The following is a 92970-nucleotide window of genomic DNA, read 5'->3' as shown; positions in this document are numbered from 1 at the left end:
GGGTCAAGGATACGGGCGTCTGGAAGGGGGAGGACCAAATCGGGTCGAGAAAGTTCAGGGCGTTGAAATCACTGGGGTTTGTTGGCTGAACGCAGAGCGTAAGCGCCAAAACCCTCTCCCGGAGGGGAGAGGGCGGGGCCCGCCGCGCAGCGGTGGGAGGGTGAGGGGTTAGGAACGTCGGCCGGCGTGCCGGCAGGGCGCCCGCGTGAAACCGGACAGGGCGTCACCCCTCTCCCTCCCACGCCTGCAGCGCGGGTCCCTCCCTCTCCCCTCCGGGAGAGGGTTCAAAGAAGCGTCCTTATCTTCATCAAAAAGCTCGGCGGGAGCCTCGTGGCGTTTCCCATGGGGGCTGGGGACATGCGACGCCGTGAGCGCTTTGAGGGAAAAGCGGCCAGGCGGTGGCGTGCCCGGCGCTCCCGCCACCTCCCGGGGGGGAGGATCTCGTGGGTCAGCCGCCGACCCCGCGCAAGGCCCTGGCCTGGCGTTGCGACAGCTTGGATTCAACCTCGTCGCGGATGTCGATGCGGCAGGCCTTGGCCGACCAGCGATCGAGCCCCTCGGTCCGGGCGCGGGCGTCGCAGACCGCCTCGCGGGCGGCTTCGATGCGGGCCTTGAGCACACGCGCGTCATCGGGGCGGGAAAGGTCCAGGTCGCCGACCGGGATGGTGGCCAGCACCACGGGCTGGGCGGGCGCCGCCTGGGCGGCCTGGGTCAGGCCCAGCGCCGACAGGGCGACCAGAACCGCCAGGCCTGGCGCCGCGACCGTCGAACGCTTGACGATGAACCGGCTCATGTTGATCTCCCCTGTCCTCGCGACGCCGTCCGCGTCGCCTTCGAGGGGTAGAATGGCCAGGTTATTTCACGAATACTCGTTACGTCTGCTTCATGACGTCGTATTCATAGAATGAACGAGATGTAATCTTCTAACGCGAAGAAGAAGTCAGACGAGCTTCCTTGACCGGCGGCTTCTCCAGCGCCTGGTAGACCACCGTGCGGGTGGTGGCGTCCAGGCCCGAGCCCACGCCGCCCAGGCGCTGGATCATGCCGATGAAGAACAGGTCGTTGGCGGGGTCGATCCAGAACCAGGTGCCGGCGCTGCCGCCCCAGCTGATCGTGCCCGGACCGACGGGCGCGCCGGACAGGTGCGGGTCCACCGCCACGGCCACGTCCAGGCCGTAGCCCATGCCCGCGCCGAACGGGAACGGCTTCGGCTCGGGCCGCAGCACGCCGGCCGTGCCGTTGGTGGTGACCAGGAAGCTGGGCGGCAGGTGGTTGAGCCGCATCAGGGCCACCGTCTCGGGCCGCAGGACGCGCACGCCGTCCAGCTCTCCGCCGTTCAGGATCATCTGGGCGAAGCGGGCGAAATCGCCGGCGGTGGACAACAGCCCTCCCCCGCCCGACGGCGCGCCCGGCGGCCGGGAAACGTCGCGCCACGGCCCCTCGACGGCCGGCGCCAGCTTTCCGGTGACCGGGTCGCCGTCATACAGCGCGGCCACGCGGGGCAGCTTCTCGGGCGGCGCCCAGAAGGCGGTGTCGCTCATGCCCAGGGGCTGGAAGATCCGCTCCTCCATGAACACCGGCAGGGGCTGGCCCGACAGGCGCTCGACGATCAGGCCCTGCAGGTCGGCGGCGACGCTGTAGCGCCACATCACGCCGGGCTGGGCGTACATCGGCAGCATGGCCACCTTCTCGACCAGGTGCTGCAGGCTGTCGGACTGCAGCACGCCGGCCCGATAGTAGGCCTGGTCGGCCAGGCTGGCCGGATCGTCGGCCAGGCCGTAGGCGAAGCCGGCCGTGTGGGTCATCAGCTCGCGCATGGTCGGCGAGCGGCTGACCGGGTTAAGGATCGGCCGTCCCTCGGCGTCGACGCCCGAGGCGACGCGCAGATTGGCCAGCTCGGGCAGGTATTTGGTGACCGGGTCGTCCAGCTTCCACTTGCCCTCGTCGTAGAGGACCAGCATCGCCACCCCGGTGACCGCCTTGGTCTCGGAGCGGATGCGGAAGATGGCGTCGGCGGGCATGGCCTCGCCGGTTTCCAGGCTGCGCTTGCCGAAGGTCTTCATCGACACGACGCTGCCGTGGCGGCCCAGCACGGTGACGCCGCCAGCGATCTGGCCCTGGTCGACCAGGGTCTGCATCGTCTCGTCCAGCTTCCTGAGCCGCTCGACCGAGAAGCCCGCCGCCTCCGGCTTGGCCGCCGGCAGCGGGGGCGCGGCGCTCACGGACCCGGCCGCCGCCAAACCCAGCAGCCCGGCCAGAGCGCCGGCGGTGCGCTTCAACACCGCATTCATGTCGTCAAATCCTGTCATCCCGGACGAAGCTTAGCGGAGATCCGGGATGACAGACATGGGGGACGTCACTTGGGCCGGAACCGCTTGGACGTCGGGAAGCCCTTGGGCGACAGCTTGCCGGCCCCGGCCCGACGACCGATCCACTCGCGCCACTCGACCCAGTCGCGACGACGGCCGGCGGTGTCGATCCAGAAGGCCCCGGTCTCGCTGTTGAACGAGATCGCGTCGCGCAGCCCGCCCTCGCGATAGGCCTGCAGCTTGACGCCCTTGCCGCGCGGCATCTCCGGCAGCTCCTCCAGCGGGAAGATCAGGATCTTGCCGTTGTCGCCGATCACCGCGATCTGGTCGCCGACCGCTTCCAGGCAGAAAGCCGCGCCGGCGGCGTCGACCGTCAGCACCTGCTTGCCCGCCTTGCGGTTGGCCACGGCCTCTTCTTCCGGCATCAGGAAGCCGTAGCCCTGCTTGGAGGCCAGGAAGCGTTTGCGCCCGGCCTTGAGCGGGAACATGTCGATGATCTTCACCTTGTCGTCGAGCTCGATCATCATCCGCACCGGCTCGCCGTGACCGCGCGCCGACGGCAGGTTGTTGCAGCCGATCGTGAAGAACCGGCCATCGCTGGTGAACAGCAGCAGCTTGTCGGTGGTCTCGGCCGGGGCCAGGAAGGCCAGCTTGTCGCCTTCCTTGAACTTCAGCTCGGACGGGTCGTCGATCTTGCCCTTGGCGGCGCGGATCCAGCCGCGGTCCGACAGGATGACGGTGATCGGCTCGCGCACGATCATCGCCTCCAGGGCGGCGTCGGCGTCGACCACCGGGGCGTCCTCGAAGATCGAGCGGCCGATCACGCCGGTCGGGCGCGGCTTGTCGTGCGGGTGCTTGATCTTCAGCAGGATGGCGCGCACCTGGCGCAGGCCCGTGCCGACCAGGTCCCACTGCTTCTTGTCGCTGGCCAGCATGGCCATGATGCCGTCGCGCTCCTCCACCAGTTCGGCGTGCTCGCGGCGGATCTCCATCTCCTCCAGCTTGGCCAGTTGGCGCAGCCGGGTGTTGAGGATGGCGTCGGCCTGGAGCTCCGAAAGGGAGAAGGTCTCGATCAGCTTCTTCTTGGGCTCGTCCTCGTAGCGGACGATGCGGATCACCTCGTCGAGATTGAGGTAGGCGACCAGCAGGCCGTCCAGGATGTGCAGACGGGCTTCGATCTTGGCCAGGCGGTGGCGGGCCCGGCGGGTCAGCACCTGGCGGCGGTGGGCCAGGAAGGCCATCAGGGCCTGCTTGATGCCCATCACGCCCGGCGTGCCCTTGGCGTCCAGCACGTTGATGTTGACCGGGAAGCGGCTTTCCAGCGCCGAGAGCTTGAACAGGCTCTCCATCAGCACTTCGGGCTCGACGTTCTTGGACTTGGGCTCGAGGACCAGGCGGATGTCCTCGGCGCTCTCGTCGCGCACGTCGCCCAGCAGGGCGGCCTTCTTGCTGTCGATCAGGTCGGCCAGCTGCTCGACCAGGTCGGACTTCTTCACCTGATACGGGATCTCGGTGACGACGATCTGGTAGGCGCCCCGTCCGAGGTCTTCTCTCTCCCACCTGGCGCGGGTGCGCACGCCGCCGCGACCGGTCTCGTAGGTCTCCAGCAGGCTCTCGCGGGACTCGACGATCACGCCGCCGGTCGGGAAGTCCGGGCCCGGCACGCGTTCGAGGATCTCGGCCGTGGTCGCCTCGGGCTTGCCCAGCAGCAGCAGGCAGGCGTCGATCAGCTCGGCCGGATTGTGCGGCGGGATCGAGGTGGCCATGCCCACGGCGATGCCCGACGAGCCGTTGGCCAGCAGGTTCGGGAAGCCCGACGGCAGGACCACCGGCTCCTCGTCCTGGCCGTCGTAGGACGGCTTGAAGTCGACCGCGTCCTCGTCGATGCCGTCCAGCAGCAGCATGGCCGCGGCGGTCATCTTGCACTCGGTGTAGCGCATGGCGGCGGGGTTATCGCCGTCGATGTTGCCGAAGTTGCCCTGGCCGTCGACCAGCGGCACCCGCTGGGCGAAGTCCTGGGCCAGGCGGACCAGGGCGTCGTAGATCGACTGGTCGCCGTGCGGGTGGAAGTTGCCCATCACCTCGCCGACCACCTTGGCGCACTTGCGCGCGGCGCCTTCGGGGTTGAGCCGCATGTTGTTCATCGCGTGCAGCACGCGGCGGTGAACGGGCTTGAGGCCGTCGCGCACGTCGGGCAGCGCCCGCGAGCCGATCGTCGACAGCGCATAGGCCAGGTAGCGCTTGGAAAGCGCCTCGCTCAGCGGTTCGTCAAGGATGCGATCGCCGTCGCCGGGACCGCCAGGGGGAAGGACTGGTTTGTTCATCTGGGAGATTCGTTACGCGTGAACGGCCACACTAGCCAATCCCGCGCGGCAAATCCTCCCTCGACGACGACAAAAGGGGAACGCGGCGGCGATTGGCCGCTGATCGGGCGTTTAGAGCCGTCCCGCCTCGCCCAGCCGGTCCAGCAGCCACACCCGGGCCGGCGGCAGCGGCTTGTTCAGCGGGTGGAACACGAACTGCTCGAGGAAGTGGCCGGTGATGTCCAGGCCCGCCCCGACGTCGCCCTCGGCCAGGCCGCCCTGAGCCGACAGCATGAACGGCGGCAGGGGCAAGAGCTTGTCGTGATAGGGCGCGCCCGCCGCCCGGCTGACCGCCCGGCCCGTCCGCGGGCTGATATAGACAAGGTCGTCCAGCGAGCCAGTGGCGGCGCATTTCGAAAGGTCCAGGCCGAACCCCAGGTCCTGCAGCAGCCCGGCCTCGAACCGCACATAGACCGCCGGCCAGATCTCGGGGATGGCCAGGGCCGCGATCAGAGCTTCCAGGGCGTGGAAGGCGCCCGGGTGGGCTTCGCGCTCCGGCAGGGCTCCGGCGGCGACGGCGGCGGCGGCCGACAATCCAGACAGAGCCAGCGGCTCATCGAACAGCGACGAAGGCCCCTCGCCGATCGGCTCCAGGGTCGCCGCGCCCAGCTGGTCGCTCATCCGGGCCCGGTAGCGGGCGATGACCTTGGCCCCGGCCTGCAAAAACGGCTTCATCCGCCGCGAGGCCGCGCCCGAGACGTGGGCGGCGAACTTGCCCCGGTCCTGGGTCAGCAGCTCGACGATCGCCCCGGTCTCGCCATGGACGCGCGCCGACAGCACGAAGGCCTCGTCTTCCCATTCCATCAGAGGGGCCATTCCATCTAGGCGGGGGTCCCCCAGGCCACGATCTTCTCGATCACCGGCCGCCATTCGGGCTCGACCGGCAGGCCGATCACGTCGCGCAGGGTCGCTTCCAGCTCGTCGGCCGACAGGTCGCGCTGCTCGACCAGGGCGCCGTCGGCGTCGCGCCAGGTCAGGCGGTTGTTCTTCAGGGCGTAGCGGGCGGTCGGCGTGGTGCGGCCGGCCGTCAGGCTCCAGGTGAAGTGCGAGCTGGGGTGAGTGTAGGTGTAGAAATTGACCTGCTCGTAGTCCTGGTCGGCCCAGGCGCCCAGAGCCACCTGGTAGGTCGCCGCCCACTTGCCCGAGAGGTTGGCCTGCACCCGGCGCTCGCCGCCCAGCTCGGCCACGGGCAGGATGCGGAAGTCGCCGTTGGGCGTGGCCTGCGCCTCGTCGGAGAACAGGCGCAGCGGCGCGGTCAGCACGCAGCCGCCGAAGCCGACGTCGGCCAGCCAGACCGTGTCGTCGCCCGGAACCCGCACGCCCAGCACCATGTGCGAGCGCGGTCGGGGTGGCGCGTCGTCGGGGACCATCCACAGCACCCGCGCCATCAGGCCCGTGACCTCGAAGCCCAGCGCCGTCAGCACCCGCTTGAACAGCCCGTTCTGCTCGTAGCAGTAGCCCCCTCGCCCGGCCGCGATCAGCTTGGCGTCGATGTCGGCCGGATCCAGGCTGATCGCCCTGCCCAGCAGCACGTCGACATTCTCGAAGACGATGGCGTCGGGATGTTTCTGGTGGAGGGCGCGCAGCACCTCGAGCGTCGGCTCGCGGGGGCCGTCATAGCCGATGCGGACGAAATAGGCGTCCAGATCGACCGAAGGTGAAGCCGCTTCGGTCGGCGCGATGTCCAGCTTGCTCACGGCCGCGATATTCCCTGTCTGTTCTCGGCCCTACAGGTAACGCTTCGGCGCGGGATTGCCACCCCGCGCCGAACGCTCGCGCGCCTTAAACGTCGAAATCCAGGCCCATGTCGTTGAACAGGCCGCGTTCCTCGGCCCAGTTCTCCTTGACCTTCACGTGCAGGAACAGGTGGATCTTGCGGTCGAGGATGTCTTCCAGCTCCTCGCGCGAGCTCTTCCCGATCCACTTGATCACCTCGCCGCCCTTGCCCAGCACGATGGCCCGCTGGCCGTCGCGCTCGACATAGATGGTCTGCTCGATGCGGGCGCTGCCGTCCGGGCGTTCCTCGAACGCCGTGGTCTCGACCGAGGCGGCGTAGGGCAGCTCCTCGTGGACGCGCAGATAGATCTTCTCGCGGGTGATCTCGGCGGCCAGCAGGCGGGCCGGCAGGTCGGCGGTCTGGTCTTCCGGATACAGCCACGGGCCTTCCGGCATCAGCGAGGCCAGCTTGGCGGTCAGGTCGTCGACGCCCGCGCCGGTGCCGGCGCTGATCATGAAGACCTCGGAATAGACGCCGGTCTCGTACAGGTCGTGGGCGACGGCCAGCAGGGTCTCGCGCTTGACGCCGTCGATCTTGTTCAGCGCCAGGATCACCTGGCGGTTGGCGGCCTTCAGGCCCTCGATGATCGTCTGGACGTCCTGCACCGAGCGGTGCTCGCCGGCCGAGGCGCGGCGCTCGCGCGAGGCGAGCTCGGCCTGCACGTCGACCAGGTGGACGACGACTTCGCTGTCCTCGGCGCCGCTCCAGGCGGAACGGACCATGGCGCGGTCCAGGCGACGGCGCGGGGTGAAGATGCCGGGGGTGTCGACCAGCACGATCTGGGTCTGGCCGATCATGGCCACGCCGCGCACGGGGAAGCGCGTCGTCTGGACCTTCTGGGTGACGATCGAGACCTTGGCCCCGACCATGCGGTTGACCAGGGTGGACTTGCCGGCGTTCGGGGCGCCGATGATGGCGGCGAAGCCGGCGCGGGTGTTTTGGGGGGTGTTTTCAGTCATTGCGCGTGCGTGTAGCACAGCGGAAGGGAAAAGCAGACGCCGAAGGACGCCTCCTCCGTCACGATGCGTATTCGCATCGCGCCACCTCCCCCGCCTTGCGGGTGAGGAGAAGGCTGGATCGATCTTTCCTCCCCCGTGAAACGGGGGAGGTGGCGCGTCGCGAAGCGGCGTGACGGAGGGGGCGTCTCCGCCTAAATCCCCGCCCCTTCCCGCTCCAGCAGCGCCTTGGCCGCCGCCTTCTCGGCCTCCTGCCGCGAGCGGCCCTCGGCATAAACCGGATCCAGGCCCACCACCGTCACCTGCACCGTGAACACCGGCGCGTGGTCCGGCCCCTTGCGGTCCTTGACGGCGTAGGTCGGCAGCGGCTTGCCCAGGCCTTGCGCCCATTCCTGCAGCGCCGTCTTGGGATCGCGCGGCTTGCCCTGGCCGGCCTTGTCGAACTCGTCGGCCCAAAGGTCCAGGAACACTCGGCGCGCCGTCTCCAGCCCGCCGTCGCGGTAGAGGGCCGCCATCAGGGCCTCGGCGGCGCCGGCCAGGATCGAGTCCGTCTCGCGGCCGCCGATCTTGCTGGACGAGGCCGACAGGCGCAGGGCGGGGCCGACATTGGCGGCGCGGGAGACCCGCGCGCAGGTCTCGCGGCTGACCAGGGCGTTCAGGCGCGGGGCCAGCTCGCCTTCCTTGGCCTTGGGAAAACGCTCGGCCAGGGCCTCGGCGGCCAGCAGGCCCAGCACGCGGTCGCCGATGAACTCCAGCACCTCGTTGTCGCCGGCCTTCTTGGCCCCGTCCCCGACGCTGGCGTGCGTCAGGGCCAGTTCCAGCAGCTGGCGATCCTGGAACGTGTGACCGATCCGGCGCTCCAGGTCGCCGACGGCGACGGCGCGCCGGTCTGTCACTTCAGAACGCGGAAGAAGCGGCTCGGACGGGCGTCCAGGAACCAGGTCCACGGCTTGAACAGGTGGGCGTCGGCGTTCCATGACAGCAGGATCAGCTGGGCGCGGCCCACCAGGTTCTCGGCCGGCACGAAGCCGACGCCTTCCTGCATGCCGATGTACTGGTCGTTGGCGTAGTCCCACTTGCACGTGCCGGGACCGGTCTTGAAGGCCGAGACGCCTGGGTCGAAGCGGCTGTCCAGCGAGTTGTCGCGGTTGTCGCCCATGAAGAAGTAGCAGCCGGCCGGCACGGTGTAGACGCCGGTGTTGTCGGCCTCGCTGTCGGGACCGTAGTCCTGGGTGGCGTATTTGCGGCCTTCCGGATTGGTCTCCTGGAAGCGGCCGGCGCGGATGGTGCCGTAGCCGGTGTCGACCAGGGCCGAGGGCAGTTCCTTGCGGTCCAGGACCTTGCCGTTGATGTAGACCACGCCGCCGCGCACCTGGACCTTGTCGCCGGGCAGGCCGATCAGGCGCTTGATGTAGTCGACCTTGGGGTCGCGCGGCAGCTTGAAGACGATGATGTCGCCGCGCTTGGGCGCGTGGCCCAGGATGCGGCCGTGGAACAGCGGCGGGCTGAACGGGATCGAATGCTTGGACCAGCCGTAGCTGAATTTCGAAACGATGATGTAGTCGCCCTGGTAGAGGTTGGGCTCCATCGACGCCGACGGGATCGTGAACGGCTGGAACAGCAGCACCCGCAGCACCAGGGCGATGCCCAGGGCGTAGGCGACCGTCTTGACGATCTCGATGAACTCCTTGACCGCCCCGGTCTTTTCATCGGGCGTCTCGATGTCGGTGGTGTCGGTCATGCGCTCAGGGGCTCTCGACGGAATGGGCTGCGGGCGAACCCGACGCGCCTAGCTAGACGGGCTTTACGACGGGAGCAAGCCGGGCGCCCGTTAACTCGCCTTCATGGTGTGGACGCGAAGAGGCGCCCGCGCCAGCTTGACCGTGGAATGCGGGCCTAAATTGTGGCGAAGACCGCCGCCAGCACCAGCGCGAAGAAGCCCCAGCCGACCAGCAGCCAGGCGAACGGCTTTTGCTGCCAGGGCATCAGCCGCGGCGCGCGGCGCGCCTTGGGCGCGGGTCTCGCTTCGATATCGCTCCAGATGGCCATGTGTTCCCCCGTCCCAGAACGGCGCCGTTTCAGGCGCTCTGGGATCAGGGGTGCAAGGCCGGGGCCGCGCCGTTCCAGGCCCTCCCCCCGTGGGGGAGGTGTCGGCGCAGCCGACGGAGGGGGGAGTGATCGGAAGGGGCCGCAACCCGGATCGACGATCCCAAAACTCCCCCCACCGGCCTTCGGCCGCCTCCCCCACAGGGGGAGGATCTACACCGCCTCGATGATCACGAAGGCCTGGGCGTAGGGGTGGTCGTCGGTCAGGGACAGGTGGATCACCGGGGTCATGCCCTCGGGGACCATCGCGGCGAGCCGCTCGGCCGCGCCGCCGGTCAGGGCCATGGTCGGCTTGCCGGACGGAAGATTGACCACCCCCATGCCGGACAGATGAACCCCGCGCTTCAGGCCCGTGCCCAAGGCCTTGGAGCAGGCCTCCTTGGCGGCGAAGCGCTTGGCGTAGCTGGAGGCGCGGTCGGGCTTGCGCTCGGACCGCTTGCGCTCGATCTCGGTGAAGACCTTGTTGGTGAACCGGTCGCCGAAGCGTTCGAGGGATTTCTCGATCCGGCGGATGTCGCACAGGTCCGAGCCGATCCCGATGATCACGCGACGATCTCGAGGCGCGCGGCGTTCATCAGGGCCCGCATCCGCTGCATGGCCTGGGGCAGCCCCACGAAGATCGCCTCGCCGATCAGGAAGTGGCCGATGTTCAGCTCGGCGATCTGCGGGATGGCGGCGATCGGCTTGACCGTGGCGTAGTCGATGCCGTGGCCAGCATGGACCTCCAGGCCCAGGCCGGCGGCCAATTCCGCGCCCGTCCTCAGCCGCTCCAGGATGGCGGCGGCCTTGTCGGCGTGACCCTCGCGCGCGGCGTCGCAATAGGCGCCGGTGTGCAGCTCCACCACCTGGGCGCCGGCGTCGGCCGAGGCCTGGATCTGGGCCGGATCGGCCTCGATGAACAGCGAGACCCGCGCCCCGACGGTGCGCAGGCGGGCGACAGCCTCGACGATACGGACCTTGCCGCGCACCACGTCCAGGCCGCCCTCGGTGGTGACCTCCTCGCGGCGCTCGGGCACCAGGCAGGCGGCGTGCGGCCTGGCCTGCAGGGCGATGCCGACCATCTCGTCGGTGACCGCCATCTCGAAGTTCAGCGGCTTGCCGCGCTTGAGGCACAGGTCGGTCAGCAGGGCGATGTCGGCGTCGCTGATGTGGCGGCGGTCCTCGCGCAGGTGGGCGGTGATGCCGTCGGCGCCGGCCGCCAGGGCCAGCTCGGCGGCCCGCACCGGTTCCGGATAGCTGGACCCCCGCGCGTTGCGGATCGTGGCCACGTGGTCGATGTTGACGCCGAGCCGCAGCATGCCGGTCAGCCCTTCAGACGCCGGCTGCCCGGATCCTCGATCGGGATGGCGGCCAGTTCGGGCGGCAGGGCGTCGGCGGGGTAGGCCGGGACCTCAAGGCTGGCCAGGGCCACCAGCGGCACGCCGACGTCGGCCTTGCCGCCCGAGCGGTCGACGATGCAGGCCGCGGCGATCACCTCGCCGCCGGCCTCCTGGATCGCGGCAATGCACTCGCGCGACGACAGGCCGGTGGTGACGATGTCCTCGACCATCACGACCTTCTGGCCGGGCTCCAGATGGAAGCCGCGGCGGAACTTGAAGCCGCCGGCCTCGCGCTCGACATAGATCGAGGCGACGTTCAGCCAGCGGGCGGTCTCGTAGCCGGGGATGATCCCGCCCACGGCCGGCGACACGGCCACGTCGGGCTGGCCGACGGTGGCGACGATCTTCTCGGCCAGGGCCTTGCAGAGGCGCGCGCAGCGCTCGGGCCGCATGAACACCAGGTTCTTTTGCAGAAAGACGGGACTGTGCAGGCCGGAGGACAGCACAAAGTGGCCTTCGCGCAGGGCGCCGGCGGCGCGGAATTCGTCGAGGACGTCGTCGTTGGTCATGAGGGTTGGATATAGCGGGTGGCGGCGAGTCTACAAACAGCGGACGCACACTCGTCCCACGAACAGGGCCAGGCTGTCCCGGGCCTTGCCGCGAGTGTGTGTCCCCGTCCGCGCCACGATGCTATTCCGCCTTCATGAGCACTCCGGAATCAGACCCGCCCCGCCCTCGCGTCGGCTGCGGCGCGGCCATTCTCGACGGCCAGGGCAGGATCCTGCTGGTCCAGCGCAGGCGCCGGCCCGAGGCCGGCTGCTGGGGTCAGCCCGGCGGCAAGCTGGACTGGGGCGAAGGCGGCCGGACCTGCGCCGAGCGCGAGATTCTTGAGGAGTTGGGGATCAAGATCGTCGCCGGCCCGGTGCTGTGCGTCACCGACATGATCGGCGCGGACAGCCACTGGGTGGCGGTGACCTATCGCGCCGACGGTTGCGTGGGCGAGCCGGCGATCCAGGAGCCGCAGGCGCTGGCCGACTGGGGCTGGTTCCCGCTGGACGCCCTGCCCTCGCCGCTGACGGCGGCGACGCTCGACGCGGTCGCCGTGCTTAGGGCATAAGCTCGCCACCGATTTGCAAGGAAGCTCGCCATGTCCGTCGTCACCCTCAAGCGCTGGAACCTGTCGATGGGCGCCGGCCAGCCGCTGGCCGTGATCGCCGGCCTGAACGTGCTGGAGAATATCGACCTGGCCCTGGAGGTCGGGCGCGAGCTGAAGGCGGTCACCGCCGAGCTGGGCCTGCCCTATGTGTTCAAGGCCAGCTTCGACAAGGCCAACCGCTCGTCGATCACCAGCTATCGCGGTCCCGGCCTGAAGGACGGCCTGGCGATGCTGGCCGAGATCAAGGCCAAGCTGAATGTGCCGATCGCCACCGACATCCACGAGGTGGACCAGGCCGAGCCGGTCGCCGCCGTGGCCGACCTGGTGCAGATCCCCGCCTTCCTGTGCCGCCAGACCGACCTGATCGTCGCCGCCTCGCGCGCCACGGCCGCCGCCGGCGGCTGGCTGCACGTCAAGAAGGCCCAGTTCATCGCCCCCTGGGACTGCAAGAACATCGTCCACAAGGCCCGCGAGGCCGCACCCGACCTGCAGATCGTCCTGTGCGAACGGGGCGCCTCGTTCGGCTACAACAACCTGGTGGTCGACATGCTGGGCATCGCGCAGATGCAGAGCCTGGGCGTGCCGGTGACCATCGACGCCACCCACGCCGTCCAGTTGCCGGGCGCCGATCCCCGCACGGCCGGCGGTTCGACCGGCGGCCGCCGCGAGGGCGTGCCGATCATCGCCAAGGCCGCCGTCGCCGCCGGCGCCGACGGGGTGTTCCTGGAGTTCCATCCCGAGCCCGACAAGGCCCTGTGCGACGGGCCCAGCTGCCTGCCGTTGAGCGACGCCGCCGGACTGCTGAAGACCCTGAAAGCCCTGCACGCGGCCGTGCGCGCTTAACCCCGGAGCCATTTCTAGCGAACCGCGTTGTAGCTGAGCTGTTCGTCGTCCCGCTGGAAGCCTCGTGAACCACATGCCGCTCGACATGAGCCCGACGCTCGCCCAGGTGTTCCCGGGCGACAGCGACATGGCGCGCCGCATGCGTGAGACGGACTGGGCCGCGACGCCGCTGGGTCCGCCCGAGACATGGCCGACCGGCCTGAAGACGCCGCTGGCCATGATGCTGACCTCGCGCTTCGAGATGTGGCTCGGCTGGGGCGAGGACCTCCGCTTCTTCTACAACGACGCCTATGTCCCCACCCTGGGAATCAAGCATCCCAAGGCCCTGGGCCGCCCTGTCCGCGAGGTCTGGTCCGAGATCCGTGACGACATCGAGCCGCAGTTCCGTTCGGTCATGCTGGAGGGCCGTCCGACCTGGAACAAGGCCATGCCGCTGCTGCTAGAGCGCAACGGCTATCCCGAGGAGACCTACCACACCTTCTCCTACAGCCCGCTGCGCGAGGAGGGCCATATCCGCGGCCTGATGTGCGTGGTCACCGAGGAGACCGAGCGGGTGATCAGCGAACGGCGGCTGGAGACGGTGCGCCGCCTGGGCGAGTGCCTGATCGGCGCGGTCACCCAGGACGCGGTGCTGCGGGGCGTGTGCGACGCCCTGGCGGCCAACACCGAGGACTTCCCGTTCTCCCTGGCCTATGTCCGCGATCCGCTGGGCGGATTGGTCGGCTGCTCGGCGACCGAGGAAGGGCGCGAGCTGCTGCAGAGGTCCTGGCCGCTGGCGGCCGCGCGGGCCGGGCTTCGCAAGCACGCCCTGCCCCGGGGGACCTATCCGACCGGCGCATGGTCGATCCCGCCGACCGAGTGCCTGACCATTCCGATCCCGGGCCTGCACGGCGATCCGGCGGCGATCCTGGTGCTTGGCCTCAATCCGCACCGTCGCGACGACGAGGGGCTGCTGGACCTGGCGACGCTGGTGGCCGACCGGGCGGCCGGCGCCTTCGCCCAGGCCCGCAGCGTCGAGGAGGAACGCCGCCGGTCGGACCGGATCTGGACCAACGCCCGCGATCTGATGGTGGTGATCGACGCCGCCGGCGTCTTCCAGTCGGTGAGCCCCGCCTGGACCCGGATCCTGGGCCATCGCGTCGAGGACGTGATCGGCCGGCCGATGGAGGACTTCGTCGACCCCGCCGATCTGCCGCTCACCCGCCAGACGCACCGCGAGCTCTTCCACGGTCCTCAGCTCACCGGTTTCGAGAACCGCTATCGGACGCTGGGCGGCGGCGTACGTTGGATCTCGTGGAACACCGCCTTCGAGGACGGGCTGATTTACGGCTATGGCCGCGACATCACCGAGGAAAAACAGCAGGCCGAGGCGCTGAGACAGACCGAGGAAGCCCTGCGCCAGGCCCAGAAAATGGAAGCCATCGGCCAGCTGACCGGCGGCGTCGCCCACGACTTCAACAACCTGCTGACGGTCATCCGCTCGTCGGCCGACCTGCTGCGCAGCCGCGACCTGCCGGCCGACCGGCGCCGCCGGTATATCGACGCCATCTCCGACACGGCCGACCGCGCCGCCAAGCTGACAAGCCAGCTTCTGGCGTTCTCGCGTCGCCAGGCCCTGAAGCCCGAGCACTTCAACGTCGCCACCAAGGTCGAAACCCTGAGCGACATGCTGGCCTCGATCTTGGGCGCCCGCATCCAGCTGGACGTCTCGATCCTGTGCGAGGACTCCTTCGTCGAGTCCGACATCAACCAGTTCGAGACGGCGCTGATCAATCTGGCGGTCAATGCCCGCGACGCCATGGACGGCGAAGGGGCGCTGGCGATCCGCATCGACGCGGCGACCGCCATCCCGGCCCTTCGCGGCCACGCGGCCAGCCAGGGCGACTTCGTCACCGTCTCGGTGGCCGACGACGGCGGCGGCATTGCGCCAGACGACCTGGCTCGGATCTTCGAGCCCTTCTTCACCACCAAGGAGGTCGGCCGCGGTACGGGTCTGGGGCTGAGCCAGATCTACGGCTTCGCCAAGCAGTCCGGCGGCGACGTGGCGGTGGAAAGCCGTCTCGGCCACGGTTCGACCTTCACCCTCTACCTGCCCCGGACACGGCGCGTCGAGACGCAGGCCAGGCTTTCGCCCGCGCCCGCGCGCACTCGCCACGAAGGGCGCGTGCTGGTCGTCGAGGACAACGCGGCGATCGGCGAATTCGCCACGCAACTGCTGCAGGACCTGGGCTATCGCACCGAGCTGGCGACCAACGCGGTGGAAGCGCTCGCGCGGCTCGAGGCCGAGGCGACGTTCGACATCGTGTTCAGCGACGTGGTCATGCCGGGGATCGGCGGCGTCGAGCTGGCCCGGATCATCAAGGGGCGCTGGCCCGGCGTGCAGGTGGTGCTGACCAGCGGCTACAGCCATGTGCTGGCCACCGACGCCCATCACGGCTTTCCGCTGCTGCACAAGCCCTATTCGGTCGAGGAGCTGTCGCACATCCTGCGCCAGGCGCGGACGGAAGAGCGGGTGGAGGTCGGCGGCTAGCGCGCCTAACCCCGCGTCCGGTCCACGGTCTCGACCGTCGGGCAGGTGCGCAGCGCCGCCGAGATGTTGGTCAGGTGCTTGGCGTCGCGGACCTCCACGTCGATGTCGACGTCGAAGAAGTCGCTCTGCCGGTGGTGCATGCGCAGGTTGACGATGTTGCCGCCAGCCTCGCCGATGATCGTGCAGACCTGGCCTAGAACGCCGGGCGCGTTGCCGATCGTGGCGTGCAGACGGGCCAGGGAGACGGTCTCGCGCTCGGCCTCGGGCGTCCAGTTGAGATCGCGCCAGAGGTCCTCGCGGTCCTCGTATTCGGCCAGTTTCGGACAGTCGATCGTGTGGACGTCCAGGCCGCCTTCTTTGCTGTCCGACCCGTTTTCCCGCAGGATGCCGACGATCCGGTCGCCCGGCACCGGGCTGCAGCAGTGGGCGAAGTGCAGCGAGACGCCAGGGGTCAGGCCGCCGCCGCGCACATAGAGCCGCGCGGCCGTGCCGCCGTCGATTTTGCGTCGCGCCGTAGCCACGGCCATCACCGCGTCCTTCATGCCCGGGAAGGCCGTCTCCAGCACCTGGCCGGGCAGCACCCGTCCGCGGCCGACGGCGTCGAACAGTCCGTCCTCGGTCTCCAGGGCGAAGCGCTCCAGGATCGGCCGCAGCGACACGTCCTTCAGCTTCTTGCCGGCCCGTTCGAACACCTGCTCCACCGAGGCCCGGCCCAGGCGCAGGAACTCTTCCTTCTCGGTCTGGCGGATGTGACGGCGGATGGCCGAGCGGGCCCGTCCCGTCACGGTCAAGGAACGCCAGTCCGGCGGCACCACGGGCTTGGAGCCCCGGACCACCTCGACCACGTCGCCGTTGTTGAGCAGGGTGCGCAGCGGCTTGAGCTCGCCGTTGATCTTCACCCCGATGCAGGTGTCGCCGACGCTGGTGTGGACCGCATAGGCGAAGTCCAGGGGCATGGCCCCGCGCGGCAGGCTGACCAGCTTGCCCTTGGGCGTGAACACGAACACCTGGTCCAGGAACATCTCGAGCTTGGCGTGCTCGACCAGCTCCTCGGCGTCGCCGCCGTGCTCGAGCACCTGGACCAGCTGGCGCAGGTTGGCCAGCGGATCGCGGCCGCCGGCGGCCTCCATGCCTTCCAGGTCCAGGCCGTACGAGGCGTCCTTGTAGCGGAAGTGGGCGGCCACGCCGTCTTCGGCGACCCGGTCCATGGCCTCGGTGCGAATCTGCATCTCGATGCGCATGCCGCGCGGCCCCACCACCGTGGTGTGCAGCGAGCGGTAGTTGTTGCGCTTGGGGGTCGAGATGAAATCCTTGAAGCGGTCGGGCACGCTGGACCAGGCGCGATGCACGACGCCGAGGGCGCGGTAGCAGTCCTCCTCGCTGTCGACGATCACCCGGAAGGCGTAGATGTCGGACATCTGCGAGAAGCCGATCGATTTACGCTGCAGCTTGCGCCAGATCGAATAGGGCGACTTCTCGCGGCCGAAGACCCGGGCTGGCAGGCCGGACGATTCCAGGCGCGCGGCGATCTCCTGGCTGACCAGGGCCACCGCCCCGCCCTGCTCGGCGCGCAGGGTGTCGAGCCGGCGGATGATCGCGTTGCGGGCCACCGGATTGGTGTGCTCGAAGGAAAGCTCCTCCAGCTCGGTGCAGATGCGGTGGCAGCCGATGTTGCGGGCCAGGGGCGCGTAGATGTCGCGCGTCTCGCGGGCGATGCGCTCGCGCTTGGCCTGGCTCTTGATGAAGTGCAGCGTCCGCATGTTGTGCAGACGGTCGGCCAGCTTGACCAGCAGGACGCGGACATCCTTGGAGATGGCCAGGATGAACTTGCGCAGGTTCTCGGCCTGGCGCGCGTGCTCGGCCTGCAGCTCCAGCTTGGACAGCTTGGTGACGCCCTCGACCAGCTCGGCGATCTCCTCGCCGAACAGCTTGGAGATCTCCTCCTTGGTGACCGGGGTGTCCTCGATCACGTCATGCAGCAGCGCGGTGACGATGGTCGCGGTGTCGAGCCTGTATTCGGTGAGAATGCCGGCCACCTCGATCGGGTGGGCGTAATAGGGGTCGCCGCTGGCCCGGGTCTGCGAGCCGTGCATGCGCATGGCGTAGACATAGGCCCGGTTCAGCAGGGCTTCGTCCGCCGTCGGATCGTAGGCGTGGACGCGCTCGATCAATTCGTATTGGCGGAGGAACTTCTGGCGGGGCTTGGGAGCCGGAGCCGGGGCCACATCGTTGGCGGCGGGTAGAGACGAAGACGCGCCCGATTCTAAATCGGGCGCGCGTTCGGAAGGAGCGGCGGCGGGCGCCGCTTCGAGAATGAGAGGGTCTGCGCCGTCGGGGCTCAGTACCGCTCCTCCTGACCGCCGTCGCGGTCGCTCTGCAGGGCGCGAACCAGTTCGAGTTCGCTCATCTGCATGTGGGTGGGATCGGCCAGCAGGGCGAGGGTTTCGGCCTCTTCCTCGGCTTCGGTGTGCTCATCGACGCGTTGCAGCGTGGTGATCAGCTGTTCCTTGAGGCCCTCGTGGTCGACCACGTCGTCGGCGATCTCGCGCAGGGCGACGACGGGGTTCTTGTCGTTGTCGCGATCGACGAGCAGCGAGGCGCCGGCCGAGATGCCGCGCGCCCGGTGGGCGGACAGCAGGACCAGAGCGAAGCGGTTGGGAACCTTCTCGACGCAATCTTCGACGGTGACGCGGGCCATGAATTCCTCGGGCTATGAGCCTTGGTTATCGCAAAATAGGGTCTCGGGCGGCGTTACACAACGCCGCATTGGTGGAGTCCCGGCTTTCGCGAGGGGGCGCTTATGCCGTGTTCGCCCGGAGAAGTCCAGCGGGACGGACATCGAACCCGCCCAGGTCGATGTTGGGTTTACACAACATTCCTCGATATGTTAGGTAGACACAACCAAATGAAAGGACGACCCAACATGAACCCGACCTGGCCGGCGAACCCGCGGTATGTGATCGGCGCGATGGCGTCCTGGGCCTTGTTTCTGGCGTGCGTCGTCGGCGTGGTGTTCGGCAGAACCTCCGGCTGGCCTCCGGCGGCGCTGATGGCCTTGGCCGCCGTCCCCGCCGCCACGGTCGCCTGGCAGTTTTGGGCCGCCTATCGGCTGATCGCGGCGCAGGACGAGTTCTTCCGGGCCTTGACCGTCAAGCGCATGGTCGTGGCGGCCGGACTGTCTATCACCCTGGCCACCGCCTGGAGCGTGATGGAGCTGACCGGCCTGCCCCATCTGCCGGCCTGGCTGATCTATCCGCTGTTCTGGGGCCTGTTCGGTCTGGTGACTCCGGTGATCCGGGACAGCCGCGCATGAAGAGCCGCCTCAAGGTGCTGCGGGCCGAGCGCGGCTGGACCCAGGAGCAGCTCAGCCAGGCGGTCAACGTGTCGCGTTACGCGATCAACGCCCTGGAGACCGAGCGCCACGATCCGTCGCTGGATCTGGCCTTTCGGATCGCGGGCGCGTTCGGCCTCAAGGTCGAGGAGGTCTTTCCCAATCCTCACGCCAAGACCTGAGCGGCGGAGGACCGGCCCAGGGCGTATCGACGTTCAAGCTACGTGCGTTCTCCTCGTCCTTCGACTAGCTCAGGATGAGGAGAATGGCGGGCGCCTCGTGACCAAAACGACAGTCTATAAATTCGACCTCATCCTGAGCTAGTCGAAGGACGAGGTCGTCCGCGGGCGCTGGAATGTCGATGCGCCGCTAGCGCGCCTTCTGCGTCTGCGGATGGATCGTCTCGCCGCGCTCCAGCATGGCGACGAACGTCTCGATCTTCTTCTTGCGGCCAGCTTCCGTCTTCATGTTGTGGATGCGGAAGGCCAGGGAGAAGCGGTTCTGCGCCGACAGCTTGGCCAGCATCGCCTTGGCCCCCGGGTTGGCGTCGATCGCGGCCTGGAGGTCGTCGGGGATCTTCATCCCCTTGCCGCTGCCGTAGGCCTTGTCCCACCGCCCGTCGGCCTTGGCCGCCTCGACCTCGCGCAGGCCGTGCTCGGTCATCCGCCCCTCGGCGATCAGGCGCGCGACGTTGTCGACATTGATCTGGCTCCAGATGCTCTTCCGGCCGCGCGGCGTGTAGCGCTGCAGGAAGCTCCGGCCGTCGAAACCCTTGCGCACCGCATCGATCCAGCCCCAGCACAGGACCACCTCGATCGCCTGCTTGGCGGTGATCGACGGCAGGCCGGAGCCCACCTTGTGGATCTTGATCCAGACCTCGCTCTCCCGGTCATGGTGACGCGAGAGCCAGTCGTGGAAGGCGTCGGCGTCGACGAATTCTTGGACGTGGGCGGGATCGACCTCGATGGCGGCCATCAGCGGCTCTCGGCAAGGCGCGTCCCGGGCGCGAGGCCCGGGACCTGGAAAAGACCGTCTACCAGACCTTCACGCGCTTTTCTGGCGGCAGGTACAGCGCGTCGCCCGGCTTGATGTCGAACGCGGCGTACCAGGCGTCGAGATTGCGCACGGTGGAGGCGCGATAACGGTCGGGCGCGTGGCCGTCGGTGACCATCTGCTGACGCTGGGCCGCCTCGCGCGCATAGCCGCGCCAGGATTGGGCGTAGGCCAGGAAGAAGCGCTGGTCGCCGGTCAGGCCGTCGATCACCGGGGCCGGCTTGCCGCCCAGCGAGGCGTGGTAGGCGTCCAGGGCCGCGGCCAGGCCGGCGACGTCGGCGATGTTCTCGCTCAGCGTCTGCTTGCCGTTCACCGCCAGGTCGGGGAACGGCTTGTAGCCGTCGAACTGGTCGGCCAGGGCCGCGCCGGCCTTCTGGAAGTGCTCCAGGTCGGTGGGGGTCCACCAGTTGCGCAGGCGCCCCTGGCTGTCGAACTGGGCGCCCTGGTCGTCGAAGCTGTGGCTGATCTCGTGGCCGATCGTGCCGCCGGTGCCGCCGTAATTGGCCGCCGCGTCGGCGTCGACGTCGAAGTACGGGGCTTGCAGGATGGCCGCCGGGAAGTTCAGGCCGTTCAGCATCGGCAGGTTCACGGCGTTGACGGTCTGGGGCGTCATCACCCACTGGCCGCGATCGACGGGCTTGCCCAGTTGGCCGATCCAGTAGGCGGTCTCGAACATCTCCGAGCGCTGGACGTTGCCGACCGGGTCGCCGCGGACGATCTCCAGGGCCGAATAGTCGCGCCACGTGTCGGGATAGCCGACGCCGACCTTCAGCACCTCGACCTTGCGGCGGGCCTCGGCCTTGGTCTCCGGGGCCATCCAGTCCAGGCCGTCGATGCGGCGCACGAAGGCGGCCTTCATGTTGTCGACCATGCCCGAGACCTCGGCCTTGGACCGGGCCGGGAAGTACTGGTCGACATAGAGCTTGCCAACCACCTCGCCGAGCACGGCGTTGGTCGAGTTGACGCCGCGCTTCCAGCGGGCCGCCAGCTGCGGCGTGCCCGACAGGGTGTTTCCGTAGAAGGCGAAACGCTCGTCGACGAAGGCCTTGGGCAGCAGGTTCGAATAGTGGTCCAGGTAGTGGAAGGCCAGGTAGTCCTTCCAGGTCTCCACGCTCTCGTCGGCGGCGACCTTGCCCAGGCCCGTGACCATGGTCGGATGCCAGACGATGAAGCGCGGCTGGCCGGCCAGGCCGGCGGCGGTGAAGAACGTCTTCCAGTCCAGGCCCGGGGCCTTGGCCGCGAAGTCGGCCTGGGTCCAGCTGTTGTTGGCCTTCTGGACGTCGGCGCTGTCGGCGCGGCTGCCCGAGGCCTGGGCGATCCTGGTCTCCAGCGCCAGGATCCGCGCGGCCTTGGCGTCGGCGTCGGCGACGCCGCCCAGGGTCAGGATCTTGGCGATGTGGGCGAGGTATTTCTCGCGGACCGTCTTCATCGACGCCTTGTCGGACAGGTAGTATTCGCGGTCGGGCATGCCCAGGCCGCCCTGCAGCAGGAACGGCGCGTACTTGCTGGTGTCGTCGAAGGCCGGCGAGGCCCACAGGCCCAGGACGTTGTCGGTGTAGAAGTCGGTGGCGTTCAAGGCGTCGACGTCGGCGCGGACGTTGCCGCCCAGCACGGCGGCCAGGTCGGTGCGGGTCTTGATCGCCGCGATCCGCGCCAGGCCCGCCTGCATCGGCGCCAGGCCGGCCTTCTCGATGGCCGCCTCGTCCATGTAGCTGGCGTAGTAGTCGCCGACCTTCTTGGCGTCGGCCGAACCGCCGTCCTTGGCCGCGGCCTGGATCAGGTCGACCGTGCGCTTGGCCGCCTGCTCGACCAGGATGGCGCCGACGCCGTAGCTGCTGCGGTCGGCCGGGATCGGATTGGCCTTGATCGCCGTGCCGTTGGCGTAGGTCCAGAAGTCGTCGCCGGGCTTGATCGAGGTGTCGAAGGCGCCCTTGTCGACGCCGCTCTTCAGGTCGGCGGCGAAAGCCGGGGCGGAGGCCAGCAGCGCGCAGGCGGCGGCGCAGGCGAGCAGCGAACGGGTGAAGGTCATGAAGGATGGTCCCCAGGGAGCGCGAGCGCGGCGGCGCTCAGCACGATTTGGCGCGGACTATCGAACCGGCTTAGTCAGGGCGCGAATTAAAGTTTGGCAATGTGGACGCCGTTGGGGACACGCACTCACCCCACGGTCGTGCAAGCCTGGCAAGACGGCTGGATGAGTGCGTGTCCCCGTCTAGGCCGCCGGCGTCGCGTCGGTTCCCACGATAGCGGCATCCGCCAGGTCCGCCGCCGTCCGCCCGCTGACGGGGTGGCGCCAGTCGGGCGCGATCTCCGCCAGCGGCCCCATCACGAACAAGCGCTCGTGCGCCCGGGGATGGGGCACGACCACCGCCCCGTCCAGCGCGGCGCGGCCGTGGGCGATCAGGTCGAGGTCCAGGGTGCGGGGCGCGTTGGGCTCGGCGCGGATGCGGCCGAAGCGGGCTTCGATGCGGTGCAGGGCGGTCAGGACCTCGCTCGACGACAGCGCCGTCTCGACCAGAACGACGCCGTTCAGATAGGCTGGCGCGGCCGGGTCGGGCCAGGCGGCCGAGGTCCACCAGGAGGAACGCCCCGTCACCGTCAGACCCTCCGAGGCCAGGGCTTCGAGCGCCGCCTCCAGCAAGGCCTCGCGACTCGGGTATGATCCGGGCAGGCTGCAGCCGAGCGCGACCACCACCGCCTGATCCAGCTCATTTTGATCGAACTGATTTTTCAAGGATTTCCGACCACGTGACCTTCTACCCGACCGAGCGCCTGGCGCTGTTCATCGACGGGGCCAATTTCTTTTCCGCCGCCAAGGCCCTGGGCTTCGACATCGACTACCGCAAGCTGCTGGACGAGTTCCGCAAGCGCGGCGTGCTGGTGCGCGCCTATTACTACACCGCCATCGCCGAGAACGAGGAGTATTCCCCGATCCGGCCGCTGGTCGACTGGCTGGACTACAACGGCTTCACCCTGGTCACCAAGCCGGCCCGCGAGTTCACCGACAGCCAGGGCCGCAAGCGCTGGCGCGGCGACATGGACGTCGAGATCGCCGTCGACATGATGGAGATGGCCGCCACGGTCGACCACCTGGTGCTGTTCTCGGGCGACGGAGACTTCCGCGCCCTGGTCGAGGCCGTGCAGCGCAAGGGCCGCCGCGTCACCGTGGTCTCCACGATGAAGAGCCAGCCGCCGATGACCAGCGACGACCTGCGCCGCCAGGCCGACAACTTCGTGGATCTGGCCGATCTCGGCGCCATCATCGGCCGCCCGCAGGCCAGCCGAAATCCCCTGCCCCGCTTCGTCACCGATCCGGCCCGTGGTCCGGCGGCTCACGACACCCCTGAAAGCGATGGGGACGACGAGGACTAGCCATGGGTCAGCACTCCAACATCCCCGGCGAGGTCGTGCCCTCGCCCGCCGAGCCGCCGCGCGACTGCCCGCTGTGCCCGCGCCTGGTGGCCTATCGCCGCGAGAACCAGGACCTCTATCCCGACTGGTTCAACGGCCCGGCCCCGTCGTTCGGCGACCACGAGGCCCGGCTGCTGGTCGTGGGCCTGGCCCCCGGCCGCAAGGGCGCCAACCGCACCGGCCGGCCGTTCACCGGCGACTACGCCGGGACGCTGCTCTACGACACCCTGATCAAGTACGGCTTCGCCACCGGCAAGTTCGAGGCCCGGCCCGACGACTCCCTGAAGCTGATCGGCGCGGCCGTGACCAACGCCGTCCGCTGCGCCCCGCCCGGCAACAAGCCCGAGACCTCGGAAGAGAACAACTGCCGGCCGTTCCTGACCGCGCGGCTGGAGATGTTCCCCAACCTGAAAGCCATCGTCACCCTGGGCGACGTCTCGCGCCGCAACATGCTGAAGGCCCTGGGCCTGAAGGCCTCGGCGGGCCTGCCCGGCCATGGCACGGAGTTCCAGGCCGGACCCTATCGGGTGTTCAACAGCTATCACTGCTCGCGGCTGAACACGAACACCGGCCGGCTGACGACGCCGATGTTCGAAGAGTTGTTCGGGCGGGTGAAGGCGTATCTGGACGCCAATCCGTAGCGCTGTGCGTCCTTCGAGGCTCGGCTACGCCTCGCACCGCAGGATGGGGGATTCAGAGCCACGAAGGTCCTCATCCTGAGGCGCCCGCGCAGCGGGCCTCGAAGGACGCAAGGCCTCACCACACCAGCCCCGTCGTCTTCAGCCGCACCCGCGCCAGCGTGTGGTTCGAGGCCAGGAACAGGGTGCTTCCATCCTCGCCGAACGCGCAGTTGGCGATGGCCGTGCCCGTCTCGATCACCCCGATCAGCTCGGCGTCGGGCGTCAGCACCAGCACCCCGCCCGGCCCCGTCGCGTAGAGCCGCCCTTCGGTGTCCAGGCACATGCCGTCCGGCAGACCCAGGCCGCCGGCTTCGCGTAGCGGCATGGCGTCGAAGAACAACGCCTTGGCCGTGGGCATGCCGTCCGGACCCAGGTCGTAGACCATCAGCTTGGGGCCGTCCGGTTCGGAGACCGACACGTAGAGCCGGCGCTGGTCCGGCGACAGGGCGATCCCGTTCGGGAAGGTCAGCTCGGCGTCCAGCAGGTCCAGCGTCCCGTCCCGCCGCAGGCGGTAGACCCCATTGAAGTCCAGCTCGCGCAGCGGCGAGGCGTTGCGGCCCTTCAGGCCATAGGTCGGGTCGGTGAAATAGATCGCGCCGGTCTTCGCCACGGCCAGGTCGTTGGGGCTGTTGAACCGCTTGCCCTGATAGCGATCGATCAGGAAGGTCTTCCTCCGGGTCTTCAGGTCGATCCTGGCCAGGGCGCGGTTGCCGTGGTCGCAGGCCAGCAGGTCGCCGGCGGCGTCCAGCGCCATGCCGTTCTGGCCGGGCTCGGCGAAGGCGTCGGTGGGCGGGCCGTCATAGCCCGACGGGTTCAGGAATTCGCTGACCCCGTCCGCCTCGCTCCAGCGGTACATGACGTTGCCCGGCACGTCGGAAAACACCAGATAGCCGCCGTCGCGGACCCAGACCGGGCCCTCGGCCCAGACGAAGCCTTCGGCCAGTTGCTGGATTTCGGCGTCGGCCGCCACGACGGCGTCGAGCTTCGGGGAGAGGCGATGGATCTGCCCGACGGAGGGATAGGTCATCTCTGAACTCACGCTTGCGAACGAACTCTCGGCAGGGCGTCCAGCCACCGCGCATAGGCCGCCTCTCGGGTCACCGTATCGAACGTCGGCGTCAGCATCTCCGCCTCCGGTCGCGCCTTCACCGCCTCCTCGACCGAGCCGTACACGCCCGCCCCGACGCCGGCGAACAGAGCCGCGCCCAGGGCCGTGGTCTCCTGGTAGCTGGCGCGGTGCACCGGAATGCCGGTCAGGTCGGCCAGGCGCTGACTGAACCAGGCGCTCTTGGCCATGCCGCCGTCGATGCGCAGGGCCGCGTCCTCGAAGGCCGACGGGGCGTCGGCCCGCATGGCCTCGATCAGGTCGCGCCCCTGGAAGACGCAGGAGTCGAAGGTGGCCTGGGCGATCTCGGCCAGGCCGGCGTCGCGGGTCAGGCCAAAGATCGCGCCCCGCGCCTCGGCGTCCCACCAGGGCGCGCCCAGGCCGGTGAAGGCCGGCACCACCACCACGCCGTGGCCGCCGCGCGCCGAACGGGCCAGGGCCTCGGCCCCGCGCGGGCCGCCGGTGACGCCCAGCCCCTCGTTCAGCCACTGGATCGCCGCCCCGGCCACGAAGATCGAGCCCTCCAGGGCGTAGGTCGTCCGGCCGTTCACCCGCGCGGCCACGGTCGTCAACAGGCGCGAGGCCGAATGCGGCCGGTCCTCGCCGGTGTTGACCAGCATGAAGCCGCCGGTGCCGTAGGTGACCTTCATCTCGCCCGGATGGATGCAGCCCTGCCCCATCAGCGCCGCCTGCTGGTCGCCCGCCACGCCGCGGATCGGCAGGGGTCGACCCAGGATGTCCGGCGTCACCTCGCCGTAGTCGCCCGCGCAGTCGAGCACCGTCGGCAGCAGGGCGCGCGGCACGTTCAGCAGCGACAGCATCGCGTCCGACCAGTCCTGCTTCTCGATGTCGAACAGCAGGGTGCGCGAGGCGTTGGTGGCGTCGGTGACGTGGTTGGCCTTGTCGGTCAGCCGCCAGATGACCCAGGTGTCGATCGTGCCGCACAGCAGCTCGCCCGCCTCGGCCCGCCGCCGCGCGCCCGGAACCTTGTCCAGGATCCAGGCGATCTTCGTGCCCGAGAAATAGGGGTCCAGCAGCAGGCCGGTGGCGGCGGTGACGGCCGGTTCATGGCCAGCGTCGCGCAGCCGGTCGCAGACGTCGGCCGTGCGGCGGTCCTGCCAGACGATGGCCGGATGGATCGGGCGGCCGGTGGCCTTGTCCCAGACCACCACCGTCTCGCGCTGGTTGGTGACGCCCAGAGCGGCGATGTCGGCGCTGTCGCGGCCGCACGTCTCGACCGTGTCGCGCAGCACCCCCACGCAGGCGGCGTAGATCTCCTCGGCGTCGTGCTCGACCCAGCCGTCGCGCGGATAGCTCTGGCGCAGCGGCCGGCTGGCGTCGCCGACCGGTTTGCCGTCGGCCTGAAACAGAATCGCCCGGGTGCTGGTGGTGCCCTGATCGAGCGCGAGGATCAGAGGTTTGCCCATGCGTCTTGCGTCTCCCTGGCGGTCTTTCCGATTTTCTGGCCCTGCGGCATCGCGACGCTTGACCCCATGTGTCATGGCTTCACCTGTTTAAGCATGTTTTCATCTGACGCGGCCAAGGTCCGTCTTGGTTAAGCTTGGATTTCGAGGAGGCCCGTGAACCAGGCCGCCCAGACCGCGCAGCTCTTGTCCCTGGCCCGCAGCCGCGAGCCGGCCGATCGCGAGCGCCTGCTCAACGGCATCGTCGAGATGTGCGACGCGAGCCAGGCCCAGGGACGTCCGGCCGCGCCCGAAGTCCAGGTTCTGCTCGACTCGATCTTCATGACCCTGGTGGTCGAGGCCGAGCGTGACATCCGCGCCCGCCTGGCCCAGAGCTTGGCCGACGCCACCTGGGCGCCGCCCGCCCTGATCAACATCCTGGCGCTCGACGAGATCGAGATCGCGCGCCCGATCATCGCCCGCAGCCCGATCCTGCGGGATCACGACCTGATCCGCCTGCTGGTCCAGGCCACGCTGGAGCACCAGATCGAGATCGCCCGCCGGCCGCAGCTGTCGCCCGCCGTGGTCGAGGCGATCCTGGCCAAGGACGAATCGGCGGTGCTGACCGCCCTGGCCTCCAACCCCACCGCCCAGATCTCGCCCGAGGGCCTGCGCCGGCTGGTCGACAAGGCCCGCGACGTGGTCGCCCTGCGCTCGCCCCTGGCCCGGCATCCCAACCTGTCCAGCGACCTGGCCGAGCAACTGTATCTGTGGGTGGGCCGCGCCCTGCGCGACGCGCTGACCGCCCGCTTCCAGCTGGATCCCGACAAGATGGCCCAGGCGGTCGGGGCCTCGCTGCACGCCGCCCATGCGGGCGCGCCGCGCGACGACAATCCCGCCGTCGAGCAGGCCGAGGATCGCGAGGCGATGGAGGCGGCCCTGGTCGAGAAGCTGGACGCCGCCGGCCAGCTGCGGCCCGGCTATCTGCTGCGGGTGCTGCGCGAGCGGCGTCTGCCGCTGTTCCTGTTCGCCCTGGCGCGTCTCGGCGGCTTCGACATCCGCCAGGTGCGACGAGCGGTCGACAGCAACCGTCCCGAACTGCTGGCCCTGGCCTGCTCGGCCGTCGGCATCGACCGCAGTGTCTTCCCGACCATCCTGACCCACGTGCGCGAGCTGAACGGCGGCCGTCCCGGCGGCGGCGCGGAAGCCGCCCGCAAGGCCAGCGGCGCCTTCGGCCCCTTCGCCCCGGACATCGCGGCCATGGCGTTCCGCCAAGCGGTCAGCGCGGCCTGATAAGGCCTCGGGGCGGTGTCGCCTCCAGGTTTGACAAGGCGACGTCAATCCAGCCACTTGGCGCCATGTTCCAGCCCCTGCCCTTCGTGACTCGCCTGACCTTCAAGGCCAGTGACCGCCCCGAGGCGCAGGAGGCGCGCGAGCGGCTGATCGCGCGCTACGGCGACGTCGGCGACGAGAGCGCCCAGGTGATCGTCGCCCTGGGCGGCGACGGCTTCATGCTGGAGACTCTGCACGACACCCTGCAGCGCCAGACGCCGATCTACGGCATGAACCGCGGCTCGGTCGGCTTCCTGATGAACGAGTACAGCGAGGACGACCTGCTGGCGCGGATCAACGCCGCCGAGCGGGCCGTGATCCATCCGCTGGCCATGGTCGCCATCGACGCCAACCGCAAGCAGCACCGGGCCCTGGCCATCAACGAGGTGTCGCTGCTGCGCCAGACCCGCCAGACCGCCAAGCTGCGGATCAGCATCGACGGCAAGGTGCGGATGGGCGAGTTGGTCTGCGACGGGGCCCTGCTGGCCACGCCGGCCGGCTCGACCGCCTACAACCTGTCCGCCCACGGTCCGATCATCCCGATCGGCGCCCAGGTCCTGGCCCTGACGCCCATCAGCGCCTTCCGCCCCCGACGCTGGCGTGGCGCGCTTTTGCCGCAGACAGCCAGGGTGACGTTCGAGATCCTGGAATGCGATAAGAGACCCGTAAGCGCCGTGGCCGACAACTTCGAGGTCCGCGACGTGGTCGAGGTTCACATCGCCGAGGACAGCAGCGCCAGCCTCTCCATGCTCTTCGATGCAGGTCGAAGCCTTGAGGAGCGGGTACTGACGGAGCAGTTCTCGGCCTGACAACGTTGGACTTATTGGTCAGGGCACCATCTGCCTTTGGTCAGGGTAGAAACGGGCGTCTCATCTAATGTTAACGTCTTGACCCTACATTCCACGCCAATACCTAGGGGGAAAGCGTCCGTGACAACCAAGTCCGCCGCGGAAGTTATACAGGTGCCGAACATGCTCAAGCTCAAGGTAGGCGGTCGCGGCGGCATCGACATGGCGGCCATCGCCAAGGCCGAAGCCGCGCTGAAAAGCTTGTCGGGCAACTTCGCCCAATGGCTCAATGACGAGATCGTCAAGCTTGAAGCCGCTCGCCAGGACGTTCGCGCCAAAGGCCTGACCGCCGAGACGGTCGAGACCCTCTATCTGCGCGCCCACGACCTGAAAGGCCTCGGCGCCACCTACGATTTCCCGTTGATCACCCGCCTGGCCGCCTCGCTGTGCCGGCTGATCGACGATCCGGAGACGCGCCTGACCGCGCCGATGTTCCTGGTCGACGCCCACATCGACGCGATCAAGGCCTGCGTCCGCGACGACATCAAGACCGACACCCACCCCGTCGGCAAGATCCTGGCCGTCGAGCTGGAAGGCCGCGTGGCGGACTATCTGGCCGCCTGATCGGTCGATCTTCGAAAAATCCCGAAAAGCCCCGGTCGCGCTGGGGCTTTTTCTTTGCCCGTCGCCTCGCCGGCCCTGTGCCTCAGACCCCAAACAGCCCCTTCAGGTACGGGTTGAGCATCCGCCCGTCGGGATCCAGCTTGGCCCGCACCTTCAGGAAGTCGTTCCAGCGCGGATAGAGCCCGGCCAGCTGGTCGCCCGAGACGCTGTGCAGCTTGCCCCAGTGCGGCCGGCCGCCGTAGCGGCGGAAGATCGGCTCGATCAGGGTGTAGAGGAAGGCGAACTCGTCCTTGTAGTGGGCGTGGACGGCGATGGAGCCCCGGGGCTCGCCTTGAAAAGGCGACAGCCAGGCGTCGTCGGGGGCGATGCGGCGGCATTCGATCGGGAAGAAGACGTCGGGGCGCGCCTTCTCGATGGTCGCCACGATCTCGGCCAGGGCCTTGAGCTGCACCGACGCCGGCAGGTGGAACTCCATCTCGTTGAAGCGCACCGGACGCTCGGTGGACAGCAGCTTCCAGCCCTCGTCGACCGCCTTCTCGGGCTTGGTCCCGCCCAGCAGGGCCCGGGCGGCGGCCTTGCGCAGCGGAGCCGAGAAGCCCAGCAGGTTGCGCAGCCCCTTCAGGGCGTCGAGGAAGACGGTGTCCTGGTCCGGTCCGCGCGGAATGGCCGGGGCGTCGGTCTCGTCGTGGCTGATATTGGCGGCCAGGCCGGTGAACGGCACGGCATAGAACTCGAAATTGCGATGCCTGGCCCAGCGCTCCTCGGCCTTGGCCAGGGCGTCCTCGAACGGCTCCAGCCAGACATTGCGCTCCAGCCGACGGTTGGCGGTGGTCTTCAGCCGGACCTGGGTGATCACCCCGAGCGATCCCAGCGAGACCTTGGCGGCCTGGAAGACGTCGGCGTTGCGGTGCTCGCCGCAATCGATCGTCTCGCCCTTGGGGGTGACCAGGCGCAGGGCGGTGACGTCGCCGTGCAGGGCCTTGATCGCCCGGCCCGTGCCGTGGGTGCCGGTGGCCAGGGCGCCGGCCAGGGCCTGCTTGTTGATGTCGGGCAGATTGGCCATGGCCCGGCCCTTGGCGGCCAGGGCGGGACCCAGCGCGCCCAGCCGCATGCCCGCCGCGACGATCGCCTCGTCGCCCTCCCAGGCGATGATCCCCGACAGCGCGTCCAGCGACACCAGGGTCCCGTCCGTGGGGGCCAGGGCGGTGAACGAATGGCCCGCCCCCACCGGACGGATCGGCGCCAGGGCGGTCTTGAGGACCGAGGCGACCTCGGCCTCGGTCTTGGGGGCGACGCGGGCGGCGGGATAGGCGTGCTGCACGCCCGACCAGTTGCGCCACAGCAGATGGCCCTTGGCGTCGGTGGTCGGCGGGGACGGCGGCTCGGGCTTGTCGTGCGTCGCGACCGCATAGCCGCCGCCGACCGCCGCCGCGCCCAATCCCGCGCCCACGAGGAGCGCCCCTCGCCTCGATACCGTCATCCGTTCCGCCCCCCAGCAATCTTACTGGGCGGGATCTTCGCGCCCCGCCATGAAGCGTATGAGAGCGTTGAAATCGTCCGGGGTGCAAGCCACGCATTGTCCGCCGGCCGGCATGGCCTGGAACCCTTGGACGGCGTGGTCCAGCAACACGGCCTGGCCCTGCTTCCAGCGCGGATCCCAGGCCTTTCGGTCGTGGACCAGCGGCGCGCCCGTGCCGGGGATGGCGTGGCAGGCCTTGCAGGACTCGCCATACAACGCCGCCAGCCGGGCGTCGGCCGGAGCCAGCGCCAAGGCCTGCGCCGCCGTCGGCGCGGGCGGGACGGGCTGGGAGCAGGCCGCCAGGCCGACGGTCAGGGCCAGAGCGACCGCCCAAGTCTTGGGGAGGCGCACTATTCGGCGATCCCATTCAGGCGCTTGGCGGCGCTGACGGTGTTGGCCAGCAGCATGGCGATGGTCATCGGCCCGACCCCGCCCGGCACCGGGGTGATGGCGCCGGCCACGGCCTTGGCTTCCTCGAAGTCGACATCGCCGACCAGGCGGGTCTTGCCTGCGGCGGCGGCGACCGGGTCGCGCGACGGGAAGCGGGTGATGCCGACGTCGATGACCGTGGCGCCCGGCTTGATCCAGTCGCCCTTGACCATCTCGGCCCGACCGACGGCCGCCACCAGGATGTCGGCCTCGCGGCAGATGACCGGCAGGTCCTTGGAGCGGGAGTGGGCGATGGTCACGGTGCAGTCGGCGGCCAGCAGCAGCTGGGCCATCGGCTTGCCCATCAGGTTGGAGCGGCCGATCACCACCGCCCGCTTGCCGGTCAGGTCGCCGACCACGTCCTTGAGCAGCACCATACAGCCGGCCGGGGTGCACGAGGTCAGGGCCGGCAGGCCGCTGGCCAGGCGCCCGGCGTTGGTCACTGTCAGGCCGTCGACGTCCTTGTCGGGCGAGATCGCCGCGACGATGGCCGCCTGGCTCATGTGATCGGGGACCGGGAACTGCACCAGGATCCCGTGGATGGCCGGATCGTCGTTCAGGCGCTCGACCAGCGACAGCAGCTCGCTCTGGCTGGTCTCGGCCGGCAGGCGGTGGGTCTCGGAATGCATGCCGGCGGCCAGGGTCTGCTCGCCCTTGCTGCGCACGTAGACCTGGCTGGCCGGGTCCTCGCCGACCAGCACGACGGCCAGGCCCGGCGTCAGACCGTGCTGGGCCTTCAGGCCGGCGACCTCGGCGGCGACCCGCTCGCGCAGCTGGGCCGCGAAGGCCTTGCCGTCGATGATTCTGGCTTGCGACATCGGCGTCTCCCGTTTGGCCGTGGGTAGAGCTTTTCCAGTTCGGATGGAACATCCCAACTGGGCAAAAAAAGCTCGAAGGAAAAAACTGGAGCGCGTCGCGCTCCGGGCCCCTCGCCCGCTCGCACGCAATATGTGCGGACGCGCGTCAGAAGTCGCTTGAGCTTCGCCCAATCATGCTAGAGCCGAAGCATGGTCTCCGCGTCCTCGACCCAGCGCGCCGACGTCGTCCTGGTGGGCGGCGGTCTGGCCAACGGCCTGATCGCCCTGCGGCTGAAAAGCCTGCGGCCGCGCCTGCGCGTGATCCTGCTGGAACAGGGCCCGACCATCGGCGGCGAGCACACCTGGTGCCACTTCGCCACCGACGTCGACGCGGTCGAGGCCGGCTGGCTGCGGCCGCTGATCGTCCATCGCTGGTCGGGCTACGAGGTCCGCTTTCCCGGGCACGGCCGCCAGCTGCCGACCGACTATCTGGCCATCACCTCCCAGCGCCTGCACCAGGTGGTCAGCGCCGCCCTGGGGGCCGACGCCTGGCTGGGCGCCACGGTGTCGGACGTCAATCCGCACCAGGTGACCCTGGCCGACGGCCGGACGATCGCGGCGGGCGCGGTGATCGACGGCCGGGGTCCGCGCAAGAGCCGCAGCCTGGCCCTGGGCTATCAGAAGTTCGTCGGCCAGGGCGTGCGCCTGACCGCGCCCCACGGCCTGACCCGGCCGATCATCATGGACGCCACGGTCTCGCAAGAGGACGGCTACCGCTTCGTCTATGTCCTGCCGCTGGACGCCACCCGGCTGCTGATCGAGGACACCCGCTACAGCGATGGCCCGGCCCTGGACCGGCCCGCCCTGCGCCGCGCCATTTCCGCCTACGCCAAGGCCCAGGGCTGGAGCATCGCCAAGGTCGAGCGCGAGGAGGACGGCGTCCTGCCGATCGCCTTGGGCGGCGACATCGACGCCTACTGGCGCGAGGCCCGTCCGCACATCGCCGAGGTGGGGCTGCGCGCCGCCCTGTTCCAGCCGACCACCGGCTATTCCCTGCCCGACGCCGCGCGCCTGGCCGAGATGGTGGCCGCCCTGCCCCGGATCACCAGCGCCAGCGTCCGCGCCTGTGTCGAAGCCCAGTCCAAGACCGTCTGGCGGCGGCGGCGCTTCCTGCGGCTGCTGAACCGCATGCTGTTCCGCGCCTGCGCGCCGCAGGACCGCTACAAGGTGCTGGAGCGCTTCTACCGTCTGTCGCCCGGCCTGATCCAACGCTTCTACGCCGCGCGCCTGACCAAGTGGGACAAGATCCGGCTCCTGATCGGCAAGCCGCCGGTGCCGATCCCGGCGGCCATCAGATGCATCGGCGAAAACTCGGTGTTCGGAGGAAAAGACGCATGACGACGACGCCGAAGGCCCTGGGGAAGCCGAAAGCCGCCGTCATCGGCGCGGGATTTGGCGGGCTGGCCCTGGCCGTCCGCCTGCAGTCCTCGGGCTTTGAGGTCACCGTCTTCGAGGGCCGCGAGAAGCCGGGCGGCCGGGCCTATGTCTGGCATGACGAGGGCTTCACCTTCGACGCCGGCCCGACCGTGATCACCGATCCCGACTGCCTGAAAGAGCTGTTCGCGCTCTCGGGCCGCAAGATCGAGGACTATGTCGAGCTGCTGCCGGTCGATCCGTTCTATCGCCTGGTCTGGGAGGACGGCGACGTCTTCGACTACGCCAACGACCAGGAGAAGCTCGACGCCCAGATCGCCGCCCGCAACCCGGCTGACGTCGAGGGCTATCGCCGTTTCCACGCCTATTCTGAAGAGCTGTACCAGAAGGGCTATGTCGAGCTGGGCGCCGTGCCGTTCCTCGACTTCGGCAGCATGATCGCCTCGGCCCCGGCCCTGATGAAGCTGCAGGCCTGGCGCAGCGTCTATGACAAGGTCGCCGGCTTCGTGAAGGACGAGCACGTGCGCCAGGCGCTGTCGTTCCACAGCCTGCTGGTCGGCGGCAGCCCGTTCGCCACCTCGTCGATCTACGCCCTGATCCACGCCCTGGAGCGGCGCGGCGGCGTCTGGTTCCCGCGCGGCGGCACCCACGCCCTGATCCGGGCCCTGGTGAAGCTGCTGGAGGACCTGGGCGGGACGATCCACCTGGGCCAGCCGATCCAGAAGATCGTCACCAAGGCCGGCCGCGTCACCGGCGTGATCCGCGCCGACGGCCAGTTCGAGGCCTTCGACACCGTCGCTTCCAACGCCGACGTCATGCACACCTATCGTCACCTCCTGGCGGACGACCCCAGGGGCAGGAAGGTCGGCAAGGCCCTGGAGGCCAAGCGCTGGAGCCCGTCGCTGTTCGTGGTCTATTTCGGGCTGAAGACCACCCATCCCGAGATCCGCCACCACACCATCTGCTTCGGCAACCGCTATCGCGAGCTGATCGGCGAGATCTACGGCAAGGACGGCCTGGCCGACGACTTCTCGCTGTACCTGCACCATCCCACCGCCAGCGACCCGGCCATGGCGCCCGAGGGCTGCTCGGCCTTCTACGCCCTGTCGCCGGTGCCCAACCTGAAGACGGCCGATATCGACTGGTCGGTCGAGGGACCCAAGTATCGCGACAAGATCCTGGCCTACCTGGAAAAGCACTACATTTCAGGGCTTTCAGCCGACCTCGTCACCAGCCGCTTCATCACTCCGGACGATTTCGTGAGCGACCTCAACGCCTGGAAGGGCGCGGCCTTCTCGCTGGAGCCGATCCTGACCCAGAGCGCCTTCTTCCGCACCCACAACCGCGACGACGTGATCCCCAACCTGTATTTCGTCGGGGCCGGGACGCATCCGGGCGCGGGCATCCCGGGCGTCGTCGGCTCGGCCAAGGCCACGGCGGGGCTGATGATCGACGACTACGCGACCGTCCCCGCATGAGCGACCTGGAGGCTCAGAGCCGCGAGGCGATCCAGAAGGGCAGCAAGAGCTTCGCGGCCGCCGCCGCCCTGTTCGACGCCCAGACCCGCGCCGACGCCGAGATGCTGTACGCCTGGTGCCGTCACTGCGACGATGTGATCGACGGCCAGACCCTGGGCCACGGCATGAGCCCGGTGGCCGACGCCCCGGCCCGGCTTGAGACGCTCTACGCCCAGACCCGCGCGGCCATGGCGGGCCAGACCCCGACCGACCCGGTGTTCGCCGCCTTCCAGACCGTGGCCCTGCGCCGGGGGATTCCCGAACGCTACGCCCTGGACATGATCGACGGCTTCGCCATGGACGTGGCGGGCCGGCGCTACGCCACGCTCGACGAACTGCTGGAATACTGCTGGGGCGTGGCCGGGGTGGTCGGCACGATGATGGCCCTGGTGATGGGCGTGAAACCGACCGCCCTGTCCACCCTGCGCCGCGCCCAGGACCTGGGCCTGGCCTTCCAGCTGACCAACATCGCCCGCGACATCGTCGAGGACGCCCGGAACGGCCGGATCTACGTGCCTGGCGACTGGCTGGCCGAACTGGGCGTGCCGCAGGACGCGGTCGCCGATCCTGCCCACCGGACCGCCGTGGCGGTGCTCGCCAAACGTCTCGTCGACGCCGCCGAGCCCTACTACGCCTCGGCCCGCTGGGGCCTGCGCGACCTGCCGCTGCGCTGCGCCTGGGCGATCGGCGCGGCGCGCGGCGTCTATCGCCAGATCGGGCTCGACGTGGTCAAGGCCGGCGACGAGGCCTGGGATGAACGGGTCGTCGTCAGTGGACGGATGAAGGCTTGGCGAGCCCTGGAAGGCGGCGTCCTGGCGCTGCGCTCGGCGACGCTGGATCGCTGGAGCTCGGCGCCAGCGCGGCCGCCGATGTGGTCACGTATCTAAAGGCCCTCCCCCTGTGGGGGAGGCGATCGCGAAGCGATCGGTGGGGGGAGTTTTAGGATCAAGAGATCGATGAACGGGCCGCCTGCCGATCACTCCCCCCTCCGTCGCCCTTTGGGCGACACCTCCCCCACAGGGGGAGGGCCTAAGAGGCCGCCCTACTTCAGCACCCCGCGCCGGGTCATCACCCACGCATACCAGATGAAGAACGCCAGCAGCCCGGCGATGACGGCGCTCGTCACGGCCATCTGCTGGCCCATGATCCTGCCGCCGTCCGTCAGGACGTAGGTGTAGGCCACGCTCAGCAGGAAGGCCGCCAGCGACACGGCCAGGACCGGCCAGGCCAGCTTGTTGCGCAGCAGGATCAGCACCGAACCTAGGAACGCCCCGAACACCCCGACGGCCCAGTCCACGGTCATCCAGGCCGGCATCTGCTGGTAGTGCTCGATCTGGGCCGGCGTCATGCCCGCGCTGGCCATGTAGGCCGCGCCCCGCGTCATGCTCATCACGAAGTCGAAGACGCCGATGGCGTTGAACAGCACGGCGACGACGCCGACCAGCCAAAGGTGCCAAGGCGTCCTGATCCGCGCCCCGTTCATCGTGCTTACGCCGGTCATCACAACCTCCCCATAACCACCGACGGGCTGATTGTTCCTACAGAAGCGCCCCGTCGCCGCCCCTGTCCCTGAGCTTGGCCTTCAGCTCCCGCACCGGCCGCGCCAGCAGGAAGCCGAACGACACCGCGCCGTCCTTGGTGTGCACCGCATGGTGGATCCGGTGGGCCTGGATCAGCTGCCGCCAGTAGCGCGACCGCCCCAGCGGGACCTTGAACCGCTGGTGCACCATGCCGTCGTGGAACATGAAATAGATCGCGCCATAGGCCGTGATCCCCAGGCCGATCGGCAGCAGCCAGGGCACGCCGTGCGCCCCGAAATAGATCGCCACGATGGCCGGCGCGGCGAACACCACCGCGAACAGGTCGTTCAGCTCGAACCGGCCGGCGCGCGGCTCGTGGTGCGAGCGGTGCCAAACCCACAGCCAGCCGTGCATCACGTAGCGATGCATGACCCAGGCGAAGCCTTCCATGAAGGCCAGGGCCGCCAGGAACAGGGCCAGGTCGAGACCGAGGGTCGCCATCGTCGTCCTGTTTATCGCCGGATCCGGCGCGCCAACACGTGCGCCAGGGCCAGGCCAAGCAGCCCGACGGCGGTCAGCACGCACCAGGCCTTATACACCGCCCCGATCCCGGCGTCGCGCCAGAGGATGGCCTGATAAGCCTCGATGGTCCAGGCGTGGGGCGTGAACCAGCCCGCCGCCTGCAGCCACGGCGGCATCAGGAAGCGCGGCACCATGCTGCCGCCGACCGCCGCCAGGACCAGGATCACGAAGGTCGACAGCATTTGCGCCTGGTCGCGCGTGCGGCACACCGAGACCAGCCCCAGGGCCACGCCGGCCGCGCAGGCCGACGCCGCCAGGGTGGTCGGCAGCCAGAGGGCCGCGTGCTGGACCACCGCCACGCCGTAGATGATCTGGGCGGTGGCGAAGATCAGCAGAGCCTGGGCCACGCCCTGGCCGATCAGGAACAGGAACTTGCCGCTGACCACCGGGCCCATGCCCGCCGTGCCGGCCAGCAGGCGGTCGGCCACGCCGGTGCTCTGCTCGTCCATCAGGCCCAGCGCCCCCTGCATGGCCGAGAACAGGGCGAACAGGATCATCACGGCGCCGGCGTAGTAGGCGATCACCCCGCCGCCGGTCTTGGCGTTCTTGATCGCCTCGCGCTCGAAGAACCCGCCGTCGTCGTGGGTCGGGGTCTGGCGCATCAGGGCCGCGGCGCTGTCGGCGTTCTCGATCTGCTCGTCGGTGAAACCGCCCAGGGCGGGCTCCAGCTGGGTCACCGTGCGGCGCAGCGTGACATCCGGCAGCGCGTTCGCGAGCACCTGCTGCACCCGGGCCTGGGCCAGGGGCGCGGCGACGGCGCGGCTGGGATCGGCGACGATCAGGAACGGCTTGTCGGCCGAGGCCGGATCGGCCCGGATCACCAGGCCGACATCGGCTTGCCCTGTCTTGACCCGCCGCCGCACCTCGTCGACCGTCGGCGCCACCTCGGCGCGGACCTCGGGCGAGGCGACCAGCGCCGCCGCCAGCCGCCCGGAGTCCGCCGTGCGGGCCGTGTCGGCCACCGCCAGCTTCAACTGGATGTCGTCGCCCGTCGTCCCGGCGAACACCGAGGAGAAGATCAGGAACACCAGCGGCGGCAGCAGGAAGGTCATCAGCAGGGCGCCGCGATCGCGCCAGAGGTCCAGCGCCATCACCCGAACCATGGCGGCGATCTTCCAGAGCGCCCCTCTCCCGAAATCGAGCGTCACGCCGCCAGCTTCCGATCAGCCACCAGGGTGAACAGATTGGCCAGGGACGGCTCGCGCACCCGAATCTCGCGCGGCGTCAGCCCCGCCTGGCGCAGCCGCTTGTCCAGCCGGCCCGCCGCCGCGTAGCCGTCGGCGTCCAGCCGCGTCCAGACCGTCGGCCGTCCCGTGCGCTCAAGGCCCTCGGCCGCCAGCCGGCTCTCGCCGGCGGCGTCGATCTCCTCGGCCAGGCGGACCTGGATCTCCATCCGCTCGCCGAACGCTTCGGCGATCAGCGCCCTGGGCCGCCCCTCCAGCACCAGCTGGCCGTCGCGCAGGAAGCCGACGCGGTCGGCCAGGGCGCCGGCCTGGTCCAGGTCGTGGGTCGTCATCAGCACCGCCACGCCCAGGTCGCGCAGGCCCCGGATCACCGAGTCCACCGCCTCGCGGGCGTCCAGATCCACTCCGACGGTCGGCTCGTCCAGGATCAGCAGGCTGGGTTCGTGGACGATGGCGGCGGCGATATTGGCCCGGCGCTTGTAGCCCCCGGACAGGTGTTTGACCGGCACATGGGCGCGGTCGACGGTGCGGGTCAGCTCCAAGGCCCGGCGGACGGCCGCCGCCAGACCGGCGCGCGGCACGTCTGCCAGAGCCGCGAAGGTCTCGATGTTCTCGGCCACCGTCAGGTTCGGATAGAGGGCGATCTCCTGGGGAACCAGGCCCAGACCGGCCCGCGCCGCCGGAACGCGGGCGGGATCACGCCCCTTCAGCAGGACCGTCCCGCCATCGGGCCGGATGCGGCCGCAGATCGCGCGGATCAGGGTGGTCTTGCCCGCGCCGTTCGGCCCCAACAGGGCGTAGATCTCGCCCGGATGCAGCCTCAGATCGACGCCGCGCAGGGCGGGCTTGCCGCCATAGGCGTGGACCACGGCCGTCACGACGACGATAGGGTCCGGCGAAACGGGTTCGGAGGTCACGCCGCCGCCTTGCGCCGGGCGAAGAGGTCGCCGACATAGCGGCCCAGCAAGTCGCCGCAACCGGCCCGGGCCAGGGCGCCAGAGGCCTTGGCCAGGTGCTCCTCCATGACCTGACGGGCGCCGGCCGGGCCCAGGGTGGAGACCACCGTGGCCATGGCCGCGTCCTTGCCGACGTCCTTGCCGGCCGCCTCGGTCGAGCCCTGGGCGTCGATCAGGTCGTCGCGGATCTGGAAGGCCAGGCCGATGTGGCGGGCGAACACGCCCATCGCCTCGACCGCGTCTTCCGGCGCGCCGGCGACCCGCGCCCCGCCCTGGGCCGCGGCGACGATCAGCACGCCGGTCTTTTCGTGATTGAGGCGGTCCAGCGCGGCGGGGTCGCGCAGCTGGTCGCGGTCGAACAGGTCGCGGGCCTGGCCGGCGATCAGGCCCGAAAAGCCCACGGCCTGGGCCGCGCGGCCGGCCAGCTCGGCGCGCAACGACGCGGGCAGACCCTCGTCGGCCGCGATCACCGCATAGGCCTGGTTCAGCAGGCCCACCCCGGCCAGGATCGCGGTGGCCTCGTCGAAGGCCCGATGGATGGTCGGCAAGCCCCGCCGCAGGCCCGCGTCGTCCATCGACGGCAGATCGTCGAAGATCAGCGAGGCGGCATGGATCATCTCGAACGCGCAGCCCACGTCCAGCGCCGCGCCCTCGGGCGCGCCGAACTCGGCGGCGGCCAGCAGGGTCACCATGGGCCGGAAGCGCTTTCCGGGGGCCAGCAGCGAATAACGCACCGCCTCGACCAGGCGGTCGGGCGCCGAGCCCACGGGCGGGGCCAGCTCGGCCAGCCGCCGGTCCACCCCGGCGCGCAGGGCCTCGACTCTCTGGAGAAAGGCGGCGTGGTCGTCCATCTCGTGGGTCGCGACCGTTTGTCCACCCCGACGCGGGCGACCTCATTTGAAGGCGCCCTCGTCGGGCGTCAACCTCGCCTGGAAAGCGAACGCGCCGCGAGAGCCTCGATCAGCCCCGGCAGAAGCCGAAGAAGCGCTTGATGTCCGCCCGTTCGGCCGCCGTACGGGCGTCCTGTGGATAGGCCCTGTCCTCGATCTGGCTGATCAGGCCGGTCTTCTCGAACGCGGCCAGCACTGGGTCGGTCAGAAGAATCTGGCCGATCACCTCCCAGCCGCCAGTCATCTCGGAGCGGGTGAGCTGGACCGCGTAGCGGCCCTGAACCTTGCCCGAGCTCAGACGCACCGCGCCGGGCCCTGGCTTGCCGCTGTTGACGTCGGTGACCAGGCTGACGGTCTTGCCCTTGCGCCCACAGGAAAACATCACGCCGACGGCGTCGCTTTCCGGCACGCCGTAGGCCAGCAGCGCCCTGCCCTCCGGCCCCGCCCCGTAATTCCACTTCATGCCGTCCGGAACCGGCGCGGCCTTTTTAGTCGTCATCGACATCGGCGGCGCGGTCGTCGTCGAACATGCGCCCAACACCGCCGCGCCGGCGGCCAGCAACAGCCACAATCCCTGACGTTTCATCACCCGTCCCCGTTCAGCCCGCCCCTGATCTATCCGCGTTCGGCGAAGATGGCGACCGGACTCGGCCCGGAATGCGCCCGATGGACGGGGTCGTCGCCACAAGGCAGGGTGGAGCCAGTAGGCCGGGGGCCGCGTTCAGGAGCGATGTCCATGAAACCTTTCTCCATCGCCGCTCTCGCCCTCCTCGCCGCGCTGGGCGCCTGCGACCGCAAGCCCGCCCCGCCGGCGGAGGCGCCGGCCGCCCCGACCGCGCCGGTGGCCGCGGCGCCGGCCCCGACGGCGCGTCCCCTCGCCTTCGACCAGACCGATCCGGCGGCCAAGGTCGCCCTCAGCCTGCCGGCCGAGATCGCCAACTATCCCGCCCTGCACGCCCTGCTCTACGACCGCGAGGTGGCGAGCCTGCGGACCTTCGCCGCCAAGGCCGAGACGGACCGCAAGGCCTCCGACGGCAAGTTCCCCTGGCGGCCCTACAACCGCCAGGGCCAGTGGTTCCTAGCCGCCGACGCCGCGCCGCTGGTGGGCCTGCGCGCCCTGTGGTTCGAGGACACCGGCGGGGCGCACCCCAACCACGGCGGCGCGTCCCTGCTGTGGGACGCCGCCGCCAACCGCGAGATCCAGCCCAAGGCGCTGTTCCGGCCCGAGGCCGACATGACCGTGCTCGACAAGGCGATCTGCGACGCGGTGGCCCAGGCCAAGACCCATCGCGAAGGGGCCGTTCCGCTCAGCGACATGTTCTCCTGCCCCAAGTGGAGCCAGACCGTCCTGGTTCTGGCCCCCTCGGCGATCCCGGGCAAGGTCGGCGGGCTGACGGCGCTGATCGATCCCTACGTGGTCGGCCCCTATTCCGAGGGCGATTACGAAGTCACCATCCCCGTCTCGGCGTTCCAGGTGCTGCTGGCCCCGGCCTATGCCGGGGCGTTCGGCGGCGCGCCGAAATCGCCGGGCGCCCCGGACGGGACGGTCAGCGTGAAGATGGACGTGAAGTAGCGCCGAGCGCTTCTCCCGCCGGTCGAATCCGACTTAAGGTTGCGCTTGTTACGGACCGGTGCAATCTGGTCTCGTTTCGATTGGGGGGAATACGAGTTCATGCGTAAGTTTTATCTCGCCGTGGCCATGGCCGCGGCGGCGACGCCGGTCTGCGCGACCGATCTGGCCAAGTCTTCGGACGGCTACACCTATTTCAACAAGCCCGGCGCCCAGGTCGCCGTCCATGACGCCGACGTCCGCGACTGCAAGGTCAAGGCCGGCCGCCTGTACCAGCCCGACACCAGCGCGCCCGTCTACGCGCCCGGTCTGGCCGGCGCCATCGGGGTGGCGATCGCCAAGGCCATCGCCCAGGCCGTGGCTAACGCCAAGGCCCGGCCGGTGAACGTCGAGAACTGCATGGTCGTGAAGGGCTGGCGCGTCGTGGCGCTGGATCCGGTGGCCGGCGAGGCCGCCAGCAAGCTGGAAGCTCCCGCCAAGCTCGCCCGGATGACGCCGCTGATCGGCGCCGCCGAGCCGGAAGGCACGGTCGTGCGGGTGTTCGCCAACGACGCCGCCAGCAACCAGACCGCCGGCATGTTCTCGCCCGCCCGCAACACCATCAAGGCGGCGCTCAGCGTCGAGGCCATGGGCGATCCGCCGGAGAGCGACAAGCCGGTCAAGGAAAAGGCCGCGCCCGCGCCGAAACTGGCCAAGAGCGCCCGTCCGCCGGCGCCGTTGAAGGCTGACCAGTTGGGCGAGATCCCGGCCAACTCCGCGCTGATCGTCGTCAACGTCCAGGGCACGGGCGCTTTCTCCGTGACCTTCGAGCGCGAAGGTCCCGACGCCAAGACGCCGGCCTGGGCCGACGGCCGTCCGGGCAGCTTCCTGGCCGCCCAGCCGGTCAAGGCCACGGCCACCGCCGGCGGCGCCCAGGGCACGACCCTGGTGTTCGCCGTGCCCCCCGGCCGCTGGAAGATCGACCACCTCAGCGCCGGCCTGTTCACGGTCAGCCTGTGCCTGGGCGCGCCCTCGTTCGAGGTCGCGGCCGGCGACGTGGTCTATGCCGGTTCGTTCGATCCGGCCTCGGCGACCAACAACATCGGTCCGGAAATGACCCTGGAGCCCTATCGCGCCGTCTTCCCGGCCCTGTCGGGCCTGGGCGAGAAGATGCGGCCGGCGTCCTATGTCAACGGCTCCACCGGCCAGTGCCAGGGCGCCTACATGTACGCGCTGGAGACCGCCGGACGGCCGTTCGCCGAGGGCTACGCCCTGGGCTCCAAGGCCCAGCCCGCCCCGACGGCCTCGGCTGTCGCGGCTCCGGCGCCGGACGCGGCCATTCCGGCCTCGACGCCCGCGGCTCCCGCCGCTCCGGCGGCGACGCCGACCTCGGCTCCGGCCGCCGCGGCCCCGGCGGCTTCGGCTCCGGCCGCGTCCTAGGCCGACCATGGCCCGGACCCTTGGCCGGCGATCGTCCTGGGCGATCGCCGGCCTGGTGTCGCTGACCGGCGCGGGAGGCGCGGTCGCCGGCACGTACTATCAGCCGCTGATCTACGGCGCCCCGCCCATCGTCTATACCTACGGCGCGGCGGGCGAGAACGCGCGGATGCCGATGTCCCTGACCGACACGGCGCCGACCGCCGTGGAGGGCGAGGTGTCCAAGGACGGGGTGATCGCCCAACACCTCCTGCGCGTCGACCAGGCCCGGGTGCTGACCAGCCTGGTCCAGGGCCGCTTTCGCGAGATCCCGGCCGGCACGGCCCTGGCCCGGGTCGAGGTGGCCGGATCGGCCAATCTGGTCGTCTGGTGCGACCTGCGGGCCAACACCAAGTGGAACAGCCGCGGCGCGTTCGAATGCCTGACCGACACCAAGGGCGCCGGCGCCTTCGACCAGGGCTGGGCCGGGGTGTCGGACTACTATTTCGCGGCGGCCGGCTTCAACGTCGTCAGTTCGCCGCGCACCCTGACCAGCAAGGGAACCTGGCGCGAGGCCAAGCCGGAAGAACATCCCACCCTGCTGTTGGGCTACAAGTGGTGCGACGGCGACGGGGCGGCCAAGCCCGCCCGTTTCGCCCGCGCCCTCCAGGCCAGCGGCGACAAGCGCTGGTTCGTGCCGGGCGCCTGCGCGAGCGGCGCGACCGCCCCGCTGGGCGGCGGATCCTTCGACCTGCCTCCCCTGAAGGTCGCCACCTCGGCCGGCGCCGCGCCGGGCGCTCTGCACTACAAGGTCGAGGGTCGTCTGCCGCCCGCGCCCCTGTTGCAGCCGGTGCTCTCCGGTCTCGCGGACCTGTCCGCCCCGCCCGCGCCCAAGATCGACCGGGCAGTCGCCCCGCCCGCCGCCGAGCTGTCGCTGAAGCCGCTGGTTCCGGCCGGCGCGCCCCCGGTCGTCGTCGCCGGCGACATCGCCAAGGGCCAGCCGTTCTTCACCGTCGGCGTGCGCCACGGCGTCACCGGCGTGCTCAAGCAGGAGGTGCGCGGCAAGGGCTGGTTCTTCGACAAGGCCCTGCCGGTCGGCCAGCCGGTCTATGGGGTGCCGATGGCCGGGGCCAGCGCGACGGGCCTGGTCTGGTGCGCCCCGCGCCAGGACGACAAGCCGAAGGGCAAGTCGCCCACCCGCTGGGCCGCCGCCTGCCTGCCGCAGAACGCCACCCAGGCCAACTGGGTCGAGGCCCAGACGGCGATGATGAGCGTCAACCTGTCGTGGTTCTACGGCAGCCGCACGACCAACGCCCTGGACGTCGAGCGCGGCCCGATCGACCTGCCGCCGATGACCCTCAGCTACGTGTTCGCCGGCTGGAGCGAGCAAGGCTCGCTGATGCTGGAGGTCCGCCTGGACTGGGGCGAAGGCCCGCAGCTGCTGCGCGCCCTGCGCGTGGCGCCGGGCGCCGACGGGGTCGTGACGGTCAAGACCATGGACGGCGTGATCGCGGTCAAACGGTCCGGCGACGCCGCCCAGGCCCAGGCGCTCAAGCCCCTGCTGGCCCAGGCGGACGTGGTCTACTAGGCCGACCGTGCGTCCTTCGAAGCCCAGCCGAGCCTCGAAGGATGCGCCCCGCCTCTACAGCGGGATGTTGTCGTGCTTCTTCCAGGGGTTGGTCAGTTCCTTGCCCTTCAGGCTCTTCAGCGCCCGGACGATGCGCTTGCGGGTGCCGTGGGGCATGATCACGTCGTCGATATAGCCGCGGCTGGCGGCGACGAACGGATTGGCGAAGCGGTCCTTGTACTCGGCCTCGCGGGCGGCCAGGGCCTCGGGGTCCTTGGCCTCCTGGCGGAAGATGATCTCGACCGCGCCCTTGGCGCCCATGACCGCGATCTCGGCGGTGGGCCAGGCGTAGTTGAAGTCGCCGCGCAGGTGCTTGGAGCTCATCACGTCATAGGCCCCGCCATAGGCCTTGCGGGTGATCAGGGTGATCTTCGGCACGGTGGCCTCGGCATAGGCGAACAGCAGCTTGGCGCCGTGCTTGATCAGGCCGCCGTACTCCTGCTTGGTGCCCGGCATGAAGCCCGGCACGTCGACCAGGGTGATGATCGGGATGTTGAAGGCGTCGCAGAACCGCACGAAGCGGGCGGCCTTGCGGCTGCTGTCGATGTCCAGCACCCCGGCCAGCACCTGCGGCTGGTTGGCGACGATGCCGACGCTCTCGCCGTCCATGCGGGCGAAGCCGCAGACGATGTTCTTGGCCCACTCGCTTGAGATCTCGAAGAAATCCGCCTCGTCGACGATCTTCAGGATCAGTTCCTTCATGTCGTACGGCTTGCCCGGATCGCTGGGGATCAGGCTGTCGAGGCTGGGCTCTGCGCGGTAGGCCTCGTCGAAGCTTTCGCGTTCCGGGGCGGTCTCGCGGTTGGAGGACGGCAGGAAGTCGATCAGGCGGCGCACCTGGGTCAGGGCCTCCAGGTCGTTCTCGAACGCGCCTTCGGCCACGCCCGACTTGGAGGCGTGCACCCGGGCTCCGCCTAGTTCCTCGGCGGTGACCACCTCGTTGGTGACGGTCTTCACGACGTCCGGGCCGGTCACGAACATGTAGCTCGTGTCCTTCACCATGAAGATGAAGTCGGTCATGGCCGGCGAATAGACGTCGCCGCCGGCGCAGGGGCCCATGATCACGCTGATCTGCGGCACCACGCCCGAGGCCATCACGTTCTCGAGGAAGATGTCGGCGTATCCGGCCAGGCTGTCGACGCCCTCTTGGATCCGCGCCCCGCCGGCGTCGAACAGGCCGATGATCGGCGCCCCGACCTTCATGGCCTGGCGCTGGACCTTGACGATCTTGGCCGCGTGGGCGCCCGACAGCGAGCCGCCGAACACCGTGAAATCCTTGGAGAAGACGTAGACGACCTTGCCGTTGATCGTGCCCCAGCCGGTGACGACGCCGTCGCCGGAGATCTTCTGGTCGGCCATGCCGAACTCTGTGCCCCGGTGCTCGACGAACATGTCGAACTCCTCGAAGCTGTCCTCGTCCAGCAGCAGGTCGATCCGCTCGCGCGCGGTCAGCTTGCCCTTGGCGTGCTGGGCGGCCACCCGCTTTTCGCCGCCGCCGGCCCTGGCCTGCTCGCGACGACGATCGAGTTCCTCGAGAATGTGCTGCACGCGGACGCTCCCCTGCTCTCTTACTGGGCCTTCACGGCCACCTTATGAGCCGAGCCGTAATGGCGCGAGCTTTCCGTGGCAAGCCATCCGTTGCGGCAGTGCAGCAACGACCGTTGTTCGGCTAAGTGTTTGAACGTTCGGAAGGGCCTTAGCGCCGCAACGCCGCGAACCAGCGCTCCAGCACCTGGGCCTCGACCGCCAGGGCCTCGGCGCGGGCGACGGCCTCGGCGTCCTGCCCCCAGGTCTGCGCCTGGAAGATCTCCTCCAGCCGCGACAGGTCCAGCGCCTTGCGTCCGGTGACCTTGCCCGACCGCAACGCCAGGGCCAGGACGGTCGAGCCGAACAGGCCGGCGCCATAGGCCACGCCGGCCAGGGTGAAGTCGTCCATGGTCAGGGCCAGGGCCTCGACCGAGGCCAGGGCGGCCGGCGATTGCGGCGTGTGGATCACGCCGGTGGCGGGCTTCAGGTGCAGGTCGAGCTCGGCCTTGGCCCAGTCCAGCATGGCGCCCCAGTCGCGCGTCTGGCGCTCGACCAGCGGCGTGGGGTGGTCGGCCCAGTAGCAGAGCAGGTCCGAGCCGGCGTAGGCCGCGACCTCGGCGGCCACCTCGGCCCGGGTCTCGCGGATGCGGTCGATGGCGGTGAAGGCCAGGCGGGTGGCGGGCATGGCCGTGCTGTCGATGACCTCGACCTGGGCTTCCCACTCGGCCGCGACCAGTTGGGCCAGGACAAGGGTCGGCAGGAGCAGCGGCGACCTGGCCGGCGACTTGGGCGTGCGGCCGTCCAGCAGCACGGCGAAACCGCCCTCCGCGGCTTCCGCCGTGGCGGCCTTGTAGAAGCGGCGGGGACGTTGCAGCAGGTCGGGCTTGTCGGCCAAGGCGGAACTTCTTTTCAGTCCAGACATCAAAACATCGGCTTCACCGCGTTGAATGATCAAACAACGCGCCCAAAGCAAGCCAGGGCGGAGCAAGGGAGACAAAACGGCGTGAGCCTGCCCTCCAACGACATGATGGCCGCAATCGCCGCGACCCGCTTCGGTCTGGGCGCCCGTCCCGGCGAGATCGAGGCGGCGCGGAACGATCCGCGCGGCTTCCTGACCGCCCAGATCCGACCCGAGGGCGCCGACCAGCCGCTGGGGGACGGCGAAACCTCGGCCCAGCGCCTGGCCGAGCTCAGCGACTACCAGATGCAGCGGCGCGAGGCGCGCCAGGCCGGCGATCCCAAGGCCGATCCCGTCAAGGACGCCCAGAAGATGCTCCGCGACCAGGCCGGCGCCGACTTCCTGGCCCGGGCCCGGCTGGGCGCGACGACCGACGCGGCGTTTCGCGAGCGCTGGACGCTGTTCTGGGCCAACCATTTCACCGTCTCGGCCACCAAGCTGACCACCGCCACGGTGGTGGGGCCGTTCGAGCAGGAGGCCATCCGCCCGCACGTCTTCGGCCGGTTCGAGGACCTGCTGGTCGCCTCGTCCACCCATCCGGCCATGCTGCTGTACCTGGACCAGGCCCAGTCGGTGGGTCCCGACAGCCGGGCGGCGCTGTATCAGCGCAGGAACGCCAAGAAGGCCGGCGGGCTGAACGAGAACCTGGCCCGCGAGATCATGGAGCTGCACACGGTCGGGGTCGACGCCGGCTACAGCCAGGCCGACGTCACCGAATTCGCCCGCGCCATGACCGGCTTCAGCGTCGGCCGCCCGCGGGACCCGAGTTCGCACCGGTTCCTGTTCCGCGACAACGCCCACCAACCCGGCGCGCGCACGGTGATGGGCAAGGGCTATCCGCAGGAGGGCCAGGCCCAGGCCCTGGCGGTGATGCGCGACCTGGCGGCCAGTCGCCGCACCGCCCGCCACGTCTCGACCAAGCTGGCCGCCCACTTCGTCAGCGACACGCCGCCGCCCGCCCTCGTGGCCCGGCTGGAAAAGACCTATCTCGACAGCGGCGGCCGTCTCGATGAGATGGCCCGCGCCCTGGTCGCCGCGCCGGAGGCCTGGGACCCCGCCCCCGCCAAGTTCAAGACCCCCTACGAGTTCGCGATCTCGACCTGGCGGGCCGTCGGCGCCGAGCCGTCGGCGATCGGCAAGCTGGGGCCGGTGCTGACGGGCCTGGGCCAGAAGCCGTTCTCGCCCCCCTCTCCCAAGGGCTGGGCCGACGACGCCCAGACCTGGTGCGCGCCCGACGCCCTGATCAAGCGCCTGAGGTTCAGCGAGGGCTTCGCCGCCGTCGCCGCCGACCGCCTCGACCCGGACGCCCTGGCCCAGTCCGCCCTCGGCGCGCGCCTGACCCCACCGGTCGCCAAGGCGGTGGCCCGGGCCGAAACCCGCCGCGAGGCCATGACCCTGCTGTTGATGAGCCCGGAGTTCCAACGCCGATGAACGCTCCCGTTTCCCGCCGCTCGCTGCTGCTTCAGGCCGCCGGCCTGGGCGTTTCGGTCAGCTTCCTGGGCGGGTCGGCCTTCGCCGCCGCCGACGGACCGATGGCCAGGCGCAAGATGGTGGTGGTCATCTGCCGGGGCGGCATGGACGGCCTGACCGTCAGCCCGCCGGTCGGCGATCCCGACTACGCGGTCCTGCGCGGCGCCGTGGCCGTGACTCCCGACCAGGCGCTGAAGCTGGACGGAACCTTCGGCCTGCACCCGGCCCTGGAGTCTGTGCACGCCCTGGCGCTGAAGGGTCAGGCCCGCATCGCTCCAGCCATCGCCAGCCCCGACCGCGCCCGCTCGCACTTCGAGGCCCAGGACGTGCTGGAGACCGGCGCGGCCCAGGTCTACGGCGTCACCACCGGCTGGCTCAACCGCACGCTGGAGGTCATGGGACCGTCGACGATCGAGGCCCTGTCGGTCGGCGCCACCGCGCCGCTGATCCTGCGCGGCAAGGTCCAGGCCGCCAGCTGGTCGCCAGGCAAGGGCGTCGACGAGACCGCCCGCCTGCCCACCCTGCTGCAGGACCTCTACAAGACCGATCCGATGATGGGCCCGGCCTTCGCGCGGGGCCTGGAGACCGAGGCCATGGCCCAGGCGGCGATGACCGCGCTCAACCCCGCGCCCACGCCGGTGTCGACGGATGCGGCGGCCATGGCGCCCAAGGCGACGTGGCAAAACGCGGTGAACACCTCGGACGCGACGCCGCGGGTCATGGCGCCGCCGGCCATGGCCCAGAACGCCCAGGCCATCACCAACCAGCGCCAGGGCCGCGAGGCCGCCCGCCAGCTGGGCTCGACCCTGGCCGGCTTCATGACCCAGGCGGGCGGTCCGCGCATCGCCGCCATCTCGCTGGACGGCTGGGACACCCACGCCGGCCAGGTCGGCCAGTTGAACACCCGCCTGTCCTATCTGGACGCCGTGCTCGACGGGCTGAACACCGGCCTGGGCGCGGAGTGGAGCAACACCGTCGTGGTGGTCGCCACCGAGTTCGGCCGCACCGCCCGGGTCAACGGCACCGGCGGCACCGACCACGGCACCGGCTCGACCGCCCTGGTGCTGGGCGGCGGCCTCAAGAAGGGCGGCGTCATCGGCGACTGGCCCACCCTCAGGCAGGATGCCCTGCTCGAGAACCGCGACGTGCGCCCCACCCTCGACATGCGCGGCCTGTTCAAGGGCGTGCTGGCCGAGCACATGGGCGTCGATCGCGCGGCGCTGGAGAGCAAGGTCTTCCCCGACAGCGCCGACGCCAAGGCGGTGACGGGGCTGGTGTAGCGCTAGGCCGCCGCGCGCGGGGCTCGCGCCGGCAGAAACCGCGGATTGCGCAGCAGGATCGCGCTGATCAGCGAGATCAGCAGGCCGACCGGGAAGATCTCGGCGAAGGTCATCGGCATCCGCAGCAGCGGATTGGCGTATTGCCGGCGCATGGTCTCCAGGTTGGCGGCCAGCTCGTCATAGGCCGGCCCGGCCAAGCCCGCGGCGCGCTTGGCCTCGAGGGTGGCGGCGACGTAGTGGTCCATGAAGGTGTAGTGCGTGGCGGCCAGATAGGCCTCCCAGACCAGGACATAGGCCACGGACGCGATCAGGGCGATCGCCAGGCCCATCAGGAAGGCCTGGTGGAACTTGATCACGCCGCCCAGCACCTGGTCGCGATGGCGTTTGACCCCCACCAGGATGGCGGACAGGCCGATCAACATGACCAGATAGCCCAGCCAGACATTGGAATGGTGGGTGTTCGCCCCTGGGATCACGATCGTGCCGATGATGCCGGCGATGACGATCAGTCCCGAGACCAGGCCGTAGGTCAGAATGGTGCGCGTCATGGCGCTGCTCCTTGGCGATTTCGACCAGGCGAACATGGCGCGCGAACCGATCCCAGCGATATCACCCAAAAGGGTGAATTCGTCGGCATGGACCGTTTGGACGGGGCGCGCGCGGCTTCAGGGAATGAGGTGCAGGTCTCGCGCCTTGCCCACCGCCTGGGTGCGGCGGCCGACCTCCAGCTTGGCGAACAGGCGGGCGACGTGGCTCTTCACGGTGTTGGGCGACAGCCCAAGGGTCCGTGCGATCTCCTTGTTCGACCGTCCCGCCGCGATGTGCTCCAGGACCTTCATCTCCTGGCCCGTCAGTCCCAGCGCCCGGCGGGCGGCGAGGTTGGGCTCGAAGGGCGCCGCCTCGCCGCGCGAAGCCAACCTCGCCCCCAGCCAAAGCCCGCCCGCCGCGAAGGCCGTCGCGATACAGGCGACGTAGAGATCGCGCGAGAACACGCGCACCAGATACTGGTACTCCAGCCAATCCAGGATGAAGGCGCCGAAGGCCAGGACGAGCGCCCAAAGGAGGATGGTGCGGATCATGTCTGGAGGGTGCGCGATCCCGCGCCCAGGTCAACCGTCGTGAACCCGGCGTCCTAGCCCGCCGCGTTCAGCTTCTTCTCGACCGCCTCGACCAGTTCCTTGACGTCCTGGTGCTTGCCGTTCTTGAAGGCGATCCGCGTGCCGACCTTCAGCGGCCCCATCAGGGGGCCCTCGGTCGGCACGGGCGCGAAGCTCAGGACCTCGACCGTGCTGATCGAGACCGGCGAGTCGTCCGGACGCGTGAACGTGACGAAGGCCATGAATTCGCCCCTCAAGATTGAGAGACGATCATTCCACAGCCCCTGGACGCACTCAAGCGTCCCTAGCGTCGTTTGACCTGCCGGCGCGCGAACGGATCCTGGTCGGCCTCGTCTTCCGAGAAGCCGAACTTGGCGAAGCCCGCCTTCAGCTCGGGGCTGATCGGGGCCTCGATGAACAACATGCCCACCGAAGGGTGCGGGATCATCACCGAGCGGGCGTGCAACTGCAGCTTCAGGCCCTCCGACAGCTGGGTCGACTTTTCGTCGCTGTACTTGGGATCGCCCAGGATCGGGTGACCGATGGCCTTCATGTGGGCGCGAAGCTGGTGCGTGCGGCCGGTATGGGGACGCAGGGCCATCCAGGTGACGCGGGGGCCCGCGCGGCTGATCGAGACGAACTCGGTCTCGGCGGGCTGGGCGTCCTGGTCCTTGGGCTCGGCCGGCACGACCAGTTCGCGGTCTCCAACCCCCCGCTTCGCGAGGTGCAGCTCGATCACGCCCTCGGTCGGGTGCGGGTTGCCCTGCACGATCGCCCAATAGGTCTTCTGCGCCTTGCGCTTGGCGAACGAGCCCGAGAGGCGGGCGGCGGCGGCGGGGGTCTTGCCCAGCAGCAGCACGCCGGAGGTGTCGCGGTCCAGACGGTGGACCAGCTTGGGCCGATTGACGCCCTCGCCCCACGCGCTGAGCAGCTTGTCGATGTGGTGGGTGGTCTTGGTGCCGCCCTGCACGGCCAGGCCCGCCGGCTTGTTCAGCGCCAGCACTTCCTCGTCCTCGTACAGCACCAGCGACTTGGCGAACGCGATGTCGCGCTTGGACAGGGCCAGCTTCTCGTCCGGATCGGGCGCGTCGGGCAGCGGCGGCACGCGCACCTGACTGCCGGCCGCCAGCTTGGTGTCGGCCTTGACCCGCGAGCCGTCGACCCGCACCTGGCCCGAGCGGAACAGCTTGTTGAGCTGGATGTGGTTCAGGTGCGGCCAGCGGCGCTTGAACCAGCGGTCCACCCGGACGCCGTCCTCGCCGTTGTCCACATAGAGGGTACGAACTTCTTTCATGCCGCGAAAATCCTGCGGGCGATCAAGAGGCCCGCGAAAATGGCCGCCACGGACAGGATCACGCTGGCGGACGTATAGGTAAAGGCCTGGGCGTAGGCGCGCTTCTCGATCATCAGCGCGGTCTCCAGCGAAAAGGCCGAAAAGGTCGTGAAGCCGCCCATCACGCCGACACCGAGCAGGACTCGCCAGTGTTCTTGTTGCGCGCCGCCCCGCAGGGCCAGCCAGGCGGCCAGCAGGCCCATCAGCAGCCCGCCCGTCAGATTGACGATGAAGGTGCCGTAGGGCCAGTTCGGTCCGAACAGGCGCAGGGCCTGCATGCCCACCAGATAGCGGGCGACGGAGCCCAGGGCGCCCCCGACGGCTACGAGGAGGAGTTTGGTCATCGCGCCCTTATGCGCCGGGCGGCCGCGAACGCCAAGCCGTGCCGAAGCCGCGCCTGAAGTCTCAACCGCGAACCGTGAAGGCAATTGCCAGGTTGTGTAACCTTAGGTAGCATCCAATCGCCCGTCGCCGAGAGAAACCCATGCCGCCGCTGCGCGTGATCCTCCTCAGCTTGCCGATCGGTTCCCCCGCCCACGCCACGGCCTCCGCGCCGCCGCCGACCAACGGGTGGGCGGTGACGACCTTCGCGCCCCGTCGACCCGATCGTGGACCCCAACCCCGTGCCGATAATTTAGGCCATTCCGGAACCCGAACCGATCTTCGACCAGGATCGATACGTAGTAACGCGCATTTCAACCTCTACACGTTACGGTAACTTCGTTTGACAACCGTGTTCCTGCACCGACCGTTAAGGCTGTAAAGGGCATCCTATGGGCTCCTCCCGCGCCAAGGCCAACATGCCCTTCGATTCGAGCCACAGCGACGACCGGAACGAGCACCTGGCTCTCAGCGGACCCGTGCTACAAAGGCTGGCGGGGTCCGAGCTGATCGCGCGCGGTTCCGTCAACATCATCAGCGTCAAGGCCATCCGGCGCTGGGCGGGCGACTGGTGGGACCAGAAGCGCGTCGATGTCTGGACCTATGTCGAGCGGAAGCTGGCCGAACACCTGGACCGCAGCGATCTGCGCGCCCGGATCGGCGAGGAAGACTTCCTGATCGCCATGAACAATGACCAGGGCATCGCCGCCCAGGCCACCAGCGTGCGCATCCTGGAAGACGTGCTGACCCATCTGCTGGGCGCGGCCGAACCGACCGACCTGGGCGTGCGCGCCGTGATCGGCGTCGAGGCCGGCGGCGTCGTCTGCCGTCCGATCGACGCGGCCGTGGTGCTGGCCGCCCGGGCCCGCCGCGACTCGACCCGCTCGCCCATCCGCTTCGACATCGACCCGCTGGAAGAGACCCGGCGCACGCCCGTGGCTTTCACCACCGCCGGCGGCGCGGCTCTGCGCGTCGACTTCACGCTCGAGCACGTGATCAACCTCAAGCGCAACATCGCCACGGCGGTGCGCATCGAGCCGGTCGTCACGCACCTGGGCTCGGGCAAGCAGATCAGCGCGCGCGCGGTTTCGCGCCTGCCGGACCGCGACGCCGCCTTCATCGACGAAGCGGCCCTGAAATACGCCGCCGTGTTCGCCCGGTCCTCGCAAGGCCACGACCGTCCCGACCTGATCGTGCCGGCCTCGTTCCGCACCCTGGGCACCCAGCGCGGCCGCGACATGCTGACCGGCACCTCGGGCCTGTCCCTGGCGCTGCTGCGCGGCGGGGTGATGATCGAACTGGTCGACGTCACCCGCGGCACGCCCGCCGGGCGCCTGCTCGAAGTCGTCGGCCTGCTGAAGGCCCTGACGCGCGGCGTGATCGCCCGCGTGCCGCCCGAGAAGGAAGTGCTGCGCGTGCTGCGCGACGCGCGCCTGCAGGGCATGACCCTGGACGCCAGCGACCTGATAGGTCCGGCCGAGAAGATCGCCGCCGACATCATGGCCTTTGGCCGCGACGCCAAGGGCTTGGCGCCGATGGTCACCCTTCAGGGCTTGCCGGCCGAGGGCTATTTCGCCGCCGCCGAGACCGCCGGCCTGACCCACGCGGCGCTCCGCGCGGCTCATCCGATCGTCGCGATGGCCAAGAAGGCGGCCGGCTAGACCGCCGCCCGCCCCTGCCCCATCGTGCGGACGATGGAGCGAGCGTCGTAGACGTCGGCGCCGCGGGGCGGCTGACCCCTGCCGAACACCACCTCCATCGAACTGCTCACCGACGGCTTGGGGCCGAGGTTGAAGGTCGTCCCGACGCCCAGGCCGACCGAGCTGCCATGGCCGTGATGGCCGTAGTCGTAGTTGCTGCCGCCGCCGCCGATCGACAGGGACGAGCCGCCGCCCGAGCCGGTCTCCTGGGTCAGGCGGTCGGCGACCCGGAACCAGTCGTAGCCGTCGCGCAGGGCCAGTTCGGCCGAACGCAGCAGGACGTAGTCCGAAATCTGGTTGGCCGACGCGCCAGGATTGCCCTGGAAGGTGACGCGGTATCGGCCGTCCTCCAGGCGATATTCCGAATACCCGGCGCCTCGCGCCACGGTTTGCGGCCCGTACACGGTCGGCGCGGTGGTGCAGGCGGTCAGCATGGCGGCGAAAAAGGCGAGTACGATCAGGCGTTTCATGCGAAATCTCCTGTGAGGCTTAACGAGTGTCCGCCCGTCCCTGTTCCACCGCGGTCCGTTCCGGGACCTCGAGCCCAAGCTTAGTCAGAACCGCGCGCATGTCGTCCGGAATCGGCGCGTTGATCCGCCGCTCGCCGCCCTCGGGATGCGGGAAGACCAGGTTGGCGGCGTGCAGCATCAGGCGCGGCACGGGCGACCCGCCCAGCATCAGCGCCCCGCCATAGCGGCTGTCGCCGGCGATCGGTCGTCCGATCGAGGCCATGTGGACGCGCAGCTGGTGCATGCGGCCGGTGTCGGGGCTCAGCTCCACCAGGGCCGCGCCTTCCGTGGCCGCCAGGGTGCGATAGCGGCTGCGTGCGGTCTCGGCGTCGGGGTGGTCAGCCGCGCAGACCCGCATATAGGCCTCGCGCCCGATCGACTCGCGGCGCAGGGGGCTGTCGATCTGCCCGCCGCGCGGCTCGGGCGCGCCCGGGGTGACGATGGCCAGATAGGTCTTGCGGAACCGCCTGCCCATCAGGGCCTTGCCCAGGAACGTCGCCGCCGGCTTGGTGCGGGCGGTCAGGATTACGCCCGAGGTGTCGCGGTCGAGGCGGTGGATCAGGCGCGGCCGGGGCCGGTCCCGCCGGGCGAGGGCCCACAGCAGGTCGTCCAAGGTATGGGCCCGGATCCGCCCGCCCTGGCTGGACAGGCCCGCCGGCTTGTTCAGTACGAAGACGCTGTCGTCCTCGTGGATCACGAGCGAGCGGGTGAACGCGATCTCTTCGGGGGTCAGGGTGATCGGCGTGTCCGAAGCCTTGGGCTTGGCGACACCGGGCGGGCGGCGGACGGGACGGCTCATGCGCTTTCCTCCGTCGGCGCGATCCACAGCGCGCGGGCGTTGAGAAGCACCCACAGCAGCATCAGCCCGGCCGGGGCCAGGGCCCAGCCGCCGCGCGACGCCAGGCCGCTGATCAGGAACACGGCGAAGACCAGCGGCAAGCCATAGACGGCGTTGGCCAGGATCGACGGCCAGTGCGGCGGCCGGGTGAAGACCAGCAACGGCCCGCTGGCCTTGCGGCGCAGGACCAGCGGCGGGATGACCAGCAGCAGGGTGATCACCGTCAAAGGAATCATCGCCACCAGGGCCCCGGCCAGGGGAATGTTCAGGGTGTCCGCCCACTCGGGCAGCTGTTCGCGATAGAACCGGTGCAGCGGGTCGGCCGCCAGCCCGACCAGGGTGGCGACCAGGGCCAGGAGGGTCACTCCCAGCACGACCAGGGCTCTTTTCTGCGTGCGCAGCAGCCGCGCGCCGAAGCGGGCGGCCAGCCCCGCGGCGACACCGGCGCAGACCGCCAGGGCCAGGCAGGCATAGCCGAGGTCGGCGTAGAGCCACTTGTGGGTCGCGTACTGAAGCTGGAGGCTATTGAACCGCAGCGTGGCCCGCCGAAAATCCTCGGCGCTGGACTGGCCGAAATAAAGCGTGGCGCGCAGACGCTGCAAGGCGGCGAAATAGGCGTCGGAATCGGTGTGCCACGGCGTGATCGCCGCCAGGCCGAGCAGGACGGCGCCCGCCAGCAACAGGGCCAGGGCGATCGCGGCGGTCGCGCGGACCGCGGGGGTAAGCTTCACTTGCCGTTTCTCCGCAGCCGGTTCCAGGCGTCCAGCCGTTCCTTGACCTTGGCCTCGGCCCCGATGGGCTTGGGCTCGTAGAGGGTCGGGCGCTCGATGCCGTCCGGGAAGTAGTTCTGGCCCGAAACCCCGCCCTCGACGTCGTGGTCGTAGGCGTAGCCGTCGCCATAGCCCAGCGACTTCATCAGCTTGGTCGGAGCGTTGAGGATGTGGGCGGGCGGCGTCAGACTGCCGGTCTCCTTGGCCAGGCGGCGGGCGGCCTTGTAGGCGTTGTAGACGGCGTTGGACTTGGGGGCGCTGGCCATGTGGACCACCGCCTGGGCCAGGGCCAGTTCGCCCTCGGGACTGCCCAGGAAATCGTAGGCGTCCTTGGCGGCCGTGGTCAGTAGCAGGCTCAGCGGATCGGCCGCTCCGATGTCCTCGGAGGCCATGCGCACCAGGCGGCGGGCGATGAACAGCGGGTCTTCGCCGCCCTCCAGCATCCGCGCCAGCCAGTAGAGCGCCGCGTCCGGATCGCTGCCGCGCACCGACTTATGCAAGGCCGAGATCAGGTTGTAGTGCTCCTCCCGGTTCTTGTCGTAGGCCGGGCGGCGCTTCTGCAGGAACTGGCCCAGCTGGGTCGGGTTCAGCGGCGTGTCCGTGCCGATCGCCAGCAGGGTCTCGGTCAGGGTCAGCAGGTAGCGGCCGTCGCCGTCGGCCATGGCGATCAGGGTCGAGCGCGCATCGGCGTCCAGCGGCAGCTTGCGGTTCTCGGCGGCCTCGGCCTTGACCAGCAGAGCCTCCAGGGCCTCCTCGTCCAGCCGCTTGAGCACGAAGACCTGGCAGCGCGACAGCAGAGCGCCGTTCAGCTCGAACGACGGGTTCTCGGTGGTCGCCCCCACCAGGGTGACGATCCCCTCCTCCACGAACGGCAGGAAGCCGTCCTGCTGGGCGCGGTTGAAGCGGTGGATCTCGTCGACGAACAGCAGGGTGCTCTGGCCAGCCTGGCGGCGCATCCGCGCCTGCTCGAAGGCCTTCTTCAGGTCGGCGACGCCGGAGAACACCGCCGAGATCTGCATGAACTCGTAGCCGCCGGCCTTGGCCAGCAGGCGGGCGATAGTGGTCTTGCCGGTGCCGGGCGGCCCCCACAGGATCATCGAGGCCAGGCGCTTGGCCGCGGCCATGCGGCCGATCGGCCCCTCGGGACCCAGCAGGTGCTCCTGGCCCACCACCTCATCGAGGGTCTGGGGTCGCAGGCGGTCGGCCAGCGGCGACGGCGCATGGGGCGTCAGGCCGGCGGCTTGGAAAAGATCGGACATGGAGTAGGTTTACTTAATCGCGGAGGGAACCACCATGACCAACGAAGGCGACCCGACCCGGGCCCCGGAATCCGGCGTCATCCCCTACATTTCCGTGGTCGGCGGCAAGGCGGCCGTGGACTTCTACAAGCGGGCCTTCGGCGCCGAGGAGACGTTCCGCAACGTCGCCGACGACGGCGAACGGCTGTTGCATTCGCGAATGATCATCAACGGCGACTGGGTGATGCTGTCGGACCATTTCAGCGAGATGGCCCACGGCGACTACGTCCCGCCCTCGGCCGTGACGCTGCACCTCCAGGTCGACGACGCCGACACCTGGTGGAACCGGGCCGTCGAGGCCGGCGCCACGGTGCGCTTCCCGCTCGCCGACCAGTTCTGGGGCGACCGCTACGGGCAACTCGTCGATCCGTTCGGTCACAGCTGGTCGATCGCGTCGAAGATCAAGGCCTAGGGCGTGACGCCGTAGCCGGCGAATTCCTTCTCGACGCCGGGATCGACCTTGCGCGCCCGGGCCAGATCGGCGTCGCCGGCCGCCTTGGCGCCCTGCCGCCGCTTGGCCACCCCGCGCCCGAACAGCGACGCGGCCTGGTCGGGCGCGGTCGTCAGAGCCAGGTCGTAATCGGCGACCGCGCCGACGAGGTCGCCCTTGCGCAGCTTGATGAAGCCCCGGCTGTCCAGGATCGCCGCATTACCGGGCAGCAGCTTCAACGCGGTTTCGCAATCGGCCAGCGCCCGGTCCAGCTCGACATTGCCCAGGCCACGCGACCAGCATCGGCCGTTATAGAGCGCGGCCTGGTCCGGCTCGCGCGCGATCAGCACGTCGAAATCCTTCACGGCCAGATCGTAGCGACCATCGTTCTGGTGGAGCGTCGCGCGCAGATAGCGGGCGCTGTAGCTTTCCGGCCAGGCCTTGAGCGCCTTTTCCACATCCGCCAGGGCCAGGTCGTCCTGGCCCCAGGCATGGCGCCGTTCGGCCCGAAGCTGGTAGGCGAAGGTGTCGTCGGGAGCCAGCGCCAGGGCCCTGTCGATGTCCGCGAGGAAGGCCTCGCGCTGGTCTTTCGGCGTGATGCGGGCCCGGATGAGGTAGGCCTCGACGTTCGGCTTCAAGGCCAGGGCGCGGTCGATCTCGACCCGGGCCTTGTCGATCTTGCCCAACCGTTCCAAGGCGCCGGCATAACCGGCGTGGGCGCGCGCGCTGTCGGGCTCTCGGGCCAGCCAGGCCTGGTAGTTTTCCTCGACCCCCTTCTCGTCGCGCGTCGCGCTGAGGATCTCACCGCGCAGGCCGTAGACATCGAGCATGTCCGGGTCCAGTTCCAGCGCCTTGGCGTAGTCCGCCAGCGCGGCTGGTATCTCGCTGTCCACCTCCGAGGCCTGGCGCACGTGGGCGCGTCGGCGATAGGCGTCGGCGCTCTTGGGCTTGAGCGCGATCAGGTCGTCGTAGACCGCCGTCGCCTCGCGATAGCGTCCGCCCTCCATGAGCGTCACCGCCTTGGTCTCCAGGAAGCGTTCGCGATCCGCGCGCGGCTCGAGAATGGCCAGATCCGCCAAGGCGGCGTCGGTTTCGCGCAGCCGCGACAGGACGATGGCCCGAACGTACCTGGCCGGATCGTAGGTGGAGTCCTGCTTCAAGGCGTCGTCGAGGCTGGTCCTGGCCGCCGCGAAGTCGTCGGCTTCCATCTGGCGCAAAGCCTGGGCGTAGAGCGCTTCGGCTGTGCGCCGCGCCTGGACCTCGGCCTTGGGCGGAGACGGGGCCTTGGGCGCGGCCTGACCCGCACCGGCGCAGGCCAAGAATGTCAGCGTCATGCCGACGACGATGAATTTACGCACGCCCCCTCCGGATCACGATCCGTCGCCCCCGCGACTCGTACAGCTCCGGTTGTAGCGCGACGCCTCGAGGCTTGCGAGGCGCCGCGCGCGTCGCCCTACAGCCGCGCCGTGATCCGCTGGCCGTTGCGTTCGATGGTCACGGTCCAGGTCCTGGCCGCGGTGTTCGAGGCCGCCGCCAGATCGCCGGTGGTCTCGATGACCTTGCCGTTGACCTCGCGGACGAAGTCGCCGGGCCGTAGGCCCACGTTCATGGCGCCGCCCTGGCCGATCTTGGTGACCAGCACGCCGCGACCGACGAACGGGTCGACGCCCAGGTCCTGAGCCACGGCGGGCGACAGATTGACCACCGTCGCGCCGTCGAACGGGTTGCGGCCCTTCAGCACCCGCTCGTCGCGGGCCGGGCTTTCCGGCGCGACTTCGGCGCGCAGGGTCAGGGTCTGCTCCTTGCCGCCGCGGTTGATCAGGACCTGGACGCGGTCGCCGACCTTGTGGGTGCCGATAGCGAAGGCGCCGCCGCCCTCGTCGTTCACCGCCTGGCCGTCGATTGCCAGGATCACGTCCCCTTCGCGGATTCCGGCCCGCTCGGCCGAACCGCCGGGATAGACGTCGGAGACGACCACGCCGCGCGGCGCGGACAGGCCCAGGCTGCGGGCGATGTCGCCGGTCACCGGCTGGCCCTTCACGCCCAGCCAGGGCCGCACCACGCTGTGGCCGCCGCCCAGGGCGGTGTTGACCACCTGGCGCACGACGGACGCCGGAATGGCGAAGCCGACGCCGCTGGACGAGCCCGAGCGCGAGATGATGAAGGTGTTCACCCCGATCAGGTCGCCGTCCATGTCGACCAGGGGGCCGCCGGAATTGCCCGGATTGATCGCCGCGTCGGTCTGGATATAGCTGCCGAACTGGGCCGCGCCGACGTCGGTGCGGGCCAAGGCCGAGACGATGCCGTTGGTCACGGTCTGGCCGACGCCGAACGGGTTGCCCAGGGCCAGGACCAGATCGCCGACCTCCAGCTGCTCCTGATCGTCAATGGCGATCACCGGCAGGCGCTCGCCCTTGGTGTCGATCTTCAGCACCGCCAGGTCGGAGCGCGGGTCGTCCAGCAGCACCGTGGCCGGGAACTCCCGGCGGTCGGCCAGCTGGACGGTGACGTCGCTCATGCCCTCGATATTGTGGTGGTTGGTGATGATCACCCCGTCGGCGCGGACGATGGCGCCGGAGCCCAGCGAGCCCTGCACCTGGTCGCGGGTGGCCCCGCCGCCGCCGCCCATGAAGAAGTCCCAGAACGGATCGACCCGCTGGCGCACCACGCGCTTGCTGGCCACGTTGACGATGGCCGGGGCGGTCTTCTTCACCACCGGCGAGAACGAGGCCTTCATCGACATCGGGTCGGACGGGACGCGGCGGGTCGGCTGGGCGAGGTCCGGGATCGACTGGGCCTTGGACGGCCCTTGCGGCGAGCAGGCGGCCAACAGGGCCAGGGCGGGAAGCACGGCGCGATAGGATCGCATGGGTTCTGGGCGACTCCGTGAAATTCAGCCCGCGAGATCAGCCGAGCTTTCGGGCGCATTGATGGCGGCCAAGGTTCGGGATTTGGCCCTTTTCCCCGCCGCTAATCAAAGACGGTCAGGCGACGCTCGGTTCCACCGCGACGGGACGCGCCACGCGTATCGCCAGCACCGTGGCCCCCAGCAGCAGGGCGGCGGCGATCAGCACCGGCAGGCCGGGCATGTGCAGGGTCGCGTCGTGGCGGACCGCCCAGGCGAACGGCAACAGGTACAGCGCCGGCCCGACGATGGCGGTGATCCCCATCATCGCCGAGTTGGCGCCCTGCAGCTGGCCCTGCTCCCAAGGCTCGACCCGGCGGGTCATCAGGCCCTGCAGGCCCGGCTGGATCAGGCCCGAGAAGGCAAAGATCGGCAGGCCGCACAGGTACAGCCACCCCGTCGGCGCCAGGCCATAGATCATGAAGCCGACACAGCCGGAGAACAGGCCGATCAGCAGCGCCCCGCGCTCGCCCACCCGCTTGACCACCGGCCCGACCACGAAGCTCTGCAGCAGGATTCCGGCCACGCCGCTGCCCATCAGGGTCAGGCCGATCACCGCCGTCGACCAGTGGTAGCGGAAGCCCATATAGAGCACGAAGACGCTGGGCAGCACGTTGTGGGCCAGCTGGAACAGGAAGCCGACGCCGGCCAGGCCCAGCAGGTCGGGCTTGCTCTTGAGCAGGTTCAGCGAGCCCAGCGGATTGGCCTTGCTCCAGTCGAAGCGATGGACGCGTTTTTCCGGCGGCAGCGATTCCGGCAGTACGAAGAAGCCGTACAACCAGTTGCACAGGGCCAGGCCCGCGCAGACCAGGAACGGCAGCCGGTGGTCGAACTGCCACAACCAGCCGCCCAGGGCCGGGCCGAACGTGAAGCCCACCCCGAACGCCGCGCCCATCAGGCCGAAGCCCTTGGCCCGGTCCTGCGGCTTGGTGACGTCGGCCACATAGGCCCCGGCGGTCGAGAAGCTGGCGGCGGTCATGCCGTTGACCACCCGGCCGACGAACAGCCACCAGATGGTCGGGGCGAAGGCCATGAACAGGAAGTCCACGCCCAGGCCGAAGATCGAGGTCAGGATCACCGGCCGGCGGCCCCAGCGGTCGGACATCAGGCCCAGGATCGGCGCGCAGAAGAACTGCATCACGCCCCAGGTGGTCGCGAACAGCACCACCCACAGGGCCGTCGAGGCGGTGTCGCCGTCGTTGAAGCGCTTCATCAGCTCGGGCAGCACGGGGATCATCACCCCCAGCGACAGGACGTCCAAGCAGGCCGTGATGAAGATGAAGCCCAGCGCGGCCTGTCGGTGGTTCTTGCTGACGGTCTTGGTCATGCGTCGCCCTCCCTGGCGCGTTCTTGTACGTCCATAGCCGTCCGGCTGGCGAGACCTGTCAGCAGCGCGCGCCACCACTCGGCGTGACGCTGCAGGAACACCGCGTCCGGGAAGCGATGGCGCGCCACATGCTGGGTCGGCACGCTGTCCCAGCCGCGATGCTCGACCGTGACGCGGGTTTCGTCTCCCACCAGCTCGAAACGCACCTCGACCTCGGTGTCCATGTCGGGCGCGAAGCTGGCCTGGCGCCAGCCGAACACCAGCCGCTGGCCGGGGTCCCAGACGCGGACGGGGCCGATCTCGAACACCTTGCCCGACGGCAGGCGCTCGACCAGACGGCTCCCTTCGCCCGCGCCCTCGAAGGCCAGCACGCCTGGCGCGCGCGGCGTGAACGAGAACAGGGCGTTGGGCTTCCACCAGGCGCCGATGTCGGCGGTGAACACCTCGAACACCCGCAACGGCGGGGCCTTGATGCGCAGGGCGACCAGGATCTTGGAGCTCAAGCGCCGCCTCCTTCGACATGCGCCTTCAGGGCCAGAAGCTGGTCGCTCCACAGGCCCTCGGCCGCCTCGGCCCAGGCCTTGAGCTCGGCCATCGGCGCGGGGCGCAGGGCGTAGACCCGCACCCGGGCGTCGAATTCTGGATGGACCTGATCGACCAAGCCGGCCTGGCGCAGGGCGCGCAGGTGGCGGCTCATGGCCGGGGCCGACAGGCCGGCGGCCTGGGCCAGCTCGCCCGCCCGGCGCGGCCCCTGGCGCAGCAGGTCGACGGTCGCCCGCCGGTGCGGGTCGGCCAGGGCCGCCAGGGTGGCGTCGAGCGAGGCGCTCATGCCCCCCCGCTAGACAAAGAATGGGCCGGGGTCCGGCTCGCTTCGAGCAGGGCGATCTGCCGCCTGTTGGCCTTCAGCCGCCAGGCCGCCTCCAGCGCACCGCGCAGGGTGGGCTCGTCGGCCTCGGCCAGCACGACCAGGGTGGCGCCCTTCAGGCCCCAGGCGCCGGGCACGGGTCGAAACACGGTCGGCTCGACGCCGACGACGATGTCCTGATGCTCGCGGGTCAGCTGCACCATGCCGAAATTGGCGTTCGGATAGCCCAGGGTGGCGAAGATCCGGCCGACCCGGAAGTCGACCGTGCCCATGTGCGAGCTCTCGACGGCCCCGGGCAGGGCCAGGGCCTGGCGGCGGAAATCGTCGGGAGTCACGCCCAGCCCTTCACGACCTTCAGGCCGGACGCCGCCTCGGCCTCCTCGGGGCTCACCGCGCGGATCGGCGCGCCCACGGTCCAGATGTGGCCCTCCGGGTCGCGGCAACGATAGGTGCGGTCGCCATAGAACTGGTCGGCCGGCTCCATCAGGATCTCGCCACCGGCGGCCCGCGCCCGGGCGCAATGGGCGTCGACGTCGTCCTCGATATGGATGTGGACGGTCTGAGTGTTGAACCCGTTGATCGAGGCCGGGCTCTTGCTTTGGACGCTCCACTCGGAGCCGATCATCACCACGCTGTCGCCGAAGCTCATCTCCGAATGGGCCAGGTTGCCGTCGTTGTCCTCGATCAGCATCACCAGCTCGAAGCCGAAGGCCGCTTCCAGGAATTTCAGCGCGGCCTTGGGGTCGCGATAGCACAGGGCCGAGGTCAGGGCGGTGCGGATCATGGCGAAGCTCCGTTTCGGATATCGGCAATATTTAACGCATATCGAAACTATCTGCGCAAGCGCAAACACCTGTCATCCCGGGCGTAGCGAAGCGAAGACCCGGAACCGCCGGAAGCGCTGAGTTCACGCGTCGGTCCCGGATCGGCGCGCTGCGCGCTTGTCCGGGATGACAGAGATTTTTGCTGTCAGCGCAGCGCCGCCTTCAGCGGCTTCAGCGTCCCGTCGCCCATGTCGCCCTTCACGCCGATCAGCCGGGTCAGCAGCGGGTAGACGTCGACATTGTCGAACACCGGCAGCACGACGCCCGACTTGAAGGCCGGGCCGTGGGCGACGAAGACCGCCTGCATGGCGGGATCGAACGGGTCGTAGCCGTGGGCCCCGCCGTCGCGCGGATGCTCCTTCAGGCGTTTGGCCAACGCCGACGCCGTGACGAAATACCAGCCCCGCTCGGCCAGGCAGACGATCGGCGGCACGCGCGGATTGGTCCCGTAGCCGTAGCGGGCCGGGATCTTGGCCTTCTCCCAGCAGGTCAGGTGCGGATGGGGCTTCAGCATCGCCGCGGCCACCTCGGCCTCGAAGCCCGGCAAGGCCCGCACGCCGACGATCGAGCCGGTGCTGACGAACCTGGCCTTGGCGGGATCAACCAGGGTCGAGACCTCGACCAGGCCGCTCAGCGGCTGGGGCGCCATGCCGTGGTCGGCGACGACGACGATGTTGGTGGTCTCGTACAGTCCCCTCGCCTTCAGCCCCGTCACCAACCGGGCGATCGCGGCGTCCACCCGGGCGGCGGCGGCGTTCACTTCCGGCGAATCCGGGCCGTAGTGGTGACCCTCGGTGTCGGTGGCGTCGAAATAGAGCGTGGCCAGGCCCAGCGGCGGGTTCTTGGCGTCGATCCACGCCAGCACGGTGTCGATCCGGTCGTCGTAGGTCAGTGTCTCGTCGTACACCTGCCAGTGGCTGGGCCGCACGCCGTCGATCGCGGCTTCCGATCCCGGCCAGAACAGGATTCCGGCGTGGACGCCCTGCTGCTCGGCGCTGACCCAGATCGGCTTGGCCTGGTCCCACCAGCGCTCGTCGCCGACCGCCTCGTGGTTGGACATGCTGAAGCTGACGCCCGGGATTTCGGCGGCCTCCAGCGTGTTGTTGACCATGCCGTTGTGGTCGGGCCGCTTGCCGGTGACCAGGGTGTAGTGGTTCGGATACGTCAGGGCCGGGAACGACGGCCGCATGGCCCCGCGAACGCCGCCGGCGGCCAGGGCGCTCAGGGCCGGCGTGTTGCCCCGGTCCAGATAGTCGGGCCGGAAGCCGTCCAGCGAGATCAGGATGGTGAGGGCCGGCTTCGCGGACGCCTCGGCCGGCGCGGCCTGTGAGGTCGAAGCGCCGGCGTCCAGCAGCAGGGCCAGGACCAGGATCATCCAGCGGCAAACAGCGACCATCACACGCACCTCGTACTCGGAATGTCCGCCCTATAACCCGCTAGCATGACAGCTCGCCACGCATGACCGCGACTTAACTTGGCGGGACTCGGCCGCCCGGCCATAGTCGCCCCACCTTTCAGGGAGTCGCCTCGCATGACCGCCGCCGGAATCCGCTCCGCATGAGCTTCGCCCTGGAGGCCGACAGCCTCGTCAAGACGTACGGCGCGGTGCGGGCCCTGGACGGTCTGTCGCTGCGCATCCCGACCGGCGGCGTGTTCGGCGTGCTGGGCCCCAACGGCGCGGGCAAGAGCACCCTGTTCCGCATCGCGCTGGGCCTGGTGCGGCCGACCAGCGGCACGGCGCGGCTGTTCGGCGCGTCGGCGGGCCAGGCCGCTTCCCTGCGCCGGGTCGGGGCGATGATCGAGACCCCGCGCTATCCGCCCTATCTGACCGCCCGCGAGGTGCTGAGGATGCTGGCCCTGGAAAGCGGCGTCAGCGGCTCGGCCGATATCGAGTACTGGCTCGAGCGCGTGGGCCTGGGCGGCGCGGCCGACCGCAAGGCCGGAACGTTCTCGGTGGGCATGAAGCAGCGCCTGGGCTTGGCCGCGGCCTTCTTCACCCGCCCCGAACTGGTGATCCTGGACGAGCCGACCAGCGGCATGGACCCGGCCGGCATCCAGGAGATCCGCGCCCTGATCCGCGACCTGGCCGACAAGGAGGGCGTGACCATCATCCTCGCCAGCCACCAGTTGGACGAGGTCCGTCGGGTCTGCGACCGGGTGGCGATCTTCTCCAAGGGCAAGCTGGCCGCCGAGGGCGACGTCGAGGCCCTGACCGGCGGCAAGCCGCGCCTGCGCCTGACCGTCTCGCCGATCGACAAGGCCCTGGCGGTGCTGGGCGACAAGGGCGAGCCCGACGGCCAAAACGCCGTGCTGGCCGACGTCCTGCGCGCCGAAACCCCGGCCCTGATCCGCGCTCTGGTCGAGGCCGGGGTCGAGATCACCGAAGCCCGCTGGCGCGAGGCCGACCTGGAAAGCGCCTATCTCGGCGCGCTTGAGCCCAAGGACCTCGCCGATGCTCGCTGACGCCATCGCCGCCGAGCGCTTCCGCCTGTCTCGCGACCGGGTGTCCCTGTTCTGGGGCTTTGGTTTCATGCCGCTGATCGCGATGCTGTTCAGCATGGCCGGCGACCTGTTCGTCCGCATCGTGCTGCGCAAGGGCGTGCCCGGCGAAACGACCGTGGACCTGGCCAACCGGGCCATGGGCGCCGTGGCCGGCGCTTCGGGTCCGGTCACCGCCCTGTTCCTGCTGATCGGCGCGGCCGCGATCTTCGCCGGCGACTATCGCTGGGAGACCTGGCGATTGATCACGCCCCGCAACAGCCGGGTCAACCTGCTGGCCGCCAAGCTGATCGTCCTCGCCGAGGTCGCGGCCTGGAGCCTGCTGCTGACCGCCTTCACCGCCGTGCTGGCCGGGTTGTTCGGCAGCGTGGTCAATCACGCCCGCCTGGTCGCGCCGCCGATCGGCTCGGCCTTCCTGGGCCATTTCGCCGGCGTATTCGTGATCACCTGGCTGGAAGTACTGGTGATCGGCGCCCTGGCCGCCGTGGTCGGGGTCCTGACCCGCTCGACGATGGGCGCGGTGATCGCCGGCTTCGTGGTGGTGTTCGTGCAATCGACCCTGGCCGCCACCATGCAGGCCGCGACCTGGAAGTCCCTGGCGATCCCGGCCTATGCCGGACGCATCCTGAAGACCTTCGTCGCCGCCCCCGCCGAGGTGCGGCCAGAGGGCGGCCCAGCCGGCCTGGCGCTGGTGCTGCTGCTGGTCTGGCTGATCGTGCTGGCCGGCGGCGCGGTGGTGCTGTTCCGCCGCCAGGACCTGACCAAGGAATAGCGGGCCCTACGCCGCCGCCCAGGTCCTCTGGTCGGCCCCAACCTGGAAGTGCTCGACTTGGGCCTCCAGGCGCACGGCGTCGTCGGCCAGGCCGCGGCTGGCCGCGCTGGCTTGTTCGGCCATGGCGGCGTTCTGCTGGATGACCTGGTCCATCTGGCCGACCGCCAGGTCGACCTCGGCCAGGCCGGCGGCCTGCTCGCGGCTGGACTGGGCGATCTGCTCCATCAGCCCGCCGATCACGCCCACGCGTTCGACGATGTCGCCCAGCGCCGCCCCGGCCTCGCCCACCAGGGTCACGCCCGAGCGGACATGGTCGGACGATTCCGAGATCAGCCCCTTGATCTCCTTGGCGGCGTCGGCCGAGCGCTGGGCCAGGGCCCGCACTTCCTGCGCCACCACGGCGAAGCCGCGGCCGGCGTCGCCGGCCCGGGCCGCCTCGACCCCGGCGTTCAACGCCAGAAGGTTGGTCTGGAAGGCGATCTCGTCGATCACGCCCAGGATCTGCGAGACCTTGGCCGAGGAGCTTTCGATCTGGCTCATGGCCTCGGCCGCGCGGCCCACCACCTGGCTGGAGCGGTCGGCGACCGTGCGGCTGTCGATCACGGCGCTGTTGGCCTCGTTCGCGCCCTCGGCGGTGCGTTTGACGCTGGCGCTGACCTCGCCCAGGGCGGAGGCCGTCTCGGCCAGACTGGCGGCCTGGCGTTCGGTGCGGGCCGAGAGATCCTCGATCGCGCCGCTGATCTCGCCGGCCCCGGCCCGCAGGCCGCCGGCCCCTTCGATCACCTCGCTCAGGGCCGCCTCCAGCCCGGCGATCGCCCGGTTGAAGTCGCCGCGCAAGCCTTCGTAGGCGCTGGGGAAAGCCGTCTCCAGCCGCGCCGTCAGGTCGCCGGACTTGAGCCGGGCCACGGCCGCGCCCAAGGCCTCGACCACCTGCAGGCGGCCGGCCTCCTCGGACCGCCGCTCGGCGTCGTGCCGAGTCTTGGCGGCTTCGGTTTCGTCGCGTTCGGCCGCGATGCGATCCTCGGCCGCCTGCCGCGCGACGATCGCCTCGCGGAACACGGCCACTGAATTGGCCATCTCGCCGATCTCGTCGCCGCGCCCGGCGAAGGGTACGGCCCGGTCGTAGTCTCCGGCCGCCAGCCGGCCCATGAAGCCGGTCATGGCCTGGATCGGCTTGACGATGCGGCGGCTCATCAGGGTGATCCCGCCGCCCACGACCAACAGCATCAGGACTCCCGCCCCGGCCAGCAGGACGAAGGCCAGGCGGGTCTGGCCCGCGGCGCGCGCTTCCACCGCCGCGGCGTCGTGATTGGCCATGACCACGACCTTGTCGATCACGGCGCGATGGGTCTCGTAGGCGGCGTCGGCCCGGGCCAGGCCTTGGCGGGCCCGCTCCAGGTCGCCGGACCGGACGGCGGGCAGGATCTCCTGATCGATCTCCCGCCAGAACTCCATGGCCGGCGCGGACGACTCGTCGACCAGCATGGCGCGCATGGCCGGATCGATCGGCGCGGTCTTCCAATAGGCGTTGCGGGTGTCGTAGTCCTTGCGCAACGCGGCCAGCTTGTCGGCGGCGGCGTCCACGGTGTCGGGATGAGCCACCAGCTTCGTGGCGACCAGGTCGGCCTCGACCACGTAGAGCGGCGGGGGCAGGATGTCGGCGACGATGTCCTTGTTGTCGACGATCTGGCGGAACAGCGGACCGCCGACGCGCAGGCCCTCGATCGCGAACAGAGCCAGGCCGCCGGCCAGGATCAAGCCCGCCGCGAGCGCGCCGCCGAAGCCGCGCATGACGCCGGAGATCTTCATCTCCACCCTCCCCCGAACTTTCAAACGCGGAGGATGGGGCGACGAGGTGAACAAAACCTCTACCATGACGGCGACCCGCCTGACGCAACCTGTCGCAGGCCCCAGACGCAAAAAAGACCCCGGATCGCTCCGGGGCCTCTTTCGTCAGCCGAGGCTGAAAATCTTAGTCGTCCGAGTCGTTCGAGAAGACCGGGCCCGAATCCTTGCCCTTGGCCGAGACGTCGCGGTCGACGAACTCGATGACGGCCAGCGGGGCGTTGTCGCCGTAGCGGAAGCCGGCCTTCAGGACGCGGATGTAGCCGCCCTGACGGTCCTTGTAGCGGGGACCGATGGTGGCGAACAGCTTGCCGACTTGCTCGACGTCGCGGACGGTGCTGATGGCCTGACGACGCGCGTGCAGGTCGCCGCGCTTGGCCAGGGTGACCAGCTTTTCGACGAAGGGACGCAGTTCCTTGGCCTTCGGAAGGGTGGTGACGATCTGCTCGTGCTTGATCAGCGAGGCCGACATGTTGGCGAACATGGCGGTGCGGTGAGCGGACGTACGGCCCAGTTTACGGTGAGCTTTACCGTGACGCATTGTGGTCTCTCCTGGGCCTTGGCCCGCTGTAGCGCGAAGAAGAAGCGCTGATTGTCACCAATCCCAGCGGCGTCCCTGCCGGGTTCAGAACGAAGCGCCGGGGCCCTCCACCGCTGGTGCGGCTTCAAAAGGCCCAGGCCGCCCCCAAATCCCAAGGGAAATGGCAGGCGGCCCGGATTAAGCGCGGTACTCGGTTTACTCTTCTTAGATCTGGTCTTCGAACTTCTTGGCCAGGTCTTCGATGTTTTCCGGCGGCCAGTTCGGAACGTCCATGCCCAGGTGCAGACCCATGCCGGCCAGCACTTCCTTGATTTCGTTCAAGGACTTGCGGCCGAAGTTCGGCGTGCGGAGCATTTCGGCTTCGGTCTTCTGGATCAGGTCGCCGATGTAGACGATGTTGTCGTTCTTCAGGCAGTTGGCCGAGCGGACCGACAGTTCCAGTTCGTCCACCTTCTTCAGCAGGGCCGGGTTGAACGGCAGTTCCGGCTTGGCCTCGTCGGCCGTCTTGGCCTTGGGCTCTTCGAAGGTGATGAAGATCTGCAGCTGGTCTTGCAGGATGCGGGCGGCGTAGGCCACCGCGTCCACCGGCGTGACGGCGCCGTTGGTTTCCACTTCCAGGATCAGCTTGTCATAGTCCAGCGACTGGCCTTGACGGGTCGGCTCGACGCGATAGGCGACGCGCTTGACCGGCGAGTACAGGGCGTCGACGGCGATCAGGCCGATCGGCGCGTCTTCCGGACGGTTCTTGTCGGCCGGGACGTAGCCCTTGCCGGTGTTGACCGTGAACTCCATGCGCACCGAAGCGCCGTCGTCCAGCGTGCAGAGCACGTGGTCGGGGTTCAGGATCTCGATGTCGGCCGGGGTTTCGATCTGACCAGCGGTCACCGGACCGGGGCCCGTGGCGCGCAGGGTCATGCGCTTGGGGCCTTCGGCGTGCATGCGCACGGCCAGCTGCTTGATGTTCAGAACGATGTCGACGACGTCTTCGCGGACGCCTTCGAGCGAGGAGAATTCGTGCACCACGCCATCGATCTGGATGGCGGTGACGGCGGCGCCCTGAAGCGAGGAGAGCAGGACGCGGCGGAGAGCGTTGCCGAGCGTCACACCGAAGCCGCGTTCGAGCGGCTCAGCCACGATGCGAGCCTTGCGGGTCGCGTCGGCGCCAGTCTCGATTTGCGGCTTCTCAGGACGGATCAGCTCGTTCCAGTTTCTTTCGATCACGTGGTCGATCCCTTGAACGCGGCTCGCCGGCCGCGAATCTCGCAGCCGGCGATGGAGAATTGGGTCTTAATAGTACTAGACGCGACGACGCTTGGGCGGACGGCAGCCGTTGTGCGGGATCGGCGTCACGTCGCGGATGGTCGTGATGGTCATGCCCGCGGCCTGGAGGGCGCGCAGGGCCGACTCACGGCCAGAACCCGGACCCGACACGTTGACCTCGAGGGTCTTCACACCGTGCTCGGCGGCCTTCTTGCCCGCGTCTTCCGCAGCCATCTGAGCGGCGTACGGGGTCGACTTGCGCGAGCCCTTGAAGCCCATCATGCCGGCGCTCGACCAGGAGATGGTGTTCCCCTGAGCGTCGGTGATGGTGATCATGGTGTTGTTGAACGAGGCGTTCACGTGCGCCACGCCCGAGGTGATGTTCTTGCGTTCGCGCTTTTTAACGCGTGCCGGTTCCTTGGCCATCGTTCAGGCTGCCTTACTTCTTCTTGCCGGCGATCGGCTTGGCCGGGCCCTTGCGGGTGCGGGCATTGGTGTGGGTGCGCTGACCGCGGACCGGCAGGCCCTTGCGGTGACGCAGGCCGCGGTAGCAGGCCAGGTCCATCAGACGCTTGATGTTCATCGAGTTTTCGCGGCGCAGGTCGCCCTCGACGGTGAAGTCCTTGTCGATCGTTTCACGGATCGCCAGAACTTCGGCGTCGGTCAGCTGATTGACCCGGCGGGCGTCATCGATGCCCACCTTCGTGACGATGTCACGAGCGGACTTCTGGCCAATGCCATGAATGTACTGAAGCGCGATCAAAACGCGCTTGTTCGTCGGGATGTTGACGCCTGCAATACGGGCCACGTCTAATGTTCTCCTAGTCACGCACTAAAGACGCGAACGGCGCGCCCGGCCCGGTCTTTCGACCCAGTCCGGCGCGCACAGATCGCGCCCTTTCGCGGAAGCGCCCCGTTATAGGGATAGTTGCGCATCCGTCAATGGCGGAATCCGCTCGAATGAACGGATTCCAACGAAGTTTCAGGCCACGACCGAAAGCGCGGCGTCGATCGACGCGGCCACGGTGTCCACCGAGGCCATGCCGTCCAGTTCCACGAGCTTGCCTTGCTCGCGGTAGTAAGGGAGCAGCGGCGCGGTCTGGGCGTTGTAGGCCGCCAGGCGCGTCACGAACACTTCCGGGTTGTCGTCGGGTCGGCCCTGCTCAGCGAATCGCTTGGAGATCCGCTCGATGAGCGCCGGCTCGTCTACCTTGAGTCGGAGAACCGAGTCGATCTTCTGACCGCGCTTGGCCAGGATGGCGTCCAGGGCCCGCGCCTGGGGCACGGTGCGGGGGAAACCGTCGAAGATGGCGCCGCCGGCGGCTTCCGCCTCGGGCAGCCGGTCCTCGATCAGGGCGATGACGATCTCGTCGGTGACCAGCTCGCCGCGGTCCAGCACGCCCTTGACCTTCTGACCGAGCTCGGAGCCCGAGGCGATGGCGGCGCGCAGCATGTCGCCGGTCGACAGCTGGACCATGCCCCGCTGCTCGACCAGGCGCTTGGCCTGGGTGCCCTTGCCCGCCGCCGGCGGCCCGAACAGGATCAAGTTCATCAATGCGCTTCCTGCGTTTCCACGGGTCTGCCGCCCGCGTCCGCTCAGACCTAGAGTGCGTTCGCTAAAAACGGAAGCCGGTTTGTGACAAACCGGCTTCCGCGTTCTTGCCTTACGCAGCGTCGGGAAAGGCTTAGCGCCCCTTGCCGCCGCGCAGCTTCGACTTCTTGATCAGACCCTCGTACTGGTGAGCCAGCAGGTGGGACTGGATCTGGGCGACCGTATCCATGGTCACGGTCACGACGATCAGGATCGAAGTGCCGCCCAGGGTGAACTTGGTCGGGCCCATGCTGTTCATCAGCAGTTCCGGGAAGATGCAGACGGCGGTGATGTAAGCCGCGCCGATCACGGTCAGGCGGGTCAGGACATAGTCCAGATACTCCGCCGTCCGCTTGCCCGGACGGATGCCCGGCATGAAGCCGCCGTACTTGCGCAGGTTCTCCGCGGTCTCGTCGGGATTGAACACGACCGAGGTGTAGAAGAACGAGAAGAAGATGATCAGGGCCGCGTAGAGCACCATGAACAGCGGCTGGCCGTGCTGCAGGGCGCCGACCGCGGTCGGCAGCCATTGCAGCCAGTTGGGCAGGTTGGCCGTGGCCAGGAAGCCCATGGCGGTCGTCGGCAGCAGCAGCAGGCTGGAGGCGAAGATCGGCGGGATGACGCCGGAAGTGTTCAGCTTCAGCGGAATGAACGAGGTGTCGCCGCCGATCATCCGGTTGCCCTGCTGGCGCTTGGGATAGTGGACCAGCAGACGGCGCTGCGAGCGCTCGACGAAGACGATGAAGAAGATCACCGCGATCGCCAGCACGCCCACGGCGAACAGGGCGAAGCCCGACATGGCGCCGGTCTGCACCTGGGTGAACATCTGCACCACGCCCAGCGGCAAGGCCGAGACGATGCCGGTGAAGATGATCAGGGACACGCCGTTGCCGACGCCGCGGCTGGTGATCTGCTCGCCCAGCCACATCAGGAACAGGGTGCCGCCCGTCAGGGCCACGACGGTCGAGGCGATGAAGAACGCCGGGGCGATGCCGCCCACCACCATGCCCGCCTGGCTTTGCAGGCCCACGGCGATCGAGAACGACTGAATCACGGCCAGGATCACCGCCAGATAGCGGGTGTACTGGTTGAGGGTCTTGCGGCCGGCTTCGCCGCCTTCCTTCTTCAGCTTTTCCCACGGCGGATACACCGAGCCCATCAGCTGCACGATGATCGAGGCGCTGATGTAGGGCATCACGTTCAGCGAGAACACGGCCATGCGCTGCACGGCGCCGCCCGAGAACATGTTGAACATGCCCAGGATGCCCTTCGACTGCTGCGAGAACGCGGCGGCGAAGGCTTCCGGATTGATCCCCGGGATCGGCACATAGGTGCCGAGCCGGTAGACGATCAGGGCGATGAGCGTGAACCAGATGCGCTTGTGAAGTTCGGTGGCCTTCTGGAAGGACCCGAAGTTCATGTTGGCTGCGAGTTGTTCGGCGGCCGAGGCCATTCAAATCCCCACGTCGAGAGCGCGCGCCGCGTCCGCGGTCAGGTCGCGCTCCAAGCATAAATCCGAGCTCTGGTCCGGTCGGCGATGAATCGCCGGGGCCGGGCAAAGCCCGAGTACGGAGCCGTACATAGGTGAGGCTCGCCGCGATGTCACGGCGAGCCTCGTTATTCTGTCATCCCGATGGGAAACTGCGGGGGCGGCGGGGTGTCCCCTGCCCTCTCCGCGATCCCGGCGACGGCGCCCCAAAGCACGGGGCGCCGCTCCGGGATGACATTATGGTCTTAGGCTTCGGCTTGAACCTTGGCCTTCTTGGTCACGGTCACCGAACCGCCGGCCGCTTCCACGGCCTTGATGGCCGCTTCGGTCGCCGAATAGACGGTCAGCTTCAGGGCCGACTTGATTTCGCCCTTGCCGAGCAGCTTCACGCCGTCCAGCTCGCGACGGATCACGCCGGCGGCGACCAGGGCGGCGGCGTCGAGCGACGCGCCGGCCTTGAACTTGCCAGCGGCCACGGCCTGCTCCAGGCGCCACAGGTTCACTTCAGCGAACTCCAGGCGGAAGGGGTTGTTGAAGCCGCGCTTAGGCATACGCATGTGCAGCGGCATCTGGCCGCCTTCGAAGCCGGCGATGGCGACGCCCGAGCGCGCCTTCTGGCCCTTCACGCCGCGACCACCGGTCTTGCCCTTGCCCGAACCCGGGCCGCGGCCGATGCGCATGCGGCCCTTGGTCGAGCCGGGAGCCGGAGCCAGTTCATTAAGCTTGGTCATGTGTGCCTCTCCTTGGAGATCTGCGCCTGGCCAGCGGCCAGACTCGGCTTTTGAAAACAAAGAAACTCAAACGAAAACCACCCCGGCTTTCACCGGGGTGGCGATTTCGACGTCTCGTAGCAGAACTACTCGACGATTTCCAGCAGGTGCTGGACCTTGCGGATCATGCCGCGCACCGACGGGGTGTCTTCCAGCTCGGACTCGCGACCCAACTTGTTGAGACCCAGACCAGCGAGCGTGGCGCGCTGGGTGGCGTTGCGACGGATCGGGCTGCCGGTCTGGCGCACCTTCACGGTCTTGGTTTGCTTAGCGGTAGCCATGTCTTAGCCCTCGATGGCGTCCGGAGCCGAGGCTCCGTCGGCGCGGCGGCCGAGAATGTCGCCGACCTTCTTGCCGCGCTTGGCGGCGATCTGGCGGGGCGACGATTGAACCTTCAGGGCTTCGAACGTGGCGCGCACCATGTTGTACGGGTTCGAGGAACCCGTCGACTTGGCCACGACGTCCTGGACGCCCAGGGTTTCGAGAACCGCGCGCATCGGACCACCGGCGATGACGCCCGTGCCGGGAGGGGCAGCGCGCATCATGACCTTGCCAGCGCCCCAACGGCCGTAGCCGTCGTGGTGCAGGGTGCGCGACTCGCGGAGCGGGACGCGGACCATGGTCTTCTTGGCTTCTTCGGTCGCCTTGCGGATGGCTTCCGGCACTTCACGCGCCTTGCCATGACCGTAGCCGACGCGGCCCTTTTGGTCGCCGACGACCATCAGAGCAGCGAAGCTGAAGCGACGGCCGCCCTTAACGGTGGCGGCGACGCGGTTGATGTGGACGAGCTTTTCGACGATGTCGCTGTCGACCCGCTCCTCGGGGGCGTTGCGGTCGCGACGGTCCCGGCGTTGGCCGCCTTCACCGCGCTGTTGATCACCACGAGCCATGATGTTTCCCTTAGAAGTTCAGGCCGGCTTCGCGCGCGGCGTCGGCCAGGGCTTTCACCCGTCCGTGGAAGATGTAGCCGCCACGATCGAAGACGACGTCCTTGACGCCCTTTTCGATGGCGCGTTCGGCGACGAGCTTGCCGACCAGAGCGGCCGCGTCCTTGTCCGCGCCCTTGGCCGAACCTTCACCCTCGAGGGTGGAGGCCGAAGCCAGGGTCACGCCGCGTTCATCATCGATGACCTGGGCGTAGATGTTCTTGGACGAACGGAAGACCGACAGACGCGGACGACCGTTGGACAGGGCCTTGAGGCGGGTGCGGGTGCGTTGGGCACGACGCACGGCGGATTCGCGAGGTGAGAGCGCCATGGCTTACTTCTTCTTGCCTTCCTTGCGGCGAACCTTCTCGCCAGCATAACGCACGCCCTTGCCCTTGTAGGGCTCCGGCGGACGAATGCGGCGGATTTTCGCGGCAATCTCGCCAACCGCCTGCTTATCAGCGCCGGCGATCTTGATTTCGGTCTGCTTGGGCACCGCGAAGGTGACGCCGGCCGGAGCCTCGACGTCCACGTCGTGGGAGAAACCGAGCTGGATGGAGAGCGCGGAGCCCTTCATCGCGGCGCGGTAACCGACGCCCACCAGCTCGAGGGTTTCCTCGAAGCCCGTGGTGACGCCTTGCACCATGTTGGCGACCAGCGTGCGGGACAGACCCCACATCGACTTGGCGCGCTTGCTTTCATCGCGCGCCGCCAGCAGGAGGTCGGAACCTTCCTGCGAAACGGCGATCTCTTCGGCGATGGTCCAGGCGAGTTGCCCCTTGGGGCCCTTCACCGTGACCGTCTGCCCGTCGATCGTGACTTGCACGTTCGAGGGGATCGCGACGGCCTTCTTACCGATACGTGACATGCTCTGTTCCCTCCCGCGCCTAGTAGACGCGGCAGAGGACTTCGCCACCGACGTTAGCGTCGCGTGCAGCGGAGTCCGACATGACGCCCTTCGGCGTCGAAAGGATCGAGATGCCCAGGCCGTTCTTGATCGGCTTCAGGTCCTTGATCGACGAATAGACGCGACGGCCAGGCTTGGACACGCGGCTGATCTCGGCGATCACGGGCTCACCGTCAAAATACTTGAGCTCGATCTCGAATTCGGGGAACGCACCGGGCTTCTCGACCAGCGAGTAGCCGCGGATGTAGCCTTCGTCGGCCAGCACGTCCAGGACGCGGGCGCGCAGCTTGGAAGCCGGCGTCGCGACCTTGGCGCGCTTGCGCGTGGCGGCGTTCTTGATGCGAGCGATCATATCGCTCAGGGGATCGTTCATCGACATCTGATCGTCCTCACCAGCTCGACTTGACGAGGCCGGGGATCTGCCCTTGCGAACCCAGTTCGCGCAGAGCAATCCGGCTCATCTTCAGCTTGCGATAGTAGGCGCGCGGGCGGCCGGTCACTTCGCAACGGTTGCGAATGCGAACGGCCGACGAGCTGCGCGGAAGCTTCGCGAGCTTCAGGCGGGCTTCGAAGCGTTCTTCCAGCGGCAGGCTTTCGTCGTTGGCGATCGCCTTCAGCGCGGCGCGCTTGTCGGCGTATTGCTTGACGAGGGCCTTGACCGCGAGATTACGGTTAACGGCGCTTTTCTTGGCCATGGTGTGTTTCCCTGCCCGCTCTTAATTGTTGAACGGGAACTGGAATTCCTTCAGGAGAGCCTTGGCTTCCTGATCGGTCTTCGCAGTGGTGCAGACGATGATGTCCATGCCCCAGATCTGTTCGATCTGGTCATAGTTGATTTCCGGGAACACCAGGTGCTCCTTCAGGCCCATGGCGTAGTTGCCACGGCCGTCGAAGCTCTTGCCGTTCAGGCCGCGGAAGTCCTTCACGCGCGGCAGCGCGATCGTGACCAGGCGGTCGAGGAATTCGTACATCCGGTCCTTGCGGAGGGTCACCTTGCCGCCGACCACCATGCCTTCGCGCAGCTTGAAGCCGGCGATCGACTTGCGGGCCTTCGTGGCGACCGGCTTCTGGCCGGCGATAGCCATCAGATCCTTCAGCGCGGTCTGGGCCTTCTTGGAGTCGGCCACAGCTTCGCCGATGCCCATGTTCAGGACGATCTTGTCCAGCTTGGGGATCTGCATTTCGTTCGTGTAGCCGAACTGTTCCTTCATCGCGGCGCGGATGCGCGCGCGATATTCGGACTTCAGCCGCGGCTCGTAAGCTTGATCAACCATTGATCACCTCGCCCGTGGTCTTGGCCACGCGCACCTTCTTGTCGCCTTCGATCTTGAAGCCGACGCGGGTGGGCTTGCCGTTGGAATCCACGATGGCGACGTTCGAGACGTGCAGCGCGGCTTCCTTGCTCTTGATGCCGCCTTGCGGATCAGCCTGAGTGGCCTTGGTGTGGCGTTGAACCAGGTTCACGCCTTGGACCAGGACACGGTTGTCTTTGACGAGGACCTTGGTCACAGCGCCTTGCTTGCCCTTGTCCTTGCCGGCCAGGACGACAACGCGGTCGCCCTTCTTAATCTTGGCAGCCATTACAGCACCTCGGGGGCGAGGGAGATGATCTTCATGTGGTTCTTGGCGCGCAGTTCACGAGGAACCGGGCCGAAGATCCGCGTGCCGACCGGCTCGCTCTGCTTGTTGACGATGACCGCGGCGTTCTTGTCGAAACGGATCAGCGACCCGTCCTTACGCTTCATGCCTTGGTTCACGCGAACGACGACGGCGCGAAGCACGTCACCCTTCTTCACGCGGCCGCGCGGAATGGCTTCCTTCACGGACACGACGATCACGTCACCGACGCTGGCGTAGCGACGACCCGCGCCACCCAGCACCTTGATGCACATGACCCGGCGAGCGCCGGAGTTGTCGGCGACTTCCAGGTTAGTTTGCATCTGGATCATGGTTCAAACCTTCCAGATTAAGCAGAAGCCTTGGGAAGGACTTCCCAGGTCTTCAGCTTGGACTTCGGAGCGCACTCGATGATACGGGCAACTTCGCCCGCCTTGTACGCATTGCTCTCATCGTGCGCGTGGTACTTCTTGGACCGACGCACGATCTTCTTCAGCAGCGGGTGAACGATGGTCCGTTCAACCTTAACCACTACGGTCTTGTCGCCCTTATCGGAGACGACAACCCCTTCGAGGATACGCTTGGGCATATCGTTCTCCTTAAGCCGCGGCCTTGGCGCGCAGCACGGTCTTGATGCGGGCGATTTCCTTGCGGATCTCGCCAACGCGGTGGGTCTTTTCCACCTGACCGGTCGCCGCCTGGAAGCGCAGGTTGAACTGCTCTTTTTTCAGGTTGAGCAGCTGCTCGGCGAGTTGGTCGGGAGTCATGCCCCGGATGTCTTGGATCTTGGTCATGCCGCTTCGGCCTCCAGAGCCGCACCGGCGTCGATGCGGGTGACGACGCGGGTACGGATCGGCAGCTTGGCAGCGCCGAGACGCAGGGCTTCGCGCGCGATATCGTCCGGCACGCCGTCGATTTCGAACATGATGCGGCCCGGAGCCACGCGAGCGGCCCAGTGGTCCACGGCGCCCTTGCCCTTACCCATCCGGACTTCAGCCGGCTTGCCGGTGACCGGCACGTCCGGGAAGATACGGATCCAGACGCGGCCTTGACGCTTCATCTGGCGGGTGATGGCGCGACGAGCAGCTTCGATCTGACGAGCCGTGATGCGCTCCGGCTCGACGGCCTTCAGGCCGTACGAACCGAAGTTCAGCAGGGTGCCGCCCTTCGAGGTGCCGTGGATACGGCCCTTGAACTGCTTGCGATACTTGGTTTTTTTCGGTGACAGCATAGCGCTCTATCCTTAGCCCCGATCGCGACGGCCGCGGTCGCCCCGGTCGGGACGATCGCCGCGCTCGCGCCCACCACCTTCGCCGGCCGGGCCGGACTCAGTGGCGAGACGCTTGTCGAGCGCCATCGGGTCATGCTCCAGCACTTCGCCTTTGAAGATCCAGGTCTTCACGCCGATGATGCCGTAGGTGGTCTTGGCTTCCGCGAAACCGTAGTCGATGTCGGCGCGCAGGGTGTGGAGCGGCACGCGACCTTCGCGATACCATTCCATACGCGCGATTTCCGCGCCGCCGAGGCGGCCCGACACGTTGATGCGGATGCCCTTGGCGCCGAGACGGACGGCCGATTGGATCGACCGCTTCATGGCGCGACGGAAAGCGATACGACGCTCGAGCTGCTGGGCGATGGACTCGGCCACCAGCTGCGCATCGGTTTCGGGCTTACGGATTTCGACGATGTTCAGGTGAACTTCGCCTTCCGTCATCACCGACAGGTCCTTGCGGAGCTTGTCGATGTCAGCGCCCTTCTTACCGATGATGACGCCCGGACGGGCGGCATAGATCGTGACGCGGCACTTCTTGTGCGGACGCTCGATGATGATGCGCGAGACGCCGGCTTGATACAGGCGCTTCTTGAGCATCGCACGGACCGCGAGGTCTTGGTGCAGGAGCTTGCCGTACTGTTCGCCGTCGGCGAACCAACGGCTGTCCCAGGTACGGTTTACGCCGAGCCGCAGCCCGACCGGATTGACTTTCTGACCCATCAGGCGGCCTCACCCAGTTCGCGGACCACGATGGTGATCTCGGAGAACGGCTTTTCAACGCGCGTGGCCCGACCGCGAGCACGCGGCGAGAAGCGCTTCATCACCAGGTTCTTGCCCACATAGGCCTCGGCGACGACCAGCGAGTCGATGTCGAGGTTGTGGTTGTTTTCGGCGTTGGAGATCGCCGAATACAGCGCCTTGCGGACGTCCTGAGCGATACGCTTGTGGCTGAATTCGAGCTCGTTCAGAGCGCGCTGGACGTTCAGGCCACGGATGGACTGAGCGACCAGGTTCAGCTTGCGGGCGCTGGTGCGCAAGGTGCGAACCTTGCACATCGCTTCGTTGGCCGGCAGGCGGCGAGGTTGTTTAGCTTGGCTCATGGCCTACTTCCTCTTCGCCTTCTTGTCGGCGGCGTGGCCGGGGAAGTTGCGAGTGGGAGCGAACTCACCGAACTTCATGCCGACCATGTCTTCCGACACGGAGACGGGAACGTGCTTTTGACCGTTGTGCACGCCGAACACCAGGCCGACGAACTGCGGCATGATGGTCGAGCGGCGCGACCAGGTCTTGATGACGTCCTTGCGGCCCGACGCGAGAGCGGCGTCGGCCTTCTTCAGGAGGTACCCGTCGACGAACGGGCCTTTCCAGACGGAGCGGGTCATGGCTTAGCGGCCCTTTTTCGCTTTGTGGCGCGAACGGATGATGAACTTATCCGTGGCCTTGTTGACGCGGGTCTTGGCGCCCTTGGTCGGCTTGCCAGCCGGGGTCACCGGGTGACGGCCGCCCGAGGTGCGGCCTTCACCACCGCCGTGGGGGTGGTCGACCGGGTTCATGGCGACGCCGCGGACGTGAGGACGACGGCCCATGTGACGAACGCGCCCGGCCTTGCCGAGGTTTTCGTTCATGTGGTCCGGGTTCGACACGGCGCCGACGGTGGCCAGGCAGGTGTCGAGCACCATGCGCAGCTCGCCCGAGTTCAGGCGGATCTGAGCATAACCGGCGTCACGACCGACCAGCTGGGCGTAGGCGCCGGCCGAACGGGCGATCTGGCCGCCCTTGGCGGGCTTCAGCTCGACGTTGTGGATGATCGTGCCGATCGGCATGGTCCGCAGCGGCGAGGTGTTGCCCGGCTTCACGTCGACCTTGTCGGCGGTGACGACTTCGTCGCCGGCCTTCAGGCGTTGCGGGGCCAGGATGTAGGACAGCTCGCCGTCCTGATACTTGATCAGGGCGATGAAGGCGGTGCGGTTCGGATCGTACTCGAGACGAACGACCGTGGCCGTGCCTTGCTTACGACGCTTAAAGTCGACCAGACGGTACAGGCGCTTGGCGCCGCCGCCGCGGAAACGAACCGCGATGCGGCCATTGCCGCCGCGACCGCCCGACTTGGTCAGACCTTCGACCAGCTTCTTTTCCGGGCGGCCCTTGTGGAGCTCGCTGCGGTCGATCAGCACCAGGCCGCGCTGGCCGGGGCTGGTCGGGTTAAAGTGCTTCAAGGCCATCTGATTAGAGCCCCGTCGTGATGTCGATCGACTGGCCTTCGGCCAGGGTCACGATGGCTTTTTTGACATCGGAACGGCGTCCGATGATGCCACGGAAGCGCTTGGTCTTGCCCTTGGTGACCAGGGTGTTGACCTTGGTGACCTTGACCTTGAACAGCTCTTCGACAGCGGCGGCGATTTCGTCCTTCGACGCATCGGCGGACACGCGGAAGACAACCTTGTTCTGCTCGCTGAGCAGGGTGGCCTTCTCGGTGATCACCGGCGACAGGATCGTGTCGTAGTGGCGGGCGGTTGCGGCCATCAGGCGGCTTCCTTCTCAGCGAAACGGGCCGAGATCGCCTCGATCGCGTCCTTGGTCAGGACGAGCGTTTGGCGACGCAGCACGTCATAGACGTTCAGGCCGGCGTTCGGCAGCACGTCGATGTTCGGAATGTTGCGGGCGGCGAGCTTGAAGTTGCCGTCCACTTCCGGACCCGCGATGACCAGCGCGTTCTTCAGGCCGATCTTGTCGAAGTTGGCGCGCAGGGCGGCCGTCTTCGGGTCGGTCAGAACGGCGGTGTCCAGCACGATGATCGAGCCGGACTTGGCCTTCGAGGACAGAGCGTGGCGCAGAGCCATGGCGCGGATCTTCTTGGGAAGATCGAACGCGTGGCTGCGGACGACAGGGCCGTGAGCCTTGGCGCCGCCGACGAACTGAGCCGCACGGCGCGAACCGTGACGAGCCGAGCCGGTGCCCTTTTGCTTGTACATCTTCTTGCCCGTACGAGAGACCTCGTTGCGGACCTGAATCTTGTGGTTCCCGGAGCGGCGCTTGGCCAGCTGCCAGGTGACGACGCGCTGCAGGATGTCGCCGCGGATGTCGGCGATGCCAAAGATGGCGTCGTCGAGATCAACGGAGCCGGCCTTGCCGCCGTCCAGTTTGATGACGTCGAGTTTCATTAGCCTTCGCCCTCTTCGGTCGTCGCCGCGGGGGCTTCCTCAGCGGGGGTTTCAGCGGCGGCGGCGGCCGGAGCCTCGCCAGCCTTGCGGAAGGCGCCCGGACGCGGCAGGTCGGCCGGAGCGGCCTTCTTGATCGCGTCGCGAACCTTGACGTACGAGCCTTCCGAGCCGGGGACGGCGCCCTTGACCAGGATCAGGCCGCGTTCCACGTCCACTTTCCAAACGGTGACGTTCAGGGTGGTGACGGTTTCCTGACCCAGGTGACCGGCCATCTTCTTGCCCGGGAACGTACGGCCCGGATCTTGGCGGTTACCCGTCGAGCCGTGCGAACGGTGCGAGACCGAGACGCCGTGGGTGGCGCGCAGACCGGAGAAGTTCCAGCGCTTCATGGCGCCGGCAAAACCCTTGCCGACGGTGATGCCTTGGATGTCCACCTTCTGGCCGGGAACGTAGTGGTCGGCGGTGAATTCCGCGCCCACTTCGATCAGGGCGGCTTCTTCGACGCGGAATTCGGCGACGATCCGCTTGGGCTCGACCGAGTTCTTGGCGAAGTGACCGCGCATGGCGTTCGGGGTGTTCTTCGGCTTCTTGGCGCCGGCGCCGAGCTGGAGGGCGGTGTAGCCATCCTTCTCAACGGTGCGCTGAGCCGTGACCTGGCAACCATCCAGCGACAGGACGGTGACCGGGACGTGCTGTCCGGTTTCATCGAAGAAGCGGGTCATGCCCAGCTTCTTGGCGATCACGCCAGTACGATTAGCGGGGAGAGTCATCTGTTCGGCCCTCCTTACAGCTTGATTTCGACGTCGACGCCGGCCGACAGGTCGAGCTTCATCAGCGCGTCCACGGTCTGCGGAGTCGGATCAACGATGTCGAGGACGCGCTTGTGCGTGCGGATCTCGAACTGCTCGCGCGACTTCTTGTCGACGTGCGGCGAGCGGTTGACCGTGAATTTCTCGATAAGCGTGGGCAGGGGGATCGGGCCCCGTACCGTCGCACCCGTGCGCTTGGCCGTATTGACGATCTCGCGCGTGGAATGATCCAACACGCGGTGATCGAAGGCCTTGAGCCGGATGCGGATGTTCTGACGATCCATATCGCTCGGTTTCCTAGTGGGCTGCGCCCGCGTCTCGAACCATTTCAAAGACCAACTCGGTCCCCGCGAGGGGTCCGAACGCAGCGTCCGCAAAACAAATTGGCCCGCACGGTCTCCCGTGAGGGCCGGTGACTGAAAACTGCGCCCCAAAAGGCGCGATCGGCAGTCGTTCGCGAACCGCGTCTAAGCCCGAAAGCTCACAGCCGGTCCAACAGAGGGGGGCTTTTACGTGTGTGAATCGGTTTCGTCAAGCGGTTCACGGGTCAGTTTTGGAGTTGGGCGTGCGACATCCGCGCCCTCCCCTGTTCGCCCTTTCGTCCGGGCAAAAGCCGAGACCCGAGCCAAGCTCGACCGCCTGCTCGGCGCGAGGCCCGCTCCCGCCCTGGGACCCGGCTTCCCCGGGGGCGAAACGAAGACCGGCCTAAACATAACGTCGTTGCATGAAACATGCTCGAAACTGCGAATAACAGAGCAAGAACGTGCTGGCACGCGCGATAGGAACGTTAACCCGCCTCCGCAAGTGTCATAAAACTGCATCAATTCGCCGCCGACCGCGCCGGCCGGCCTTGTCGCCTAGGGCAAAGCTCCATAGATCCGCCGCTCCTCGACGGACGGGCGGCCCTCCCCAAAACGACCGCCCGCCGATCGAGGCCACACAGTAAGGGGATTACCCACTATGAAGACCCAACTCTTTGCCGCCGCCGCCGTTCTGGCGCTGGCCGTCTCGGCTCCCGCCTTCGCCCAGAACGTGGGCTCGGTCGGCGCCGCGGTGAACTACACCGACGTCGACACCAACTTCGGCGGCGCCGACGGCAGCTCGGTGAAGGTCGACGGCAACGTCGCCATCCCGACCGGCGCCTGGACCGTCACCCTGAACGGCAACGTCTCGGTCAGCGACAACGACCTGAGCGACGAAACCGTCGCCTCGACCGCCGCTCACCTGACCACCAAGGTCGGCGACACCGTTCGCGTCGGCGGCTTCGCGGCCCTGTCGCGTCCGTCGAACGACACCCTGTGGGCTGTCGGCGCCGAAGCCAGCAAGTACTTCACCAACGTCACGCTGAACGGCCAAGTCGCCTACGGCCAGTCGAACGACCTGGACGCCGACCTGTACGCCGTGCGCGGCGAAGCCCGCTACTTCGTCTCGGACGACTTCCGTCTGGACGCCGGCGCCGGCTACTCGAAGATCGACGGCGACGCCGCCAACGAAGCCGATGTCTGGGACGTCAACCTGGGCGGCGAATACAAGTTCGCCAACACCGGCTGGTCGACCTTCGGCAAGTACAGCCACACCGAGTCCGAAGACCTGGCCGACCTGAAGGCCGACGCCGTGAAGGTTGGCTTCCGCTACACCTTCGGCGGCAGCCTGAAGGCCCGCGACGCGGCCGGCGCCGACCTGATCGACGCCGACACCCTGTTCGGCTTCGGCGTCCGCTAAGCGGCGGCCGTTCGCCATACAGCGGACTAAAGAAACACCCCGGAGCTTCGGCTCCGGGGTGCTTCACTTTATATATACGTGCTGGGTGAGCGTGGTTCGGCGGCTAGCGGCCGATGATCACGTCGCCCGAACCGGCCACGTGCTTGCTCACCGGCCCCGTCGCCTTGGCGATGCGCACGTCGCCCGAGCCGGCCACCGACACCTCGACATTGGCGGCCTCGCCGTCGAACACCACGTCGCCGGAGCCCATGACGCTGACCTCGACCGAGCGCGAACGGCCGCCGTTGACGGTCACGTCGCCGGAACCGGCGATGTTGGCCTCGAGCTTGCCGTTGACGCTGGCGGCGGTCACCCCGCCCGAGCCGGCGATGTTGATCTCCAGGTCGCCGCCGATCTCCTGGGTCTTCACGTCGCCCGAGCCGGCGATGTTGATCTCGGCCGAACCGGCGCTGCCGGCCTTGGTGTCGCCGGAGCCGGCCTGGTTCAGGTCGAGCTTGCCCCGGACGTTGGCCACGGTCCAATCCCCGCAGCCGGCGTTGGAGAGCTCCAAGTGATCGGTGCGGCCGACATTGCCGAACACCGCGCCGCCGGCGGCGACCTCGGCGTTCATCGGCACGCGCACCACGATCTGCGGGATGTCGTCCCATTTCACGTCGCCGACGCCGCGCACGTGGATCACGGTCTTGCCCATCACCGTATTGCAGCCGTTGATGCGGTTCATCCGCAGGCCGCCGTCGACCGTCGTGGTCGAGCCGTTCTGGCGGATGCTCAGCGGCAGGCTCTGGTTGGTGGTCAGGAATTCGACCTTCACGTCGTTCCGCGCCTCGGGGATCACCTCGACCCGGGCCACGGCGTCCTTGATCTTCACGGACGGATCGGCGGCGGCCGCGCCGGCGAAGCCCAGAACGGCGGCGGTGGTGGCCAGGAGCAGAAGAGCGCGCATCGGTTGTTCCCTCGAAACAGAGCGTTGTTGAGGGAAAGCTAGCCGCGCGTTTATCGAGAAACGACTTAATTCGAGGTCATGACCCGCTTGTCATGATTGAGCCTCAATTGGCGCTGGCCGCCAACCGCACCGGAACCGACTTGTAGGCCGGCGTGCCGCTGCGCCGGTCGTGGTCCTCCAGCGCCACCAGCACATTGGCCTCGGGATAGTAGGCGGCCAGGCAGCCGCGCGGGATGTCCCGCTCCACCAGGGTGAAACCACGCACCGCTCGCCGGCCGGTCTCGTCGAAGGCCGCCAGCAGGTCGATGCGGTCGCCGGCCTTCAGGCCTCGCGCGGCGATGTCGTCGGGATGGGCGAAGACCACGTCGCGGCGGCCGAACACCCCGCGATAGCGGTCGTTCGTACCGTAGATGGTGGTGTTGTACTGGTCATGGCTGCGCAGGGTGGTCAGCAGCAGCACGTCCGCCTGGCCCCGCCGGGCGTCCCGGCCGTCGTTACGATGGACCAGGAACTGCGCCTTGCCGCTGGGCGTCTTCCAGACCCGCTCGGACGGCGGCACGGGCAGGCGAAACCCGCCCGGCTGGCGGACGCGCTCATTATAATCGGCGAAAAGGTCGGGAAAGACCGCCTCGATCAGGTCGCGGATACGGTCGTAGTCGGCGGCCAGGCCTTGCCAGTCGACGATGTCGTTTGGTCCGAACAGAGCCGCGCCGATGCCGGCGACGATGGCCGGCTCGGATTTCAGCTGGTCGGAGGCCGGAGGATTCAGGCCGCGCGAGGCGTGGACCATCGACATCGAGTCCTCGACCGTCACCGCCTGGCGTCCGCCGGCCTGCAGGTCGATCTCGGTGCGCCCCAGGCACGGCAGCAGCAGACTTTCGGCGCCATGCAGCAGGTGAGTGCGATTGAGCTTGGTGGCGACGTGGACGGTCAGCCCCACCTTCTGGATCGCCGCGAAGGTCCGGGTCGGATCCGGCGCGGCGACGGCGAAGTTGCCTCCCAGGCCGACGAACACCTTGGCCTCGCCCGTCTCCATGGCCGCGATCGCCTCGACCACCGTGTGGCCGTGCTCGCGCGGAGACTTGAAGGCAAACACCCTGTCCATCGAATCCAGGAACCCGGCCGAGGGCTTCTCCCAGATCCCGACGGTGCGGTCGCCCTGGACGTTGGAGTGGCCCCGCAGCGGACAGATCCCCGCCCCCGGCCGGCCGATATTGCCCCTCAGCAGCAGCAGATTGACCAGCTGCTGGACGGTGCTGGACGAGGACCGGTGCTGGGTCAGGCCCATGCCGTAGCAGAGGATCGTCGCCTTGGCGTTGGCATAGGCCCGGGCCGCCTCTTCGATCTGAGCCCGCGTCAAGCCGGACCCGGCTTCGATCTCGCCCCAACTCAGATCCTCGACGACGGCCTTCAGCGCCTCGAAGCCTTCGGTGTGCTCGGCGATGAAAGCCCGGTCCAGAACCCCCTTATTGTCCTTTGGGCCCTGGCTCTCGGCGTCCAGCGCCAGCACGGCCTTCATGATCCCCTGCACCGCCAGGGCGTCGCCGCCGACGGTCAGCTGGTAATAGGCCGAGGCGATGGGGGTCGAGGACAGGGTCGCCATCTCGACCGGGTCCTGCGGCGCGGCGAACTTCTCCAGCGCCCTTTCCTTCAGCGGATTGAAGGCCAGGATCGTCGCGCCGCGCCTGGAGGCGTCGCGCAGGGTGGTCATCATCCGCGGATGGTTGGTGCCGGGATTGTGGCCGAAACTGAGGATCAGGTCGGCGTGGTCGAAATCCTCCAGCGTGACCGAGCCCTTGCCCATGCCGATCGAGTCCGGCAGGCCGACGCTGGTCGGCTCGTGGCACATGTTCGAGCAGTCGGGGAAATTGTTGGTCCCTACCCGCCGACCCAGCAGCTGGAACAGGAACGCCGCCTCGTTGGAGGCGCGGCCCGAGGCGTAGAACTCGGCCTGGTCCGGGTGGTCCAGCGCCCGCAGGGCGTCGGCGGTCCGCGCTAAGGCCTCGTCCCAGGCGATGGGCAGGTAGCGGTCCGACGCCCTGTCGTAGGCCATCGGATGGGTCAGCCGGCCCAGATCCTCCAGGGCGTGGTCGCTCCAGGTCTTCAGCGCGGTGACGGTGTGGGCCGCGAACACCTCGGGCGTGGCGCGCTTGGTCGTCGCCTCCCAGGCCACGGCCTTGGCCCCGTTCTCGCAGAACTCGAACGACGAGGTGTGCTTGGGGTCGGGCCAGGCGCAGCCGGGGCAGTCGAAGCCCTCGGGCTGGTTGGCGCGCAGCAGGGTCTTGCCGCCCTCGATCACGGTCTCCTGGCCGGTCAACGCCCCGGCCACCGCCTTCAGCGCGCCCCAGCCGCCGGCGGCGTTGTCGTAGCGATGGATGCCGGGGATCTTGGCGTTGGCGGCGTCGATCTCGTCCTTGGCCATCACGCGGGCTCCGAAACAGCGTCGAGCAGGCGCTCGGCATAGGTGAAGACCGTGTGGCCGTCGGCGCGGGCCAGGGCGACCAGGGTCAGGCCCGCCGCCTCGGCCCGGCGGATCGCCAGGTCCGTCGGAGCCGAGACCGCCACCAGGATCGAGCAACCCATCCGCACGGTCTTCTCGACCATCTCGAACGAGCAGCGGCTGGTGACCAGCACGAAGCCTTCGGACGCATCGCCCCCCGCGCGCGCCATCGCGCCGGCCAGCTTGTCCAGGGCGTTGTGGCGGCCGACGTCCTCGCGGACCACGACCAGCGCCCCGTCCGTATCGGCGAAGGCCGCCGCGTGGGTGGCGCGGGTCAGGCGGCCCAGGGCCTGGACCTCGCCCAGGGCGTCGACGGCGCGCTGCACCGCCTGGTGCGAGACCCTTTCACCGCCTTCCAGGCGCGGCAGAGGCCGCACGGCGTCGGCCAGGCGCTGCACCCCGCAGAGTCCGCAGCTGGACCGCCCTTCCAGCGTGCGCGGCCGGGCCTTGCGCTGGATCGCGCCGGGCTTGAGCCTGACGTCGGCCAGGATCCCCAGATCCGTCTCGGTGACCTCGATCCCGAGCACCTCCGCGGCCTTGGCCACCGCCTCGGTCACGGTGAAGCCCCAGGCCAGGTCCTCGACATCGTCCGGCGTGGCCATCAGCACCGTGTGCGGCCGGCCGTCGAACGACAGGCCCACGGCGACCTCCTGGGGCGTGGCCCGGGCGATGATCTCGGACCCGGCCCCGACCCGCCATTGGCTGGCGGAACGGCGTTGAGCGGCGGCTTTCGACATGGCCGGAGTCTACCGCCTGGCCGCTCCCGCGTCCAAGCACCCTCTTCACGGCAGGAACGTTCAAAATCCGACGCGGTTGTAAGATGACCGAACGACGATCCTGAAGCACTCTAGGGTCATGGCCGTCATCGACACCCGTCGCGATCAGATGTTCCCCAGCCTCCGGCCGGAGGAGATCGACCGCATCCGCCGCTTCGGCGACATCGCCCACGCCAAGGCCGGCGCGGTGCTGGCCAAGGCCGGCGAGGTCTCGCCCGGGCTGATGGTGATCCTCGAGGGCCGCGCCCGCGTCAGTCGGCGCGACGCCCACGACGAGCGCCACATGATCGTCGAGCACGAGCCGGGGCAATTCGTCGGCGAGCTGGCCCAGCTGTCGAACCGCCCGTCGCTGGTCGACGTCGAGGCCCTGACCGACCTGGAGGTGCTGCGGATCAAGCCCGACCGCCTGCGGGCGGTGCTGATCGCCGAGGCCGAGCTGGGCGAGAAGATCATGCGGGCCCTGATCCTGCGCCGCGTCGGACTCTTGGAAACCGGGGCCGGAGGCCCGGTGATCATCGGCCGCGCCGGCGACGGCGAGGTCATCCGGCTGAGCGGCTTCCTCGGCCGCAACGGCCATCCCTACCAGCACCTCGATCCCGACACCGTCGACTGCGCCAAGGTGCTGATCCAGCGATTCTCGATCGACGAGGCCGAACTGCCGATCGTGCTCTGCCCCGGCGGCCAGATCCTGCGCCATCCGTCCAACGCCGAGCTGGCGCGATGCATCGGCATGGTCGGCGACCTGGATCCCGACCGCGTCTACGACGTGGCCGTGGTCGGGGCCGGCCCGGCGGGCCTGGCCACCGCCGTCTACGCCGCCTCGGAGGGCCTGTCGGTGCTGGTGCTCGACACCCGGGCGTTCGGCGGCCAGGCCGGGGCCTCGGCCCGCATCGAGAACTATCTGGGCTTCCCCACCGGCGTCTCCGGCATGGCCCTGATGGCCCGGGCCTACAATCAGGCCCAGAAGTTCGGCGCCAACCTGGCCATCCCCGACGAGGTGGCGACCCTGGACTGCGACGGCGAGGCCGAGGCCGACGGCGGGCTCGGCGGCTATCACCTGAAGCTGGTCAGCGGCGAGACCACCCAGGCCAAGACCGTGGTGATCGCCAGCGGCGCCCGCTACCGGCGGCTGGAGGTGGCCAATCTGGATCAGTTCGAAGGCAGCAGCGTCCACTACTGGGCCTCGCCGCTCGAGGCCAAGCTGTGCGCGGGCCAGGAGGTGGCTCTGGTCGGGGCCGGCAATTCGGCCGGCCAGGCGGCGGTCTATCTGGCCAGCCAGGTCAAGAAGGTGTGGCTCGTGATCCGCGGCAAGAGCCTGGCCGCCAGCATGTCGCGCTACCTGATCGACCGCATCGAAAGCCTGCCCAACATCGAGGTCGTCACCCGCAACGAGATCTTCGAGCTGGAGGGCGAGGACGGCCAACTGCGCGCGATCCGTCACCGCGATCTCGACACCGGCCAGGAGGACCGCTGCGAACTCAGCCACCTCTTCCTGTTCATCGGCGCCGCGCCCAACACCGCCTGGCTGGCTCAATGTCATGTCGAGCTGGACAACCACGGCTTCGTGCGCACCGGCCAGGACCTAGCCCCGGGCCACCCGCCCCTGCAGACCAGCCGCCACGGCGTGTTCGCGATCGGCGATGTGCGCGCGGGCTCGGTCAAGCGCGTGGCCGCGGCGGTCGGCGAAGGCGCCCAGGTGGTGGCCGCGATCCACGCCTATCTGGCCGAGCCGGTGACGACGGCCTGAGAACGCGCAACCTGTCCGGCGGCCAAGATTACACATCCTTAAATTGCGCCCCGTCGCCAGGGCGGTGATCGTTGAGCCAACAGGGGAAAGTCATCTCATGAAGCTCTCGATACTGATCGGCGCCGCGAGCCTGCTGACGGCCGGTCCCGCCCTGGCCGCCCAGCCCACCTGCGCCGCGCCCGACTTCGCCAAGCAGGCGCGCGAACTGATCACGCCCTATCTGGAGCCCGAGGGTTTCAGCGGCTCGATCCTGGTGGCCAAGGACGGCGCGCCGATGTGGCGCGAGAGCTTCGGCGCGGCCGACCGCGAATGGGACGTCGCCAACACCGCCGACACCAAGTTCCGCCTCGGCTCAATCACCAAGCAGTTCACGGCCACGGCGATCCTGCAGCTGGTCGAGCAGGGCAAGCTGTCGATCGACGATCCGGTTTCGAAATACTACGCGGACGCCCCGCCCGCCTGGGCCAAGGTGACGATCAAGCACCTGCTGACCCACAGCTCGGGCATACCCAGCTACACCGCCCTGCCCGGCTTCTTCGACAAGGGCTCGTCCAAGCTGCCCCTGACGCCGGACGAGATCGTCAAGCTGACCCGGGACATGCCCTTGGAGTTCGAGCCGGGCGCGAAATACAACTACGACAACACCGGCTACATCCTGCTGGGCTACGTGATCGAGAAGGTCTCGGGCGAGACCTATGCTGACTATGTGGCCAAGCACATCTTCGCCCCGCTCGGCATGAAGGACAGCGGCTACGACGTCAGCGGCGTGATCCTGAAGAAGCGGGCCTCGGGCTATCAGGGTTCCAAGGACGGCTGGAGGAACGCCGACTATCTCGACATGACCCTGCCCTATGCGGCCGGTTCGCTCTATTCGACCACCGGCGACCTGCTGATCTGGGATCGGGCCCTGGCCGACGGCAAGATCCTGACCCCGGCCTCGCGTCAGGCGATGTTCACCGACTACGGCCACAAGTACGGGTTCGGCTGGCGGATCGACCAGGAAGCTGGTCGTGAGCGCATTGGCCACGGCGGCGGGATCAACGGCTTCTCGACCGGCATCGTCCGTTTTCCCAAGGACGGCGTCGTGGCGATCGTGCTGTCCAACTACAACGCCTCGCCCTCCCACGGCATCGCCGAGAAGCTGGCGGGCCTGTGCGTGGGCTCCTACCGGCCGCCTCAGGCGATCGCGCTGCCCGCCAAAACGTTGGATCTCTATGTCGGCGACTATGTGCTGTCGCCGACCATCACCATCACCATCAGCCGGCATGGCGATCAACTGATCAGCCAGAGCACGAACCAGCCTCCCCTGCCCCTCTACGCCAGCGCGCCGGGCGAATTCTTCTCCAAAACCGCCATCGCCTTGGCCAGCTTCACCCAGGCCGGCGACGCACCCGCCACGGCCCTGGTGCTGCACCAGGGCGGCACGGACCGGACCGCGCCGCGAGCGGCCGCCAAATAAGCCCTCCCCCCATGGGGGAGGCGATCGCGCAGCGATCGGTGGGGGGAGTTCCAGGATCGAGGATCCGGGCTTCGGCCATCGGCCGATCCCTCCCCCCTCCGTCGCCCTAGGGGCGACACCTCCCCCACAGGGGGAGGACCTACAAAGCAAAAGGCCCCGGAGTTTCCTCCGGGGCCTTCGCTATGTCTTAGCCGAGGCTAGAAGATCGATCGACTACTCGACGATCTTGGCCACCACGCCGGCGCCGACCGTGCGGCCGCCTTCGCGGATGGCGAAGCGCAGGCCTTGGTCCATGGCGATCGGGGTGATCAGCTCGACGTCCAGCTCGGCGTTGTCGCCCGGCATGAT

At 68.7% G+C, this 92970-nt stretch carries 102 protein-coding genes and 4 pseudogenes; 26 read left to right on the top strand and 80 right to left on the bottom strand.

The features are described 5' to 3' along the window. Window positions 1–448: 448 nt before the first annotated feature. The 12 genes from ASD38_RS05805 to pyrE all read right to left on the bottom strand — a co-directional run bounded on the left by ASD38_RS05805 (window position 449) and on the right by pyrE (window position 11399). A complete protein-coding gene (locus tag ASD38_RS05805) occupies window positions 449–793 on the bottom strand; it encodes a UrcA family protein (RefSeq protein WP_056437628.1) in 345 nt (114 codons plus the stop codon). Between the two features lie 130 nt (window positions 794–923). Then, on the bottom strand, window positions 924–2291 hold the full coding sequence (locus ASD38_RS05800) for a serine hydrolase domain-containing protein (RefSeq protein WP_056458456.1): 1368 nt from the start codon (window positions 2289–2291) through the stop codon (window positions 924–926). A gap of 65 nt (window positions 2292–2356) precedes the next feature. Then, on the bottom strand, window positions 2357–4633 hold the full coding sequence (parC, locus tag ASD38_RS05795) for a DNA topoisomerase IV subunit A (RefSeq protein WP_056458452.1): 2277 nt from the start codon (window positions 4631–4633) through the stop codon (window positions 2357–2359). 111 nt (window positions 4634–4744) lie between these two features. Continuing rightward, entirely contained in the window at window positions 4745–5476 is a 732-nt protein-coding gene (gene recO / locus ASD38_RS05790; protein ID WP_056458467.1) for a DNA repair protein RecO, read from the bottom strand. Window positions 5477–5493: 17 nt separating this feature from the next. Further along, the gene (locus tag ASD38_RS05785; RefSeq protein ID WP_056458449.1) at window positions 5494–6369 is read right to left on the bottom strand and encodes an arylamine N-acetyltransferase family protein; all 876 of its coding nucleotides are present in this window, start codon (window positions 6367–6369) and stop codon (window positions 5494–5496) included. Between the two features lie 85 nt (window positions 6370–6454). Next, the gene (gene era, locus ASD38_RS05780; protein WP_056458446.1) at window positions 6455–7408 is read right to left on the bottom strand and encodes a GTPase Era; all 954 of its coding nucleotides are present in this window, start codon (window positions 7406–7408) and stop codon (window positions 6455–6457) included. Between the two features lie 191 nt (window positions 7409–7599). Beyond that, complete coding sequence (rnc, locus tag ASD38_RS05775; protein ID WP_056437642.1) at window positions 7600–8301, bottom strand: ribonuclease III; 702 nt, start codon at window positions 8299–8301, stop codon at window positions 7600–7602. Further along, a complete protein-coding gene (lepB, locus tag ASD38_RS05770) occupies window positions 8298–9146 on the bottom strand; it encodes a signal peptidase I (protein ID WP_056437647.1) in 849 nt (282 codons plus the stop codon). The genes rnc and lepB overlap by 4 nt, the downstream gene beginning before the upstream one ends. A 155-nt stretch (window positions 9147–9301) precedes the next feature. Beyond that, a complete protein-coding gene (locus ASD38_RS23740; RefSeq protein WP_156390595.1) occupies window positions 9302–9454 on the bottom strand; it encodes a hypothetical protein in 153 nt (50 codons plus the stop codon). Window positions 9455–9664: 210 nt separating this feature from the next. Continuing rightward, window positions 9665–10057 carry a holo-ACP synthase gene (gene acpS / locus ASD38_RS05765; protein ID WP_056437650.1) on the bottom strand — a complete coding sequence of 131 codons (393 nt, stop codon included), beginning with the start codon at window positions 10055–10057 and terminating at the stop codon, window positions 9665–9667. Continuing rightward, window positions 10054–10809 carry a pyridoxine 5'-phosphate synthase gene (locus ASD38_RS05760; RefSeq protein ID WP_056458444.1) on the bottom strand — a complete coding sequence of 252 codons (756 nt, stop codon included), beginning with the start codon at window positions 10807–10809 and terminating at the stop codon, window positions 10054–10056. Before ASD38_RS05760 ends, acpS begins: the two co-directional genes overlap by 4 nt. Window positions 10810–10814: 5 nt before the next feature. After that, entirely contained in the window at window positions 10815–11399 is a 585-nt protein-coding gene (gene pyrE / locus ASD38_RS05755; RefSeq protein WP_056437654.1) for an orotate phosphoribosyltransferase, read from the bottom strand. A 134-nt stretch (window positions 11400–11533) separates the two neighbouring features. Between pyrE and ASD38_RS05750 the strand changes: the two genes are divergently transcribed. The 3 genes from ASD38_RS05750 (at window position 11534) to ASD38_RS05740 (ending at window position 15359) form a co-directional block, all read left to right on the top strand. Then, window positions 11534–11947 carry an NUDIX domain-containing protein gene (locus ASD38_RS05750; RefSeq protein WP_056458440.1) on the top strand — a complete coding sequence of 138 codons (414 nt, stop codon included), beginning with the start codon at window positions 11534–11536 and terminating at the stop codon, window positions 11945–11947. A 30-nt stretch (window positions 11948–11977) separates the two neighbouring features. Continuing rightward, window positions 11978–12829 (top strand): 3-deoxy-8-phosphooctulonate synthase, encoded by an 852-nt coding sequence (gene kdsA / locus ASD38_RS05745; protein WP_056458437.1) that lies wholly within the window; start codon window positions 11978–11980, stop codon window positions 12827–12829. A gap of 73 nt (window positions 12830–12902) precedes the next feature. Beyond that, window positions 12903–15359: an ATP-binding protein gene (locus ASD38_RS05740; protein WP_056458434.1), complete on the top strand. Its 2457-nt coding sequence runs from the start codon at window positions 12903–12905 to the stop codon at window positions 15357–15359. Between the two features lie 5 nt (window positions 15360–15364). Here the strand turns inward: ASD38_RS05740 and ASD38_RS05735 are convergent, their stop codons facing one another. Continuing rightward, the gene (locus ASD38_RS05735) at window positions 15365–17584 is read right to left on the bottom strand and encodes a RelA/SpoT family protein (protein ID WP_056437667.1); all 2220 of its coding nucleotides are present in this window, start codon (window positions 17582–17584) and stop codon (window positions 15365–15367) included. Between the two features lie 113 nt (window positions 17585–17697). Beyond that, window positions 17698–18057, bottom strand: coding sequence for a DNA-directed RNA polymerase subunit omega (gene rpoZ, locus ASD38_RS05730; RefSeq protein WP_007671240.1), 360 nt, complete (start codon window positions 18055–18057; stop codon window positions 17698–17700). 207 nt (window positions 18058–18264) lie between these two features. Between rpoZ and ASD38_RS05725 the strand changes: the two genes are divergently transcribed. Beyond that, window positions 18265–18672, top strand: a complete 408-nt coding sequence (locus ASD38_RS05725; RefSeq protein ID WP_156390593.1) for a hypothetical protein — start codon at window positions 18265–18267, stop codon at window positions 18670–18672. Continuing rightward, on the top strand, window positions 18669–18872 hold the full coding sequence (locus tag ASD38_RS05720) for a helix-turn-helix transcriptional regulator (RefSeq protein ID WP_056437673.1): 204 nt from the start codon (window positions 18669–18671) through the stop codon (window positions 18870–18872). The genes ASD38_RS05725 and ASD38_RS05720 overlap by 4 nt, the downstream gene beginning before the upstream one ends. Before the next feature lie 187 nt (window positions 18873–19059). On the opposite strand, the gene ASD38_RS05715 is transcribed toward ASD38_RS05720, so the two are convergent. The 3 genes from ASD38_RS05715 to folK all read right to left on the bottom strand — a co-directional run bounded on the left by ASD38_RS05715 (window position 19060) and on the right by folK (window position 22474). Further along, window positions 19060–19665 (bottom strand): YdeI/OmpD-associated family protein, encoded by a 606-nt coding sequence (locus ASD38_RS05715; protein WP_056458430.1) that lies wholly within the window; start codon window positions 19663–19665, stop codon window positions 19060–19062. Window positions 19666–19723: 58 nt separating this feature from the next. Next, the gene (locus tag ASD38_RS05710; protein ID WP_056458428.1) at window positions 19724–21772 is read right to left on the bottom strand and encodes a M13 family metallopeptidase; all 2049 of its coding nucleotides are present in this window, start codon (window positions 21770–21772) and stop codon (window positions 19724–19726) included. 180 nt (window positions 21773–21952) lie between these two features. Beyond that, a complete protein-coding gene (gene folK / locus ASD38_RS05705; protein ID WP_056458425.1) occupies window positions 21953–22474 on the bottom strand; it encodes a 2-amino-4-hydroxy-6-hydroxymethyldihydropteridine diphosphokinase in 522 nt (173 codons plus the stop codon). Window positions 22475–22488: 14 nt separating this feature from the next. Between folK and ASD38_RS05700 the strand changes: the two genes are divergently transcribed. From ASD38_RS05700 to ASD38_RS24160, 3 genes and pseudogenes are all read left to right on the top strand, one after another. Beyond that, entirely contained in the window at window positions 22489–23112 is a 624-nt protein-coding gene (locus tag ASD38_RS05700; RefSeq protein WP_056458422.1) for a LabA-like NYN domain-containing protein, read from the top strand. Between the two features lie 2 nt (window positions 23113–23114). Continuing rightward, window positions 23115–23792: a uracil-DNA glycosylase gene (locus ASD38_RS05695; protein ID WP_056458419.1), complete on the top strand. Its 678-nt coding sequence runs from the start codon at window positions 23115–23117 to the stop codon at window positions 23790–23792. Further along, window positions 23793–23902: pseudogene (locus ASD38_RS24160) on the top strand (hypothetical protein); the annotation flags it as partial. A gap of 5 nt (window positions 23903–23907) precedes the next feature. Here the strand turns inward: ASD38_RS24160 and ASD38_RS05690 are convergent. Continuing rightward, entirely contained in the window at window positions 23908–24858 is a 951-nt protein-coding gene (locus tag ASD38_RS05690) for an SMP-30/gluconolactonase/LRE family protein (protein WP_082560682.1), read from the bottom strand. A gap of 8 nt (window positions 24859–24866) precedes the next feature. Continuing rightward, on the bottom strand, window positions 24867–26363 hold the full coding sequence (gene glpK / locus ASD38_RS05685) for a glycerol kinase GlpK (protein ID WP_056458414.1): 1497 nt from the start codon (window positions 26361–26363) through the stop codon (window positions 24867–24869). Window positions 26364–26546: 183 nt separating this feature from the next. Between glpK and ASD38_RS05680 the strand changes: the two genes are divergently transcribed. The 3 genes from ASD38_RS05680 to ASD38_RS05670 all read left to right on the top strand — a co-directional run bounded on the left by ASD38_RS05680 (window position 26547) and on the right by ASD38_RS05670 (window position 29083). Continuing rightward, a complete protein-coding gene (locus ASD38_RS05680) occupies window positions 26547–27632 on the top strand; it encodes a DUF2336 domain-containing protein (RefSeq protein ID WP_056458464.1) in 1086 nt (361 codons plus the stop codon). 65 nt (window positions 27633–27697) lie between these two features. Next, the gene (locus ASD38_RS05675; RefSeq protein ID WP_056437697.1) at window positions 27698–28480 is read left to right on the top strand and encodes an NAD kinase; all 783 of its coding nucleotides are present in this window, start codon (window positions 27698–27700) and stop codon (window positions 28478–28480) included. Between the two features lie 120 nt (window positions 28481–28600). Beyond that, the gene (locus ASD38_RS05670) at window positions 28601–29083 is read left to right on the top strand and encodes an Hpt domain-containing protein (protein WP_056437700.1); all 483 of its coding nucleotides are present in this window, start codon (window positions 28601–28603) and stop codon (window positions 29081–29083) included. A gap of 82 nt (window positions 29084–29165) precedes the next feature. Here the strand turns inward: ASD38_RS05670 and ASD38_RS05665 are convergent, their stop codons facing one another. Genes ASD38_RS05665 through folD form a run of 3 tightly spaced genes read right to left on the bottom strand, consistent with a single transcriptional unit; the run spans window position 29166 to window position 31849 of the window. Continuing rightward, a complete protein-coding gene (locus ASD38_RS05665) occupies window positions 29166–30533 on the bottom strand; it encodes a D-arabinono-1,4-lactone oxidase (protein WP_235523769.1) in 1368 nt (455 codons plus the stop codon). 51 nt (window positions 30534–30584) lie between these two features. After that, on the bottom strand, window positions 30585–30953 hold the full coding sequence (locus ASD38_RS05660; RefSeq protein WP_056458407.1) for a c-type cytochrome: 369 nt from the start codon (window positions 30951–30953) through the stop codon (window positions 30585–30587). Continuing rightward, on the bottom strand, window positions 30953–31849 hold the full coding sequence (gene folD / locus ASD38_RS05655; RefSeq protein WP_056458404.1) for a bifunctional methylenetetrahydrofolate dehydrogenase/methenyltetrahydrofolate cyclohydrolase FolD: 897 nt from the start codon (window positions 31847–31849) through the stop codon (window positions 30953–30955). The genes ASD38_RS05660 and folD overlap by 1 nt, the downstream gene beginning before the upstream one ends. Window positions 31850–32038: 189 nt before the next feature. Here folD and crtY point away from each other — a divergent pair, with 189 nt between their 5' ends. From crtY to ASD38_RS05640, 3 genes are read left to right on the top strand one after another with little or no spacing between them, the layout of a single operon-like run. Then, on the top strand, window positions 32039–33226 hold the full coding sequence (gene crtY, locus ASD38_RS05650) for a lycopene beta-cyclase CrtY (RefSeq protein ID WP_056437710.1): 1188 nt from the start codon (window positions 32039–32041) through the stop codon (window positions 33224–33226). Further along, complete coding sequence (locus ASD38_RS05645; RefSeq protein WP_056458400.1) at window positions 33223–34740, top strand: phytoene desaturase; 1518 nt, start codon at window positions 33223–33225, stop codon at window positions 34738–34740. Before crtY ends, ASD38_RS05645 begins: the two co-directional genes overlap by 4 nt. After that, entirely contained in the window at window positions 34737–35666 is a 930-nt protein-coding gene (locus tag ASD38_RS05640) for a phytoene/squalene synthase family protein (RefSeq protein ID WP_056458397.1), read from the top strand. The genes ASD38_RS05645 and ASD38_RS05640 overlap by 4 nt, the downstream gene beginning before the upstream one ends. Before the next feature lie 155 nt (window positions 35667–35821). Here the strand turns inward: ASD38_RS05640 and ASD38_RS05635 are convergent, their stop codons facing one another. The 6 genes from ASD38_RS05635 to ASD38_RS05610 form a co-directional block, all read right to left on the bottom strand. Continuing rightward, window positions 35822–36280 (bottom strand): hypothetical protein, encoded by a 459-nt coding sequence (locus tag ASD38_RS05635; protein ID WP_235523768.1) that lies wholly within the window; start codon window positions 36278–36280, stop codon window positions 35822–35824. A gap of 37 nt (window positions 36281–36317) precedes the next feature. Further along, window positions 36318–36800 (bottom strand): sterol desaturase family protein, encoded by a 483-nt coding sequence (locus tag ASD38_RS05630; RefSeq protein WP_056458394.1) that lies wholly within the window; start codon window positions 36798–36800, stop codon window positions 36318–36320. Window positions 36801–36811: 11 nt separating this feature from the next. After that, on the bottom strand, window positions 36812–38029 hold the full coding sequence (locus ASD38_RS05625; RefSeq protein ID WP_056458391.1) for an ABC transporter permease: 1218 nt from the start codon (window positions 38027–38029) through the stop codon (window positions 36812–36814). After that, entirely contained in the window at window positions 38026–38982 is a 957-nt protein-coding gene (locus ASD38_RS05620; RefSeq protein WP_082560679.1) for an ABC transporter ATP-binding protein, read from the bottom strand. Before ASD38_RS05620 ends, ASD38_RS05625 begins: the two co-directional genes overlap by 4 nt. Beyond that, window positions 38979–39872 carry a polyprenyl synthetase family protein gene (locus ASD38_RS05615; protein ID WP_056458388.1) on the bottom strand — a complete coding sequence of 298 codons (894 nt, stop codon included), beginning with the start codon at window positions 39870–39872 and terminating at the stop codon, window positions 38979–38981. The genes ASD38_RS05620 and ASD38_RS05615 overlap by 4 nt, the downstream gene beginning before the upstream one ends. Window positions 39873–39981: 109 nt before the next feature. Further along, window positions 39982–40497: a hypothetical protein gene (locus ASD38_RS05610; RefSeq protein ID WP_156390592.1), complete on the bottom strand. Its 516-nt coding sequence runs from the start codon at window positions 40495–40497 to the stop codon at window positions 39982–39984. 150 nt (window positions 40498–40647) lie between these two features. Between ASD38_RS05610 and ASD38_RS05605 the strand changes: the two genes are divergently transcribed. From ASD38_RS05605 to ASD38_RS05595, 3 genes are all read left to right on the top strand, one after another. Then, window positions 40648–41484, top strand: a complete 837-nt coding sequence (locus ASD38_RS05605) for an RsiV family protein (RefSeq protein ID WP_156390591.1) — start codon at window positions 40648–40650, stop codon at window positions 41482–41484. A 99-nt stretch (window positions 41485–41583) separates the two neighbouring features. Beyond that, window positions 41584–42900 (top strand): hypothetical protein, encoded by a 1317-nt coding sequence (locus tag ASD38_RS05600; RefSeq protein WP_056458381.1) that lies wholly within the window; start codon window positions 41584–41586, stop codon window positions 42898–42900. Window positions 42901–42907: 7 nt separating this feature from the next. Beyond that, the gene (locus ASD38_RS05595; protein WP_056458378.1) at window positions 42908–44464 is read left to right on the top strand and encodes a hypothetical protein; all 1557 of its coding nucleotides are present in this window, start codon (window positions 42908–42910) and stop codon (window positions 44462–44464) included. Between the two features lie 54 nt (window positions 44465–44518). Here the strand turns inward: ASD38_RS05595 and ASD38_RS05590 are convergent, their stop codons facing one another. Next, window positions 44519–46051: an acyl-CoA carboxylase subunit beta gene (locus ASD38_RS05590; protein ID WP_056437739.1), complete on the bottom strand. Its 1533-nt coding sequence runs from the start codon at window positions 46049–46051 to the stop codon at window positions 44519–44521. 148 nt (window positions 46052–46199) lie between these two features. Continuing rightward, a complete protein-coding gene (locus ASD38_RS05585) occupies window positions 46200–46925 on the bottom strand; it encodes an ATP12 family chaperone protein (protein ID WP_056458375.1) in 726 nt (241 codons plus the stop codon). A 108-nt stretch (window positions 46926–47033) separates the two neighbouring features. Here ASD38_RS05585 and ASD38_RS05580 point away from each other — a divergent pair, with 108 nt between their 5' ends. After that, the gene (locus ASD38_RS05580) at window positions 47034–48419 is read left to right on the top strand and encodes a DUF1800 domain-containing protein (RefSeq protein WP_162252123.1); all 1386 of its coding nucleotides are present in this window, start codon (window positions 47034–47036) and stop codon (window positions 48417–48419) included. Continuing rightward, window positions 48416–49738: a DUF1501 domain-containing protein gene (locus ASD38_RS05575; protein ID WP_056458370.1), complete on the top strand. Its 1323-nt coding sequence runs from the start codon at window positions 48416–48418 to the stop codon at window positions 49736–49738. Before ASD38_RS05580 ends, ASD38_RS05575 begins: the two co-directional genes overlap by 4 nt. Window positions 49739–49740: 2 nt before the next feature. On the opposite strand, the gene ASD38_RS05570 is transcribed toward ASD38_RS05575, so the two are convergent. The 5 genes from ASD38_RS05570 to crcB all read right to left on the bottom strand — a co-directional run bounded on the left by ASD38_RS05570 (window position 49741) and on the right by crcB (window position 52512). Further along, window positions 49741–50286 carry a DUF4199 domain-containing protein gene (locus ASD38_RS05570; protein WP_056437750.1) on the bottom strand — a complete coding sequence of 182 codons (546 nt, stop codon included), beginning with the start codon at window positions 50284–50286 and terminating at the stop codon, window positions 49741–49743. A 117-nt stretch (window positions 50287–50403) separates the two neighbouring features. Then, on the bottom strand, window positions 50404–50817 hold the full coding sequence (locus tag ASD38_RS05565) for a response regulator transcription factor (protein WP_056458367.1): 414 nt from the start codon (window positions 50815–50817) through the stop codon (window positions 50404–50406). A gap of 53 nt (window positions 50818–50870) precedes the next feature. Next, window positions 50871–51077, bottom strand: coding sequence for a hypothetical protein (locus ASD38_RS05560; protein WP_056458363.1), 207 nt, complete (start codon window positions 51075–51077; stop codon window positions 50871–50873). Window positions 51078–51139: 62 nt separating this feature from the next. Continuing rightward, window positions 51140–52129 (bottom strand): RluA family pseudouridine synthase, encoded by a 990-nt coding sequence (locus ASD38_RS05555; protein WP_056437759.1) that lies wholly within the window; start codon window positions 52127–52129, stop codon window positions 51140–51142. Beyond that, window positions 52126–52512, bottom strand: a complete 387-nt coding sequence (gene crcB / locus ASD38_RS05550; RefSeq protein ID WP_056458361.1) for a fluoride efflux transporter CrcB — start codon at window positions 52510–52512, stop codon at window positions 52126–52128. Before crcB ends, ASD38_RS05555 begins: the two co-directional genes overlap by 4 nt. A gap of 456 nt (window positions 52513–52968) precedes the next feature. Between crcB and ASD38_RS05545 the strand changes: the two genes are divergently transcribed. After that, the gene (locus ASD38_RS05545) at window positions 52969–54210 is read left to right on the top strand and encodes a hypothetical protein (protein WP_056437877.1); all 1242 of its coding nucleotides are present in this window, start codon (window positions 52969–52971) and stop codon (window positions 54208–54210) included. Here the strand turns inward: ASD38_RS05545 and ASD38_RS05540 are convergent. From ASD38_RS05540 to ASD38_RS05525, 4 genes are read right to left on the bottom strand one after another with little or no spacing between them, the layout of a single operon-like run. Then, entirely contained in the window at window positions 54207–54719 is a 513-nt protein-coding gene (locus ASD38_RS05540; protein ID WP_056437764.1) for a CC0125/CC1285 family lipoprotein, read from the bottom strand. The two genes, ASD38_RS05545 and ASD38_RS05540, sit on opposite strands and share 4 nt — an antisense overlap. A gap of 19 nt (window positions 54720–54738) precedes the next feature. After that, entirely contained in the window at window positions 54739–55557 is an 819-nt protein-coding gene (locus ASD38_RS05535) for an RluA family pseudouridine synthase (protein WP_056458358.1), read from the bottom strand. Next, window positions 55554–56327 carry a hypothetical protein gene (locus ASD38_RS05530; RefSeq protein WP_056458355.1) on the bottom strand — a complete coding sequence of 258 codons (774 nt, stop codon included), beginning with the start codon at window positions 56325–56327 and terminating at the stop codon, window positions 55554–55556. The genes ASD38_RS05535 and ASD38_RS05530 overlap by 4 nt, the downstream gene beginning before the upstream one ends. Next, window positions 56324–57625, bottom strand: coding sequence for a replication-associated recombination protein A (locus tag ASD38_RS05525; protein WP_056458353.1), 1302 nt, complete (start codon window positions 57623–57625; stop codon window positions 56324–56326). The genes ASD38_RS05530 and ASD38_RS05525 overlap by 4 nt, the downstream gene beginning before the upstream one ends. Window positions 57626–57659: 34 nt before the next feature. Here ASD38_RS05525 and ASD38_RS05520 point away from each other — a divergent pair, with 34 nt between their 5' ends. Further along, a complete protein-coding gene (locus ASD38_RS05520) occupies window positions 57660–58076 on the top strand; it encodes a VOC family protein (RefSeq protein ID WP_056437776.1) in 417 nt (138 codons plus the stop codon). On the opposite strand, the gene ASD38_RS05515 is transcribed toward ASD38_RS05520, so the two are convergent. The 8 genes from ASD38_RS05515 to ASD38_RS05485 form a co-directional block, all read right to left on the bottom strand. Further along, the gene (locus ASD38_RS05515; protein ID WP_156390590.1) at window positions 58073–59452 is read right to left on the bottom strand and encodes a tetratricopeptide repeat protein; all 1380 of its coding nucleotides are present in this window, start codon (window positions 59450–59452) and stop codon (window positions 58073–58075) included. The two genes, ASD38_RS05520 and ASD38_RS05515, sit on opposite strands and share 4 nt — an antisense overlap. Window positions 59453–59547: 95 nt before the next feature. Beyond that, on the bottom strand, window positions 59548–60963 hold the full coding sequence (locus tag ASD38_RS05510) for a Do family serine endopeptidase (RefSeq protein ID WP_056458345.1): 1416 nt from the start codon (window positions 60961–60963) through the stop codon (window positions 59548–59550). A gap of 115 nt (window positions 60964–61078) precedes the next feature. Then, complete coding sequence (locus tag ASD38_RS05505; protein WP_156390589.1) at window positions 61079–62326, bottom strand: TCR/Tet family MFS transporter; 1248 nt, start codon at window positions 62324–62326, stop codon at window positions 61079–61081. Continuing rightward, window positions 62323–62829 (bottom strand): SRPBCC domain-containing protein, encoded by a 507-nt coding sequence (locus tag ASD38_RS23735; RefSeq protein ID WP_156390588.1) that lies wholly within the window; start codon window positions 62827–62829, stop codon window positions 62323–62325. Before ASD38_RS23735 ends, ASD38_RS05505 begins: the two co-directional genes overlap by 4 nt. Further along, window positions 62826–63155, bottom strand: a complete 330-nt coding sequence (locus ASD38_RS05500) for an ArsR/SmtB family transcription factor (RefSeq protein WP_056437788.1) — start codon at window positions 63153–63155, stop codon at window positions 62826–62828. The genes ASD38_RS23735 and ASD38_RS05500 overlap by 4 nt, the downstream gene beginning before the upstream one ends. Then, window positions 63152–63526 (bottom strand): MmcQ/YjbR family DNA-binding protein, encoded by a 375-nt coding sequence (locus tag ASD38_RS05495; RefSeq protein ID WP_056458339.1) that lies wholly within the window; start codon window positions 63524–63526, stop codon window positions 63152–63154. Before ASD38_RS05495 ends, ASD38_RS05500 begins: the two co-directional genes overlap by 4 nt. Beyond that, window positions 63523–63975: a VOC family protein gene (locus tag ASD38_RS05490; RefSeq protein ID WP_056458336.1), complete on the bottom strand. Its 453-nt coding sequence runs from the start codon at window positions 63973–63975 to the stop codon at window positions 63523–63525. The genes ASD38_RS05495 and ASD38_RS05490 overlap by 4 nt, the downstream gene beginning before the upstream one ends. 185 nt (window positions 63976–64160) lie before the next feature. Further along, entirely contained in the window at window positions 64161–65411 is a 1251-nt protein-coding gene (locus tag ASD38_RS05485; RefSeq protein WP_056458334.1) for an alkaline phosphatase family protein, read from the bottom strand. A 161-nt stretch (window positions 65412–65572) separates the two neighbouring features. Here ASD38_RS05485 and ASD38_RS05480 point away from each other — a divergent pair, with 161 nt between their 5' ends. Both ASD38_RS05480 and ASD38_RS05475 read left to right on the top strand, forming a co-directional pair. Further along, the gene (locus tag ASD38_RS05480) at window positions 65573–66478 is read left to right on the top strand and encodes an ABC transporter ATP-binding protein (RefSeq protein ID WP_056437800.1); all 906 of its coding nucleotides are present in this window, start codon (window positions 65573–65575) and stop codon (window positions 66476–66478) included. After that, window positions 66468–67286 carry an ABC transporter permease gene (locus ASD38_RS05475; RefSeq protein ID WP_056437801.1) on the top strand — a complete coding sequence of 273 codons (819 nt, stop codon included), beginning with the start codon at window positions 66468–66470 and terminating at the stop codon, window positions 67284–67286. The genes ASD38_RS05480 and ASD38_RS05475 overlap by 11 nt, the downstream gene beginning before the upstream one ends. Before the next feature lie 6 nt (window positions 67287–67292). Here the strand turns inward: ASD38_RS05475 and ASD38_RS25050 are convergent. From ASD38_RS25050 to rpsJ, 29 genes and pseudogenes are all read right to left on the bottom strand, one after another. Next, window positions 67293–68078 (bottom strand): annotated as a pseudogene (locus ASD38_RS25050) (methyl-accepting chemotaxis protein); the annotation flags it as partial. A 261-nt stretch (window positions 68079–68339) separates the two neighbouring features. Continuing rightward, window positions 68340–68480 (bottom strand): annotated as a pseudogene (locus ASD38_RS25045) (HAMP domain-containing protein); the annotation flags it as partial. Window positions 68481–69258: 778 nt separating this feature from the next. Next, a complete protein-coding gene (gene rplQ / locus ASD38_RS05465) occupies window positions 69259–69672 on the bottom strand; it encodes a 50S ribosomal protein L17 (protein WP_056437811.1) in 414 nt (137 codons plus the stop codon). Window positions 69673–69876: 204 nt separating this feature from the next. Beyond that, a complete protein-coding gene (locus ASD38_RS05460) occupies window positions 69877–70893 on the bottom strand; it encodes a DNA-directed RNA polymerase subunit alpha (RefSeq protein ID WP_056437814.1) in 1017 nt (338 codons plus the stop codon). A 75-nt stretch (window positions 70894–70968) separates the two neighbouring features. After that, window positions 70969–71358 carry a 30S ribosomal protein S11 gene (rpsK, locus tag ASD38_RS05455; protein WP_018112960.1) on the bottom strand — a complete coding sequence of 130 codons (390 nt, stop codon included), beginning with the start codon at window positions 71356–71358 and terminating at the stop codon, window positions 70969–70971. Window positions 71359–71371: 13 nt separating this feature from the next. After that, window positions 71372–71740: a 30S ribosomal protein S13 gene (gene rpsM / locus ASD38_RS05450; RefSeq protein ID WP_012285684.1), complete on the bottom strand. Its 369-nt coding sequence runs from the start codon at window positions 71738–71740 to the stop codon at window positions 71372–71374. A 174-nt stretch (window positions 71741–71914) separates the two neighbouring features. Further along, window positions 71915–72484, bottom strand: a complete 570-nt coding sequence (locus tag ASD38_RS05445) for an adenylate kinase (protein WP_056437816.1) — start codon at window positions 72482–72484, stop codon at window positions 71915–71917. Window positions 72485–72617: 133 nt separating this feature from the next. After that, window positions 72618–73976, bottom strand: coding sequence for a preprotein translocase subunit SecY (gene secY, locus ASD38_RS05440; protein WP_056437819.1), 1359 nt, complete (start codon window positions 73974–73976; stop codon window positions 72618–72620). A gap of 281 nt (window positions 73977–74257) precedes the next feature. Next, on the bottom strand, window positions 74258–74743 hold the full coding sequence (gene rplO, locus ASD38_RS05435; protein ID WP_056437822.1) for a 50S ribosomal protein L15: 486 nt from the start codon (window positions 74741–74743) through the stop codon (window positions 74258–74260). A gap of 125 nt (window positions 74744–74868) precedes the next feature. Continuing rightward, window positions 74869–75063 (bottom strand): 50S ribosomal protein L30, encoded by a 195-nt coding sequence (gene rpmD / locus ASD38_RS05430; protein WP_056437825.1) that lies wholly within the window; start codon window positions 75061–75063, stop codon window positions 74869–74871. Window positions 75064–75066: 3 nt separating this feature from the next. After that, a complete protein-coding gene (gene rpsE, locus ASD38_RS05425) occupies window positions 75067–75672 on the bottom strand; it encodes a 30S ribosomal protein S5 (RefSeq protein ID WP_018113050.1) in 606 nt (201 codons plus the stop codon). A gap of 10 nt (window positions 75673–75682) precedes the next feature. Further along, window positions 75683–76039, bottom strand: a complete 357-nt coding sequence (rplR, locus tag ASD38_RS05420) for a 50S ribosomal protein L18 (RefSeq protein ID WP_028041103.1) — start codon at window positions 76037–76039, stop codon at window positions 75683–75685. Between the two features lie 3 nt (window positions 76040–76042). Continuing rightward, entirely contained in the window at window positions 76043–76576 is a 534-nt protein-coding gene (gene rplF, locus ASD38_RS05415; RefSeq protein WP_056437829.1) for a 50S ribosomal protein L6, read from the bottom strand. A gap of 19 nt (window positions 76577–76595) precedes the next feature. After that, window positions 76596–76994 carry a 30S ribosomal protein S8 gene (gene rpsH / locus ASD38_RS05410; RefSeq protein WP_007662733.1) on the bottom strand — a complete coding sequence of 133 codons (399 nt, stop codon included), beginning with the start codon at window positions 76992–76994 and terminating at the stop codon, window positions 76596–76598. A gap of 10 nt (window positions 76995–77004) precedes the next feature. Next, window positions 77005–77310: a 30S ribosomal protein S14 gene (gene rpsN, locus ASD38_RS05405; protein WP_018061186.1), complete on the bottom strand. Its 306-nt coding sequence runs from the start codon at window positions 77308–77310 to the stop codon at window positions 77005–77007. A gap of 21 nt (window positions 77311–77331) precedes the next feature. Further along, window positions 77332–77889 carry a 50S ribosomal protein L5 gene (gene rplE, locus ASD38_RS05400; protein ID WP_056437831.1) on the bottom strand — a complete coding sequence of 186 codons (558 nt, stop codon included), beginning with the start codon at window positions 77887–77889 and terminating at the stop codon, window positions 77332–77334. After that, window positions 77882–78196, bottom strand: a complete 315-nt coding sequence (gene rplX, locus ASD38_RS05395) for a 50S ribosomal protein L24 (protein WP_056458330.1) — start codon at window positions 78194–78196, stop codon at window positions 77882–77884. Before rplX ends, rplE begins: the two co-directional genes overlap by 8 nt. Beyond that, the gene (gene rplN, locus ASD38_RS05390; RefSeq protein ID WP_007662742.1) at window positions 78196–78564 is read right to left on the bottom strand and encodes a 50S ribosomal protein L14; all 369 of its coding nucleotides are present in this window, start codon (window positions 78562–78564) and stop codon (window positions 78196–78198) included. The genes rplX and rplN overlap by 1 nt, the downstream gene beginning before the upstream one ends. A gap of 17 nt (window positions 78565–78581) precedes the next feature. Then, window positions 78582–78821 (bottom strand): 30S ribosomal protein S17, encoded by a 240-nt coding sequence (gene rpsQ / locus ASD38_RS05385; protein WP_035080025.1) that lies wholly within the window; start codon window positions 78819–78821, stop codon window positions 78582–78584. Between the two features lie 10 nt (window positions 78822–78831). Continuing rightward, entirely contained in the window at window positions 78832–79026 is a 195-nt protein-coding gene (rpmC, locus tag ASD38_RS05380; RefSeq protein WP_012285673.1) for a 50S ribosomal protein L29, read from the bottom strand. Next, entirely contained in the window at window positions 79023–79463 is a 441-nt protein-coding gene (gene rplP / locus ASD38_RS05375; protein WP_012285672.1) for a 50S ribosomal protein L16, read from the bottom strand. The genes rpmC and rplP overlap by 4 nt, the downstream gene beginning before the upstream one ends. Window positions 79464–79475: 12 nt before the next feature. Next, entirely contained in the window at window positions 79476–80225 is a 750-nt protein-coding gene (gene rpsC, locus ASD38_RS05370) for a 30S ribosomal protein S3 (protein WP_028041108.1), read from the bottom strand. Further along, complete coding sequence (gene rplV, locus ASD38_RS05365) at window positions 80225–80605, bottom strand: 50S ribosomal protein L22 (RefSeq protein ID WP_012285670.1); 381 nt, start codon at window positions 80603–80605, stop codon at window positions 80225–80227. The genes rpsC and rplV overlap by 1 nt, the downstream gene beginning before the upstream one ends. 3 nt (window positions 80606–80608) lie before the next feature. Next, window positions 80609–80887, bottom strand: coding sequence for a 30S ribosomal protein S19 (gene rpsS, locus ASD38_RS05360; RefSeq protein WP_012285669.1), 279 nt, complete (start codon window positions 80885–80887; stop codon window positions 80609–80611). 3 nt (window positions 80888–80890) lie between these two features. After that, entirely contained in the window at window positions 80891–81727 is an 837-nt protein-coding gene (gene rplB / locus ASD38_RS05355) for a 50S ribosomal protein L2 (protein ID WP_056437834.1), read from the bottom strand. Between the two features lie 4 nt (window positions 81728–81731). Beyond that, on the bottom strand, window positions 81732–82028 hold the full coding sequence (locus tag ASD38_RS05350; protein WP_007662755.1) for a 50S ribosomal protein L23: 297 nt from the start codon (window positions 82026–82028) through the stop codon (window positions 81732–81734). Beyond that, window positions 82028–82666, bottom strand: coding sequence for a 50S ribosomal protein L4 (rplD, locus tag ASD38_RS05345; RefSeq protein WP_056437837.1), 639 nt, complete (start codon window positions 82664–82666; stop codon window positions 82028–82030). The genes ASD38_RS05350 and rplD overlap by 1 nt, the downstream gene beginning before the upstream one ends. Continuing rightward, window positions 82666–83436, bottom strand: coding sequence for a 50S ribosomal protein L3 (gene rplC, locus ASD38_RS05340; RefSeq protein WP_056437838.1), 771 nt, complete (start codon window positions 83434–83436; stop codon window positions 82666–82668). The genes rplD and rplC overlap by 1 nt, the downstream gene beginning before the upstream one ends. Window positions 83437–83450: 14 nt before the next feature. Continuing rightward, window positions 83451–83759 carry a 30S ribosomal protein S10 gene (gene rpsJ / locus ASD38_RS05335; RefSeq protein ID WP_004616952.1) on the bottom strand — a complete coding sequence of 103 codons (309 nt, stop codon included), beginning with the start codon at window positions 83757–83759 and terminating at the stop codon, window positions 83451–83453. 676 nt (window positions 83760–84435) lie between these two features. On the opposite strand from rpsJ, the gene ASD38_RS05330 reads away from it, so the two are divergent. Then, complete coding sequence (locus tag ASD38_RS05330; protein ID WP_056437841.1) at window positions 84436–85197, top strand: outer membrane beta-barrel protein; 762 nt, start codon at window positions 84436–84438, stop codon at window positions 85195–85197. 103 nt (window positions 85198–85300) lie between these two features. On the opposite strand, the gene ASD38_RS05325 is transcribed toward ASD38_RS05330, so the two are convergent. The 3 genes from ASD38_RS05325 to fdhD form a co-directional block, all read right to left on the bottom strand. Beyond that, on the bottom strand, window positions 85301–86140 hold the full coding sequence (locus ASD38_RS05325; protein ID WP_056437843.1) for a GIN domain-containing protein: 840 nt from the start codon (window positions 86138–86140) through the stop codon (window positions 85301–85303). 103 nt (window positions 86141–86243) lie between these two features. After that, complete coding sequence (locus tag ASD38_RS05320; RefSeq protein ID WP_056458322.1) at window positions 86244–88562, bottom strand: FdhF/YdeP family oxidoreductase; 2319 nt, start codon at window positions 88560–88562, stop codon at window positions 86244–86246. Further along, window positions 88562–89377, bottom strand: coding sequence for a formate dehydrogenase accessory sulfurtransferase FdhD (gene fdhD, locus ASD38_RS05315; RefSeq protein ID WP_056458320.1), 816 nt, complete (start codon window positions 89375–89377; stop codon window positions 88562–88564). Before fdhD ends, ASD38_RS05320 begins: the two co-directional genes overlap by 1 nt. Before the next feature lie 118 nt (window positions 89378–89495). Here fdhD and ASD38_RS05310 point away from each other — a divergent pair, with 118 nt between their 5' ends. Both ASD38_RS05310 and ASD38_RS05305 read left to right on the top strand, forming a co-directional pair. Then, window positions 89496–91163, top strand: coding sequence for an FAD-dependent oxidoreductase (locus tag ASD38_RS05310; RefSeq protein WP_056437851.1), 1668 nt, complete (start codon window positions 89496–89498; stop codon window positions 91161–91163). Window positions 91164–91260: 97 nt separating this feature from the next. Continuing rightward, window positions 91261–92622, top strand: a complete 1362-nt coding sequence (locus ASD38_RS05305; protein ID WP_056458316.1) for a serine hydrolase — start codon at window positions 91261–91263, stop codon at window positions 92620–92622. 213 nt (window positions 92623–92835) lie between these two features. Here the strand turns inward: ASD38_RS05305 and tuf are convergent. After that, window positions 92836–92970: pseudogene (tuf, locus tag ASD38_RS23205) on the bottom strand (elongation factor Tu); the annotation flags it as partial.

The organism is Caulobacter sp. Root487D2Y, from assembly GCF_001427165.1.
GTDB lineage: Bacteria > Pseudomonadota > Alphaproteobacteria > Caulobacterales > Caulobacteraceae > Caulobacter.
Note: the sequence above shows the minus strand (reverse complement) of the source record. Positions and strands in the feature narration are given on the sequence as shown.

What these genes read in the sequence shown, in the direction of transcription:
- ASD38_RS05805 (WP_056437628.1), bottom strand. Translation starts at nt 793, where the DNA reads ATGAGCCGGTTCATCGTCAAGCGTTCGACGGTCGCGGCGCCAGGCCTG.
- ASD38_RS05800 (WP_056458456.1), bottom strand. Translation starts at nt 2,291, where the DNA reads ATGAATGCGGTGTTGAAGCGCACCGCCGGCGCTCTGGCCGGGCTGCTG.
- parC (WP_056458452.1), bottom strand. Translation starts at nt 4,633, where the DNA reads ATGAACAAACCAGTCCTTCCCCCTGGCGGTCCCGGCGACGGCGATCGC.
- recO (WP_056458467.1), bottom strand. Translation starts at nt 5,476, where the DNA reads ATGGAATGGGAAGACGAGGCCTTCGTGCTGTCGGCGCGCGTCCATGGC.
- era (WP_056458446.1), bottom strand. Translation starts at nt 7,408, where the DNA reads ATGACTGAAAACACCCCCCAAAACACCCGCGCCGGCTTCGCCGCCATC.
- lepB (WP_056437647.1), bottom strand. Translation starts at nt 9,146, where the DNA reads ATGACCGACACCACCGACATCGAGACGCCCGATGAAAAGACCGGGGCG.
- ASD38_RS23740 (WP_156390595.1), bottom strand. Translation starts at nt 9,454, where the DNA reads ATGGCCATCTGGAGCGATATCGAAGCGAGACCCGCGCCCAAGGCGCGC.
- ASD38_RS05760 (WP_056458444.1), bottom strand. Translation starts at nt 10,809, where the DNA reads ATGCTGCGGCTCGGCGTCAACATCGACCACGTGGCCACGATCCGCAAC.
- pyrE (WP_056437654.1), bottom strand. Translation starts at nt 11,399, where the DNA reads ATGACCAACGACGACGTCCTCGACGAATTCCGCGCCGCCGGCGCCCTG.
- ASD38_RS05750 (WP_056458440.1), top strand. Translation starts at nt 11,534, where the DNA reads ATGAGCACTCCGGAATCAGACCCGCCCCGCCCTCGCGTCGGCTGCGGC.
- kdsA (WP_056458437.1), top strand. Translation starts at nt 11,978, where the DNA reads ATGTCCGTCGTCACCCTCAAGCGCTGGAACCTGTCGATGGGCGCCGGC.
- ASD38_RS05740 (WP_056458434.1), top strand. Translation starts at nt 12,903, where the DNA reads ATGCCGCTCGACATGAGCCCGACGCTCGCCCAGGTGTTCCCGGGCGAC.
- rpoZ (WP_007671240.1), bottom strand. Translation starts at nt 18,057, where the DNA reads ATGGCCCGCGTCACCGTCGAAGATTGCGTCGAGAAGGTTCCCAACCGC.
- ASD38_RS05725 (WP_156390593.1), top strand. Translation starts at nt 18,265, where the DNA reads ATGAAAGGACGACCCAACATGAACCCGACCTGGCCGGCGAACCCGCGG.
- ASD38_RS05720 (WP_056437673.1), top strand. Translation starts at nt 18,669, where the DNA reads ATGAAGAGCCGCCTCAAGGTGCTGCGGGCCGAGCGCGGCTGGACCCAG.
- ASD38_RS05715 (WP_056458430.1), bottom strand. Translation starts at nt 19,665, where the DNA reads ATGGCCGCCATCGAGGTCGATCCCGCCCACGTCCAAGAATTCGTCGAC.
- ASD38_RS05710 (WP_056458428.1), bottom strand. Translation starts at nt 21,772, where the DNA reads ATGACCTTCACCCGTTCGCTGCTCGCCTGCGCCGCCGCCTGCGCGCTG.
- ASD38_RS05695 (WP_056458419.1), top strand. Translation starts at nt 23,115, where the DNA reads ATGGGTCAGCACTCCAACATCCCCGGCGAGGTCGTGCCCTCGCCCGCC.
- ASD38_RS05690 (WP_082560682.1), bottom strand. Translation starts at nt 24,858, where the DNA reads ATGACCTATCCCTCCGTCGGGCAGATCCATCGCCTCTCCCCGAAGCTC.
- glpK (WP_056458414.1), bottom strand. Translation starts at nt 26,363, where the DNA reads ATGGGCAAACCTCTGATCCTCGCGCTCGATCAGGGCACCACCAGCACC.
- ASD38_RS05675 (WP_056437697.1), top strand. Translation starts at nt 27,698, where the DNA reads ATGTTCCAGCCCCTGCCCTTCGTGACTCGCCTGACCTTCAAGGCCAGT.
- folD (WP_056458404.1), bottom strand. Translation starts at nt 31,849, where the DNA reads ATGTCGCAAGCCAGAATCATCGACGGCAAGGCCTTCGCGGCCCAGCTG.
- crtY (WP_056437710.1), top strand. Translation starts at nt 32,039, where the DNA reads ATGGTCTCCGCGTCCTCGACCCAGCGCGCCGACGTCGTCCTGGTGGGC.
- ASD38_RS05645 (WP_056458400.1), top strand. Translation starts at nt 33,223, where the DNA reads ATGACGACGACGCCGAAGGCCCTGGGGAAGCCGAAAGCCGCCGTCATC.
- ASD38_RS05640 (WP_056458397.1), top strand. Translation starts at nt 34,737, where the DNA reads ATGAGCGACCTGGAGGCTCAGAGCCGCGAGGCGATCCAGAAGGGCAGC.
- ASD38_RS05635 (WP_235523768.1), bottom strand. Translation starts at nt 36,280, where the DNA reads ATGACCGGCGTAAGCACGATGAACGGGGCGCGGATCAGGACGCCTTGG.
- ASD38_RS05630 (WP_056458394.1), bottom strand. Translation starts at nt 36,800, where the DNA reads ATGGCGACCCTCGGTCTCGACCTGGCCCTGTTCCTGGCGGCCCTGGCC.
- ASD38_RS05615 (WP_056458388.1), bottom strand. Translation starts at nt 39,872, where the DNA reads ATGGACGACCACGCCGCCTTTCTCCAGAGAGTCGAGGCCCTGCGCGCC.
- ASD38_RS05610 (WP_156390592.1), bottom strand. Translation starts at nt 40,497, where the DNA reads ATGAAACGTCAGGGATTGTGGCTGTTGCTGGCCGCCGGCGCGGCGGTG.
- ASD38_RS05605 (WP_156390591.1), top strand. Translation starts at nt 40,648, where the DNA reads ATGAAACCTTTCTCCATCGCCGCTCTCGCCCTCCTCGCCGCGCTGGGC.
- ASD38_RS05600 (WP_056458381.1), top strand. Translation starts at nt 41,584, where the DNA reads ATGCGTAAGTTTTATCTCGCCGTGGCCATGGCCGCGGCGGCGACGCCG.
- ASD38_RS05595 (WP_056458378.1), top strand. Translation starts at nt 42,908, where the DNA reads ATGGCCCGGACCCTTGGCCGGCGATCGTCCTGGGCGATCGCCGGCCTG.
- ASD38_RS05575 (WP_056458370.1), top strand. Translation starts at nt 48,416, where the DNA reads ATGAACGCTCCCGTTTCCCGCCGCTCGCTGCTGCTTCAGGCCGCCGGC.
- ASD38_RS05570 (WP_056437750.1), bottom strand. Translation starts at nt 50,286, where the DNA reads ATGACGCGCACCATTCTGACCTACGGCCTGGTCTCGGGACTGATCGTC.
- ASD38_RS05565 (WP_056458367.1), bottom strand. Translation starts at nt 50,817, where the DNA reads ATGATCCGCACCATCCTCCTTTGGGCGCTCGTCCTGGCCTTCGGCGCC.
- ASD38_RS05560 (WP_056458363.1), bottom strand. Translation starts at nt 51,077, where the DNA reads ATGGCCTTCGTCACGTTCACGCGTCCGGACGACTCGCCGGTCTCGATC.
- ASD38_RS05555 (WP_056437759.1), bottom strand. Translation starts at nt 52,129, where the DNA reads ATGAAAGAAGTTCGTACCCTCTATGTGGACAACGGCGAGGACGGCGTC.
- crcB (WP_056458361.1), bottom strand. Translation starts at nt 52,512, where the DNA reads ATGACCAAACTCCTCCTCGTAGCCGTCGGGGGCGCCCTGGGCTCCGTC.
- ASD38_RS05545 (WP_056437877.1), top strand. Translation starts at nt 52,969, where the DNA reads ATGCCCTTCGATTCGAGCCACAGCGACGACCGGAACGAGCACCTGGCT.
- ASD38_RS05540 (WP_056437764.1), bottom strand. Translation starts at nt 54,719, where the DNA reads ATGAAACGCCTGATCGTACTCGCCTTTTTCGCCGCCATGCTGACCGCC.
- ASD38_RS05535 (WP_056458358.1), bottom strand. Translation starts at nt 55,557, where the DNA reads ATGAGCCGTCCCGTCCGCCGCCCGCCCGGTGTCGCCAAGCCCAAGGCT.
- ASD38_RS05525 (WP_056458353.1), bottom strand. Translation starts at nt 57,625, where the DNA reads ATGTCCGATCTTTTCCAAGCCGCCGGCCTGACGCCCCATGCGCCGTCG.
- ASD38_RS05520 (WP_056437776.1), top strand. Translation starts at nt 57,660, where the DNA reads ATGACCAACGAAGGCGACCCGACCCGGGCCCCGGAATCCGGCGTCATC.
- ASD38_RS05510 (WP_056458345.1), bottom strand. Translation starts at nt 60,963, where the DNA reads ATGCGATCCTATCGCGCCGTGCTTCCCGCCCTGGCCCTGTTGGCCGCC.
- ASD38_RS05505 (WP_156390589.1), bottom strand. Translation starts at nt 62,326, where the DNA reads ATGACCAAGACCGTCAGCAAGAACCACCGACAGGCCGCGCTGGGCTTC.
- ASD38_RS05500 (WP_056437788.1), bottom strand. Translation starts at nt 63,155, where the DNA reads ATGAGCGCCTCGCTCGACGCCACCCTGGCGGCCCTGGCCGACCCGCAC.
- ASD38_RS05490 (WP_056458336.1), bottom strand. Translation starts at nt 63,975, where the DNA reads ATGATCCGCACCGCCCTGACCTCGGCCCTGTGCTATCGCGACCCCAAG.
- ASD38_RS05485 (WP_056458334.1), bottom strand. Translation starts at nt 65,411, where the DNA reads ATGGTCGCTGTTTGCCGCTGGATGATCCTGGTCCTGGCCCTGCTGCTG.
- ASD38_RS05480 (WP_056437800.1), top strand. Translation starts at nt 65,573, where the DNA reads ATGAGCTTCGCCCTGGAGGCCGACAGCCTCGTCAAGACGTACGGCGCG.
- ASD38_RS05475 (WP_056437801.1), top strand. Translation starts at nt 66,468, where the DNA reads ATGCTCGCTGACGCCATCGCCGCCGAGCGCTTCCGCCTGTCTCGCGAC.
- rplQ (WP_056437811.1), bottom strand. Translation starts at nt 69,672, where the DNA reads ATGCGTCACGGTAAAGCTCACCGTAAACTGGGCCGTACGTCCGCTCAC.
- rpsK (WP_018112960.1), bottom strand. Translation starts at nt 71,358, where the DNA reads ATGGCCAAGGAACCGGCACGCGTTAAAAAGCGCGAACGCAAGAACATC.
- ASD38_RS05445 (WP_056437816.1), bottom strand. Translation starts at nt 72,484, where the DNA reads ATGAACTTGATCCTGTTCGGGCCGCCGGCGGCGGGCAAGGGCACCCAG.
- secY (WP_056437819.1), bottom strand. Translation starts at nt 73,976, where the DNA reads ATGGCCTCGGCCGCCGAACAACTCGCAGCCAACATGAACTTCGGGTCC.
- rplO (WP_056437822.1), bottom strand. Translation starts at nt 74,743, where the DNA reads ATGACCAAGCTTAATGAACTGGCTCCGGCTCCCGGCTCGACCAAGGGC.
- rpmD (WP_056437825.1), bottom strand. Translation starts at nt 75,063, where the DNA reads ATGGCTACCGCTAAGCAAACCAAGACCGTGAAGGTGCGCCAGACCGGC.
- rpsE (WP_018113050.1), bottom strand. Translation starts at nt 75,672, where the DNA reads ATGGCTCGTGGTGATCAACAGCGCGGTGAAGGCGGCCAACGCCGGGAC.
- rplR (WP_028041103.1), bottom strand. Translation starts at nt 76,039, where the DNA reads ATGGCGCTCTCACCTCGCGAATCCGCCGTGCGTCGTGCCCAACGCACC.
- rplF (WP_056437829.1), bottom strand. Translation starts at nt 76,576, where the DNA reads ATGTCACGTATCGGTAAGAAGGCCGTCGCGATCCCCTCGAACGTGCAA.
- rpsH (WP_007662733.1), bottom strand. Translation starts at nt 76,994, where the DNA reads ATGTCGATGAACGATCCCCTGAGCGATATGATCGCTCGCATCAAGAAC.
- rpsN (WP_018061186.1), bottom strand. Translation starts at nt 77,310, where the DNA reads ATGGCCAAGAAAAGCGCCGTTAACCGTAATCTCGCGGTCAAGGCCCTC.
- rplE (WP_056437831.1), bottom strand. Translation starts at nt 77,889, where the DNA reads ATGGTTGATCAAGCTTACGAGCCGCGGCTGAAGTCCGAATATCGCGCG.
- rplX (WP_056458330.1), bottom strand. Translation starts at nt 78,196, where the DNA reads ATGGCTGCCAAGATTAAGAAGGGCGACCGCGTTGTCGTCCTGGCCGGC.
- rplN (WP_007662742.1), bottom strand. Translation starts at nt 78,564, where the DNA reads ATGATCCAGATGCAAACTAACCTGGAAGTCGCCGACAACTCCGGCGCT.
- rpsQ (WP_035080025.1), bottom strand. Translation starts at nt 78,821, where the DNA reads ATGCCCAAGCGTATCCTCGAAGGGGTTGTCGTCTCCGATAAGGGCGAC.
- rpmC (WP_012285673.1), bottom strand. Translation starts at nt 79,026, where the DNA reads ATGACCAAGATCCAAGACATCCGGGGCATGACTCCCGACCAACTCGCC.
- rplP (WP_012285672.1), bottom strand. Translation starts at nt 79,463, where the DNA reads ATGCTGTCACCGAAAAAAACCAAGTATCGCAAGCAGTTCAAGGGCCGT.
- rpsC (WP_028041108.1), bottom strand. Translation starts at nt 80,225, where the DNA reads ATGGGTCAGAAAGTCAATCCGGTCGGGCTGCGGCTCGGCGTAAACCGT.
- rplV (WP_012285670.1), bottom strand. Translation starts at nt 80,605, where the DNA reads ATGAGCCAAGCTAAACAACCTCGCCGCCTGCCGGCCAACGAAGCGATG.
- rpsS (WP_012285669.1), bottom strand. Translation starts at nt 80,887, where the DNA reads ATGACCCGCTCCGTCTGGAAAGGCCCGTTCGTCGACGGGTACCTCCTG.
- rplB (WP_056437834.1), bottom strand. Translation starts at nt 81,727, where the DNA reads ATGGCCTTGAAGCACTTTAACCCGACCAGCCCCGGCCAGCGCGGCCTG.
- ASD38_RS05350 (WP_007662755.1), bottom strand. Translation starts at nt 82,028, where the DNA reads ATGGCCGCAACCGCCCGCCACTACGACACGATCCTGTCGCCGGTGATC.
- rplD (WP_056437837.1), bottom strand. Translation starts at nt 82,666, where the DNA reads ATGAAACTCGACGTCATCAAACTGGACGGCGGCAAGGCCGGCTCCGTT.
- rplC (WP_056437838.1), bottom strand. Translation starts at nt 83,436, where the DNA reads ATGACTCTCCCCGCTAATCGTACTGGCGTGATCGCCAAGAAGCTGGGC.
- rpsJ (WP_004616952.1), bottom strand. Translation starts at nt 83,759, where the DNA reads ATGGATCGTCAGAACATCCGCATCCGGCTCAAGGCCTTCGATCACCGC.
- ASD38_RS05330 (WP_056437841.1), top strand. Translation starts at nt 84,436, where the DNA reads ATGAAGACCCAACTCTTTGCCGCCGCCGCCGTTCTGGCGCTGGCCGTC.
- ASD38_RS05325 (WP_056437843.1), bottom strand. Translation starts at nt 86,140, where the DNA reads ATGCGCGCTCTTCTGCTCCTGGCCACCACCGCCGCCGTTCTGGGCTTC.
- ASD38_RS05320 (WP_056458322.1), bottom strand. Translation starts at nt 88,562, where the DNA reads ATGGCCAAGGACGAGATCGACGCCGCCAACGCCAAGATCCCCGGCATC.
- fdhD (WP_056458320.1), bottom strand. Translation starts at nt 89,377, where the DNA reads ATGTCGAAAGCCGCCGCTCAACGCCGTTCCGCCAGCCAATGGCGGGTC.
- ASD38_RS05310 (WP_056437851.1), top strand. Translation starts at nt 89,496, where the DNA reads ATGGCCGTCATCGACACCCGTCGCGATCAGATGTTCCCCAGCCTCCGG.
- ASD38_RS05305 (WP_056458316.1), top strand. Translation starts at nt 91,261, where the DNA reads ATGAAGCTCTCGATACTGATCGGCGCCGCGAGCCTGCTGACGGCCGGT.